Raw genomic sequence first — 107,960 nt, forward strand, 5'->3', positions numbered from 1 at the left:
TCGAGGCGGAAATCGCCAAACAGCAACGTATCATCGAGCAGCAAGAGGGTGCCATCGAAGGGTTCGAAGAGCAGGCGCAAGCCGAACGGGAGAAGGCCGAGACACTCTACGCACGGTACGACCTCGTCGACGAGATTCTCGCCACCGTTCGCGATGCGCGCGAGCAGGGCGTCCCGTGGGACGATATCGAAGCGACGCTTAGCGCGGGTGCCGAACAGGGGATTCCGGCGGCCGAGGCCGTCGTCGGTGTCGACGCCGCGGAGGGGACGGTCACCGTCGACCTCGACGGGACGCGCGTGACCGTCGACGTCTCGATGGGCGTCGAGAAGAACGCCGACCGCCTCTACACCGAGGCCAAGCGTATCGAGGAGAAGAAAGCGGGTGCGCTGGCCGCCATCGAGGACACCCGTGAGGAGCTCGCGGCGGTGAAAAAGCGCCGGGACGCCTGGGAGGCCGACGACGAGGAGGACGACGAGGAAGACGACGGCGAGGACGTCGACTGGCTCTCGCGGCAGTCCATCCCCATCCGCCAGCCCGAACACTGGTACGAACGGTTCCGGTGGTTCGAGACCTCGGACGGCTTCCTCGTGGTCGGTGGGCGGAACGCGGACCAGAACGAGGACCTCGTGAAGAAGTACCTCTCGAAGCACGACCGGTTCTTCCACGCGCAGGCGCACGGGGGGCCGGTGACGGTACTCAAGGCCTCGCGGCCGTCGGAGCCGTCGAATCCGGTCGATTTCCCCGACTCGACGCTCGAGGAGGCCGCGCAGTTCGCCGTCGCGTACTCGTCGGTGTGGAAGGACGGCCGGCACGCGGGCGACGCGTACATGGTGACGCCCGACCAGGTGTCGAAGACACCCGAGAGCGGCGAGTATCTCGAGAAGGGTGGATTCGTCATCCGCGGTGACCGCACCTACTTCCGCGACTGCGAGGCGCGGCTCGCCGTCGGGATTCGGTGTGAAGGCGAGACGCGTGTCATCGGTGGGCCGCCGACGGCCATCGAACCGCAGGCGGAGACGACCATCACGCTCGAACCCGGCCGCTACGCACAGAACGACGCGGCGAAGATGTGTTATCGGGAGTTCAAGACCCGGTTCGCCGACCAGTCGTTCCTCCGGAAAATCGCCAGTCCGGACCGCATCCAGGAGTTCCTCCCGCCGGGTGGGAGCGAACTGCGCGACGTGTAAGCACGACGCGGGCTCGAACCCACACGGGGCGGTTCGGGCGTCGTGTTTCCGTCAGCCATAACGTTCTGTTTATCTGATGGAAGGAGGGGCATACATAATACCTCAGATAGCGTGTGAGTGGCAGAGCAACTGCAGGCTACAGCGTCCAGTTCGCCCGTGGCGGCAGGCTCGGTGACAAACCATGATTGAAGAATCACTCAGATATCTGCGCAGCAGCGAAGACTGGATCAAGACCGTCCTCATCGGCGGCCTCCTGACCATCTTCGGGTTCCTCCTCGTCCCCCTGTTCATCGTCGTGGGCTACTACGTCCGCGTCCTCCGGGGGACGATGCACGACGAGAGCGAACCCCCGGTGTTCGACGACTGGGGGGAGATGTTGATGGAGGGGCTGAAGGGCTTCGCCATCTACGTCGTCTACGGGCTCGTCCCCGGTATCATCGGCGCGATCATCGCGTTCGTCGGCATCGGCGGCGCGATTGCCGGCGACTCGGGCGCTGCAGGCGTTCTCGGTGGTCTGGTCGCCCTCGTGGGCTTCCTCGTCGCGCTCGCGCTCGGCCTCCTGGCGGCGTACATCGTCCCCGCCGCGCTGGCGAACTTCGTCGAGAAGGACGACCTGATGGCCGGCTTCGCCTTCGGCGAGATCCGTGCGGTCATCACGACCAAGGCGTACGCGATGGGCTGGCTGACGGCGTTCGCGCTACTGCTCGGCGCAGGTATCCTCACCTCCGTCCTGAGCATCGTCCCGGTCATCGGGACCGTCATCGGCATCTTCGTGACGTTCTACGCGGCTGTCGCCGCGTTCTACGTCATCGGCCACACCTGGGCCGACGTCCACCCCGTCGACCTCCACGAGGAAGAGGAGATGCCCGGCCAGCAGCCGGCGATCTGACCACCGACGCGGCTGCCTCGGCTCGACCGTTCCCTATTCACGTCGTCCAGCGGAACGCCTCCCTCGGACACACAAGAACTAACTCCGTACCCGATTACCGGGCGGGTGATGCTCTCCGATGCACTGTCGTTTCCTCGCCGAGGTGACGACTGGCTGTCGACCCTCCTCGTCGGTGGTATCCTGACCATCCTCGGATTCTTGCTCCTCCCCGCGTTCGTCCTCCAGGGCTACCTCGTCCGGGTGCTGAACGCCGCCGCCCGCGGGGAGCGTACGCCGCCGTCGTTCACCCAGTGGGGGACGCTCCTCGTCGACGGCGTGAAGGTGTTCGTCGTGAACCTCGTCTACGGGCTGTTCGCTCTCGTCCCGTTCGTCCTCCTCTTCGGTAGCCTCCTCGTCGCCGTCCCCAGTGACCCGGTCCCGATGGAGCCGGCGACGACGCCACCGCCGCCACCGGGATCTGCGAGTGGCCTCGTAATCGTCGTCCTGCTCGTCGCCGTCGTCGCCGTGGTGACCCTCCTCCTCACCTACCTCGTCCCGGCGGCGCTCGCGAACTTCGCCATCGAGGGGCGGCTCGGCGCAGCGTTCGCGCTACGGACCATCGTCTCGGGGGCGTTCACGAGCGACTACGCCGTCGCGTGGGTGCTCGCACTCGTCGTCGGCATCGTCGGTGTCCTCGTCGGTGCCGCGCTCTCGGCCGTCGTCGTCGGCGTCTTCGTCCTCTTCTACGTCCAGGTGGTGTTCTACTACCTCGTGGGGCGGGGGTTCGCGGCGGGCCTCGCGAAGAAGCGGTGGACCGAGCCGTGAGACCGCACAGACGGAACGAATAACAAGACACGTAACGCCGCATCTCCGAGAACGGATATGCGAATCGTCAGCCGCGGCCGCGGCGAGGAGGGGCGCGAGCGGATGACACTCGTCCCCGAGAACGTCGACGACCTCTGGCACCTCTCGTACGTGCTCGAACCGGGCGACCTCGTCGAGGGCGACACCACCCGGCGCATCCAGCGTAACGACGAACAGATGCGCGACACGGGCGGCGAGCGCGAACACCTCCACGTCACCATCGAGGTCGACGACGTGGAGTTCGCTCGCTTCGCTAACCGTCTCCGGGTCGGCGGCGAGATCGTCGGCTGCTCCCGCGAGGACCAGCTCGGGCACCACCACACGCTGAACGTCGAGGAGCGCTCCGAGCTCACCGTGGAGAAACAGTTCAAGCCCGACCAGACAGAGCGCCTGGAGGAGGCCGAACAGGCGACCGAGAACCCCGACGTCGCCATCGTCACCGTCGAAGAGGGCGAGGCGTACATCCACACCGTCGCCCAGTACGGGACCGAAGAGTACGCCTCGTTCACCCGACCGACCGGGAAGGGTGACTACGCCCGCCCCCGGTCGGAGCTGTTCGACGAGGTGGGAAAGGCGCTGTCGCACCTCGACGTCGACGCGGTCATCCTCGCCGGGCCGGGGTTCACCAAGAACGACGCCCGCGACCACCTGAACGAGGAGTACGCCGAGGCGGCCGAGAAGATAATCAAGACTGTCGACACCTCGGGTGTCGGCGACCGCGGCGTCCACGAGGTGCTCAAACGCGGCGCGGTCGACGACGTCCAAGAGCAGACGCGCATCGCCGAGGAGTCCCGGCTCATCGACGACCTGATGGACGGGATGGCTCAGGGAGCCAAGGTCGCCTACGGTATCGACGAGACGGCCGAAGCCGCCGAGTTCGGGGCCGTCGAGCACCTGCTCGTCCTCGACTCGCGACTCAGAGACGAGCGCCAGGGGACGGGCGACTGGGACGTCGACGTGAACGACGTCATCGAGACGGTCGAGCAGAAAGGGGGCGACGTGACCGTCTTCTCGGGGGAGTTCGCCCCCGGCCAGCAGCTGAAGAACCTCGGCGGCATCGCAGCGCTGTTGCGGTACCGCCTGCAGTAACCGTCGCCGACTGTTCCTCGGGGGCCGCCGGCAGTAATCGTTTACTCGCTCGACCCCTGACTACCACTGTGGCTGAGGGCTCGAACCGGACGTGGATACAGCGGCTCGACCGCTTCCTCGACTACACGTTCTTCGCCGCGATGGAGGTGAACGTGCTGGTCATTCCCGTGCTGTGGCTCCTCCTCGTCGCGGCACACCCCGCAGAGGTTTCTCTCTCCGCGATGACGACACTCTCCGTCGCCTCGCTCGCCGTTGGAATCCTCCGTGGCCGGTACGTCGACGTCGGCTGGTGGCCGAAGCCCGGCCACCTCGCGACGCTCCCCGTTCGCGCGGCGTACTACGGCGTCGTCGTCGGCGTGGCGACCTACGTGGGCGTCGCGGTCCAGTTGGCGACCGGGTCACCGTGGCCCGGTATCGGCGTCCCGGCCGTCCTGTCGGTGCTCGTGCTCCTCCCGTTCCCGTGGTTCCTCTCGCGGTTCGAACGCCTCGCGAAGGCTCAACCGGCGTGGGCGTGACCGAACCACGGCGACACGGGTCGGCCGCGTACTGGTCGGACGCAGAGCGGACCAGTCCGTCGACTCGTCCGTCTCGTCGACCCGGACAACAGCACGCCGGCTCCGTCGCCGCGGCCGTGGTGCTCGGTCTCGGCGGTGGTGGTAGCAAGTCGGAGTCGGTGTCGGCGGCGTCAGAACGCCTCGCTCGCGGGCGAGAAGTCGACCGTCGTGCCGAGTCCGTTCTCGGTGGCTCGTTCGTACAGCAGGTACGCCGCGGCGACGGTCTCGATGCCGGTTCCACCGGAGTCGAAGACGGTGATTTCGTCCTCGGTGGTACGCCCCTCGGCGACCCCGGCGACGACCTCTCCCAGTTCGGCGTGGATGTGTGACTCGTCGACGACCCCCTCCTCCATCGCGAGGAGGAACGAGCCCGCATCCGTCGTGGCCCGCTTGCGAAGGTCGGGCACGTAGGTCGCCCGCTCGATGGTCGTCGCATCGAGTTCCCGCTTCTCGGGGTGGTACTGTCCCATCGCGGTGACGTGGGTCCCCGGTTCGAGCCGGTCGCCGTCGAACACCGGCTCCCGGGCCGTGGTCGCCGTGACGACGATATCGGCGTTCTCGATTGCCGCCGAGGCGGAGGCGACGGCGGCGACGCTCGCGTCGAGTTCGCGGTCCATCTCGCCCGCGAACGACTCGCGGTTCTCCTTCGTGGGCGAGTAGACCCACGCGGTGTCGAGGTCACGGACGGTCGCGAGCGTGCGGAGCTGACCGCGTGCCTGCGCGCCGCTCCCGATGAGCGCGACGGAGGTCGCGTCCTCACGAGCCAGCGCGTCCGCGCCGACAGCCCCCGCCGCGCCCGTCTTGTACGGGTTCATGTGGGCACCGTCGATGACGGCGAGGAGTTCGCCGGACTCCGAATCGAACAGCGGCGTGACGAACCAGGCGTCGCGCGCCCCGAAGCCCGCGCTGTACATGTAGCCGCCCATCGCGCCCGTCTCGGGGAGCACGGCGCCGTACGTCGTGAGCATCCCCGGCGGGTCGTCGGGCAAGAACTTCGTCCGAGGCTCCGCGGGTGCGCCCCGACCCCGCTGACGGTACCCCTCGCGGACCACGTCGACGTACTCCGCGGGCGACACGAGTCCGGCCACGTCGTCGCTCGAGAGGAACAGCGTCTCGGTCATACCCGCCGAGAGGTGGTCGAAGGGCAAAACCGTGGGGGATGCGGACGCGCACGTCTCCGTCGGTCGGGAGGTCGTGAAGTCGGGAGAGAGGCAACGAAGAGAGACGCGAGAACAGACGGAGAGAAGCAAACCACGAACGCCGGATACCGTCTCAGGCCTGTTCGGGAATCGGGGTCGGGGAAGGCTCTGCGTGTTCCGCGGTCACTGGCTGCTGGACGGTGTCCGTCGGAGCGACGGGGCCGTTGATGAACAGTGCGTGACCCACGATGAGGCCTGACACGCCCGCGCCCACCGGGACCGCCGTCGTCAGTCCAAAGCCGGCGACGAACAGGATGGCCGTGAGTCCGAGGAGGGTCAGCGGAATGAGACCGAGCACGTAGTCGTAATATCCAGTCATAATACAATACATACTATGTCCGCACCCAATATAATTCTTTGCCATGGCCAACCAGTAAGCACTTCGTATACACCAAAGATGCTACTCATAACTTATGAGTCGATACTGGACGCAGGACCCCTCTGAGAGCCGTGAGACGATGGTTCCGGGGACGTCTCTTCGGTTGAGGGGGTCCTTTTCTGATACGAGCTGCGCCGACCCGAAGGGGTAAATCACCCGGGACTCTGCACTCAGATGTGAATCGGAACGACCGCTCCATCGTCGCACTGGTGAGTCTCGCACACGGGATGGTCCACACCTACGAACTGTCGATTCCGATCTTCGTCTCCATCTGGCTCGTCGAATTCTCGGCGGTCGACCTCGGCTTCACGCAGGTCGGCGTCACGACGGCGACGCTCGGGGTCGTCGTCACTGCCGGCTACGGGCTGTTCGGCGCGGGTGCACTCCCCAGCGGCGTCCTCGTCGACCGGGTCGGTTCGCGGCGCCTCATCCGCGCCTGCCTCTTCGGCATGGCCGCGTCGTTCCTCTTACTCGCGGTGGCTCCGGGCCTCGTCGCCGTGACGCTCGCGCTGTTGGTGTGGGGAATCGCGGCGTCGGTCTACCACCCCGCCGGGCTCGCGCTGCTCTCGAAGGGCGTCGAAGAGCGCGGCACGGGCTTTGCGTACCACGGTATCGCCGGAAACATCGGGCAGGGTGGCGGTCCGCTCGTGACGACGCTCCTCCTCTTGTTCTTGGACTGGACGCTCGTCGCGGCGCTTTTGGCCGTCCCCGCGCTCGTGGCGGGACTGTACGCCTCGCGCGCGGAGTTCGACGAGACGGCGGCGGTCACGCCGAGCACGGACGGCGGCGAGGACGCGTCCACCGACGGTGGCTCGAAAGCCACTTCGGGCGTCGACTCGCTCGCCGACTTCCGCACCGAATCGCTGCGGCTCTTCACCGGCGGGTTCGTCCTCGTGTTCGTCGTCGCGCTCTGTTCGGGGCTGTACTACCGGGGCTTTCTGACGTTCCTCCCCGGTGTCTTGAGCTCGGTCCCCGGCTTCGAGCCGTTCCCACTCTCGGCGGTGCTCCCGGCCGAACTCGCCCGGGCCATCGGCGGCGGCTCCCAGCTCGTCCGCCCCGAGCGGTACTTCTACGCGGGACTGCTCGTCGTCGGCGTCTTCGGCCAGTACGCCGGGGGGAAGCTCTCGGACCGAATCGACGTCGAGAAAGGCATCGTCGGTGGCTTCGGCATGTTGGCCCTTCTCGCGCTCGTGTTCCTCCCCGTCGCAGACACGGGGGTGGCTCCGCTCGTCGTCCTCGGAGCCGTCATCGGCTTCTTCCTCTTCTTCGTCCAGCCGTTCTACCAGGCGACCGTCGCCGAGTACAGCCCCGCGGACGCCCGGGGGCTCTCGTACGGCTACACCTACTTCGGCGTCTTCGGCGTCGGCGCGCTCGGCGGCACCGTCGCCGGGGTCGTCCTCACCTACGCCGCGCCCGCCGAACTGTTCGTCGTCCTCGCGGGCATCGCCGTCGTCGCCACGGGACTCGGCCTGTCCCTCGTCCGACGCTGACCCGGGACGCCGACTCCCCAGCGGTCGTCGCTCACCTCACCGATAGTGTTCGAACAGGACCGCTCGGACGTCGTCTTTCGTCCGCGCACGCTCGGTGCCGCCGTCGGGGAGGTCGACCTCGTACTTCGCCTCGCCACCGTCGGCTTCGCGCCACACCTCGCCGTGGTCGTCGAGCAGACTCATCACCGAGTTCAGTCGCGCGTCGTCGCCTGCCGCTCCCGCGTCGTCACTCCCCTTGTCGGCTCCCTCGTCCGGTCCGTCGGACCCCTCGGCTCCGTCAGCGGCCCGCGCATCAGCTTCGTTCTCGGGGGCGTCGCCCGCCGCCGCATCCTCATCGGTGGCCGCTCGGTGGCTCGCGGCCGGCCTGCCGTTGCGGACCTCGAACTCGGCGCTCGCGTTCGCGTTCGTGTCCGCCGCTGCCGTCTCCAGTGTCGCTGTCGACGCCGCCCCGTCCGCGTCGGCCGCTGTTGCCTCCTCGACGCTGTCGAGTAGGAACTCGATTGCGTCGCGCGGCCTGACGTGTCCGTAGACGACGTCCGCGGCGAGTCGCTCTTGGACCCGGCGGAGCCGCTCGCGTTGGTCGTCGGTGACCGAGATGTCTGGCATACCGAACTGCTTTGCACCGACCGATATGAATCTCCCTGCGCCGTTCTCGAGACTGATGTCCACGTCGGCGTCGTGACCGATACGCTAAGGTGTGTGCTACCGTTACCTCCTCTCATGCGCGTCCGCGACTGGAAAGATATCCTCGCCGAGGTGTCGGCGGAGTCGACCGAACCGGCGGGGTGGCGTGCCGTCGCCGGGCAGCGCCGCGACGGCGTCGGTGAAGACCTCTACTTCGGACACCCCGCACGGGGCGTCTACCACCTCAAAACGTACGCGAAGAACCCCTACGAGCTGAAGGGCGTGGGGGCACAGGTGGCCCGGAAGGTCGACGGCGACATCGACCCGCTGCTTCCCGCCGGCGACGACCACGGACGGTTCGCCGTCCAGCGCGCGCCCGAAGACGAAGACCACGCGGAGACGATGGGAACCCGACTGCGCGAGACGCTCCGCGTCCACAGCGAGGCGCCCACCTCGCCCGAGGACTTCTTCGAGGACCTCATGGAGGCCATCGAGAGCCCGGCGTTCGGTCCGATGGAGTACGAGTTCACCGGCCGTCCCGACCGCCTCGACGACCTGTCGTCGACGTTCGAAGAGAGCGAGGAACTACTCGAAGCCGAACTCGAAGACCTCATCGACGACGACGACATCGGCCGCGGCTTCGCGTGACTGTCGTGTCCCGCGGATTCAAATCCTCTCGCCCCTTGCCACCGCGTATGAGCGCTCGGGAGACCGTCCTCGACTACTACGAGGCCCTCCGTCGCGGAGAGCCGCTGGCACCGTACTTCGCGGAGCGGCCGGACGTCGTCAAAGTGGGGGTGTTCTCGCGGGTCGTCGGCTTCGACGACGTCGCCGAATCCCTCCGCGAGCAGACGCGGACGACGGCGGCGTGGACCGTCGACAGTCACGACCTCCGGACGCACGAACCGCCGACCGACGACGCGTGCGTGTGGTTCACCGACGTGGTGGACCTCTCGTGGCGCGAGACGGGTCGCGAGACGTCCCACGCGTTCGAGACCCGATGGAGTGGCGTGCTCGAACCCCGTGGCGACGGTGACGCCCGCGAGTGGGTGTTCGCCACCATGCACGTCTCGGCACCGCACCGCCCCCAACAGGACGCCGAATAATGGTCGGACCGAGCATCACCGACGACGAGCGACAGGTCGCGTACACCCGCCTTCAGGTCGGATTCGTCGTCCTCGTCGGCGTCTCCGGTGGTCTCGTCGCGGCACAGGCCGGGGCGGCGCCGCTCCAGGTCGGACTCGCCATCGGCGGGGCGCTCGTCCTCGGTGGGGTACTGCTCCTGTGGCTCCGACGCTGGTCGGCGCAGTTCCGACGGGAGACGAACCAGCGTCGACCGCGCCGCTGAAGAGATAACGAGAGAACAGAGGACGGGAGAACAGAGAACAGCGGAGTGAACGCGAGAGGGCGTCCGGAACCCTTCAGGGGTCGACGCGGCGGAGCCACCGCGAGGGGTCGTCGAGTTCGGCGCTAGTCGGGAGGTTCTCCGGGCGGTCCCAGACCCGGCTGGCAGCGGCGACGCCGCGGGCGTCGGCCACCGCACGGAAGAACCGGGCACCGCGCTCGTACTGCCGTCGTTTGAGACCGAGACCGAGCAGCCGACGGACCACACGGGCAAGCGGACCGCCACCCTGTCTGCGGGCGTCGAGTTTCTCGCGAAGGTCGGCGTACTCGTCGTCGAACGCCCGGTCCATCAGCAGTTCGGCGTAGCCCTCGACGGCGGTCATCGCCACGTCGAGGTCCGCGAACGCCTCCCTGTCGAGGTCGCCTGCAGCGAGCGCGTCGAGGCCGCGCTCCATCCGACTCTCGAGGTGGTCCGAAAGCCACGGGGCCGCGCCGAACTCCGCGGCGTGGGCCACCTCGTGGAAGGCGATCCACCGGCGGAATCGAGGGTACTCGACGTCCAGGAGTTCGGCGACCCGGACGATGTTCGGGTGAACGAAGTACAGCCCGTGGTCGTCGTCGCCGTCGGCGAGTAGTAGCGGGTCGTACTGGCCGAGGACGTGCTTCGCGAGAAACGAGAGGACGAACGCCATCGTCCCGGTGTTGACGACGCGGGTTACTCCCGGGAGAACGGTCGTCCCGTGCTCCTCGATGGGGTGCATCACTCGCTCGAACGTCCGGATGTTGGCGTCGACCCAGTGGTGGCGGTTCTGGATCTCGATGGTCGGCGGGACGTCGAATTCGACGTCGCCGACCGAGCGGAGGCGTCGGCGGGCGTCCCGCACGTCGGCGGCGTACCCCTCACGCTCCGCCGACGACAGGTCGAGCGAACCCGGTTCGACAGAGGCCTGGGCCGCCTCGGCGACGGCGTCCCAGTCGATCGCTCCGGAGCCGTCGCCGGTGGATTCGGCAACCGCCCGGACGCTCCGGTACAGATTCATACTCCACTGTGGGTGAGGAAGCGACAAAACCCTTCGGACCACCGGGACAGAACACCGGACACCGGGCACCGGACAGCCGGCCGTCCCCCCACCGACCGAACGCTCATCACGCTCGCTGCCCTGTTCATCCCATGCGAATCGACCACGTCGCGTTCGGATGGGACGCTCTCGCCCCGGTCTGTGACGCGCTCGACCGCGTCGGCCTGCCGTTCGACCACGGCGGCACACACGCCGACGGCACGACACAGATGGCGCTGACCGGCCTCCCGGACGGGTCGTATCTCGAGTACATCGCGCCGACGGCGGGGACCGACCCCGGCGCTGCGGGGTTCTGGCCCGAGGCGCTCGCCGCCCGCGCGGGGCCGGCGGCGTGGTGTCTTCGGAGCGACGACGTCGTCGCCGCGGCGAAACGAGCTATCGACTGCGGTCTCGCTATCGAGGGACCGCTCCACGGCGGCCGCGACAGACCCGACGGTCGCCGCGTGGAGTGGGACCAGTTCTTCCAGGGTGGCGACGACCGATGGTTCTACCCGTTCGTCATCGGCGACAGGACCCCACGGGAGTGGCGCGTCACGGAGACGGACGGCGTCACCGCTCTCTCCGGCGTCGACACCGTCGTCGTCGGCGTCCGAGACGTCGAGACGGCGGCGGCCCGACTCGACCGACGGTACCGGACGCCAGCCACGACGCCGGTCGAGACCGACGCCGTCGACGGCGGCGACGACGCGTTCGTGCTTCCGGGGTTCCCCGTCGCACTGGTCCGCGGTGATGACGCCCGACTCGACCGTGTCGGCGAGCGTCCGATCGCCGTCCTCGTCGGAACCGACGACCTCGCGGCGGCGCGGACGGCGTACGAACTCACGCCTCCCGTCGCCTGGGGTGACCGGTCTCTCGCGTGGTTCGACCACGACCTCCTTCGGGGGAGGGTCGGCGTCGTCGGGTGACCCCGTTCCACGTACGGTGGGGGACGGTGCGGCGGACACGCCGACCGGCGTCGGCGGCGTCGACGAGTGCCGCCGCTCTCGACTCGCTCGTGGAACGGTGGGCCCGAAACGTGACTCCGAAAGAACTCTAGACTTCCTCGAACTCGTCGAGGGCGTACACCTGGTCGGTGCCGCGGCGGTCGAGCGTCTCGTTGGCCAAGAGCCAGTAGACGACCGACAGGGCGCGTCGACCCTTGTTGTTCGTCGGGACGACGAGGTCGACGTTCGACGTCTGGTTGTTCGAGTCGCACATCGCGATGACCGGGATACCGACGGTGATAGCCTCTTTGACGGCCTGGGCGTCACCGATGGGGTCGGTCACCACGACGACGTCCGGCTCGATGTAGCCGGCGTAGTCGGGGTTCGTCAGCGTCCCCGGGATGAAGCGCCCGGTCCGGGCGCGCGCACCGACGGCGTCGGCGAACTTCTCCGCCGGGAACCGACCGTACTGGCGCGAGGAGGTGACGAGAATCTGCTCGGGCGCGTAGTTCGCGAGGAAGTCCGCGGCCGTGCGGATGCGCTGGTCGGTCTGTGAGACGTCGAGCACGTAGAGACCGTCGTCGCGGACGCGGTGGATGAACCGCTCCATGTCCTTCGTCTTCTGCTGGGTCCCGATGTGGACACCCGCAGAGAGGTAGTCCTCGACCGGGATGAGGAGGTCGGCCTCCTCGTCCGGCATGACGTCCTCGTCGAAGACGGCCTCTGCTTCGGCCTCCTCCTCGGCGGCGGCCTCGTCGGCCGCGTCTGTCTCTTCGGCCTCGACCTCGGCGGCCTCGGCGGCTTGTTCGGCTTCTTCTTCGGCCTCGGCCTCGACGTCGGTGGCGACCTCCTCGGCCTCCTCCTCGTCGACGACCTCGACCACGTCGTTTTCATTGTCGCTCATACTGCGTCGTCTGCGATTCTGATGAGTTCGTTCAGTTTGGCGGTTCGCTCGCCCTGCACCGTGCCGGTCTTGATGAACGGCGCGTCGGTGGCGACAGCGAGGTGTGCGATGGTGGTGTCTTCGGTCTCACCCGAGCGGTGGGAGATGACCGAGTCGTACCCGTGCTCGGTGGCGAGTTCGATGGCGTCGAAGGCGTCCGTCAGCGAACCAATCTGGTTCGGCTTGATGAGGATGGAGTTTCCAGCCCCGGCGTCGATGCCGTCCTGCAGGCGCGACGTGTTCGTCACGAACAGGTCGTCGCCACAGATGAGCGTCCGGTCGCCCACCTCGTCGGTCAGCTCGGCGAAGCCCTCGTAGTCGTTCTCGTCGAGGGGGTCTTCGACGTAGGCGAGGTCGTACTCGTCGACCATCTCGGCGATGTACGTGATCATCTCCGCGGTCGACTTGACCTCGTCACCGAAGTCGTAGCCACCTGTCTCGTCCGAGTGGAGCTCCGACGCGGCGACGTCGAGACCGAACTTGATCTCGAAACCGAGGTCGTCGGCGACGTCGCCGACGGCCTCCTCCATGACCTCGAACGCCTCCGCGTCCGAGATTGGCGGTGCCCAGGCACCCTCGTCACCCTTCGCGGCGGGGATGCCCCGCTCGTCGAGGAGTTCAGAGGCGCGACCGTGGACCTTCGCGTTCGCGAAGACGGCCTCCGCGACGGAGGGTGCACCGACCGGTGCGGCGAGGAACTCCTGGATGTGGGTCGCCTCCTTGGCGTGCTCTCCGCCCCCGATGACGTTACCGAGGGGGATGGGGAAGTTGTCGCCGCGGAACGCCCCCCCGAGATGCTGGTACAGCGGGAGGCCGAGCGTGTCCGCGCCGGCCTTCGCGGCCGCCATCGAGATGGCGACGGCGGCGTTGGCACCGATCTCCGAGAAGTTCTCCGTACCGTCGGCGCCCCGAAGCGCCGTGTCGATGGCGCGCTGGTCGCCGGCGTACACTTCCCCTTCGAGGCGCGGAATCGCCAGCCGGCGAGCGGCGGCGATGGCCTCCGACGGGGGGAGTTCGATGGCCTCGTACTCGCCGGTACTCGCACCCGACGGTGCGGCGGCACGGCCGAACCCACCGGACTCGGTGAGGACGTCGGCCTCGACGGTCGGGTTCCCACGCGAGTCGAGCACACGGCGGAGCGAGACGGAGCTGATGAGCGTCATGCGTCACCTCCACCTGCGACGGGCAGCGACATGTTAGTTCCCCTCCCGTCTGACCGTGAAGGGCAGCACACCCGCGTCGTACTCCTCAGCGGCGATGAGGATGGGCTCGGACTGCTCGCTTTCGATGAGCACCGGTGCGCCGTACGACACCTGCAGCGCTCGTGCGCCCAGGATGCGGGCCTTCTCGTAGCGGTTGTAACGCTGTCGTGTCATTGGTAGGGTGCCACCACGTCGACGAGGTCCTTGTGCGAGACGATCATGCGACGGCAGCAGTGGCGCGTGACCCCGAGGTCGTCGAGGACCTCGGCGGGGTCTTCCCCGGCCTGCGTTCGCGTCTTGAAGTCGTCCCAGTGTTCACCCACGACGTTGCCGCACGTGAAACACCGGACGGGAATCATCATGGTTCGGTCACCTAGCGGTAGGACTTCTGGTAGCGTGCACGTGCGCCCGGTCCGCCCCACTTCTTGGGCTCGGACTGACGGACGTCGTTCACCAGCAGCGAACGGTCGAACTCCATGAACGCGTCGCGGAGTTCGGCGTCGTTGAGGTGCTGGACGATACCGCGCGCGATGGCGGTGCGGACGGCGTCGGCCTGCCCGCTCACGCCCCCACCGGAGACGTCGATGTCGAGGTCGACCTGCGAGCGGAGGTCCTCGCCGGCGATGCGGAACGGCTCCAGCATCTTCAGGCGGGCCATCTCCGGCTCGACCAGTTCGACCGGTTGGGAGTTGATGCGCACGCGACCTTCGCCATCGCGCACGGTGGCACGGGCGACGGCCGTCTTCTTCTTGCCAGACGTGTTGGTTACCATGTGACGTTAGCCCCCAGCTTCTCGCTCACTTCGCCGAGCGAGATGAACTTGATGTTCGACAGGCGGTCCAGCGACGTCCCTTCGAGGACTTCGCCGTCCTCGTCGTACGGGTTACCGACGTAGACGCGGACGCGTTCGAGCGCGTCGCGGCCCTTCGGCTTCTTGTACGGGAGCATGCCGCGGACGGCACGCTTGAAGAGACGGTCGGGACGCTTCGGGTAGTACGGTCCGCGGTCGGAGCCGACGTCGACGCGCTTGCGGTAGACGCTCATCACGTCCTCTTCGGAACCCGTGATGACCGCGTGCTCGGCGTTGACGATGGCGACCGACTCGCCGGCGAGTGCCTTCTGTGCGACCTCGCTGGCGACACGACCGAGGATACAGTCGCGGGCGTCGACGACGACGTCCGCGTCGAACTCTGCCATGCTCATCGAATCACCCGTACGTTGGAGCCGTCGGGGTTCTGTTCGGCTAACTGTTCCAGCGTCACGGCGTCGCCGACCTGCTCGATCTTCGTGCGAGCGGTCGACGAGAAGTCGACGGCGGCGACGGTGACGTTCTTCTGCAGCACACCACTGCCCAGCACCTTGCCGGGGACGACGACGGTCTCGTCCTCGCGGGCGTACCGTTCGATGCGTCCGAGGTTGACCTCTGCGTGGGTGCGCCGTGGCTTCTCTAAGCGGTCTGCGACGTCGGCCCAGACGTTGGCGCCGGAGTCGCGCGAGGCCGCCTTCAGCTCGGCGATGAGACTTGCGAGTCTCGGGTTCGTCTTACTCATGTTCTGTAGTCCAGTGAGGAGAAATCGGAGGATGCAGGGAGCAGGATTTGAACCTGCGGACCCCTATGGGACAGCGCCCTGAACGCTGCGCCGTTGGCCAGACTTGGCTATCCCTGCGTGCATACTCCGCTACTGCGTGCCCCTTGAAACCGCTTTCGATTGTCGTCCCGACCCTCACAGTTGGCGAGGGCGGCCGCTCTGCTGGCCAGGCGGGCGAGCGAGCCGTCGTGGGATGGTGGTTTCGGGGGCGCATCGGTTCGTTGTTGTTCGGTTAAATCGCGACTTTCTCTTCGAGTTCGGCCGCACGCGCTTCGATGGAGTCGACGGCGCGGGTCACCAGTTCGTCGACGGTGAACGACCCGTCCGTCTCCACGTGGAAGACGAACGCGCCGGGGACGTCGTGGACCGCGACCTCCTTGCCGGGGTAACGGTTCGTGAGGTCGTTGTCGAACTCCTCCGTGGGGACGAGTTCACCGTCCGCTTCGATGACGCCGCGCAGGATGTTCGGCTCCTGCTCGTCGAACTCGGCGTCGGGATCGTCACCGACCACTTCGATCTGCTGGAGGTGTCGGTAGCCGACGGCCACGCCGCCCTGCTGTTTGGCGTGACGCTTGCCCGTCTCCAAGACGGCGTCGGCCTCGAGTTCGAGCCGCTGTCCCTCCTTGAGTTCGATGATGGGGACGTTCGCGTCGGCCGGCTGGACGAGCGCGTCAGACGACTCGATGTCGCCGGAGTACGCCGTCGCCGGCCCCTCGACGTCGAGCGCCAGCGTGACGACGTCGCCGACCTCGAAGTCGTCGAGGGGCGTCGTCAGCGGGACGAGCCCGAGCCGGAGCCCGATCATCTCGTCGAACATCACCGAGGAGTTCTCCACGAACCGCACGTCGTCGATGGAGAACGTCGGGACGTCGGCGATCATCGCCCGGCGGATGCCGTTGGCGAACGCCGGCGTCAGCCCGCGCGCGACGAAGCGCGCCTTTCGCTCGGTGCGTTCGATGAACTCGACTTCGAACTGTTCTGTCATCTTAGAATCGTCGGTTCTTGGGCGCTCGGGTGCCGTCGTGCGGCAGCGGCGTGACGTCCTCGATACGACCGATTTCGATACCGGCACGGGCGAGCGCGCGGATGGCCGCCTGCGCACCGGGTCCGGGTGACTTCGTCATGTTCCCGCCGGGGCCGCGGATGCGGACGTGCAGTTTCGTGATGCCCGCCGCCTTCACTTCCTCGGCGATGGCGTCGGCCATCTGCATCGCGGCGTACGGTGACGCCTCGTCGCGGTTCTGCTTCACAACCGACCCGCCCGAGGATTTCGCGACGGTCTCGGCGCCGGTCTGGTCGGTGACGGTCATCAACGTGTTGTTGAACGACGCGTGGATGTGGGCGATACCCCACCGGTCTTTCTCTCCTTCACTCATTGTGTTACTCCTGTTCCTCCGCCCGCGCGGGGTGGAGGTCGTCGTCGAGCGGGCTGTTCGCGTCGAAGGAGACGAGGTCAGCCTCGTCCACCTCGACCTTCCGTGACGGCACCGTGACGCGAGCGCCGTCGACCGTGATGTGGCCGTGAGTGACGAACTGACGCGCCTGGTTCGGCGTGTTCGCCAGCCCCTTGCGGTAGACGACCGTCTGCAGGCGGCGTTCGAGCAGGTCGGTGACGTCCAGCCCGAGCACCTGGGAGATGTCGTCCTCTTCGGAGAGAATACCGAGACGGCGGAGCCGGTTCAGGAACGTCGCGCCGGCGGCCTCGGCGTCTTCGACGTCACCCTGCGCCTCGCCGAGGAGACGCCGCGCCTCGCGACGGATGTCACGAAGCTGTGACTGCGCCTTCCAGAGCTCTTCTTTGTTCTTCAGGCCGTAATCGCCGAGGAGCCCGCCTTCCGCGGCGATGCGCTCGCCCTGGAACGGGTGGTTCGGCGTCTCGTAGAACTTGGTGTTCTTCCCGGTGGTCATTCGTCGTCACCCGCGTCTTCGGCCATGTCCTCTTTGATCGCCTCGACGTTGACACCGATGGTGCCCTCGCTGCGACCCGTGGACTTCGTTCGCTGCCCGCGGACCTTCTGACCACGCTTGTGGCGAACGCCCTTGTAGCAGTTGATCATCTTCATCCGGTTGATGTCGTGGGTGCGCTTCTGTCCGAGGTCGGAACCGACGATGTGGTTCGTCTCCCCCGTGAAGAAGTCGCGCTGGCGGTTCGCCATCCACGACGGGATGTGGTCGTGGAGGTTCTCGACGACCTCCACCACGGCTTCGATGTCCTCCTCGTCGAGACGCCCGAAGGTCGCCATCCGGTCGACCTCGGCCGCGTCAGCGACGATTCGCGCTGTACGCTTCCCGATACCGTCCATGTCCGCCAGGCTTCGCTCGACGCTCTTCGTCCCGTCGAGGTCAGTCTGACCGATTCTGACGAAGTACCGAAGGTCGTCGTCTTCGGCAGAGTCGTCCTGTGGTTCTTCTGCACTCATGACTAATTTGGTGAGCGTTGCGGCGGGGATTCGAACCCCGGAGGCTTGACGCCACAGAGTTAGCAACCCTGCGCCTTGGGCCAGGCTTGGCTACCGCAACCCGCGTTCTGATTCACTGTCGCCCATCCGCGGACTCGGGACCCGACGCCCCTACAGTGTTTGCAGTCGATACAACTGGCAGCGCGTACTTAAACGTCACGAAAGGAGTGCCGGCGTGTCGATGGCCGACACGGTCGTCCGACCACGGCTCGAGTCGGCGGGTCGTGGCTGCGACGCGGGCTCAGTCGTCGGCGGCGACCGGGTCGGGGTCGAGGTCGACGCCGAGGTACTCGTCGTTGACCACCCACTCGCCGTCGTCGTCCTTGACGAGGTACTCACCGTAGTACGGCACGCGGTTCGCGACCGTCGCCTCGAACGCCTCGCGGATCTCCGCACGCGTCATCTCACCCATCGGGCGGAGGTCGTCGTTGCGGTTGAGACACCCCTTGAGATAGCCTTCGTGCGTGACGCGCACGCGGTGGCAGTTCGCGCAGAACGACTCGTTCTCCACGGGGTCGACGATTTCGACCATCCCCTCGCCGACGAAGTAGCGTCTGCGGCCGTGCATCGACCGCCGCTCGACGCGGTCGGCGAGGTCGGCGAGCCAGTCGTGGACCCGCTGGATGTCGATGTTCCACTCGGGCTTGCCCGTGAGTTCCGGCATATACTCGATGAGCTGGAGCTGGAGCCCCTCGTTCGCCGCGACGTGGTCGACCATCTCCTCGACGTAGCCCGCGGTGTGCTCGAAGACGACCATGTTCAGCTTGACGGGGGTGAGGCCGGCGTCGACGGCGGCCTGGACGCCCTCCATCACCTTGTCGTACGCCCCGGACTTCGTGATTTCGGCGAACGCCTCGGGGTCGAGCGCGTCCTGTGAGACGTTCACCCGCGAGAGACCGGCCTCCTTCAGCGCCTCGGCCCGCCCCGGCAGGAACGTCCCGTTCGTGGTGAGCGACGTCTCCATCGAGTCGGGGGTGCGCCGGATGATCTCCTCGAGGTCCTGCCGGAGCATGGGCTCGCCGCCAGTGAACTTCACCTTGCGGACGCCGTACCCCTCGACGACTTCGAGGAAGCGCACGACGTCGTCGGTCGACATCTCGTTGTCGCCGGGCTCCATCGGGCCGCGCGTGTCACCCAGCCCCTCGTTGTGGCAGTACACGCAGTCGAAGTTACACCGGTCCGTCAGTGAGACCCGGACCCCCGTCACCTCCCGGCCGAAGTCGTCCTCGAGCATATGTGCGAACCGTGGCTGTGCGGAGTCTTAACTTACCGGGTCGATTCGGGGGGAACGTAACCAGTATCAATTACTCGTTGGCGGAGAACGTGACCGTTCGTAATGTCATCTTTGACATAACGCACGACGTTCGCGCGAGCACTCGGGTCCGGGTGTCGGTCGCCCCCGGAGCCGCTCAGGCCGTGTCAGCGGTCGCTGCGTCGCGGGGGACCACGCGGTCACGAACCGTTCGGTTCCACACCCCCCCCCGTTCAAAACCCTTATTCGCCGCACAGACGGATGAGCGGGCATGGACGAAGCGGAGGTACGCGAGCTACTGAGAGGGGTCGATGACCCGGCGCTCGGTGACGATATCGTCTCGCTCGGGCTCGTCAACGCCGTCGAACTGCACGGTGACACCGCGCGTGTGTCACTGGCGCTCGGGGCGCCGTACTCGCCCCAGGAGTCGGCCATCGCCCGTCGAGTCCGGGAGGCACTCGCCGACGCCGGGCTGGAGGCCGACCTGACGGCGAAGCTCCCGGGCGACGCCGGCGACGAGGTGCTCCCCGGCGTGAAGAACATCATCGCCGTCGCCTCCGGCAAGGGTGGTGTCGGGAAGTCGACCATCGCGGTCAACCTCGCCGCGGGACTCTCGAAGCTCGGCGCTCGCGTCGGGCTGTTCGACGCCGACGTCTACGGCCCGAACGTGCCGCGGATGGTCGACGCCGACGAACACCCCCAGGCGACGGCCCAGGAGACCATCATCCCGCCCGAGAAGTTCGGCATGAAGCTCATGAGCATGGCCTTCCTCGTCGGCGAGGACGACCCCGTCATCTGGCGGGGGCCGATGGTCCACAAAGTCCTCACCCAGCTGGTCGAGGACGTCGAGTGGGGGTCGCTGGACTACATGGTCCTCGACCTCCCGCCCGGGACGGGCGACACGCAGCTCACCATCCTCCAGACCCTCCCGCTCACAGGTGCGGTCATCGTCACCACCCCGCAGGCAGTCGCACTCGACGACGCCCGGAAGGGGCTGCGGATGTTCGGCAAGCACGACACCAACGTGTTGGGAATCGTCGAGAACATGGCCGGCTTCCGGTGTCCGGACTGCGGTACCCTCCACGACGTCTTCGGTGCCGGCGGGGGGCGCGGCTTCGCCGACGAGAACGAACTGCCCTTCCTCGGGTCGGTCCCGCTCGACCCGGCCATCCGAGAGGGCGGCGACAGCGGGCAGCCGATGGTCCTCGCAGAGGGGAGCGAGACGGCCGACGCCCTCCGGGTGATGACCGAGAACGTCGCCAACAACGTCGGTGCCGTCCACCGCCGCCGCGTCTCCCGATGAGCGTGTCGGACGACGAGCGCGTCGAACCGGACGCCGAGCGGATGCGGCTGCTCCGTGCGGTCGCCGACGACCTCCGCGGGGAGTCCTCGGAGAGCCAGCAACTCGCCGCCCTCCTCTACCGCGTGAGCGACCTCTACGACGAATCCGAGGAGACCACGCCCGAGGAGATCTACCGAAACGTCCGCTTCATCCTCGAAGTGAAAGCGCGCGGCGGCCTCGGTCGCTGACGGGACGGACTACTTCCACCGAGTCGTCGACGCCGAAGTCGCGACGCAAACCCGACGCGTGGGCGCTGGTTCGTGATCTCTCGACGTTCACTTTCACTCCGCACCTCCGGCGCGGCGAGTCGGGCAGTCGCAGACGGGGCACGACCGACAGGACCCCCGCAGGTTTTCCCGGTTCACCTCCTGCATCCACTGTGGACGCAGAACAAGACCGTCTCCAGAACCCGTTCAACATGGACGAAGCGTGTACGAACTGCGACGCGTTACCCGAAACCCGGACGCAGGTCGTCCACGGGTACGGCGACGTGGGTGCCGAGTTCCTCTTCGTCGGCGACTCACCCTCACAGGCGGCCGACCGGACGGGCGTTCCCTTCACGGGGGATGCGGCCGGCGAGCGACTCCAGCGCGTGCTCGGCGAGCTAGGCTTCTCGCGGTCGCCGCCCGAGTCGACGGAGCCGGACCTCCAGAACGTCTTTCTCACCTACCTCGCACGCTGTCGGCACCCCGAACGACCCGCGACCGACGCGGAGGTGACGAACTGTGACCCGTTCCTGACGGCCGAGATCAGGATGATAAACCCCCACATCATCGTCCCCGTCGGCGAGCGCGCACTCACGTCGCTCGCCGTCGAGTACACCACGCGCGCCCCGGACGAGTTCGACATCGAGACGGCGCACGCGACCACCATCAGGGGGCGAGGCTTCGAACTGGTGCCGATGAAGGCGCTCGAGGTGCAGACCGACGCCGACACCGAGGCGTTCGTCGAACACCTCGTCGAGAACGTCCTCGGGCGCGACTACCGCCAGACGAAGGGACGGCGGAGTCGATAGTGTGACCCGGTGCGTCGTGTGCCTGAAGCGGCGCGTTCAAGACCACGCCGCCGTTCATCCCGAACATGACCGTCGTCTGCGTCCTCTGTGACCCGCCGCGACCCGGACTGGTGCTCTCGGACCTCGTCGAGGGAGGACCACTCACCGCCGAGGAAGCCGCCGACCTGTACGCTGCGATGCTGAAAGACACGTTCGTCGCCGTCGCCCGCTCCGGCGGTGACCTCCTCGTGAACTACCGCCCGGAGGACCACCTCCCCGAGGAGTATCAGGCCACGGACGACGTCGATGCGGAAGCCGAGGCCCGCGCCCTCGTGGCCGACGCGCTCGACGACCCCGACGACGTCCGATTCGAGGTTCAGGTCGGCTCCTCGTACGCCGCCCGTGCGGGGAACACCGCGACTCACCTCCTCCGCGAAGAGGGTGTGGACTCCGTCGCCGTCGTCCGTGGGACCGCGCCGTTCCTGACGCGGGCGACCATCGACTCGGCGGCGATGAAACTCCGGACGACGCCCGTCGTCCTCGGGCCCGCCCCCGACGGTCGGGTGTTCTACGCGGCGTTCACCGAACCCATCGACTTCGCCGACGCCTTCGAGGCACCCGAGGTGGCGACGCTCGCTGCCCGCGGCGACGAGGCCGACCTCGACGTCGACTTCCTCCCGATGCAACCGGTGCTCCGGACGCCCGAGGACCTCGACACCGTCCTCCCGTTGCTCACCGCTCGACGGGACGCCGGACGAATCGTCCCGAAGCAGACGGCGCCGCTCATCGCCGGGCTGGGGCTCCTCGACTGAGCCGACGTCCGACACCGACCGTCCGGCGAGGCGTCTCGGCGTCGTGTCCGAATCCCTGCGGATTAAACCGTCGTCGGACGGTGACGATTGAACTCTCCGCATACTCTATTTTTAAATAATATTGGCTGTAATAATGGGGCGTGACCGGCGTCGCTCCGGCGAGTGACGGTCCGCTCCGTGAGGCCATCCAATGACACCACCCACGACACCGAATCAGACGTCGAACGTCGGCGGAGCCGCAGTGGTGAATCGTCGCGTCGTCAAACGAATCGAGGCGCGAAACGAACGGGCCTCGAGCCCGGGGCGAGGTGCGTTCGACTTCGTCGTCGAGGGCGGCACCGCCGACGACCTGACGCTCGGACTCCTGGCGAGCTACCTCGGTGCCGCCGCCGCCCGACGGTCGGCCACGCTCGACATCGCGCTCGACGTGAGCCGCGTCGTCGTCGAGGTCGAACACGGGAGAGCGCAGTCTGACGGTGGTGCGGTCGAATCCCCCGGCGAGGACGGCCACTGGCGGGCGGGGCGCGAGCGGACACCGAGACGCGTCCGGGCAATAGTCGAGGCACACACCGACGGGTCGACCGACCGTCTCACCGCGTGGCGCGACCAACTCGTCGGCGACGACGTCCCGTTCGAGATGGTCCCCGGCCTCGTCGGCGTCGACCTCCTCGTCACGCCCCGGTCCGGCACCGGAGACGGGACGGACGACTCCCCCGAATCCGCCCAGTAGAGTCAAGACACTGGCCACATCTTTCATGGTAGAATGTTAGTTATCTCCGCGGGCTGCTCGTGACCGACCGTTCGTCGGCGCCGGAGAGCGTGCCGTCGGGTGCGACACTCGGAACGAACGTCCACCGGGTCGAAGCGGTGAACGACCACGCGCTAGACCGGTGCTCGGGTACCGACCACGGCGACCGTGCGGCTCGGGCACGGCGTGCGTTCGACTTCGAACTCACCCGTTCGGCTGAGACGACGGCGGCCACGGCGACGGTGCTGGAGCTCTTCACGGGGTATCTCGCCGCGGCGAGCCACGAGCTCTGCGAGTCGGTCGCCGGACGGGTCGACGTCACCAGAATCGTCGTCGACGGGACCGTCCCGACGGACGCGGACGGGGGTCCGGCGTACCAGCCTCCGGTGACGGCGGTGTCGGTGACGCTGTGCGTCGAGACGGACGCGGACGACGCGGCGCTCGAACGCTGGCGACGGACGCTCCGCGACGCCGAGGCGACCCAGGAGGCCATCCGAACCGACACGACGGTGTCACTCGCCGTCGTTCGAGAGTCCCGATAACGGCCGACAGCGTAACGGCTTTCAGGTGTCCACCCAACCGTGCGGTATGGACTGGCCACACGATCCCGACGGAGAACAGGGGAGCGAGGGCCGGCGGAAGTACGGCCACGCCGTCATCGCCAAGAAGATCGACGAGGACGAGGACTTCCCGCTCTCTCGCGACGAGTTCGTCGCCGAGTACGGCGACGACCCGATTCGTATCGACTCCGAGCGGGTCGTCCCCCTGCGGGAGGTCTTCGAAGGGGTCGACAAAGAGGAGTTCGCCGACTTCGTCGAACTCCACCAGGCGCTCGGTCGGGCGATGCGTGAGAACGACCTCTGGTTCTACGAGGGCGCCGACGAGTTCGTCCGCACGCGGGGTTAGTCCCGCTCGTCGTACTCCGCGTCGAGTTCGAGTTCTACCGGGTTGCGCTCCCACGTTCGGGGCGCGTCGCCGGTGACCTCCGCGCGCACTTTCTCTTCGAGGAGACTCACCGCGACGCTGTTCGCGCCTTCGGGGACGATGAGGTCGGCGTTCCGCTTCGTCGGCTCGATGAACTGCTCGTGCATCGGCTTGACCGTCGAGAGGTACTGCTCGATGACCCCTTCGAGGTCACGGCCTCGCTCGATGACGTCGCGCTGGATTCGCCGGAGGATACGGACGTCGGCGTCCGTCTCGACGTACAGTCGGAGGTCCATCATCTCGTTGAGCGCGTCGTCGTGCAGGGCGAGAATCCCCTCGATGATGATGACGTCCGTCGGCTCGACCGTCGTCCGCTCCGGCTTCCGGTTGTGTTCGGCGAAGTCGTACTGCGGCATCTCGACCGACTGCCCCTCCAGCAGTCGACCCATCTGCTCGCGGAGGAGCTCCCACTCGAACGCCGAGGGGTGGTCGTAGTTCCGCCGTTCCCGTTCCTCGAAGTCGAGGTGGTCCAGTTCCTCGTAGTAGTTGTCGATGGGAATCCGAGCCACCGAGTCGCCGACGTTCTCCGTGATGAGTCGCGCAACCGTCGTCTTCCCGGCGCCAGTCCCTCCCGCGATACCGATGACAAACGACGGGATTGCCATTCGATAGACGGGACGGAGAGCGCCTGTTTCAACGTGTTGGTTCCCGTCGGACCGACGGCGCGCCCGATATCAAAAACATCAACTAATAAATAAGATATCGCTGCGAATCAGTCACCGAACCGTCTCCGGAGCTGGATGTGTATGTTATTCACAAGGGTAGATTTATAAGCGGCTGTACCTTTCGACGGAACATGGTCCGTGATATCGACCGACGTAAGTTCCTGAAAGGAGCCGGCGCGGCGGGCGTTGCTGGTCTCGCTGGCTGTATCGGTGGCGGTGGAAACGGCGGAGGCGGCGACTCCGGTGGCTCCGGTGACTCCAGCACCGAGTCCAGTGGGGGCGGCGACTCCGGCGGCGACATGACCGAAACCGAAGGGACCAGCACCGGCGGGGGGATGGGTGGCCCCGACGGTCTCGTCGTCATCGGCTATCCCGAATCCGGTATCCAACTGTTCCGCGACTACTACAGTCAGACCGACGGCAGCCAGTCCATCCTCATCCCGGACGGTCTCCGCGACGGCGCGTTGCCCGCACAGGTCGGGAACCCGATGGAGAACGTCACGGGGACGGCACCGGCGGCCGGCGGCCCGAACCAGCAGGCGTTCAACGACCTCTTCCAGGAGCAGTACGGCTCCGCACCCGGCGTGTTCACCTCCCAGTCGTTCGACTCCGCGGCCATCGGTATCCTCGCCAACGCGGCGGCCGGCGAGAACAGCGGTCCGGCCGTCAAAGACCAGATGCGCCGCATCTCCAACCCCGGCGGGATGGAGGTCGGCCCACAGAACTTCATCGAGGGCGTCGAAGCCGCGGCCAACGGCGACGACATCAACTACCAGGGCGCGTCCTCGGCGACGAACTTCGACCAGAACGGCGACCCGGCCTCCGCGGCCTACGCCATCTGGGAGTTCGAGGGTGTCGACTCGCAGTCGACGTCGACCATCGAGACCCAGTCGTTCTCCGGTCAGAACCCCGACGGGAACGGCCCGGCGGCGGACAGCGGCCCGGGCGGCAGCGACCGTGAGATCTCGCTCGGAATCTTGCTCCCGGAGACGGGTGACCTCGCCTCGACCGGGCAGCCGATGATTCAGGCGGCACAGATTCCCGGGATGCTCGTCAACGAGTCGAACCCGGCCGGGCTGTCGGTGAGCGCGCAGGTCGAGGACACCCAGACCTCGCCCAGCGCGGGCGTCGCGGCCGGTCAGTCGCTGGCCAGCGCCGGTGTGCCGTTCATCTGTGGCACTGCGTCCTCCGGTGTGAACGTCCCCATGTCTCAGCAGGTCGCCATCCCGAACGAGATCGTCGGCTGCTCGCCGTCGTCGACGGCGCTGTCGGTGACGAACCTCGAGGACAACGACTACATCTTCCGGACGGCTCCCTCGGACCGCCTGCAGGGGCGCGTGATGGCGCAGGTCATGTCGGAGCGCCTCGGCGCCTCCTCGGTGTCGACGCTGTACGTCAACAACGACTACGGCCAGCAGCTGTCGAACCGCTTCGCCAGCGTGTTCGAGGACAGCTTCGACGGCGAGGTCATGACGCAGGTCGCGTTCAACATCGGCGAGTCCTCGTACTCGTCGGTCATCGAGAGCGCGCTCTCGGGCAACTGAACGGACTCACTTCTCGATTTTTTCACCGCGACGAGCGGCCGCGCCGGACCATCGTCCCGGCTCCGACTCGTCCGAGCCGGCGCTCGCGGGGTGTGTTGGTCACGGTGGCCGACGACCGGACCGACCGATAGAACGGACGCCCGGCCCGAGCGCCGCCTCAGCCGCCGAGGAAGTCCTGTCGGACCTGCGGGTCGTTCAAGAGCGCGTCGCCGGTGTCGACGTAGCGGTTCTGTCCGTTGGCGAGGACGTAGCCGCGGTCACAGCGCCGGAGTGCCTCCTTCGCGTTCTGCTCGACCATCAGGATGGCCGTCCCGTCGCCGTTGATGGCGTCGATGCGGTCGAACATGTCGTCGACGAGGTCGGGGGCGAGCCCGGCCGAGGGCTCGTCGAGGAGGAGCAAGGAGGGTTCGAGCATGAGCGCTCGGCCCATCGCGAGCATCTGCTGTTGGCCGCCACTCATCGTCCCCGCCTTCTGCTCTCTCCGCTCGCGGAGGATCGGGAAGCGCTCGAAGACCGCTTCGAGGGCGTCCTCGGGTACGTCGTCGAGGATGTACGCCCCCATCTCGAGGTTCTCCTGTACCGAGAGGGAGGTGAAGACGTTGTCGTTCTGTGGGACGTAGCCGACACCCTCGTGGATGATCTCTTCGGGGATGAGCCCCGTGATGTCCTCGCCTTCGAACGTCACGCTCCCGCCCATGTGGGTGGTGAGTCCGAAGACACTCTTCATCAGCGTCGACTTCCCCGCGCCGTTGGGCCCGACGATGGTGACGTACTCGCCGTCCTCGACGAACATGTCCACGTCCGTGAGAATCTGGAGGTCGCCGTAGCCGGCGTCGAGGTCGTCGACCTCGAGCAGGCTCATACGTTCCCCCCGAGGTAGGCCTCGATGACTTCCTCGTTCGACTTGATGTCCGCGGGCGTGCCCTCGGTGAGGACCTTGCCCTGGTGGAGAACGATGACGTGCTCGCAGTTGTTCATGATGAGGTCCATGTCGTGTTCGACGAGCAGGAAGGTGTAGCCCTCCTCACGTAGCTCGTGGATGTGGGTGAGAAGGCGTTTCTCCAGCGAGGGGTTGACGCCGGCGAACGGCTCGTCGAGGAGGAGCATGTCCGGGTCGGTGAGCAGCGCACGCGCCATCTCGAGCAGCTTCCGCTGCCCGCCCGAGAGGTTGCCCGCGTACTCCTCGGCGATGTGGTCGATTTCGAAGAACTCGAGCGTCTCCCACGCGCGCTCGAGGAGCTCTTCTTCCTGTTCGACGACCTTCCCGCGGACGCCCGGGGTGACAGACCGCCAGAGGCTCTCGCCGACCTGTCCCTTCGGCGCAAGCATCATGTTCTCCAGGACGGTCATGTCTTTGAGTTCGCGGGCGATCTGGAACGTCCGGACGAGCCCGCGGTTGGCGATGGTGTACGGCTCCATTCCGGTGATGTCCTCGCCGTTGAACGTCACGGTCCCCGCGTCGGGCGTGTACATCCCCGTGATGAGGTTGAACGTGGTCGACTTGCCGGCACCGTTCGGGCCGATGAGCCCCGTCAGCGACCCCTGCTCGACCTGGAAGCTCGCGCCGTCGACGGCGGTGATGCCGCCGAACGACTTCTCCAGCCCCTCGACCCGGAGCGGGTACTCGTGGTCGAGCCCGACACCGCTCGTCGCCGAGAGCGCCTCCGCGTCGGCGTCCATCTCGTCGGGAGCGCCTTGCCCACCGCCGGTGTCTGTGGCTTCACTCATCGTCTTCACCTCCGTCCGCGGCGACGGCACGACCGCGCCGCGCCGTCAGGTCGATACTGGCCGCCGTCTCCTTGCGGTGGCCGAGGAGGCCCTCGGGCCGGTTGTGCATGAGCCAGATGAGCACCACGCCCATGATGACCAACTGGAGCTGTCGGACGCTGTCGAGCGTGTAGAAGACGAACGGCAGCGGGTCGGCCTGCGAGATGAGCGGCGAGATAGCCGGCCCGAACGAACTCGGTGCGTCCGCCGAGGGGAGTATCTCCTCGATGACGTTCTTCAGGTAGCGCGGGCCCTGATACAGCAGGGCCGCGAACATCGCGCCGCCGACGATGCTCCCGGTGTTGGAGCCGGCACCGCCGATGATGAGCGCGATCCAGACGAAGAAGGTGATGCGCGGGCGGAACGTGTTCGGCGTCACCGCCCCCTGGGTCATGAACCAGAGGATACCCGCCAGACCCATGAGGGCACAGCCGAGCATGAACGACTTGATCTTGAAGCCGTTGGTGTCCTTGCCGAGCGAGTTGGCGACGTCCTCGTCCTCGCGGATAGCCTTGAGGACGCGCCCGAACGGCGACTCGCCCGTCCGCTTCAGGAGCCAGAAGTAGCCCGCGACGAAGACGAGGAGGACGCCACCGTAGACGAGCCCGTCGACGACCGGTTTCGGGTTCGTCGGGATGATGGCCGTCGACGCCTCGACGAGGCCGAGGTACGCGTCCCAGAGGCCGAACGCCGAGAAGAACGCCTCCAGCGGGTCCTGGAAGTTGAGGATGACGCCGGAGCCGCCGCCGAAGCCGACTCTCCGTCCGAAGAGCTGGAACTGCTGGAACTGCGAGGAGAGGAATGTAAAGCGGACGATCTCCGACATCGCGATCGTGACGATGGCGAGGTAGTCCGCCCTGAGCCTGAGCGCGGGGAGCGCGACGACCAGGCCGAGCAACGCGGCCGCGACCATCCCGGCGATGATGCCGACGACGAGCGGGAGGCCGAGTCCGCCAACCTGTGCCGCGCTGCCGGGCTGGTAGATGGGCTTCGAGACGAGTGCCATGACGTAGATGCCGACGGCCATGAAGCCGACGATACCGATGTTGAACAGCCCGGTGTAGCCCCAGTGGAGGTTCAACGCGAGCGACAGCATGGCGAACACGCCGATGAAGAAGGTCAACACCGCCAGCGAGTTCAGCTGTCCGCGGAGCGAGAAGCCGAGGATGACCCCACTGACGATGTACGCGAGGTAGAGTACGGCGAGGAGCAGAACGATGAGTCCCGCGTCGCCACCCGGGATTCGCTCGGTGAAGCGGTCGGCGACGCTCATGCGGTGGACCTCCCGGCGAAGATGCCCTGCGGTTTGACGAGCAGGATGACGATCATGACGAAGAACGCCGCCGCCCGGGCGAAGGCGGAGGGGATCCAGATGACCGACATCGACGCGGTGAGACCGATAATCAGCCCGCCGGCGATGGCGCCGTAGATGGAGCCGATACCGCCGAGGATGACCGCAGCGAAGATCAACAGCAAGAGGAGCCAGCCGTCGTTGAAGCCGAGCGTCCCCTTCCAGAGGACGAACATGTAGCCGGCGACCCCGGTGAGTCCGCCACCGATGATCCACGTCGACCGAACGACGCGCTCGGTCGGGATGCCCGTGATGCGCGCGAGGTCCTCGTTGTCGGCCATCGCACGCATCGCCTTCCCGAGCTTCGTCGTCTGCAAGAGCACGTGCACGCCGAGCATCAGTCCGCCGGCGACGACGACGAGCGCGAGGTCGTGTGCCGAGATGAACACCTGACCGTCCCAGAGATACGCCCCGATCTGGGGCGGCTGTGCCGTCGTCCCCCGGACGTCGGAGCCGAAGACGAACTGCATCAGGTACCGCAGGGCGAACGCGACGCCGATGCTGGTGATGAGGAGGGTGATGCCCCCCTCGTCCCGGATGGGCTTGTAGATGAACCGGTCGACGCCGAGCGAGAGGAGGATAGTGAATCCCCCCGCGACGACGAGACCGAGTACCACGGCGAGCGGCGTCCCCAAGACGCCGATACCCAGCGCGCCGCCGAACACCGACCCGCCCGCCCCGACCAGAAGGAGCGACCCGAGGTCGGCGTTGGGGCGGGCAACACCGGCGATGAGGTAGGTCGTCGCCCACCCCGAGAACGCGCCGGCGGTGATGTAATCACCGTGTGAGAAGTTCGCGAAGTTCAGAATGCTGTACGTCATCGACAGACCGATTCCAGCGAGGCCGATTACGAGCCCCCGCATCAGGCCGTCCCAGACGAGCGACCCGATGTCGTGGACCTGTACGTCGCCGGTGCTGAACTGCCGAGCGAGGTCGGCGACCAGCACCACGGCGACCAGTGCGACCAAGAGCACCCCGGGGCGCTCGATCGCGATTTTCCGGCCGCGGGAATAGGTGTCAGCGATGCCCATGATGATAACTATCCTCATGGGTCTGCGGTAGTGAAACACCCATAAACCTTTCTTCCCATGGCCAATCGTGTTGTCTCACAGATATGTTTCGGGGGCTCTCTTATGCCCATTCGTCGGAATATCCATCCGTTCGAGGCGTCATGTCCGATTATGCCACCCACCCCTCCCGGAGTCTCCATCGATTCTGCCGTCCTCGCCGACGTCGATACGCTCGTCGAGCTGTGGGTCCGTCTCGCGCGCGACCAGCGCGACCACGACTCACACCTCCGTCCCGAGGCGAACCGGACACCTGTGCGGGCGTCCGTCGCCCACCACGTCGTCGGTGATGGGCTGTTCGTCGCCCGCGGGGACGACGGGGGCGACATCGTCGGCTTCGTCATGTGTGGGCTGGAACAGGGCGACTACGAACAGACGGTCACCCGCGGCATAGTTCACAACCTCTTCGTCGTACCGTCCTACCGAGGCCGGGGGGTCGGGAGCGCACTCCTCGAACGTGCCGAGGCGGCGCTCGCGGCGTTCGGCGCCGACGTCTTCGCGCTCGAAGCGATGGCCGACAACGCCGACGCTCGTCGGTTCTACGAGCGACACGGCTACCGGACCCACCGCGTAGAACTGGAGAAATCGGCCCGAAACGATACACACTCAAAGGAGGACGGATAATCCCGAGACGCGCCAGGGGAGCATGGGCGGTTCATGCACTCGACTTGTAATCGAGACTTCACGGGTTCGAATCCCGTCCCTGGCTCTGTTCTGCGAGCCACCGCGGGCACGTTTGGTCGGTCGGTGCGTGGCTCTCGGCTCCCGCGAGCCGAGAACGGGAACTCGTCACAGCGCCGGGAGATGTCACGAGAGCGCCGCCGAGCGCCGGCTTCAGCACGCGCCCTCCGGCGACGAGCGCGTGGGTGCTCCGGTCAGCCACGCCGTCTGCGCACCAGGTACGACAGCACCACCAGCGCAGCGACCCCGGCCCCGACCTGGAACCCCGGCGTCGACGTCGCGGTCGTGTCCGTCGGCGTCGGCGACGCCGTCGGTGTCGGCGTCTCAGGTGGGGTCCGCGTCTCGGTCGGTGTGGGGGTCGATGTCTCCGTCGGCCGTTCCGTCGGGGCTTCGGTCAGCGGTCCCGTCACCGTCGCCGTGGGGGTGTCGGTCGGTGTCTCGGGCGTGGGCGTCCGTGGGGTCGTCGGGACCGCCGTCGCCGTCTCTCGAGGGCCCGTCCGAACCGTCACCGTCTGCGTCGCGCGGTCGAGGTCACTCCCCTCGACGGTGATGCTGAACGTCCCGACGGGCTCCTCGGAGAGGTCGAGCCGCACGGAGTCGCCGCTCGTCGCGATGCGGTCGTCGGTCGTGACCCCATCCGTCACGTCCAACCCGTCGGGGCTCTCGACCGTCACGTCGACGCGGTCGGCCTCGTCGAAGTTGTACTCGACGGTCACGGTGAGCGACTGCCCCGTGGGCTCCCAGCCGTCGGTCACGTTCGCTCCGTTCTGGTTTCGAACGACGACACTGGTCACGCGCGGCTCGGCGACGACGACATCCGCGCGGCCGTCGCCGTCCGCAGAGACGTCGTAGCCGCCGGTCTCGAACCCGTCGAAGTCGGCGTTCGTCGAGTCGGTGATGGTCTCGCTCGTCCCGTCCGCCGCGCCTGCGACGCCGACGAGCGTCACCGACCCTGACCCGATAGTCCCGCCGCCAGTCAGTTGGACGGTCGAGACGTCCAGCGTCTCGGCAACGAAGACGCGAACCGGTGGGGCCGTGTCGGCTGGTGCGTCACGGGGGGCCGGGACGGCACCGACGGTGCCCACGAGGACGAGGGCGACGAGGAACGTGGCGAGGAGTGTTCGGGCAGTCGACATGAGTGGGCGTACGGGACAGACAGACAAAAACATCGGCCGTCACGCGACTTCGTTCGGATGTCGTGACGGTCAACGACTGGGTGTGCCGGGTTGCGTGGGTTCGCGAACGGGACGGTCGTTCTCAGCGTACTCTGACCTGGTCGCCACAGGTCGGACAGTTCGGTCCACCCTGGCTGTCGTCCAGTTCGAGTACGTCGCCGGTCCAGCCACACCCTGGGCAGTGGGCGAGTCGGGTGGCACTCATCTCAATCCCTCACGTTCGATTATGAGGTATCGAAGGAAGTATCTGTCGTCGGTCGCGCCGTCGAGACGGATGTCTCTCCCCGTCGTTGTGTCCTGGATAATGTGCCGGGAGCCAGCGTCAGAGGCGTGTACCCCTACCCGCGGTCTGCCGCTGGACCTCCTCGGTCTACCAGCCACTACCGACGACGTAAGTAAATACTTTGTGACAGACGTCCGTCTGACGCTGCGTCGAACGGGGGGTCCTCAGGGCTTCTCGGCGGACGCATCGCCTGGGTTCGAACCGCGCGAGAGGAACTGCAGCGGTCCCGACTGTAACACGACGTCCGGGTCCAGTGGGCGCTCTTGCAGCGCGGTGACCTTGAGGCAGGCGACGTAGATGGTCAGGTGACTCGCCGCGTACGCGAGGACCACCTGAGCGAGCAGCGGCACGGTCAGTCCGGCGACCTCCAGCATCCCGAAGACGAAGAGAACGGCCGACGAGGTCGCGACGAGGCCCCCCAGCTGCAGCGTCACGCCGATGAACGCCGTGATGGTCGTATCGACTCTCGAGGTCGTGTACGGCGTGTACAGCGCCGCGGTCACCACGCTCACCGTCACGAGCACGAGACCGACGGGGAGCGCGATCACGGCGAACGCGGACTGCATCAGTCCCTTCAGACGAGTCGGAGCGGTATAATTGTATCTGCACAAAAGAGTAACACGATTCCGGACAGGTGTCGGTCCGGAAGACCGTATCGGACGGTCGACCGGGTGAGCGGTCAGCCCCCGGGAGGCCCGGACCCGGATCCCGAGCGCTCGGGGTCAGCGGCGCCGTTTCCACCGCCGCGGCTCCCGTCACTGTTTCCGCCGCGGTTCCCGTCGCCGTTCCCGTTGCCACGGTTTCCGTCTCGGCCGTTCGCGCCGTCGGCCGATTCACCGCCGTTCGGCCGGTCGCTGGCGGTGGCCGTCTCGTTCTGGGCCCGAGCGTCATCGGGCGCAGCGCCGGCCGGCTCGCCCGGCGCGCTCGCGTTCTCCGCCCGTGCGTTCCCGTTCCGCCCGGGAGCGTCCGCCGGTGGCCCTGCCCGGGCCGGGCCTTCCTGACTCGCGTTCCCCGCCTGTCCGAAGCCATTGGCGCGGGCGGCCCCCGGCCCTGCGACGCTCCGAGCGATGGCGGCGCGTTCGGGACCGGTGAGCCGGTCGGCACCGGAACGAACCGCCTCGAGTTCCGTCAGGTTCACACCGTGTCGCTGGAGCGCCGCGGCCGGGAGCGTGCCCGCCGTCTCCGAGGTGCTCTTCGACAGCCGCTGCAGCGCGGCCGCTCGCGCACTCAACTGTGCTGTCCGGACGCGATAGGCGGTCTCGGAGACGGTTCCGTTCTCACGGGCGGCCTCGAGTTCCTGCAGGTCGGTTCGGAGCGCGTCCAGTCGCGCCTGACTCTGTTCGGCCTGGTGAGCGACGACCTGCGCCTTCGACGCGTCGGAGTTCGAGCGGCGCAGCTGGTGTTCGAACGAGCGGCTCTCGAGTTCGCCGCCGAGTTCGGCTCCCTGCACCCCGACTGACCCGGCCAACCGGGTCCCGGGTGCCGGCTCCGACGCCGTCTCGTTCCCCGCGTCAGCCGTCTCGGTCTGCGCCCAGACCGTCCCGCCGCCGATGCCGGTCGTCGACGTCGCCGCCTGCACCCCGACCACCGGCACCGCGACCCCGGCGACGACGGTGAGGACGACCACGAGAACGGTCCCGATTCGTCTCATCTCGTCTTCCTGTTCGTGTGGGAGCTGTTTATAGCTCCACGACTATCAGGCCGGATTCACCCCGATTCACCCGGGTTTAACGACTCGTTGAGGGGCCGGGTTGCCGCGTCGGGGTCACGTGAGACCACTACCGGGGAGCGCCACCACGTTCTCCCGACCGAGGCGGAAGGTCTCGACCTCCTCGGCGTCGCGGAGCTTCCCGATGACCTGACTCGTCTTCGCGTCCGACCAGTCGAGTTCGGCGGCGACCGCCTGCTGTTTCATCCGTCCGTCGTGGTGGTCGAGGAGCGCGAGCACCCGTTCCTCGTTACTGAGGAGGTCGTCCTCCCACGGCGCGGCGGTGTCCTCGCTGTCGCGTTCGTCGTCCGCGGTGTCCGCACGCTCGTCCTCCTCGGTATCGGCATCGGCGTCGGCGTCGGTGTCGGTGTCGCCGCCAGCCGCCTCGACACCGTGGGGCCGTGCATCGGCTTCGGCGGTGGCTGCCGCTTCGCCGCCGGCATCCGGGGCCGTTTCGCTGGCCGACGTGACATCGCCGCGGCCGCCGTCTACGGACCCCTGTGACCGCCGCCACAGCAACGCTCCGGCGACCCCGACCGCGAGGAGGAACACCCCAGCGAGGAGGGTGAGCGACGACGGGCCGTCGCCACCGCCCGCTTCGTCGGTCGCACCGTCGTCCACTCCGGCGGTCGCGTCGCCACCGCCGACCGCCGTCTCGGAGGCGGTCGTCGACAGCGAGACGGCTGGCTCTCCGTCCGCGAAGTCCGTCGGGCCGACCCACACGACGGCGTCGTCGCGTCGCTCGTCCGGGGTCGGCTGGACGGCTGTCGTCGCGTAGGCGTCGGGCCACCCGACCACGAACGTGGTCTGCCGGTCGAGGAACAGGCCGGCGAGCGCGTCTCCGGCCTCTAGCGTGTTCGCGTCGGCGACGGCGAAGCCGGTCCACTCGAACTGGTAGGTGACGACGCCGTACTCCTGGGGGAGGTTTCGACGCGTCGCGCGGACGGAGACGTTCTGGATCGTCATCTCCCGGCCGGTCGCGTTCGCGGCGGCCCGCGCCGTCGCGCGCATCCGGTCGGCGAACGTCGACGTGTACGCCGTCTCGTTGGTCTCGATGTCGTCCCGAAGCGACTCGAACGCCGCCGTGGTGTTCTCGTCGTTCAACCGAACACGGTACTCGACCGTCCAGCGGGCGTCGCCGTCGGCGCGCACGTCCGCACGCATCAGGACGCCGTCGGGTTCGATACCTGCGTCGCCCAACTGACCCACACCCGGAGCCAGCGAGCGGTGTGCTGTCGCTCCGGCGGGCGGGACCGTGAGGCTGCCGAGGACCAGCACGGCGACGAGGAGTGTGACACCGACGCGACGAACACGACACATGCTATCCGGTCGGTTGGTCGGGGGTGGCTTAAACGTTGTACGACTCGCGCCGGGTCGCGGTCGTGATTCTCACGCTCGGTGTCGGCCTGTCGCTTCGGGAAACCGCCGCGCCACGACGCCGACGTTCGCCGACGACGGACAGTTCAGCGTATCAGAACTCGATACTCGGGTCGGTACGGTTATATCCGAGAGTGGACGACGACACGCTGTGTCGTTCGAAGACCCGATCGCAGAGAAGCTCCTGAGTGATTCCCCGTACGAGCGACTCCGCGCACGACAGCTCAGCTACTTCGTCCAGCCCATCGATCGTAAACTGGCGTGGCAGAGTTATCTGCTCTTCGCGCTCGCCGCGCTCCTCCCTGTGCTCTCCGTCCTCCCACCGAGTGTGCGTGACTCGTACGTTCCGGCGGTCGCCTCGAGCACCCCGAAACTCGCGTTCGTCGCGCTCGTCGCCGTCGTCTTCGTCGCCGGGACCGGTGTCGGCCACGCACTCGTCGAACACGCTCGACTCAGACTCCGCCCGCTCGACGAGCGACAGGCACGGGAACTGGTGACGTTCGAGAGCCTCTGCTCGATGCTCGGCTTCGGAACGGGGGGACTCGCGACTGCCGTGACCTACGCGCTCGTGCTCGTGGGTTTCGGCGGCCGCGACCTCCTCGACACCTTCCTCGCCGTCGGCGGTGGAAACCCGTTCGCCCCCTCGTCGCTCGGTGTCACCGTCGGCTTCGTCGCCGTCGTCGCACTGTTGAGTGCGGTGGTGCTCCAGACCCTCTCGGCGTATCTCCACGTCCGGGCGGCCCTCGCGGACCACTCGTAAGCGCGACGACGGTCTGCGGGCCGGAAGGCGGCTGGATTTATGTGTTATCGAGAGCAACCGAGCGTATGGACGGTCCAGACCTGTTCTTCCTCGTCGTCTCGCTCTTGGTGTTCGCGCTCATCCTCGTCGGGGTCGTCATTAGTCTCGTGTGACTGAGAGGTGAAGACCCCGTCTCGACGCCGGCGTCAGCCCTCCGTCTGACAACCGGGGAAAAGTTTATGATATGTGTCTCATATTTCCGTCACGTTATGCCGGAGTGCCAGAACTGCGGTTCTTTCGTCACCCCCGCGTATGCGCGCGTTTTCACCCCTGATGGTGTCGAGAACCCCCGTGTGTGCCCGAGCTGTGAAGACATGGTCCGTGACGGGGCGGACGTCAGGAAGGCCCGCTCCCCACGGAACACGAACTGACCTCGTACCGACCCTCCACCTCTTCGACGAGTCCCCGCTCGGCGAGCGCTCGAAGGACCCCGTACAACGTCAACTTCGTCATCGCCAGCGCGGCCTGGAGTTCTTCCACAGTCGCCTCCCCGCCCGTCGCGAGCGCCAGATAGACGAGTTTCGCTCGCGGTGACCGTACGTCTCGTGGGACCTCGATGTGTGTCGACTGCGCTGGCATCACTCCGTCGGATGGGTACGACAATACTAAAACCCCGATTCAACGATCGTCGAACAGCCGGCGGGCGCGAGTCCGATCGGGAACCCGACGGCTCACGGAGCGCGCTCACGAGACGGACAGTGGAAGGGGCGGGAGTCGAACCACGCGAAGCCAAATATCCACCGGGCGACAGGCGTCGGACCCGGCGTGCTCTACCACTGAGCCACCCTTCCAGTAACCGGTAGTCGCGGGGGAAGCAAATACCCGTTGGTAGCCCGACGAGAGGTGGGAAGAACGTGAGAACGAACGGTGGAACGCGGACGGGGGCAGCCGCTCAGTAGCTGCGGATCTTCGGCTCGTACGTCTTGTCCTCGCCTTCGAGGATGACGGGCCGGAACCACACCTCGGGCGTCCCATCGTTCCACGAGAGCATCGTGTGTTTCAGCCACTTCTCGTCCTTGCGCTCTTGATGTTCGGCCCGCCAGTGCGCGCCACGGAACTCGTCGCGGACGAGCGCGCCGAGCGTGATGGCCTCGGCGAGGTCGAGGATGTTCCGCGTCTCGATGGTCTGGATGAGGTCCGTGTTGAACGTCCGCGACGGGTCCGAGACTGCGACGTCCTGGTACGCCTCACGGGCCTCACGGAGGTCGCGAAGCGCCTGCTTGAGGCCCTCCTCCTCGCGGAAGACGTTGACGAACCGCGTCATGGACTTCTGGACCTTCGCGCGGATGTTCGCGTGGTTGGTTCCGTCCCGCGACATGAGCGCGTCGACGCGGGTCCGCTCGTCGGTGACCGCCCGCTCGACGTACTCGCCGGGGGTGAGCTCGGCGGCGGCCCCGCCGTCCGTCGCCGTGCCACCGTCGGCGGCGACGTCGCCCGGTCCACTGTCGAACACCTCGCCCGGTTCGACCGGCGTGTCGACCTCGCCGACCTCGTACTCGCCGCGCTTGCCCGTCTCGATCTTCGCCGTCCCGAGGTCGCGACCGGCGGCGTGCTGGCCGGCGCGCTTGCCGAAGACGATGAGTTCCGGCAGGGCGTTCCCACCCAGTCGGTTGGCCCCGTGGACCGACGCACAGGCGCACTCGCCGGCGGCGTACAGGCCCGTGATGCAGGTCTCACCGTTCTCGTCGGTCTCGACGCCACCCATCGCGTAGTGCTGGCCGGGCTTGACCGGCATCGGCTCTTCGAGGCCGTCGACACCCTCGAAGTCCTCCGCGAGGTGGAGGATGTTCTCCAGGCGGTCGACGATGCGTTCCTCGCCGAGGTGGCGCATGTCGAGGTGGACGTACTCGTCGTCGATGCCACGTCCCTCGTTCACTTCCGTGAGTTCGGCGCGGGAGACCACGTCACGCGAGGCGAGTTCGCCGGCGTTGTTCGCGTAGCCGTGTTCGTACATGAAGCGCTCGCCCTCCGCGTTGTAGAGGATGCCCCCTTCGCCGCGGACGCCCTCGGAGATGAGAACGCCCGTGGAGGGGAGCGTCGTCGGGTGGAACTGAATGAACTCCATGTCCTCGATGGGCGCGCCGGCGCGGTAGGCCATCGCCACACCGTCGCCCGTGTTCGAGACGGCGTTGGTGGTGTGGTCGAACACCTGGCCGGGTCCGCCCGTCGCGAGGACGACACCCTTGCGGGCGCGGAAGCCAGCAATCTCGCCCGACTGGATGTCGTAGGCGACGACGCCGTGACACGTCCGTTCTTCGGGGGCCTCCTCGTCGGAGACGGCGAGGCGCGTCGCGTACCACTCGTCGTACACCTCGATGCCGCGCTTGACCAACTGCTCGTACATCGTGTGGAGCAGCTGGTGCCCGGTCTCCGCACCCGCGTAGGTGGTCCGGGGGAACGAGAGCCCGCCGAACGGGCGCTGGGAGACGCGGCCGTCCTCGTCGCGCGAGAAGGCCATCCCCCAGTGTTCGAGCTGAATCGTCTCTTTGGGGCTCTCCCGACAGAGCGTCTCGACCGCCGGGGCGTCTCCCAGGTAGTCCGACCCCTTCATGGTGTCGTAGGCGTGGTCCTCCCAGGAGTCGCCCTCGCGGAGGGCGGCGTTGATACCGCCTTCGGCTGCGCCGGTGTGACTCCTGACTGGGTGGAGCTTCGTGACGATCGCCACGTCGGCCCCTTCTTCCTGTGCTGCGATGGCCGCGCGCAGGCCCGCACCGCCTGCGCCGACCACGATGACGTCGTGTTCGTACATTGTATGAGTGAGTGTCCGTTTGGTTCCGCGTTCCTTTTTAAATGCTCGTCCGTGAGCGTCGGTTAGGACTGGGTGAACTTGAGCGTTTCCGCCGTGTTTCACCCCGTCCTCGCCCGCCGTTACCAGAACTTCAGATTGTTCTTGACCGCCTCGCGCTTGAGCTCCTGGATGTGCTCCGTGAGCGGGATGTCCTTCGGGCAGACCTCGGTACACGAGAACTGCGTCTGACAGCGCCAGACGCCGTGTTCCTGCTCGATAATCTCGAGACGCTGCTGCTTGATGTCCTCGCCCTCGCGCTCGTCCATCGCGAACCGATACGCCTTGTTGATGGCCGCCGGTCCGAGGTACTGGTTGTCCCCCGCGGCGATGTTACACGAGGACATACACGCGCCACACCAGATACAGCGCGTGGACATCTTGACCTTCTCGCGGTTCGCGCGGGTCTGTCGCTGCTCTTCGAGTTCGCCGTCGGGGAGCTCGTTCGTCTGGAAGTACGGCTCGACGGCCTCCATCTGGTCGTAGAAGTGCTCCATGTCCACGACGAGGTCTTTCACGACCTCCTGGTGGGGGAGCGGTTCGACGCGGACCGGCTCGTCCAGGTCCGACAGCTGGGTCTTACAGCCGAGCCGCTGTCGACCGTTGATGAACAGGGCGTCGGACCCACAGATCGCCTGCCGGCAGGAGTGCCGGAAGGTGAGTGATGAGTCGTAGGTGTCCCGGGCGTACATCAGCGCGTCGAGCACCGTCATCCCCTTCTCGAACGGGACGTGGAACGAGTCGAACCGCGGCTTCTCCTTCTCGGGGACTTCGGGGTCGTATCTGAACACCTTCAGCTCGACGGTGTTCTCGTCCTCCTTGGCGCGCTCGGCTTCCTCCGCCTGCCGTTCGCGCTCGCGCTCTGCGGCCTTGCGCCGGCGCTCGGCGCGGCGTTCGTCGCCCTTCGAGGGCGCTTGCTGTTCGGTCTCGGGTTCCGCTTCCTGGGTCTCTGGGACTTGCGTGCTCATGGTGTTAGAACGTCGGGAAGCCCGCCCACGCGTTCGCCGTGCGGATGCCCTGGATGATGAGCACCGCGCTGGCGAAGATGAGCGTGCCTTTGACGACTTGGAGTTTCGTGCCGGTGAGGCCCTGGTTGACGAGGGCGTTGTAGACGCCGTTGACCCCGTGGAACGTCGCCGTCACGAGGAACAGGACCATCAGCGAGTAGTACGAGAGCTGTTCCATTCTGGCGGAAGACAGCGCGAACGTCACCTCGTCGGCGTGGTAGACGAAGTGAAGCAGGAAGAAGTGGAACGCGAGCACGATGACGAGGAACGCCGCCGTGATGCGCTGCCAGAGCCACCGCCGGCCGCCCGGCTTGAACGAGGAGTAGCGCTCCGCCATCGCTAGAACACCCCCGCCATGAACGTCGGCACACTCGCGACGACGATCGCGCCCGTCAGAACGAGCGACGCGTAGAAGCTCTTGTCCTGTGCGTCCAGTCCGACACCGAGGTCCACGAGGAGGAGACGGAGCCCGTTGAGGATGTGGAACACCGCGACCGCGAGGAGCCCGACCTCGAGGATGCGGACCACGAGGAGGCTCTCGAGCGCCTGGATGGTACTGGTGTACGCCCCGGCGCCCGACAGCGCGGTCGACAGGACCGCGATGTGGGTGAACAGATACCCCACGAGCACCCAGCCCGTGAACTTGTGGAACACCCAGGCCCACATCCCGGCAGAGAACTCCCGCCACCGGCCGAAGTCCTCGACGAGGCCTCGACTGTGATACTTACTCATGCTCTTGTGAGGCTGTGTACCGGGGTGGTATAGAAGTTACGCGTTTGCGGAGACGCCTGGGGGCAACGTCACCCAGTGACGGGTGGCGTCCGCGGGCGTCGCGGTCGAGTTCGGACGACGAGTGGCGGCAGCAACGGGACGGACACGGCCTCTCGCCGACTCACCGACGCCGACGGCATCCACCCCGGCCGAGAACCGGCTCACCGGCCCGGCCGCTCGGCGACGGATACAAATAGCCGAACGGCGACAGTCGCACTGACGCGCGGGCCCCTCTTCGGGGCCCGCGCCCCCTCCTCATGAACACGGACGACTGGAAACGGGTCCTCTCTCGGGACCCGGTCATGGCCGGCCTCGTCGAGACACACGGTGCGGTCACGCTCACGCCCGCCGAGAACGCGTTCGAACGCCTCTGTGTCTCCATCATCAACCAACAGCTCTCGACGGCGTCGGCCGAAGCCATCCGTGAACGCGTGTTCGGGCTCTTCGACGGCGACCTCACGCCCGCTGGCGTCCTCGCCGTCGACTCCGAACCCCTCCGCGACGCGGGGCTCTCGCGCACGAAGGTCGAGTACCTCCGAAACACGGCCGTGGCGTTCCGCGACCGCGACCTCTCACGGGAGCGGCTCTCGTCGCTGTCGAACGAGGCCGTCGTCGACGAACTCACACGGATAAAAGGAATCGGGGAGTGGTCCGCGGAGATGTTCCTCATCTTCGCCCTCGGCCGTGAGGACGTCCTCCCGCTGGGTGACCTGGCGATTCGCCGGGGGCTCGCGAGCCTCTACGACGTCACCGAGCGCGACGAGATGCGGACGGTCGCCGAGCCGTGGCGGCCGTACCGCTCGTACGGGACGCTGTACGTCTGGCGCGCGTACGAGAGCTGAGCTACTCGTCGCGCTCGGCGGCGGCGACGCGCGCCCCACACGCCGTACACCGCACGACGCGACGCCAGCCCCCGCCGGTCTCGCGGCGCTTACGCACGTCCGCCGACCCACACGCGGGACACTGCCGGCGGTCGTCCGACACCTTACTCGAGGAACTCCTCTTCTTCCTCGTCGAGGTTGCGGTCCTCGCTGTCGGAGCGGCGGCGGACGTCGACGCGGTAGTGTTCGAGGATGTCGCGTCCGAGGAGGACGGGGTAGTCCATGTGCGAGCGGTCCTCGACGCTCGCAGTGACGGTGTGTTGCCGCCCGCCGATGCCGATGACGAGGTCGACGACGGGGCGGGCCTTCCCACCCTTGACCGACCCGCTCTTCACGCGCGTCATGCTCTTGATCGGGCCGGCGCCGATTTCAGCGGCGAGCGACGTGTCGATGCTCGTCCGTGTCGCGCCCGTGTCCGACTTCGCGAGCGTCTGGGTGGAGCCGCTGGTCCCCGAGACGACGACGTCCTCGATGTAGCCGATGAGCGGGGTGTCCTCGAGCTGGCTCAGCGCCGAGCGCGGCTTACACGACGGCGTCGAGTCGTCGAGCGTCGAGGCGAGCTCTTTCACCCGGCCGTCGTCGACTTCGCCGCCGGCGGTCTCGATAGCGAGTTTGGCGATGTGCGGCCCGGCGCTCGTCCCCGTCGCCTCGTGGAGCCCTTTGAACCCGGCCGTCGGGTTCACCTCGAGGACGAACCAGCCGTCTTCTCCCTCGACGAGGTCGACGCCGACGTAGTCGAGTCCCATGACGTCTGCGGCGTACAGCGCGGTCTCGCGGGCTTCGGTGGGCATGTCGTCGGTCGCGTCCTCGACTGCGCCGCCGAGGGCGACGTTCGTCCGCCAGTCGCCGTCGGGGGCGTAGCGGTACATCGCCCCGATGATCTCGCCGTCGACGATGTAGACGCGGAGGTCGCGGTGGCGCGTCTCGTCGCGGTCGATGAGGTCCTGCAAGAACGCCTGTCGGTTGCCGACTTTCGGGTTCACGGGGTCGGTGAGGTCGACCTTCCACGTCCCGCCGCCGTGGGTCCCGATGGCGGTCTTGTAGACGCCGACGTCGCCGAAGCGCGCGCGCCCCTGGTTGAGCCGCTCGTTCGAGAGCGCGAGCAGGGCGTCGGGCACCTGGATGTTCCAGTTCGCCAGCGTCGCCGCGGTGGCGAACTTGTGGATGGCAGTCAGGACGGCGTCGGGCTCGTTCAGCATCGGCCGGATGCGGTTGAACGTGGTCGCCAGGCCGAGCAGTTCGGCGGGCTCTTCGGTGTTCGAAAGCAGGAGGCGGTTGGCGATGATGTCGACCTCGGGTTCGACGGTCACCTCGCTCCCTTCGATGTTGATGGCGGCGTTCTCACGGCGGAGCCACACCGGCGTGTGGCCCAGGTCCTCGACGGCGTTGAGGATAGCCTTCGTCTCCTTGCTGTTGTGGAGGCTGAGAACACCGACGCGTACGTCGTCCTGCTCGGTCATAGGACTGGATTTCGGACCGGGCGAAAAAGTGTTGACGATTGGTCTCGCCCCGTGGTCAGCAGTCACAGGCACGAACGGCGCTCACACACCTGATTGAGAGGCACAGTCGGCGGCGGCGACCGTCGCACTCGTGACTCACCATTTAAATACGAGGGGAGATAGTACCGGACAATGACCAGCGACGGGGCGTTCACGTACAACGGCGGACGGGTCGACCCCGGAGAGACCCAGAACATCCGCTACGGCATCTCCGAGACGTATCTGGGCGACCCTGTCCGCATTCCGGTGACCATCATCAACGGCGAGCGGGCGGGACCGACGGTGTTTCTCACCGCCGCCGCCCACGGGGACGAACTCAACGGCATCGAGGTCGTCCGTGAGGTCGCGTTCGAGTGGGACCTCTCGGACCTGGCGGGCACGCTCGTCTGCATGCCCGTGCTGAACGTCCCGGCCTTCCTCGCACAGGAACGGTATCTCCCCATCTACGACCGCGACCTGAACCGGTCGTTCCCCGGTCACGAGGACTCCACCTCGGCGAAGCGGATGGCCCACCGCATCTTCCAGAACTTCATCGAACCCTGCGACCTGGGACTCGACTTCCACACCTCCACCCGGGGGCGGACGAACATGCTCCACGTCCGCGCCGACATGAAGAACAAACGCGTCGCCCGCCTGTCCCGCGCTTTCGGCTCGAACGTCATCATCGACAGCGAGGGACCGGAGGGCACTCTCAGAGGCGAGGCGACGAGCGCGGGCGTCCCGACCATCACCATCGAGATGGGCGAGGCTCACCGGTTCCAGCGGCGACTCATCGACGACGCGCTCGCGGGCGTCGAGTCGGTGTTCGCCGAGTACGGCCTCCGTGACACGAGCCTCGTCCGATGGCCCGGCTGGCGGACGGTTATTACGGACAACCAGGAGAAGACGTGGATTCGCGCCGACGTCGGTGGCATCGTCGACATGCACTACGAAGTGGGCTCGCTCGTCCACGCGGGCGACCGCATCTGCACCATCACCAACCCGTTCAAGGACGACAACACCACCGTCGAAGCGCCCTTCACGGGCGTGCTCGTCGGCGTGCTGGAGAACCCAGTCGTCTACCCGGGGAACCCACTCTGTCACCTCGTCGAACTGGACGAGAAGACGCTGGGCGTCGTCGAACAGCAGCAGTCACCCGACCGACACGCGCACGTCTGAGGGGCCGACGCCACGCCTGCGAGCGACGACCCACGCGCTGCCGGCCGTGACGGGGAAAGGTTGAACCGACGACCTGCCGACGAGCGCGTATGGACACAGCCGACGCGGCCACGGGAACGGGCGCGATACGCTCGGTCGACGACATCGCCACTATCGCGGTCCTCGGTGCGGGGAACATGGGCCACGGTATCGCCGAGGTCGCCGCGCTCGCGGGGTTCGACGTCTCCCTGCGCGATATCGACGACGACCTCGTGCAGGCCGGGTACGACCAGATCGAGTGGAGCCTCGAGAAACTCGCCGAGAAGGACCGAATCACGTCGGCGGACGCCGACGCCGCCCTGGAGCGAATCGACCCCGTCGTCGACCTCGCGGCCGCCGTCGACGACGCCGACGTGGTCGTTGAGGTGGTCCCCGAGAAGATGGAGATCAAGAAGGACGTCTACGCCGCCGTCGAGGAGCACGCGCCCGACCGCGCGCTGTTCGTGACCAACACCTCCTCGCTCTCTATCACGGAGTTGAGTCGAGAGACCGACCGCCCCGCACGGTTCTGCGGGATGCACTTCTTCAACCCCCCCGTTCGGATGCGACTGGTCGAGGTCATCTCGGGAGCCGACACCGCAGCGGAGACGCTCTCGACGGTCGAGGCGCTCGCCGAACGGCTGGGAAAGACGCCCGTCCGCGTCCACAAGGACAGCCCGGGGTTCATCGTCAACCGGGTGCTCGTCCCGCTCTTGAACGAGGCCGCCTGGGTCGTCGAATCGGGCGACGGCACGCTCGCCGAGGTCGACTCGACGACGAAGTACGGACTCGGTCTCCCGATGGGGAGCTTCGAGCTCGCAGACCAGGTGGGAATCGACGTCGCCCTGCACGTCCTCGAGTACATGCACGACCGACTCGGCGAGGCGTACGAGCCGTGCCCGCTCCTGCGCGAGCAGGTCGACGCGGGCGACCTCGGACGGAAGTCCGGGGCCGGGTTCTACGACTACGACGACGGGGGGGCGGAGATTCCGACGGACCAGGTCCGCGCGGACCTCCGCGAGCGACTCCTCGCGGTGATGGCCAACGAGGTGGCCGGCCTCGTCTCCGCCGATGTCGCCGATGCCGACGCCATCGACCGTGCGATGCAACTCGGGGCGGGCTTCCCCGACGGGCCGGCGACGCTGGCCGACAGTGCGGGGCTCGAGACGCTGGTCGCGCGTCTCGACACGCTTCACGACGAGACGGGCGCGGCGCGATACGACGCCGTCGCGACCCTCCGCGACCGCGCCGAGACCGACGGCGCGTTCCGCGAACGCACGGAAAGCGAGACCGCGTACGACACGCTTCGTGTCGACCGGTTCGACGGTGTCGGCCACCTCGCCATCGACCGTCCACACCGACTGAACAGCGTCAACGTCGACCTGCTGGCAGACCTCGACGCCGCCCGCTCCACCCTGGAGGCCGACGACGAGACGCGCGTCATCCTCCTCTCCGGCGCGGGGGACCGCGCGTTCTCGGCCGGGGCGGACATCCAGCGAATGGCCGCCGAACTGGACTCGCGGTCGGCGGTCGAGCGCGCCCGCGAGGGCCAGCGCGTGTTCGGTCGATTCGAGTCCTCACCGCTCCCCGTCGTCGCAGCCATCGACGGGTTCTGTCTCGGCGGCGGGATGGAGTTGGCGACCTGCGCCGACCTCCGACTCGCCACCGCCCGCTCGACGTTCGGGCAACCGGAGCACAATCTGGGGCTCATCCCCGGGTGGGGCGGGACCCAGCGTCTCCGCCACATCGTCGGCGAGGGGCGCGCGAAAGAGATCATCCTCACCGCCGCGCGGTACGACGCCGAGACGATGGCCGACTACGGCTTCGTCAACGAAGTCGTCGAGAACGGAGCGCTCGACGACCGGGCGCTCGAACTCGCTCGGGACCTGGCTGGGGGCCCGCCGGTCGCGCAGGCGTACACCAAACGTGTGATGCACCGCGGCCGTGACGACACGGACGCGGGGCTCGAACTCGAAGCCCAGGCGTTCGGGCACGTCTTCGGGACCGCCGACGCCGCCGAGGGAATCGCGGCGTTCGACTCCGACCGTGACCCCGAGTTCAGCGGGGAGTAGCGCGTGGGTCTCACACCCGGACCGGTCGGAAGACGGAATCCTTAAATCGGTCCCGCGGTCACGTTCGAGTGTCGCTCGGTTGGTGTAGTCCGGCCAATCATCTTGGCCTTTCGAGCCGAGGACAGGGGTTCAAATCCCCTACCGAGCACTCCTACTGCCCCGTTGTCGCGTGGTTCCGACTGGTTTCCAATGACCAATAGCGATGATCAGATTTTGCCAACGAAAGATTTCGGAGCCCCGCAAAGCAACTAACCGCACCCTGGAACCCCATCCTGAGACCCGTAGAAACCCCGGTTACACCAGTCGGTGTGACGCCAACAAGATTTCTCGGATGAACGACCTCAGACTCAGTTAATCACGTGTCGGATATACCATTCTCCCACCTCTCTGAATCCGAGAATCGCTTCCATCGCTTGATCCACTTGCTTGTCTTCTAGCTTCAGTCGGTCCTCATTCGAGAGGCTCTCCAACTCGCACCATAGATAGTCCTCCTTTCCTTCCTCTTCAATTACAGCCAATTGAACCATCTCAGTCGGCTTTTCGTAGAAATCAAGGATAGTGCACCTCATTCCATTCGGCTGCATTTTGAGAGCCATTTCTTCCTCAGCTCTGCTTACATTTGTGTCAAAGAGTCCCTCTACTTCATTTTTGAATCTCATGGCCCACTCATAGTCGCTCCAACTAACCAACCAAGGTCCGTCTCGATCCAGCGTACGATCAGAGTATCCAGATTCGCTATCGGGGATCTTCAGTTCTACCGTGAATTGGTCGCTCACATGGAGATGGGGTATGTATTTCAAATTCTCGGTGACATCTTCATTGACCTCTTGCTGCCTCGCTTGTAGATCGGGATAATCATACTGGATAGGGTCGACAAACGCTTCGTTCAATGCATTTCTCGTCCATTCAGCCACTTCCTGATCACTAGGAGTATCGGTTTCGACCTTCTGATACTCTCTGGCGTTCGCAGTGAACCACTCTCTCCAATCTTCTGCAATCTCATAGGCATCAGTCAGGCGCTTCTCATTCGGTCTATGATCAAATCTGTGAGCTACCGAATCGCGGGTATCCTTTAGTCGGTTGATGATGTCATTATACTCGTCCGGGATGTCTCGAATCACTCCCGCAGACTTCAGACGTCGATGCGCGGTATTCCACTGTGGCCCGATATTTTTCTCTAGGAGATTTTCGTCAAATTCCATGTACTCACCACCGACTTCGGCAAGTACAGTGACATAGTAGTCTTCTAAAGCGTAGGTGGCGAGGCGACTCTCACGAACGTCACTCAGGTCAAACTGCTCAAACAGCCTGAGACACTTGTCGAGCGAGTCGACCATACGCTATGAACAAAATCTACGAGTTAGTCTTTTTCGGGCAGACAAGGGGTCCAATTTATCTATCAGAATTTTCCAGTAGATAGTCAAACACCTCGAGCGACCGCGTCGTGTCGTTCGGGTCGACTCCGCGGCCGACCCTCAGTCCCCGTCTCCCACCGCCCATCGCCCGCCGCCCGCCGACTCGGTGCAGGTAGTTGTAAGTAGGTCGGGTTCCCTACTCGCGGACGTACCCTGGAGTAGCCCCCAACGATGGCCATCCACAGCCGACTCGGCGACGACCCGACGCCCACCGAGCTGACACAGGACACCGTCTTCTCCGTACTGAGCAACGAGCGGCGACGCCGGGTCCTGCGGTTCCTCAACGAGGAGCGTGCGGGCTCGGACATCCGTGAGCTCTCCACACAGCTCGCGGCGTGGGAGAACGACGTGCCGCCCGAGGCGATCACGTACAAACAGCGAAAGCGCGTGTACACCTCGCTCCACCAGACGCACCTCCCGGCGCTCGCCGACGCGGGCGTGGTCGACTACGACCGCGACCGCGGGACGGTCAGTCTCACAGCCCAGGCGTCGGTGCTCGACGAGTACCTCGCGACCGGCGAGACGACCTCGATTCCCTGGCACTTCGTCTACCTGGGAATCGCTGCCGTCGGCACCATCGCGACGCTGTTGGCCGCCGTCGGTGTGCTCCCCGCGGCCGTCCCCGACCTCGCCATCGCGGGTGGTCTCTCCGTCGTCCTCGCGGTGGCCGCCGGCATCCACAGCACTCTCGTCGCCGGCGAACCGTGGGAGGACCTGTATGACCGCTGACCGCACCCGACCACGCCGATTCGGCCGCCGACAGCCGTGACCGAGTCGCGCGCATCCCTCGGCCGTGGCCTCCTCGTCCTGTTCACGCTCGTAGCGGGCGTCGCGACTGTCGGCAGCCTCCACTTCAGTCTCGGGCTCGGCCTCGTCCCGTGCGAGCTCTGCTGGTACCAGCGTGTCCTGATGTACCCGCTCGTCGTCGTCGGGGGTGTCGCGACCCTCGAACGGCGGTTCGCCGTCTGGAAGACGACGCTCCCGCTCTCTCTCGGTGGTGCCGCCGTCGCGGCGTACCACGTCTTCTTGCAGGTGACGCCGGCCGCGGCCGGGTCGTGCAGCATCGGTGGGGGGTGTGCGGCGGTGCAGCACCCGATGCTCGGCGGACTGCTCACGATTCCGCGGCTCGCGCTGGTCGCGTTCGCGCTCCTCTCCGCGTTCGGCCTGGGTCTCGCGTGGCTCGCTCGCTCTCACGAGACGCCCGCGAACCCGTGACCGTGAGCCGTCAGCGGAGCTTCTGGTAGGACTGCTCGAGGTCGACCATCGGCTCGGGATAGTCGACGCCAAGTTCGACCCCGTACTCGGCCTGTTCGTCGCGACTGAGCGTCCACGGCTCGTGGGCGGACTCGGGAGGGAGCGGGTCGAGTTCGGGGAGCCAGTGGGTGACGTACTCGGCGTCGGTGTCGTACTTCCGCGCCTGCTTGACGATGTTGAAGTACCGGTCTCGGGAGTCGTTCCCGACGCCCGCGATGTACGCCCAGTTGCCGTAGTTCGAGCAGGGGTCGTAGTCGACGAGTCGCGTCTCGAAGTACGCCGCGCCCCGCCGCCAGTCGAGTCGGAGGTTGTTCGCGAGGAACGAGGCGACGTTCTGTCGCCCCCGGTTGGACATGAACCCCGTCTCGTTCAGTTCGCGCATGTTCGCGTCGACGAACGGAATCCCGGTCTCGCCCGCCGCCCACCGTTCGAACGCCCCCTCGTCCGTCCGCCAGTCGATGTCGTGTCGACCACGGATGCCCGGCCGGGTGAACAGGGTCGCGCCGTGTTTGGCCGCCTGGAACTGGAAGAAGTCCCGCCAGATGAGCTCGAACAGCAGCCAGTACGTGGAGTCGTTCTCGACCCGGAGCTCCTCGTACCGGCGCACCTCGTCGTGGACGTACCGCGGGGAGAGACAGCCCTCGTTGAGCCACGGCGAGAACTTCGAGGAGTAGCCCTCGCCCAGCAGTCCGTTGCGCGTCTGTTTGTACTCGCGGAGACGGTCCGCGTCCCAGACGTACGACTCGACCCGGGCGAGCGCCGCCGACTCGCCGCCTTCGAACGGGAGAACACTGCGCTCGTCGGCGTCTGCCGGAGAGACGTCCCCCCCGAGCAACGCGACAGGGGTCGGGACGCTCCCCACGTCGACTGCGTCGACCGCGTCGGGGAGCGGCGGAAGCGTCGGCGTGTTCACCTGCTCGCGGACGCTCGCGTCGCGCTCGACAGCCTTCCGAAAGGAGGTGTAGGTGTCGGAGATGTCGGTGTACGGTGTTGGAAGGTCGTTGATGTGGTAGAGGGTGTGGCCCCATTTCCGACGAATCTCGACACCCGCCTCGCGGAGGCGAGCCTTCACCGCCGCTTCGACGCCGCGCTCCTCGGGGGTCGGCCACGTGTGCATCGAGACCACGTCGGCACCGACCGCCCGTGCGAGTTCCGGCAGGACGTCTTCGGGGAGCCCCTCGCGGACGACGAGCTCCGAGTCGCGCTCACGGAGCGACGCCCGCAGGTCCGAGAGCGACTCACAGCGAAAGCGCGCGCGATGCGCACCCGTCTTCTCGAAGCGGAACGAGTCACGTCCGCCGTACGGACGCTCGCCGTACTCGCGCGGGTCGACGACGTAGACGGGGAGGAGCGAATCCGCGGCCGCGGCAGTCGCCAGCGCCTCGTTGTCGTGGAGTCTGAGGTCGCGCCGGAACCAGACGAGGGCAGTCGTCATGGCTCGGCTAAGGAGTGGGGTGACTTGAACCTGGTCGCCGCCGTCCCGACTCAGTCGCGAAACCAGAGCGCGGCGTCGCGCTGTGTGAGGTGGTGGTACACGGCGGAGAGACAAAGCACGGCGAAGACCGTTCCGCCGAGCAGCGTGGCGTCGACGGTCGAGAGACCGGGCACCCCGATACTGTGAGCGACGAGGACGAGCAGTCCGAGGAGGCTCACCGTGAAGTAGTACGACGCCCACGAGAGCGCGTTCTTCGGGACCACCTCCATGTAGACGGCGACGTCGTCGGCGTGTTCGGCCCGTTCGACGGTCTTCGCGTTCGCGTCGTACGTCACGATGCCGAGGTCGTCGAGTTTCGGGAGATGCGTCTGGTGGAGGGAGACGTAGACGCTCTGCCGGACGTTGCGTGGGGGCGGTTGCTCGCCGGATTCCACCGCCGCGATGTGCTCTGCGAGGTCGCTCACCGCCTGACGTTCCTCCGTCTCGGCGAGGCGCTCGAGGACCAGTCGCCGCCGGTCGTTCCGGAGGACGTCGTGGATATCCGTCTCCGCAAGCGAGGAATCACGGTGTGTCTGGGCGGGACCCGGATTCATCCATCTGTCCGTCGCCAGCGGCGGTATATGAAACTATGTCGGTAATTCTCGAACACGATAGCGTCCGGCGGTACCGGCCGTCGAATGTTACCACAGCTGAGAACGAAACCGGGGCCGAAACGCCTCACCGACGCGGGTCGAACTCAGGCGAGCCACTCCTCCGGCTTGGTGTCGTAGTCGACGTCCGTCGCCTGGATGCGCGCCTCGAGGTCGGGGTCGAGGTCGTACGTCTCGAACCCGTCACCGTCGTAGCGGATGCGCTTCCCGCGTTCGACCGGGGTGGGCTCGCGGTTGCGCCGGCGAGCCACCTCCACGTCGTGGTCGTCGTACTCCTTGACGATGGTCATCAGGTTGACCGGTCGACCCCACAGGTGGTACACCCGTTCGAGCACGGCCTTCGCCTGCGGGAGGTCGAGCATGATGCCGTTGTACTGGTGACCCAAGAGGAGCTCGCCCCGGTTGTCGAAGTTCCCGTCGTACACCGCGATGGTCGGCTTCCCGAAGTTGGTGAACTGCAGGAGGAGCTTCTTCTTGACGTCCTCGTACTGGTCGGAGGTGACGCGGAAGTCGCCGCTCGTCTGGGTGTACTCGTAGGTGAAGTAGTGGTTGTCCGTGACGAACTCCTGAGTGAGGAACTCGTCGAGGAACGTCACGTCGTTGTGGCTCTCGCGCACCTCGCGCATCCGCGCCCAGCCAGCGCCGTAGTCGACGTCGTCGAGCGCCTCCGCGACCGTGTCGTACTTCTCGTCGTCGAACATGTACCTCGAAAGCTGTTCGAGCTCCGACCGGCGGACCCGCGAGAGGAAGCCCCGGTTCTGTGGCTTCACGAGCGAGAAGTGGCGTTCGGCGAGCCCCTCGTACGTGAGCACCTTCCACGGGTACGCCTCGACGTCGACATCGCCGGCGAGCGCGGCCGCCAGCGCCTCGCTGTCGACGCGCGGGTCGTCGTCGGCGGCGAGTTCGTGCAACGACTCGAGCGTCTCGGTCGTGACGGCGTCGATGACGGGATGCGGCTGGAGATGCTCTTGGACCTCGTCGAAGTCGACGACGTCGCGGAAGTTGCGCCAGGTGATGCCGCGGACGCGGAGGAGTTTGTCGGCGACCTCCCGCCGGTTGGTGGTGTTCTCGACGTACTCCCACAGCTCCTTGCCGAGCTTGTACGGGTTCAACCCCGGCGAACCGAGCACCCGCGACTGGTGGTCGGCGTACGTGACGAACTCGTCCGTGCCGGCGAACCGTTCGTCACCCATCATGAGCGACTCCCAGTAGGCGGCCCACCCCTCGTTCATCACCTTCGTCATCTTCTGGGCGGCGAAGTAGTACGCCTCCGTCCGGAGCATGTCGAGGACGTCCTTCTGCCACGGCTCCATCTCGACCGCGCGACCCGCCTCCTCGTCGTACTGCATCCCGTGCTCGCGGAGATACGCCGCCACGTCCTTCCGTGGGTCGGTGAGCTTCGCGGCGCGCTCTTCGGCCTCGGCGAGGGTGTCGAGCCACTCCTCGTCGAACACCTGTCGACGGACCTCCTCGGAGATGTTCATCTCGTCGAGGCGCGTGCGGAGGTCCTCCGGTTGCGTGCGGGTTCGACCCTCCCCCGCCTCCTCGAACGCGCGGTGCTGGTCGATGGTGTCCTCTAAGGTGAGCACGGCGTCGATGAACGTCTCGACCTCCTCACGGTCGATGTCGGGGTCGTTCATGTACGCCGCGATGGCGTCCGCGTGGCGTTCGAGCATCGCCGCGGCGTCGGGGTCGTCGCCCTCGCCCAAGAACAGCCCGAACCACTCGTTGTTGGCGAAGAAGTCCGCGTGCGCCTCGACGTGGGTGATGACCGCCTTCTGGTCCGTGAGGCTGTTCGAGAGCTGTAAGAAGGCGTGGGAGGGGTTGTCGTTGTTGACGATTTCGAACGCCTTGCCCATCCCGAACTGGCCCTGCTTGCGCTGGCGGTCGTACGTCATTCCCCACCGCCAGTGGGGGTAGCGGCGCTGGAAGCCGCCGTAGGCGATGAGCTCGTTCATCTCGTCGTAGTCGACGATCCAGTAGTTCACCGGGTACGGGTCAAGCCCGAGCTTCCGGGCGAGGTTCCCCGCCTCGTGGACGGGCTCCTCCAACGACTGTGCCTCGCGTTGCTTGTCGACTCTGTCTGAGTTACTCATTGTCCGTCCTCCGTGCTGAGGATCTCGTAGATGGCGTCGACCACGTCCGCCGGGGAGGAGACGTAGGTGACGACGACGTTGCCGGTGTCGCCGAGCGCGCGGTCGACCTCCTCGGCGTGAGTCGCGTTGATCGCGGTGCCGCCCGGCTGGGTCTCGACGTACGCGTGGAGGTTCGCCGGAATCTCCTCCATCAGCGGGATGACGTTCTCCGTCGTGTCGTTCGACGAGTTCTCGGAGTCGCCCGCGGCGAACACGTAGCGGTTCCACTCGCTCCAGGGGTACTCCTCCTCCAAGACGACCTTCGCGAGTTCGTACGCGCTGGATATCTTCGTTCCACCGCCCGAGCGGATGCCGAAGAACTCCTCGCGTTCGACTCGCCACGCCTCCGCGTCGTGGGCGATGTAGACGAACTCCGCGTTGTCGTACTTCCCGGTGAGATACCAGTCCAGCGGTGTGAACGTGCGCTCGACCAGTTCGCGTTTCTTCTCGCGCATCGACCCGGAGACGTCGCGGATGTTCACCACCACGACGTTCTTCTCCTTCTTCTCGATGATCTCGGGGTGGCGGTAGCGCTCGTCCTCGCGCCGGAAGGGCACTTCCTTGAGCCCGTCGCGACGGATTCGCTGGATGGCCGTCGTCCGTTCGACGTTCTCCGCCATCTCCTCGAAGGAGGCCCACGCGCCGCGTTCGTCCGCCACCTCGGCGAACGCCTCTTCGACCCACGGGAGGCCGACGAGAATGTGCTGTTCGCGGCACCACCGGAAGACGTCCCGGGCGTCCGTCCCCGCGACCTTGCACGCCTCTCTGACGTAGTCCTCGTCGAAGTCCATCGAGAGCTTCCGCTTCAGGCCCTCCTTGAACAGCTTCTCGAAGTCGAGCGTGGAGTTGGGCCCCGACCGCGTGATGTCGGTGAAGTCGCCTTCGATCTCCTCGACGACCTGTTTCCCCTTGGGCTCGAGGTCGAGGCCGAGTTCCTCGTCGAGTTCCTCGGCGAACTCTTCGGGGTCCATCTCGTAGTACTCGTGCTCACCGCCCTCCTCGCCGGGTTCGCCGTCCTCGTCGCCGTCGCCCGGCTGCGGCTGCGGCTGACCGACCGGCTGGCCCACGTCGGGCGTGCCGCCCTGGCCCTGGCCGACGCCCCCCTTGTCGAGCTGGTCGTACTCGAACGACGGGAGGTCGACCACCTTGATGGGAATCTTGATACTGTTCGGGCCGCTCCCACCCAGGTCACCGTACGTGATGAACTCCTTGAGGTCCTCGCGGCGCTCTTCGCCCACTTCGCGGAACCGTTCGACGTCGTCTCTCAGTCCCATTGGTAGCTCACCTCTCGCATCACGTCGCGGCTCACCAGTTCGGCGGACGCGGCCGTGTATCCGTTGTCGGTCATGTGCTCGATGGTCCGTGCTTTGATCTCCTCTGTGTCCGTGTTCGCCGGCGGGTCGGCCCACTGGTTCGGGTCGAGGTCGGGGAACAGCCGGCGGACGTCCTCCCAGTCGTGGGTGTCCAACACGGCGCGGATGACGGGGATATCCGAGAAGTCCACGTCCGTGATGGAGAAGTCCTCGTCGCGGTTCTCCCACGCGTAGCGGTTCAACGCGCTGATGACCTTCTCGCGGCGGAAGTCGACGACGTCTTCGGAGGGCTCGTTCCCCTCGTAGTCGCCCTCGCGGAACCGGCCGAGGTGTTCGGTCTCGAACAGCCGCATCAAGAGCGGGTCCGGGTCGACGGGCCCGTGTTCGGTCTCGAGTTTGTCGTCGCTCGCCCACGCGTACACGTGTTCGATGTACTCCTCGACGGTCTCGGCCTCGACACCCTTGTCGGCGAGGAGCGCGTCGAGGACGTCGGTCTCCTGGCGCGTGTAGACGTGGTCTTTGACCGTGGCCAGCCGCGACTCGTACTCCGTGGTCTCCGCGCGCGAGAAGACCGGCGCGTCGGCCAGGCCACTCGCCATCGCGTCGAGGACGTCCATCGACGTGATGACGCGCTCGACCGGGAGGGACTCGTGTCGTCTCCCCGTGTCCTCGTGGAGCAGGTCGGCGATGATGTCGCGCGTGTAGGTGACCGGGATTCCGTGGGTGCCGTCGCCGGTCCCGACGAAGTCGAACGCGTCGGCGTCGACTCGCTCGTCGCCCTGCTGGAGGTAACCCTGGTCGTACAGGAGCGCCTTGTCGACGAGGTCGAGCCCGGCCGAGAGGTCCTCGGCGTCGAGTCGGGACACCACCGAGTACATGGCGGCGGCTTCGACCGCGTGTGGGGCGAGTTCGCGGTCGGTGAGGTCGCCGGCACTGTCGCGCACCTCGATGACGAGGCCCTCGCGGATCCGGTCGGCGACCTCTTCTTCGGATTCGCTGTCCCACACCGTCGTCTCGTTCGTCAGCTCTCGGCGGATGAGTTCGGCCTCGAGCGAGTAGTTCGTCAGATAGCGGAACTCGTGTTTGTTCAGCCGCCGTTTGAGCGCCTTCAGCGGGTCGCGCCCGTTGCGATCGGCGTACTTGTCGAGTTCGGCGTCGAGGTCCGGGTTCGAGATGATGACCAGTTGCGTGTCGATGTCCATCCCGATGCCCTTGTCCAGCTTGACGTGGCCCTCGTCGGGCACGTTCAGCAGTTTCTGGAGCAGGTCTGCGTGCTGAGCGGCGTCCTCGACGATGGTCAACAGGCTGTTGCCCTGCGAGAGCACGCCGTCGTAGGAGAACGCCTGCGGATTCTTCCGGCCCCGTGAGTCGAGTTCGCGTAACATGCCGGGCATCCACGACCCGACGAGTCGCTCCTTTGGGCTCCCGTCGTCCTCGGAGTGGAGGATACCGATTCCCCGCCCCACGTCGACGACGTAGTTCTTCACGCGCAGGTGCCGTTCGTCGGTCACCTCGCTGAAGAGGTTCTGTTTGCCCGCACGACGGTACTGCTCTTCGAGGTGGGTGTACGCCTCCCGGCAGAACGGGTCGAGTTCCTCGTCCAGAGAGAGCGGGATGTGGTCGCCCGAGGCGTCGTTGAGCGCCTGCACCACGTCGCGGCGCACCTCCAGCGGGAAGACGGTGAGCGGATGCGACTGCACTGGCGACTCGTACCAGTCCTCCTCGTGGTCCACCTCGTCGCCGTAGGAGAGTCCCCGGGTGTCGGAGACGTTCGCGATGTTCCACTCGACGGTGTACCGTCTCCCGGCGTCGGTCTTCGAGTACTCGCGGAGGCCGTTGACGAGACACCGCTTGAGTTCTGACTTCCCGGTCGCCGTCGGCCCGTCGAACCAGATGAGCTTCTCGGCTTTACCACGGTCCGCGGCGATGGTCCGCAGGTCGTCGACGAAGTCGTTGAGGATTTCGGTGTTCCCCAAGACGGCGTGTTCGCCCTGGTTGGCTGGGTCGTCGAAGAAGCGATAGCGCTCGCGCTCTTCGCCCTCCTCGACCACGGTGCGCGTCCCCATCGCTTCGATGGCCTCCAGGAGGTACTTCGAGGCGTGCGAGGCGATGGAGGGGTGCTCGAACGCCCGGTCGAGGTACGTCCCGAGGCTCATCGGCTCCTCGTACGTCCCTCGGAGCTCCTCGTCTGCGGCGCGGATGAAATCCGGCCGGTCGGTCGGCGTGTTCTGTCGCATTCTGGTCAGGTCACTCCTTCTCGAGTTCGCTCTTGGCCACCTCGGCACCGGCGAACTCGAGGACTTCCCGCGCGCCCTCGCGCGAGTAGCCCTGGTCGACCAAGGCGTCGACCCACGCGTTGCGTTCGTCGTCGTCCAGTTCGTTCGCGCTCACCAGCGCCGAGAAGTTGATGTTGTGCTTCTTGTCCTCCCACAGCTTGCGCTCTAAGGCGCGGCGGAGCCGGTCGTTGTCCTGGGGGTTGAACGACGTCCCCTCGCGGGCACGACGGGAGACCCAGTTGGAGACCTCCTGGCGGAAGTCGTCCTTGCGGTCCTCGGGGATGGAGAGCTTCTCCTCCACCGACCGGAGGAACTTCTCGTCGGGCTCTTGCTCCCTGCCGGTGAGTTCGTCCTCGACAGTCGCGTCGTCGATGTACGCCATGACGTGGTCCATGTACTTCTCGCCCTGCCGCTGGATCTCGTCGAGGTCGTACGCCAGCGCGTGGCGGACGTCCTCGATAGCGCGCTCTTTGTACTCCTCGCGCACCATCTCGAGGTAGCGGTGGTAGCGCTCGATGTTCTCTTCGAGGATGGAGCCGTGCGACTCGAGGTTGCGCTCGAAGTGGTTGAACACCGTGAGCGGCGAGAGGTAGTCCCGACCCCGGTGGGTCGAGTCCATGATGGCCTCGGCGATCTCGTCGCCAATGAAGCGCGCCGAGACGCCGTCCATCCCCTCGGCGATGTCGGCCTTCGCCTCGCCTTCCTCTCGCAACTTCTTCACGTCGAGGTCGTCGCCGTCGTCGACCTCGCCGTTGTAGGCCTTGGCCTTCTGGACGAGGGTCACGTTGCCGCCGTCGGGTTCCGTGATGCGCGTGAGGACGCCGAACAGCCCCGCCATCTCCATGGCGTGCGGTTCGATGTGCATGTCGGGGACGTCGGCGTTCCGGAGCATCTTCCGGTAGATGTCGGCCTCCTCCTCGTACTCGAGGACGTACGGGAAGTCGATGCGCTTCGTCCGGTCGTTGAACGCCTCCATCTTCTCGTCGCCCTTCTTCTCGCGGTACTCGGGCATGTTCGTCCGACCGACGATGACCTGGTCGATGTCGATGCGTGGGTTGTTCTTCGGCTTGATCGTCTGTTCTTGCGACGCGTGCAGGAAGTCGTAGAGGAACTCGCGCTGGAGCTTCAGTAACTCCTCGCCCGAGAACAGCCCCCGGTTGGCGTTACAGAACGCGCCGGAGTAGTCGAACGCGCGGGGGTCCGACTCGCCGTAGACGGCGAGTTTCGAGTAGTTGACGTCCCCGGTGAGTTCGGTCTCGTCCTGGTTCTTCTTGTCCTTCGGCTCGAACGTCTCGATGCACTGGCGCTTGTTCTCGCTGGCGACGAGACGGATGACCTCGATGTGGTTCTCCATCACCGACTGGAGGTCGTCGTCGTAGTGCGCCAGCAGTTTGTCCATGTAGAACTCGCTGGCGGGGTCGAGCGACTGCTCGTTACGGATGGTGTACGGCGCGTCGAGGTCGCCGTTCAGCCGTTCGAGGACGATGTCGCGCTGCTCCTGGGGGAGGAGCACGATGGGGTCTTGGTGCATCGGCGAGGTGACGGTGTCGTCGGCGGGGTCTTGGTCGCGGATGACGTCGCCGAGGTTGGTCCACCGGAAGGTGTACATCCGCCCCTCGTCGCGCATCGTGTAGTCCTCGAAGTAGCGTCGGACCATCCAGTCGAAGTGGGACTTCCCGGAGCCGACGGGGCCCAAGAGGAGTTTGATGCGTTTCTCGGGGCCGAGCCCGCGAGCGCCCGACTTCACCTTGTTGACGAACTCGTGGATGGACTCGTGGACCTCTCTCCCGTAGAAGACGTTCTCGCCGTCGTGTAACGGGTCTTCGGAGGCCATGAGATACTCCACGATACCGGCGGTCTCGTCGTAGGTGGTCCCGTAGTGGTCGAACATGTCCGCGACGCGCTGGTGGGCGTTGCGGGCGACCTTCGGGTCGTCGTACACCTCCGAGAGGTACCAGTCGAAGCTCTTCGCCTCGCGGAGGTCCGCGGGCACGGAGTCTTGATAATGCTTGCTCAGGTCTGCTAGTGTTTCGAGTTCACTGCTCATTGTTCGATAATCGGAGTCTCTGGGCGTCGTGCGCCGAGAACGAGGGACGGTAGCTGTGCGCGGCAAACGTCGAGCGCGGCCGTCTGTGGGGGTTGTGGTTCGTTCGTGGCATGCGTATTCATACCACCCGTTCCGCGCGGCGACACAGGTCCTCGGCGGTTCTCTCAGAACGACGTAGCCAGCTGACAGTGCACGGGGGCGGCGACTCGGCCCGGTATCCGAGACTACTTGAGTGGTGAGGTTCCGATACAAATAAGCCTTCTCCTAAAATGTGAATCCAAAATCATTTTTTCGACGCACAGCGCTGACTCGCCCGCGTCGAGGCGGGCGGGGACCGCCGCGCTCTTGACCCGGGACGGCCTCACGTCGAGTATGAGCTACGACGCCCTCCCGGAGGGGTGGCAGGTCTGGGCGGACGAATCCGAGGGGCGGAGCGTCCTCACGTACCGGCCGGACGTGTTCAACACGAAGGACTTCCCCGCGCCGTGTCTGCCGACCATCTACGTCACGAACGGTTCACGGAAACGGCGACCGGGCGCATCGCAGATTCCCACCGACACCTGGCACGTGTCGCTCTTTCTCGAACCCGAGGTCGAAGGGACGGTCGAGCGGTACGACTCGCGCGCGGCGGCCGTCGCCGGCGCGGCCGACCTCGCCGCCCGGTTCGTGTCGGGCGAGGTCGACTATCGGGGCTTCTATCAGGTCCCGCGTGCGGACTACCTCGACCGCCTCGACGAACTGGTCGGGGGAGAGGGCACGGGCCCGGACGAGTGACACGGCGCGGTCGGTGTCGGTCGCCCCACGTCCCGTGGTGTCGTGTCCGTTAGCCACCGTGACCGGGTCGACGAGTACACCCGCCGTCACGCGCCTGTGAGCCCTCGGCGCGACACTTAACCGGCGGCGTGGCGAAGACGGGGACATGTCACAGGTCACACTCGTCGGTTCCCGACTCGCGACGGAGGGCCAGGAGTTCGTCTACGAGGGGGAGTCGACCGCGTGTGAGGGCTGCCCCTATCGGCAGCAGTGTCTCAATCTCTCCGAGGGGACCCGGTACCAGGTCACCGACGTCCGCGAGAACGCCCAGACGCTCGACTGTGCCGTCCACGACGTCGGCGTCCGCGCCGTCGAGGTCGAACCGGCCGCAATCACGGTGAACGTCGCCTCGAAGGGCGCGTACGCCGGGAGCAAGGCGCAACTGCCGGGGCCCTGTCCCCACACCGAGTGTCCAAGCCACCCCTACTGCGTCCCCGACGGCGCGGAGTTCGACACCGAATACCGCATCAAGACGGTCCACGGAGACCCACCACACGACTTCTGTCTCCTCGACCGCGCCCTCACGCTCGTCGAAATCGAGCCGCCGGTGGAGTGACGGGGGCCGTTCCGCCCGACTGCCGGACCGTCCAGACGCGTCAGGAGAGGGTGCCGACGTGCTCGGCGACGTACCCGAAGATGTCCTCGTAGCCGTACGCCGAGAGCAACACCGGGTAGAAGTGTCGGTCCGCCACCAGCGGCGTGCCGTCGGTGGCGGCGAACGGATCGCCCACTTCGACGGGTTCGAAGTTCGTGGCGAACACTTCGTGGTCGCCCTCGGGAGCCTTCGGAATCGGGTCGAGGAGCCGGTAGACGGTCACCGTGTCGGCCTCGTGCGTGGTCGCCCGCGACGCCGTCGGGAGGCGCTCGTCGTCCGCGTCGAGGACGTCCGTGGCGTCGAGGAACGCGCGGACGAGGTCGTAGGCGTTCTCGGCCGCCTCGTCGCTACCCTGCAGGCCACACTCGACCTCGACGGTGTGGGCGTGCTCGATGAGCCGTCCGTCGGTGAACCGGTCGGTCTCGACGACGACGTCGATCGGCAGGTGTGGACAGACGGCGTGTGTGACGGCGTCGACGCGGTCGACGAGGGCGAACGGTTCGGCGAACGACTGCGTCGAGTGAAGCGAGAGGGTCGTACAGCCGCGGAGCTCCCGTGAGAGGTGCGCAGCGAGGCGTCGCTCGTGTGAGTCTGCGTCGGGGTCGCCCGGGAACGCCCGGTTGAGGTCCTCGTCGAGGTACCGCACGCCCGCGTCGAGCGCCTCCTCGTTGGCGACGACGAGCTTCACCGGGCGGCGCACCGCCGGGGATTCGGCGACGAGCCGCTCGATAGCCACCGGCCCGCAGGGTTCGTCGCCGTGGATGGCACCGACCACGGCTACCTCGGGGGTTCCCTCCCCGAGTTCGTAAATTCGCATCGTCACAGGATGGGCGTTCGGGACTCAAATCGGTTCGGAATCGGCGGCGTGAACGAGAGGGAAGACGGCGCGGAGAGCGACGTCAGTCGCGAACGAGAGGGAGGGCCGCGACGACCAGCATCGAAACGGCACAGACCACCGCCCAGAGGGTGGGCGACAGCAACGCGAACCCGGGGACGCCGGCGACACCGGCGAGCGCAGCCACGCCGATGCCAGCGAGTGCCGCCGAAGACCGACGCTCAGCCGCCTCCGCCGTTCCATCCCCGGTGCCGGCGCTGCTGGCGGCGTCGGCGGCCGAGTCCACCTCGAGGTATGGGTAGAGCTGTGCGGCGAGGTCACGGAGTTCGATGGTCCCCCGATTCTTGTCGTAGTCGACGACGCCGGCGTCGGCCATCTTGGGGAGGTGACACTGGTAGAGGCCGATGTAGACCCGCTTGCGCTGCTTCGAGTTGATGCCCTCAAGCGGCAGGTCGTTCTCCTTCGCGGCGATGTGTTCTGCCATGTCCGACAACGTCGCCCAGCCGTCGTTGTCCTTCAGATACTGGAGGGCGTCCCGGCGACGCTGGTTCTTCAACAGTTCGAACAACGTGTCGCGGGCCAACTCGGGTTCGACGTCGTCGGGGAGGACGGCGACGACGGACTCCGTCCCGTTCTCGGGTTGGGGAGCGGTGACGACGGTCGTGTTCGTCCCGGTCTCGTCCATGGCATCGAGGGCGTCTGTGAGAGTCTCTGCGGTCATGATTGTATCCGAACGGAGCACGGCTCGCAGTGGAGCGCCCACCCGCCGGGGTCACCGCGATGCTGCGTGTCTGAACTACCTACCAATTACCGTCTAGATATATAAACTTTCCAGATACTGTAACCTTACAGAGCATCTCATACGCGAGAATAACGTTATTTCGAAGATACCGACCGTTCGGGCACTCTCACCCCCTCCCCACGTCGCGTCAGTGGTCGTGTTCGAGGTGCTCGACGTAGTCGAAGTCGGCGGGGTACGCCTCGGGGCGCTGGTCGTCGAGCGTGATCCGCCACCCGTCGAGCGCCGTCGGGTCTGACAGCGCCGATTCGAGCGTCTGCCGGACGTCGACGACGTCGACACCGTAGAAGTCTCCCGGCGTGCCGCGGAGATACTGAAGCGCCGTCCGGAAGAGCGACCGCATGCCGCCGTCGTCGTCGAAGTCGACGTGTTTGTAGACGCCGGCGGCGACCTGGACCATTCCGTGGAGGAACGCGCTCTCTGTCGTCCCCGCGCCGTAGTTGTACCACTCGTCTTCGAAACAGTCGTGAGCGGCGTGGTACTCGCCGGCGTTGAACAGGCGCACGCCGTGTTCGGTGGCGCGCCGGAGCGTCGCGTGCTCCCACTGCCGACGGTCGCGGTGCCACCCCGTCGGGTCGCCGAGCGGCGGCGCGACGCTCGGGTCGCGTGTGTGGTCGTCCATCCGACCGCTACTACAGCCGACCGCGGCCTGAAGCTGTCGGTGGGCCACGACCACGCCCCGCGACGACGCGACGAAACCGGTGATTTAAACCCGCACGGAGCGGTAGCGACGTACTGCGCGAGGGTGGCCGAGTCTGGAAAAGGCGGCGGACTCAAGATCCGCTCTCGTAGGAGTCCGTGGGTTCAAATCCCTCCCCTCGCACCTTCTGACGACGAACGCACGCGCGGAGTCGACACTGCAGACAGAGAGCACGTGAACTCGGTCAGTCGCGCGCAGCGTCAGCGAGCACGGTCACCTCCACCGACCCCGAATTCGGGGACGTCCGGCACGTCGCGGCAACCTGTTACTCGAACGAAAAGATTATGTGGGTTGGTACCGTACCCGTAGGTCCGCGAGAAGCGGCAAGGGCTTACCGGACGACCGGACCCGTCGCGAGACGGATACGGTGTCGGTGCAACCACCAAGCGTCCCGTAACAGGGAATCGAGGTCAACGCGCCGACGGAGAACCGAAGCAGCCCAGAACCGTCCCACGAACGGTGTAAAGGCCAAGTAGCGAGGAACGCGAAAGCGGGCCGAGCGAACTCGACGGCAGTCGAACTGGCCGTAAGGACTGGGGAACCCACAACCAGTCCGCACCCGTTCAGCGAACGGCGGAAGGCCAAGTACCGGGTCACGTGAGAACGGGGCCCGCGAACTCGACGGCAGTCGAACTGGCCGAGAGGACCGGGGAACACACACAACCGAACCGGTCCGAATCCGTTCCGACAGCGGGACAAGGCCAAGTACCGGGCAACGCGCAAGCGGGGTCCGAGAACTCGGCGGCAGCCGAACGGGCCGTAAGGAGCGTGGACAACACGCAGACCGAAGCGCTCCGAAACCGCTCACGGAACGGGAGAAGACCAAGTAGCGGCCCACGCGAGAGCGGGAGTCGTGAAGTCGGCTCTACGGAGCCGAGAAAGGTCGTGAGGTCCGGGGAAAACACCAACCGAACCGGGCCGAATCCGAGCGCAGAACGGCGGAAGACCGAGTACCGGGGTCACGCGAGAGCGGGTCCCGCGAAGTCGACCCTCACGGGTCGAGAAAGGTCGTGAGGCCCGGGGAAAACACACAACCGAACCGGGCCGAAGACGTTCGACAGGGCGGCGAGAAGGCCAAGTACCGGACGACGCGAAAGCGGGGTTCGGGAAGTCGACGTACCCGGATATCCGGAATCTGGGGCAAGTCGAACGGGCCGAACGGGCTGTGGAAAACGTTTCCCGGCCGGGTCCAAATTGCGGTTTCTCGCTTCCGTACAACGACCCGAGCGACGGCGTCTCCCGTACGATTTTTGTGACGACCGATGATTGACGACTGTCGGCGCGGTCAGCTCGTGTCGACGAGTCGTTCCATCGCTTCGAGGTACGCCGCCGCGACGAGCGGTTCGTCGCTCGCGAGTCGGTCGACGCGGCGACAGCCGTGGAGCAGTCGCTCGCGGACCCGTCCTGCGGGGACCTTGTTCCGGGTGACGGTCTCAACGGTGTCCACGATGGCGGTGACGTCGTCGACGTCGCGGCGGCGTGCCGCGACTGCGGCCTCCGAGAGCAGTTGCGTCAACGCGGCCTCGACGTCCGCCGGGAGGTCTCCGGCGACGCCGTCGCTACCGCTATCGCCGTCGTCGTCGTCACCGTCACCCGGACGTGGCACGCCTTCGAACTCTCGTTCGCGTGCGCAAAAAGCCGACGACTATACCCCGGTGGGACGAGGCAAGCCCGTATGGACACGGACTTCGACTCCGACGCGGCGGCGCGCGCCCACGTCGCGGAGCAGGCCGCTCGCGTCGGTGCGGCCGTCGCCGCGGGGCAGTTCAGGCGGGAAATCGCCGTCGAGACGAAAGGCGAGCAGACGGACGTGGTCACCCAGGCCGACCGCGACGCGCAGTCGCGGGTCATCGACTGCATCCACTCGGCGTACGAGGCGAACGCTATCGTCGGCGAGGAGGCGGACGAACTCAAGTCGGTGCCCGAGGAGGGTCCGACGTGGGTCATCGACCCAATCGACGGGACGAGCAACTTCGTCCGCGAGTTCCAGGTGTGGTGTACGGCCGTCGCGGCGGTCCGCGACGGTGACCCCGTCGCGTCAGCGATTGTCGCCCCCGAACTCGGCGACGTCTACGTCGCCGACGACGAGACGGCCACCAGGAACGGCGAACCGATCTCGGTCAGTGCGCGGACGGACCCCGAGGGGTGCTCGGTCGTCCCGACGATGTGGTGGGGGCGCGACCGACGAGACGAGTACGCCGCTGCCTGCCGTGAGGTCGTCGAACGCTTCGGCGACCTCCGCCGTGTGGGGAGCGCGCAGGTGACGCTGGCGATGCTCGCCGCCGGGACGATAGACGGCGTCGTCACCAACGTCTACGCGAACCCGTGGGACACCGTCGCGGGCGTCCACCTCATCCGCCTCGCCGGCGGCACCGTCACGGACGTCCACGGCGACCCCTGGCGACACGACTCGCACGGACTGGTCGCGTCGAACGGCGAGATTCACGACGAACTGCTCGCCGCAGTCGGCGAGGTCGAGGCGGTGGCCCGTGACTGACGTCGAACTCGACGACACCGACCGGGCCATCCTGCGCGCGCTGCAGGAGGACGCGCGGACACCCTTTAGCGAAATCGCCAGACGAATCGATATGTCGTCGGCGACGGTCCACGACCGGGTCAATCGACTGAAAGAGGCCGGCGTCATCGAGGGGTACCACGCGAAGGTGAACCCGCAGGCGGTTGGATACAGCGCGTCGGCGTTCGTCGGTCTTCGCGTCGAACAGGGTCGTGACGACGCCGTCGAGGGGTTCGTCGACCACCTCCGCGAGGTCGACGGCGTTCAGGAGGTCCACCTCACCACCGGGGACTGGGACGTGCTCATCCGCGTCTACGCCGAGGACACCGAGAGCCTCCGGGAACTCCTGTTCGACAACGTCGCCAGCACCGAAGGGTTCGGGCGGTCGTACACGATGGTCGTCCTCGGCACCGAACACGACGACCCGGTGTTACCGGTCTGAGGAGACGCCGCGACGACGTGCGGTGTCCGCACGGCGCACGAGACCAGAAGGGTATTAATCGGCGGGTGCCGGATTTCCCCACATGGCAACAGTCGCCGAGCGCGTCGGACTCGACCCGGAACGACTGTGGGGTGCGGTAGTCGCGACGCTCGCCCTCGTGCTCGTCGGCGGCTCGGTCGCGTTCCCCCGCGCCGTCTACGACGGATTCGTGTGGCAGTACTTCTGGGGGCCCGTCGAAGCGGACGCCCAGTCGGCCGTCTGTGCGGTTCGGGGCGGAGCGGGGACCGAGTATCTCGGGAGCGCGACGGCGTGCGAGGCCGCCACGGGCGTGGTCGCGTACCCCGGCTACACGCTCGTCTCCGAGGTCGGCTACATGGTCACACTGCTCATCGCACTCTCGGGCGTGGTGTTCCTCATGCGTCGGCTCGATATCGGGCGCGAGCGGCGGTTCTTCTACTCGCTCATCCCGTTCGTCTTCTTCGGCGGTGCTCTCCGCGTCGTCGAGGACGCCAACGACACGCCCGGCGCCGCCGACGCCCTCATCACCTACCCGCTCAACACGCTCTTCATCAGCCCCGTCATCTACTTCACCGTCTTCTTCGTGACGCTCGGGGCCATCGTCGTCACCGTCCTCCTCGAACGGTCCGGCCGGGTCGACGACTACCAGAACCCGCTCTTCGTCCTCGGGACCGCCGTCCTCGTTCTCACGCTCGGCTACCTCGCGGCCCTCGCTGTGGGTGGCGACAACAGTGTGACCTTCTACCCACAGGTCATCCTCACGATGCTCGTCGGATCGACGGTCGCCGCCCTCGTCACCTGGGTACTCGTCGAGCGGTTCGCCCCGCAGGTCAACGCCGGGACCGGACGCATCGGCTTCGTCATCATCTGGGGCCACGCGGTCGACGGCGTCGCCAACGTCATCGGGCTCGACTGGATGACGGCGCTGGGAGCCGGTCCGAACCTCGTGCCCAAACACCCCGTGAACCAGTTCGTCGTCGACTTCACCGCCTCGACGCTGCCACCGTCGATGCTCGCCGTGACGGGCGACGCCTGGCCGTTCCTCCTCGTGAAACTCGTCGCCGCGACGTTCGTGGTCTGGGTGTTCGAAGACGGCGTCTTCGAGGACTCTCCCCGCTACACGATGCTACTGCTCGTCGCCGTGCTCGCGGTCGGTCTCGGCCCGGGCACACGCGACATGCTCCGGGCGACGCTCGGCGTCTAGCCCCCCCGCGACTCTCCGCGTCCGGACGCTCACGTGCGGTCGTTTTCGGCTCCGAGAGTTCAAACCGGAAGCCGACGCCACACGGGGCGTGCGCTGAAAACCACCGGAGGGCGTCACGCGGCCGTGCGACACACCGCCCTTCGTCACCGTCGGTGTCGCCTGTTCGCACTCCGGACAGAACGTGCGGGAACCGCTACGGATAGGGGTGGTACTCCCGGTCCAGTTCCGGCTCGAAGCCCAGGTCTCTCGGGACGCGTTCGGCCCGCCGAGTGAAGAACGGCTCGCCGGTGAAGAGCGGCTGTGCCTCGGGGACGAGGACGCGAACCGCCTCGAAGCCCAGTTCCGCGACGTCGCGCGTCGTCGTCCGTGCCGCGTACGCGTCCAGTCCCGCGTCCGTCACTCGCTCGACGGCCGCTTCGAGTTCTGCTTCGCCTTCGGGGACCGGCTCGGGGCCGACCGACGACGCGGGAACGGTGGCGTCGACGTCGACGAATCGCCGTGCGTGTGAGGGGAACTCGGCGTAGTCGCCGATGGCCGCCTTCTCGTCGGCGGCCCGTTCGGGGCCCATACTCCGCAACTCCATCCAGTTCTGCAACGCCTCGGCGAGCGCGCTCCGTGCCGCGGTGACGGGGGCGAGGCTCGCTCCAGAGCCCATCGCGAACCGTGGCCACGCACCCGGCGACTCGTGGCCGGGGTCGCGGTGAACCGCGACGGCGACCACCGGGATGTCGACGTCCTGTGTCACGAGCAGCGGTGTCACGTCCAACGCTTCGGCTCGCGCGCGTCGTTCGAGCGTCGCGAACCGCTCGTCGTCGACGTCGAGACCGAGCGGCTCGAACGTCGAGTACCACGCGAGCATCGTCGCGTCGCGCTCGACCACCTCGTACAGTCCCGAGAGCAACGCCTCCACGCCGGAGTTCCCGAGCCCCAGACCCGTCGTGATGGCGGGCCTGTGTCGTTCCTCGGGTGGGGGATAGTGGACGAACTCCGCCGGCAGGGAGACGTCCTCGCCCGTCGCGAGGTGTTCGCCCTTGACCCAGGGGATTCGCTCTTCGGGGTCGGCGTGCCGGTAGCCCGCGGGGCGGGCGAACCGTGCGGGCGAGACCGGTCGTGCCCGGTTCGTCTCCGGGGCGACGACGAACTCCGACTGTCGGTAGACGCCGGCGCAGTAGCGCTCGAGCCCCTCACCGAGTGCCTTCATGAAGGCCCGGTCCCAGTCGGGGTCGGCACCGGCAGCGAACGCCGCCGCGCGGGCGTCGCTGTACGTCGTCGTGTCCGCGGTGCCGGCCAGGTAGTACGGAATCGGAAACGACTCGCGCTCGCCGACCTGGGTGAGCAGTCCGACCCGCTCGTCCATCGCCCGCTCTGCGCGGTCGAGCGAGTCGTCGAGCGAGACCGACCGCCACGAGCGGTCGAGCGTCCGGTCGCGCGAGCCGTCGGGAACCGGGAGGAACCGTCGCTCCTCCCCCGGAACCTCGACGACGGTCCCGCCGAGTGGTTCGCCGGCGAGGAGCCGAACCGCACGCCGCCCCGCGACGGCCCCCGCGAACCGAACGGCGCTTCTATCGCCGGCCGGACGGGACGCCGTCTCGTCGACCGTCGAGGCGACGCGACGTGCGAGATCCGAGAAGCGGGCGGAGTCGGGCGTGAACACGGACACCGCCGCGTCGACGCCGTCCAGTGCGTGCCCACCGACGCCGCCGATTTCACAGGTCACCAGTCGGTGGCAGTCCTCGTCGGCCCGGGTGAACTGCTCGGCGCCGACGGGAGCGACGACGACGGCGAGGTCCGTCTCAGGCAGTGCGTCCCGGTCAGTCGTCACGGCCGCGTCGATGTCCTCGAATGCAGCCCGAGCCGCCGCGACAGCGGGGCCCGAACCGACGAGTCCGACGTTCATACGCGGACGTCGGGGGAGGGGGAGAAAAGAGCGAGGGTTCGACTCGTTCAGGTCAGGAGACTCTGGGCGACACCGGCGAGCTGGTCCGCATCGGCCTGCCGGAGCCGGTCGTCGCCGAGTTTCAGTCGGAGCCGCGGGCGGCCGACGTCGATGGGTACTTTCTCCGTGTCGACGAGGCCGAGGTCTTCGAGCTTGGTCTTCGTCCGCGAGAACGTCGCCTTCGACGCGATGCCGATGTCCTCGCCCCACTTCGAGATGTCGTAGAGCAGGATGTCGTTCTTCGCGGCGACGAGGAGACTGATCGTCACCTCGTCGAGCCCCTGACCGTCGCCTCGTGCGGTCTGCAACGACGAGAGCACGGTGTCGAAGTCGGCCTGGACGTCCTCGGAGAGGTCCGTCGCGAGCGACTCCCGGACGACGGAAATCGATGGCGTCCGGAGCTTGAACTCCGGTGCCTCCTCCCACGCGGTGGTGTACGTCTCGTACGTCGACTCGACGAACTCGTCGTCGTCGGTCACCAGTGCGGCGACGCGCTCGCCGGTCGTCACGAGCGACAGGACGGCGTGTTCCGTGACGATGAGCGAGTTCTGGTCGCCGGCGTTCCCGGTCGTGAGCGAGAGCGTCCCGGCCTCGACGAGGTCGGCGGCGTTGCTCGCCACGATGAAGTCGTCGACGACGTCTTTCAGGAGCGATTCGTCGGCGATAACCCGAACCGTCGGGAGCGTCTCCTCGGACACCGTCGCGACGGACACGAGCGACTCGAGTACGTCAGCCGTGGGGTTGACCACGAGCAGCTCGGACTCTCCCTCCGAGAGGACCTCGCGCAGGATATCCTCAATCCCCTCCGCTATTAAATTTGAGGCGATAACCATACTAGAAATATTGGACTGTACCTATTTAATCTTACCGCATATCGACTATGACAGTACGGCCGCCTCAGGGTGTTTTAACGGCCTTGTAGGCTAAAAACAAGATTTCCATCTCAGAAACCATACCATTATAATTCAGGGTGGTTTTTAACGTGGTATCTGCCCGACGAGGTCTGTCGACCACTGAATGTCCCCGTCGAAGATGACCGGGATGTCGACGCTCCGGACGAACCGTTCGGTCTCCGTCGCCGAGAGCGTCATCTCCGACTCCGCGCCGAACAGCCGCGGCTGTCCGTCGAGCGGTTCCGGAAGCCGGAAGACGTCACCGGTGACCCGTGGCGAGGAGGCGTCGAACGTCACGCGGTACGTCTCGTCGTCTCGGGGCACGATCGTCGCCGCCAGTGGCACCGTCTCCGGCGCGCCGCTGAGCTTGTGTGTGCCGTCTCCGACGACAGTGTAATCGTTCCCCATGATGATGCGGCGTCGGGCCAAGTCGAGCGCGCGCTCGATGCTGAAGCCGTTGACCAGCAGGCGAACGAACATCGTCCCGACGCGGGCGGCGTGGCCGTCGAGTACCTTCTCGAAGGTGACTGCACCGGCGACGCTCCCCTTCCTGACGAGGTCGATACCCTCGTAGTACGAGCCACACGCGTTGAGGAAGAACGTCTCCGCGGCGGAGTGGTCGAGCGTCGACGTCGAGAGCGCGCCGTCACGACACTGGAGGCCGTCCTCCTCGCAGTGGCCGATGTAGTGGACGAAGTCGTGGTCGGCCTCGAACACTGCCGCCAGTTCGGCCCGACTGAGCTGTTCGCGGACCGAGACGTCGATGTCGAGGTCTGCCGTCCCGCGGCGGTAGATGTCGGCCGCGTCGTCGTGTTCAGACGACATCTCGGCGTCGTTGAGCACGGCGACGACGGAGGTCGACTGGGTGTCGTGGTCCCCACCGGAGCGGTGCTCGTACGCCTCCGAGAGCGTCTTGAACACGTCGATGGGGATGCCGTCGGCGAGCCACCCGTGCGCCCGTCCGGGTCCGAGGATTGGTTTGACCGGCTCGATTCTCGCCGAGTCGTCCGCCGGCGCCCGGTAGAAGTCGTCGAGCGAGCGCCGGAGCCGTTCGTTCCCCTCCAGCGGCTGGGACTTCGGCGCGAAGATGTTGGGGAGGTTCGAGATGACGTGCGGGAGCGTCCGGACGTGGTCGTACGTCGGCTCGACGTACATCGACAGGTGCCACTCGGGGAGGTCCGGCGAGATGAGGTCGAACGGCACGTCCAAGTAGGTCTCGACACGCTCACCGATGGACGCCGTCGCGACGGCGTCGGAGTCGAGCGGGAGCCTGTCGAGCAGGTGATGTTCGGCCAGCCGGTCGTTCCCCGGCACCGCCTCGCGGACGAGACAGTCGAGGAGGAACACGCGCCGCAGGAGCTCTGCCGTCTCGTACTGGTACCCCGGCATCTCGTCCAGTCGGTGTTCGACGTCCGGCGTCCGCAGCGTCGGCGTCGCCCCCTCCGCGACTTCGAGGGTGGCGTCGAGGTAGTGAGCGAGCGACGACGTAGCGAAGACGTACTGCAACGTCGGGGGGACCGTGATGGTCACGTCGCTCTGTGCCCGCCGGTCGGCGAACGCCGGCGGAATCTCCGTCGCCTCCCCGAACTCGATGAGCGGCGGGTGCCGGCGCATCCGCGAGTGTGAGCGGGCCGCCGTCGTCGTGAGCGTCGACGTCGAGAGCGTCGACACCACCGTCGCGACGCTCTTGGGGGTCCGCGCGGCGGTGAGCGTTCCCGGCGGGCGGTCGTCGCGTTCGGCGAAGCCGACTCGAACCGACGTCGGAGCCGAGAACGTGAGCGACGCCCGCTCTTGGGTCTTCGACACGCGGGCCGCCGCGGTGAAGGCGACCTGAGCCTCGACGACCGAGTCGACCTGGAGGGCGTACGTGCCAGCGGTGAGCGTCTCTTCGCCGGTGAGTTCCCACGTCCGGCCGGTGTCCTGGTGCGTGACGGTCACCCGCCCCAGCGGGAGTTCCAGGCCGGTCGCTCTCCCGACTGCACTGTCGGCGACTGATTCTCGAATCGGTGGGGGAGCATCCCCCGGGGTCGACCCCTCGCCTGCCCGCCAGTCCGTCGCGCGGACGGTGACGGACGGGCGCAACCGGCCGATGGCAGCGACTCCATCGGCCGTGGCCTCCGCACGGAGCATTCAAAACAGGGTAGATGTACTCACGTATATATCTGTCGTGAATGTGAGTAATTACCTTTTGTTTACCGACCAGTCCGTCGTAAGTTGTGGAGACGACACTGTGATATCATCTAGCTGACGGACGGAGTCTGTCACGTTCGTCCCGCTGCAGCCCCGTGAACGTCCGCCACCGACGCGGGGGACAACGACGGAGTGAACAGGCTTATGTCCGACTCACCCGGCACCTCAAGTATGAACGACGAACACGTCCGGGTCGTCGACCCCGAGGTGGCCGACGCCCTGGCCGGCGAGGAGGACCGACAGGAGCGGACGCTCGCGATGATCGCGAGCGAGAACCACGCCTCGAAGGCAGTCCTCGAGGCGCAGGGGTCCGTCCTCACGAACAAGTACGCCGAGGGCTACCCCGGGTCGCGCTACTACGCGGGCTGTGAGTACGCCGACGAGGTCGAGACCCTCGCTATCGAGCGCGCCAAGGAGCTGTGGGGGGCCGAACACGTCAACGTCCAGCCGCACTCGGGCACGCAGGCGAACATGGGCGTCTACCTCGCGATGCTCGACCCCGGCGACAAGATCCTCTCGCTCGAACTGAACCACGGCGGGCACCTCTCACACGGCCACCCCGCGAACTTCACGGGACAGCTGTACGAGGTCGAACAGTACCAGGTCGACGCCGAGACGGGCTACATCGATTACGAATCGCTCGAAGAGACGGCCGAGTCGTTCGAGCCCGACATCATCGTCTCGGGCTACTCCGCGTACCCCCGTGCGGTCGACTGGGAGCGCATCCAGGCCGCCGCCGACAGCGTCGACGCGTACCACCTCGCCGACATCGCCCACATCACGGGCCTCGTCGCCGCCGGCGTCCACCCGTCTCCCGTCGGTATCGCGGACTTCGTCACCGGCTCGACCCACAAGACCGTCCGCGCCGGCCGCGGCGGCATCATCATGACGCAAGAAGAGTACGCCTCCGACATCGACAAGGCCGTCTTCCCCGGCGGGCAGGGCGGTCCCCTGATGCACAACATCGCCGGCAAGGCCGTCGGATTCAAGGAGGCGCTCCAGCCCGAGTTCACCGAGTACGCGGAGCAGGTCGTCTCGAACGCGAAGACGCTCGCCGACACGTTCGCCAACCACGGGCTCGACGTCGTCTCCGGCGGGACCGACACCCACCTCGTCCTCGTCGACCTCCGCCCCTCGCACCCGGACCTCACCGGGGGCACTGCCGAGGAGGCGCTCGAAGCGACGGGCATCGTCCTCAACGCCAACACGGTTCCCGGCGAGACGCGTTCGCCGTTCAACCCCTCGGGCATCCGCGCGGGGACGGCGGCGCTCACGACCCGCGGGTTCGAGAACAGCGAGGTCCGCGAGGTCGGTGAACACATCGTTCGCGTCGTCGACAACCCCGAGGACGAGGGCGTCCTCGGCGAGGTGAGCGACAGAGTGACCGAACTCTGCGCGGCCCACCCGCTGTACCGATAGGCGTCTCCGACGCACGACCGCCGGCGGATTTATTCTCCGGGCGACGCACGACTCGGGCATGCCGCCGTCCGCCCTCTCCCGTCGACGCTTCCTCTCGGGCACCGTCCTCGCCGTCGTTCTCGCGGGCTGTAGCGGCGCGCCGAGCGACGGGTCGGACGCTGCCACGACGTCCACGTCCACCACGCCGACGGCCGACGAGACGACGGCGACTGCCGCCCCGACCACTGGACGGGAGACGGCGACTGCCGCCCCGACGACGGCATCCGGGACCGAGACCGAACCCGCCGGCGAAGCCGACGCGACCAGGACGGCCGTCACCTCCGCGAGCGCGGCCCTCGACCTGCGTGAGGCGAACGTGGTCGGCGTCGAGGTCGAACCGTCGGGGGACGCCGCCCGCTTCAGCGTGACACTGTATCACGACGACGACGGCGAGGACGGCTACGCGGACTGGTGGCAGGTCGAGACGCTCGACGGCGACCGACTCGGTCGTCGGACGCTGCTGCACGCCCACGGCACGGCCCCGTTCACCCGGTCGGAGCGTCTCTCGGTCCCGGACGGGGTACGACACGTCGTCGTCCGCGGCCACGACCAGACCCACGGCTACGGCGGACAGGCGATGGTCGTCGACCTGGAGACGGGGGCGACAGCGCCGGTTCGCCAGGGTCCGGAGCCGCGTGACCTCTCGTCGTTCGAGCCGACCTCCTGAGCCGGCGGGTCGCACGTGCGCCGACCGCCCGACCGTTCGACCGCTCGACAAGACTATTGACGCGTGCGGCTGTAGGCGAGGACATGGCAGCAATCCGCCGACTCGTCCTCGACATACTGAAGCCAAGCGAGGTCCCGACAATCTCGTTCGCACGGGATGTGAGCGACCTCGCTGGAGTCGACGCGACCACCGCTCGACTCGTCGAGACCGACCGCGAGGTCCAGAACATCGTCCTCGTCGTCGAGGGTGCCGACGTCGACGACGACGCGGTCGTCGACTGTCTCGAGGACCTCGGCGGGACGCTTCACTCGGTCGACGAGGTGGTCTGCGGCGAACACACGCCGATGACCCACGAGGCCAGCGCCGATGCCACCTGGCTTCGCTGAGCGCCTCCGCGCGGTCGAGTTCGGGTCACTGTCGCGGCGGTACTTCGTCTCCAACGGCTTCGACGGGGCGCTGACGTGTGTGGGGCTCGTCGTCGGGGCGCTCCTCTCTGGCGTCACCGACGGCGTGACCGTCCTCCGGGTGGGTCTCGGCGCGGCGGTCGGTCTCAGCACCTCGGCCGTGTGGAGCGTCTGGGAGATCGAGCGCGCCGAGAAACGCGCCGAACTCCAGGAGCTGGAGGCGTCGATGCTCGCCGAACTGCGCGGAACGGGGCCCGACCGCCAGCGGCGGCGTGAACAGGTCGTGAACGCCGTCGCCAGCGGCTTCGGCCCGGTCGTCGGCATCCTCGTCCCGCTCGTCCCGTTCCTCGTCGAAGGGACCACCCTCACCATGTTCGAGGCGACGCTGGCCTCGGTCGCGACGGCCGTCGGCGTCCTGTTCGCTTTCGGCGCGTACCTGTCGGGCGGGTCGGACCGACGGTGGTACGTCGCCGGAATCAGGATGGGGGCCGCGGGGGTGTTCGTCGCGCTGCTCAACGTCGTCCTCCCCGGCTGACGACCGAGCCGATATACACGAACGTGCTACTCCACTCGACCCCGAACCACGAATCAATACACGAATCCGAATCTTTCAAGCGTCGGCCGCTCCCCACTCCGACTATGACAGACGTCATCGACGGCAACGCCGTCGCCAGCGAGGTCCGCGACGGCCTCGGCGACGCCATCGAAACGCTCGACGAGGCGGGCGTGACGCCCGGTCTCGCCACCGTACTGATGAGTGACGACCCCGCCAGCCAGACGTACGTGTCGATGAAACAGCGCGACTGCGCCGAGGTCGGTATCGAGGCGTTCGACTACGAACTCGACCCCTCGACACCGGCAGACGAACTGTACGACCTCATCGACGAACTGAACGGCAGGGACGACGTCCACGGCATCCTCGTCCAGATGCCCGTCCCCGACCACGTCGACTCCCGAGCGGTCCTGCGGCGCATCGACCCCGCGAAGGACGTCGACGGCTTCCACCCCGAGAACGTCGGCCGCCTCGTCGCCGGTGACGCGCGGTTCAAGCCGTGTACGCCCCACGGTATCCAGAAGCTCCTCGACTCGGCGGGCGTCGACCCCGAGGGGAAGGAGGCGGTCATCGTCGGTCGCTCGGACATCGTCGGCAAGCCGATGGCGAACCTCCTCATCCAGAAGGCGGCGGGCGGCAACGCGACGGTGACCGTCTGTCACTCCCGAACGCAGCATCTCGAAGCGCACACCCGCCGAGCGGACATCGTCGTCGCGGCCTGTGGCGTCCCCGAACTGGTCACGGGCGACATGCTCTCTGAGGGGACTGTCGTCATCGACGTGGGGGTGAACCGCGTCGACGCCGACACCGAGAAGGGGTACGAACTCGTCGGCGACGTCGACTACGACTCCGCCGAGTCGAAGGCACGCGCCATCACACCCGTCCCCGGCGGCGTCGGTCCGATGACCCGGGCGATGCTGCTGTGGAACACTGTCAAGGCCGCGAGCGAGGCCGCGGGCGTCGACGTCGCGCTCCCCTGAGCCGGTTCGTTCTCGCGTCGATTCAGTCCCCTCGGTCCGTCTCGTGGGTAAAGAGGAGGAGTCGCTCCGTCGTGTGTGCGACACAGAACTCGACTCGCTGGGCGGGACGGAACGACTCCGCCGCACTCGTCGCGTAGAACTCGTCGAACGGGTCGTCACAGACCGGACAGGCCACGCCGTCGCGGTTCTCGTACAGGGTCGACGTGCCCGTATCGGTGACGAGTTTCAGTCGGTGTCGAACCGCGTGTTCGTCGAACGACATCAGCTCAGCCGCGCCAGCCGTTCTCGTGCCGTCACGAGCGCCGCCTCGTCGCCCATCCTGAGCGCTCGGGACACGTCGTGGGTCGCCGCGAGGAGCGTCTCGCTCTCGCCGAGTGGGACGTCGCCGCCGAGCGCCCGCGTCCGCTTGACGAGTTCGGAGACGGTGCCGAGCACCCGTCGGACGTCCGGGTCGGGGTTGTCGTCGAGCCACGACAACACCTCGCGGCGGTACTCGTCGACGGCCTCTGTGAGTGCGAGTCCGCGCGCTGCCCGCATCGACGCCGGGACGGTCGCCACGTCGGGACGGTCGCCGATGTCGGCACCGCGGAGGAGCGAGAGCAAGTAGAGCTCCTCGTCGTCGGTCCGCTCGCCGGCCCGAACGAGCACGTCGACCGCGTAGAGGAGTTCGGTCGCCGCGAGGTAGGTCTCGTCGAGCGGGAGGAGTTCGCCGCCGCGGATGAACCCACGCTTCGTGCGATAGCGCCGGAGGTCCCGCTTGAGGTCGTCAGCGGCGTCGGCGAGGGGACCCGCGTCGACGGCGCGGCGGTGCGGCGAGAGGTCCAGCGAGGTCGGCGTATCCGTGTGTCTGGTCCGGTCGTCGACGCCGACGCTCCGGAGGCTGCCGCAGGCAGGACAGTCGACGGCCCCCGTCTCGTAGTACGACCACTGGTGGCCGCAGTCGCGACACTCGCGTCGGCCTCTGACTTTCATGCCGACTCGTAAGCAAGGGGTGGAAAAAAACACGGCGGAGCGGTGAAGGCAGCGGCGTCCGAAGAGGGCCCATGCGCTCCGAAGCCGAGGTCAGAGAGCAGTACGACTTTCTCACCGAACAGCTCGACTCCGAGGAGATGAAACACGAGGGCGTCCGCGAGATGTTCACCTACTACCGCCGAGCGCTCGGCTGGGTCCTCGAAGAAGAGCACATGTGATGGCCGCCGTCGAGCAGCGTGTGAACGGTCCGGTCACGTTCGAAGGGGAAGTCACACGTTACCGGACCAGTCAGTGTTCGGTATCTTTAAGTGACCGACGTCGCTACGTGGAAGTGACGCTTCGCTTTGGAGGGCCGAAGCGTCAGCGGGGACCAATTCAGGGCGGCAAGCATCACGCGATTTTCGCGTGACTTGCTACCTTTTCGACGACGCATCGACACCCCTCGAGTGACGAGTCCGTTCTGCTCACCTCTGCCGCGCTCGACGAGGACGCTCCTCGCCGCCCGTGGTCGACCCGAACAGCGGTTCGTGTGGCCCCGCGACGCTCGTGTCGACTGCCGTCAGGGGTGTGACCACCCCGTCGGCACCGGGCGGTCCAGAGTCGGTCGAACGCAGACGCCGCGCCCCGACGTCCCGGATTCGATGGGCCACGTCCCGTTTCCCACGTGACCTGACAGGTGAGTGGTTCACCGATATCGCGGAATAGTCATCTGACAGACACTGGTTCGGTAGGAGGGAGGGCGGCGGTCTGAACGGCGTCGGACCCCCGGACACTCGGGCGTATTCGATGTCAACCGTCCGTGATATGCCAGACATTCGATACACTTATTTATATCGAACATAAACTGTTTCACCGAACGTAATAATGTACGATCTGACAGGATTTCAGCGTGACCTTCTCTATGTGATTGCTGGGCTGGACGAGCCCCACGGGCTCGCGATCAAGGAGGAACTCGAGGACTACTACGAGAAAGAGATTCACCACGGACGACTCTACCCGAACCTCGACACGCTGGTCGAGAAAGGGCTCGTCGAGAAAGGCCAGCGGGACCGACGGACGAACTTCTACACGCTGACGCGTCGGGGCCGTCGGGAGATTCGCGCCCGGAAGGACTGGGAAGTCCAGTACGTCGACGAGTCGTTCGACGAGTGAGTCACGTTCCGGGGACCTCAGTCACGCTCGTCGGTCCCGTCTGATCGGTCACGCTCGTCTCTCTTCTCGCTCGCTGGTTCGGTCTCGTCTCCGCTCGCGTCGTGTGCTGTGGGGCCCTCTCCGTCGGCCGAGACGGGTGGTTCGGGGGAGGCCACGGCCGGGACGGACGCTTCGACCCCCGGGTCGACGGCGAACGGCCGGATGTCCTCTCCCCGCACTAGCTCCGGCAGGACGATGCGTGCGAAGTGGAAGACGAGGACGAGGAGCATCGGCATGAGGAAGATGCCGTACCAGCCGAACAGGAGCGGGCCGAAGGTGTACGCGATCATCACGCTCCCGACGTGGAGACTCCGGCCCGAGACGTAGGGACGGAGGACGAGGTCGGGGATGGTGTCGACCACGACGAACGAGACGGCGACGAAGACGAGGACGAACCACAGCAGCTGTGGGTCGACGAAGAACGTGACGACAGCCATGTAGAGCGCGACGGGGACGTAGACGAGCTTCATCCCGACGACGGGGATGATGCTGGCGACGCCCGCGAGGAGCCCGACCAGCGCGGCCGCAGGAATCGACACCTGCGATGCGGGGGCGAAGACGTTGAGGACGGTGTAGGCGATGACGCCGATCGTTCCCGTGAGGACGGCGTTGAGGATGTTTCCGAAGAAGATGGCCTTCAGGTCGTGGTCGACTGCCGTCCCGTACGCGAGGACGACGCCACGTCCGTCGCCGAACGTCGAGACGGCCCAGTCGGTCAGTCGCCTGTCGTCGCGGAGCAGGTAGAACGCCAGGGCGATCATGACGAACAGGTGGACCGCCCCGACGCCGAAGAACGCGATGGTGTCGACCGCCGAGGAGAGCGACTGCGTGAGCTGGCCGATGACCTCCGCGGAGAGGTACGACGACAGGTCGAGTTCGAGCAGTCGCTCCGGGTCCGTGATGGCGTCCAGCAGCTCCTGGTCGATGGGGTACTGCGAGAGGTCGAACAGGCCGCTGTTCGTGTACCTGACGGCCTGCTGAATCACGATGGCGAACGCGTACAGGACCAAGAGCAGCGCCGGGAGCGCGAGCGCGAACAGCGAGACGGCGGCGGCGAGGCTCGGCGGGCGGATGCGACGGCGGAGCCGACGGTAGATGGGCCGGGTCGCGTAGTAGAGGAAGACGCCGAACACGAAGGTGCCGACGAACGCGTGGACCACGAAGACGAGGGCGCCGCCGAGGGCGAGGCCGAGCACCCACCACCCGAGACGAGCGCGCTCGAGGCCGAGGAGGGACATACCGACCATCCGCTTCGATGACACAAGAAGCTACTCCCCCGGTTCGTGCTGCGGTCGGTCGTCGACGCCGTCTGCGAGAACACAGGGCGAACTATATAGGCAAGCCAATCGCACCGACACGTCGTGGTGTCACCGCTTCAGTTCGACCCGGTGTTCGAGGCCGCGCTGGTCCAGCCGGCGGTACGGCTCATCCTCGCCGCCCTGCTCGGGCTCTTTCTCGGCCTCGAACGGGAGTGGTCGGACATCGACGCCGGGATGCGGACGTTCTCGCTCACCGGGCTCGCCGGCGGCGTCTTCACGCTCGTCGCGACCGAGACCGGGTTCGAGAGCGCGCTCCTCGTTGGCGGGCTGTTCGTTCTCGTGCAGGCCGCGTTGCTCTCGCTCGCGAGCCTCCGTGACGAGGGGGCGCTCCACCTCACGACGTCGGCCTCGCTCCTCGTCGCCTACGGCGTCGGCGCGCTCGTCGTCATGGGGTTCGTCTTCGCCGGTGTCACCGTCGCGGTCGTCTCGTCGCTCCTCCTCGTACTGAAACGGGAACTACACGACTTCGCGGGCGCGCTCTCGCGCGACGAACTCCGCTCCGTCTCGGAGTTCGCCATCCTCGCGTTCGTCGTCTTCCCGCTCCTCCCCGCTGAGCGTATCACCATCCAGACCGTCACGCTCGAACCCCGTGTCGCGTGGCTCATGGTGGTCACCGTGGCCGGCATCGGCTTCGTCAACTACACTGTCGTCCGAACCTACGGCGGAATCGGCGTCGTCGTGACGGGCTTCTTCGGTGGGCTGGCGTCTTCGACGGCCGTGGTCGGGAGCGTGCTCGACCACGTCCGCCGCCGCCCAGAACTCGAGTCGTTCGCCGTCGCGGCTGTCCTCCTCGCCGACGCGGCGATGGCCGTCCGGAACCTGGCAATCACGCTCGCGTTTTCGTTCCCGTCACCGCTTCTGGCGGCCGTCGTCCCGCTCGGCACGTTCGTCGTCGGGGCGGTCCTCGTCGCGCTCTGGACCGCCGGGCAGCGTGAGTCGGTCGACCTCGACCTCGACAGCCCGTTCTCGCTCCGAAACGCGCTCGGGTTCGGGGCGGTCTTCCTCCTCATCCTCGCGGTCGGCACCGTCGCCCAGACGGAGTTCGGAACGGCCGGCCTCTACGTGAGTTCGTTCGTCTCGGGGCTCGTCTCGTCCGCCGGAGCGACGACGACGGCGATTCTCCTGTTTCGTGGCGGCAGCATCTCGGGCTCGAACGCGGTGGTCGCCGTCCTGCTCGCGACGGCTGCGAGCGTCCTCGTCAAGACGGCGTTGGCGCTCACCGGGCCGCGGTCGTTCACCCGCGCCGTCACGCGGTGGTCGGTGCTGCTGCTCGCCGTCAGCGGTGTCGCGACCCTCCTCGTCACACTCGTGTAACCGTCGGCGAACAGCTTTTCAGCGCCCTCGGCGTAGCACCGGCATGAATCGAGACACGGCGGAGCCGCAGGTCGACGGCTTCCCCGGGACGCGGGCGAAAGAGTGGGTCGACTATCACCAGTCGACGGCCGCACTGAGCACCTACGTGTACGACTTCGTCTGGGACCGAACCGCACCCGCCGAAGGCCCGTTCTGCACCGACGTCGACGGCAACGTCCTCATGGACTTCACCAGCCACGTCGCCGCCGCCCCGCTGGGGTACAACAACCCCACGCTGATGGAGCGCCTCCGCGAGTTCGACCTCGTCGACCCCCTGAAGGTGGCGGGACAGGACTTCTACGTCGCCGGCGGCCACCACCTCCCCGAGAGCCAGGACGTCCCGGGCCCCGCCGGACTGATGGACCGCCTCACGCGACTCACCGAGCACTACGGGATGGACACCGTGTTCCTCTCGAACTCGGGGGCAGAGGCGGTCGAGAACGCCATCAAGGTCTCGTACGACGTCTCGGGAGGGGCGAAACACGGCGTCACGTTCGAGGGGGCCTTCCACGGCCGGACGCTCGGCGCGCTCTCGCTCAACCGCTCGAAGGAGAAGTATCGCCGGCACTTCCCGGAGGTCGCCGGCATCGTCGACGTTCCGTACTGTGACGACCGGACCTGCACCCCCGAGACGTGTTCGTGCGGCTTCTTCTTCGGGGCGGCGGGTGACGAGCGCGAATCGCGCCTGCGCCGGAAACTCGACCCCGACCGGGGACACCTTCCCCCCGAAGAGGTCGCGTACCTCGTCGTCGAACCCGTCCAGGGCGAGGGTGGCTACCGGTTCCCGAGCGGGGCGTTCACCGACGAGGTGGCCGCCCTCGCCGACGAACACGACCTCACCGTCATCGCCGACGAGATTCAGACGGGCCTCGGTCGGACGGGCGAGTGGTGGGCGTCGGACCACTCGGCGCTCGAACCGGACCTCATCTGCTCGGCGAAGGCGCTCCGGGTCGGCGCGACCGTCGGCCGCGAGGAACTGTTCCCCGACGAGGAGGGTCGGCTCTCGTCGACGTGGGGCGCGGGCGACCTCATCGCCGCTGCACAGGGGGCGCTCACCATCGACATCATCAAGGAGGAGGGGTTGTTGGCGAACGCAACCGCCCGCGGACGGCAGTTCGTCGAACGCCTCGAAGACGCCGACCGCGCGGTCGTCGAAGACGTCCGGGGGCTGGGGCTGCTGCTCGCCGTCGAGTTCGACACGAAGGACAGACGCGATGCGGTTCAGGAGGCGGCACTCGCCCGCGGCCTGCTCACGCTCGGCTGTGGACACGAGACGCTCAGAGTCCTCCCGCCGCTCGACGTCACCGCCCGCGAGGTCGACCTCGGGGCGGACCTGCTGGTTCGGGCCATCGACGACGCCGCCTGACCGGCGTCATCGCCCGGCCCACCGACCGAGTCCCTTCTCACGCGTCGAGAAGGGCCACCCGCGTTTTACGCGTGGAGCCCCGACCTGTCGCTGTGATGTACGAGACGATCCTCCTGCCCACCGACGGGAGCGCCGGGTCGGAACTGGCCGTCGACCACGCGCTCGACCTCGCGAGGAGGTACGACGCGACCCTCCACCTCCTCTACGTGGTCGACACGGACGTCGTGAACCACTACGCCGGCATCGACGCGATCGAGGGCGTCGAGCAGGCGCTCCAGTCACGCGGCGCGGATGCACTCGACGCGGCTGCCGCACGGGCCGCCGACGGGGGCGTCCCCACGGAATCGCACGTGGTCGAGGGGGTCCCCCACGAAGCGATCCTCGACGCGATTCCGATGGTCGGTGCGGACCTCGTCGTGATGGGGACCGAACGGCGGGACGAGGGGTATCACCGGCTCGTCGGGAGCGTGACCGAACGCGTCGTTCGGCTCGCCGACGTCCCCGTCCACGTCGTGAAAGCGGCGGTGTGAGGCCGCGACTCGGACGCGGACGCGGACGCAGACTCAGGTCCAGCGGTCGAGTCCGGTCTGGACGAGCGAACTCTCGATGCGCGCAAAGCCCGTCTCGACCTCGCTCGCGTCGACCGCCCACTCCTCGACCACGTAGCGCCGCGCGGCCTCGAGGTCCGGGTCGATGTCGGGGTCGAACTCGTACTCGTCGGTCACCGGCGGGTCCAAGAAGAGGTCGCGGACGCGGTCGGCGTTCGGGACGTGGTCACCTCGCGCCTCCAGGACGCCCCAGAGGTCGCCGTGTTCTTTGACCGCCTTCACCGCGGTCTTGGGACCGACGCCTCTGATTCCCTCGTTGAAGTCGGTGCCACAGAGGATGGCCACGTCCACGAGTTGCTCCCACGTGAGGTCGTTCCTCTCCAGGGTGGCCTCGAGGCTCATCAGCTCCGGGTTTCCTTTGCTCGTCAGGCCGCGCAGCGTGTACGGCGCGCCGAACAGCAAGGTGTCGTAATCCTCGCTGCCCACGTAGTCGACGTCGCCCGTCCGCGCCATGTACGACGCCTGCGCTTCCCCCTCGGCGGGCGCTTCGAGGTACGGCACGTCCAGGAGCGAGAGGAGGTCACGCGTCGTCTCCTGGATGACGGGCGTGAGCCGCTGGGTCCGGGCTTCGAGTCGGGCGGCCTCGACGGAGTCACCTCGCTCTCGGGCCTGTTCCATCCGTGCTTTCGCCTCCTCTTTCGCCTCGCGGCGTTTCTCGACCTCGTCGTCTTTCAACTCCGTGACGCCGCCGTCGAAGACGAACACGGGCGTCAGGTCGTGCTCGAAGAACTTGGGGAGGCCCTGGACGAGCCCCACGAGGTTCGCGACTTCCTCGCCCTCGGGCGTCGTGTACACCTCGTCACGGGTCCACTTCACCGTCGTCGTCAGATATCGATACAGCCAGTTGTGCGCGTCGACGGCGACCACGCTGCCAGCGAGGTCGTCCCACGCGACGTCGGCGAGCGCCGCGAGGCTCCGAAGGTCTGCGTTTCCCATTGGCGGACTCTCGGGGTGGAGCGTCTTAACGACACGGCGTTTAGCCGACGCGCCACTGCAGACCGTGCAATCGCCTCACTCCTCTACGGGCGGGTCGATTCGCTCCGGCGGCCCCGCTCCGTCCCTCGCCTTCAGAAACGCGCGTTCCGCGTCGGAGCAGTCGCGGCCGCGGAAGACGTCGAGCCCACGCTGGTAGGTGTCGGTGTCCACGCCGGAACCCCCGCGAAGGTCGCGGTCCAGCACCACCTCGGCCAGACCGGTCTCTCTCCCCGTGAAGGCGAACCCGACCTTCGCGAGCGCCTCGTAGGAGAAGACGTTGTTCACGGCGATGCGACACCGCGCGTAGCCGCGCTCGCGGGCGTGCTCGCAGACGAACGCGACGAGCCGCGGGCCGATACCCTCGCCGCGCCGGTCCCCACGGACGGTGACGTACCGAAGCCACAGCGTCTCGGGGTCGGTCCGGTCTTCGTTGAACGCGACGGCGGCGACGACGGTCGGGTCGCCGAACTGGGCGGGCTCGTCCGCGCCGACATCGAGTGCCAGCGGGTCGCGCTCGTCGCGGACGAGGGCGACCCCCGTCGCGGACATGACGAACTTGCCGGCGTAGGCGAAGGCGCGGTAGTCGAGGCGCACCTGCGGGCCGCCTCCGTCGTCGTCGTCGTGCCAGCCGACGAGGTCGTACTCCATGTGGGAAGGGGGTCGGCGAGCGGCCTGGGTCTTTCCCTCCGCCGGGTCGCTCGGACTGTCGGCACGCCGGAAACCAAACGCTCTCTTGTGTCGCACCCGACTCACGGGTATGCTCGACCACGGCCCCGGCGACGTTCGCTTCTTCGACCGCGTCGCGCCGCTGTACGACCGGCTGATGCCCGCCGCGGACGAGGCGGCGCTGTCGGAGGCGCTGTCGCTGTCGCGCCGGCCCGTTCGGACGCTCCTGGACGTCGCCGGCGGGACTGGGCGGGCCGCGCGGGCGCTGTCTGGCCTGGTCGACGACGAGCCCACGGCACCGGGCGTCGTGGTAGTCGACCAGTCGCTGTCGATGCTCGCCGCCGCCCGCCGACGCGGTCTGGCGGCGCTGGGTGCCGACGCGACTGCCCTCCCGGTCCGGACCGACGCGGTCGACGCCGTCGTCGTCACCGACGCGCTCCATCACGTCCGCGACCAGCGCGCACTGGTCGCCGAGGCGCGGCGGGTCGTCGCCCCCGGTGGGGTGGTCGTCGTCGCCGACTTCGACCCTGCCACGCTGCGAGGGCGGGCGCTCGTCGCCCTCGAACGGCTGGTCGGGTTCGACTCGACGTTCTCGACGCCGGACGACCTCGCGCGGTTCTTCGAGCGGGAGGGTCTCTCCGCGCGCGTCGTCACGTCGGGCTTCGGCTACGTCGTCGCCGGGCGCGTTCCCGAGTCGTGAGCCGGGCACGGTGAGCGACCCGAACCGAGGAAGCCAAGAGGCACCCCACAGAAGGGGCGCGTATGGCAACCTCGACAGGGTCGTTCCTGGACGGGCGCATCGACACGGCCGCGTTGCCCCTGGCGGTGGGGGACGTGCTGGTACTCGCGCTGTTGTTGTCGTTCGGGACGGCGCGGCACAACGGCGTCGCGTACCTCACGGAGAACCCGGTCGGTCTCGGACTGACACTGCTTCCCTTCTTCATCGGGTGGGTCGTCGCCGCGCCCCTCGTCGGCGCGTACTCCGCGGGGGCGGCCGAGTCGGCGAAGGCCGCCATCCCCCTCGCCATCCGCTCGTGGGTCGTGGCCGACCTCATCGGCGTCGTCCTCCGGGTCGTCCTGCCGTTCGATGCGACCGGCGGACTGGTCTCGCTCGCCGTCTTCTTCGGAATCACGCTCGTCGTCGGCGTCGTCGGCCTCGGCGTCTGGCGATACCTCTACTTCAAACTCCGCTGACGACGCGTCGCCCGTCTCCCGCCGGAACCGGAACAGAAACAGGCTTTTTACTCGTCGGGGCCGTCGACCGCTCGTGAACGTTCGCGGTCGGGTCCTGGATGTCGGCGACGTCAAGACGGTGAACACGAGCTACGGCGAGCGCGACCTCGTCGAGGTCACCGTCCGCGATGACGAACACGGTCCCGTCAGGGTGACGCTCTGGGGGAAGTGGACCGAGACCGCCGACTACGCCGAACCGGGGATGGAACTGCTCGTCACCGACGCGGAGGAAGACGAGTTCCGCGGCGAGACGACCTACTCGACCGCGAAGGGGTCGTACGTCGTCGTCGAACCGGACTTTCTCGTCGACGTGACCGACGTCCGCTCGTGGGTACAGTGCCCGCGGATGTACTATCTGAACAAGCTCTCCGGCATCCCGCTGAACTACCCGGTGGTCAAGGGGACCATCGTCCACGAGGTGTTCGGCGACCTCCTCCGCGGGGTCGACCTCGAAGACTCGATTCGAGACCGCGTCGCCGAGGCGGGGCTCGACATCGGCCTCCTGGGTCGGGACGCGACCGAAATCGCGGACGAGGTGCGGCGCAACGCCGCCGCCATCGAGGGGTGGCTGGCGCAGGGCACGCTCACCGACGAGGACGAGTGGCGGTCGGAGTACACGCTCATCTCGCCGACGTTCGGGATGAAGGGTCGGGCCGATGCCATCCGTCGCGGGTCGCCCGTCGAACTGAAGACCGGCAAGAACCTCAAGCGCGACCCGCGCTTCCAAGACAAGATTCAGGCCGCCGCCTACGCGCTGATGCTCGCCGACGCCGGCGAGGAGACCCCCGACACGGGGACGCTCCTCTACACCAAGAACACGGCGCTCGAACGCACCGAGGAGAGCGGCGACCTCTCGCCCGCGAAGGACTTCTCCATCGGTCCCGGCCTCCTGCAGTACGTCGTCCGCACGCGAAACGAGATCGCGGCGATGGAGTTCGAGACCGGCGTCCCCACCGGCTACGAGGGCAACGCGAAGTGCGAGTACTGCTTCGAGCAGGACACCTGCATGGTCGTCTCCGGCCGTCTCGACCAGGAGTCGAAGGCCGGTCAGATCGGCGTCGCCATCCCCGACGAGGAGCGCGCGTACTTCGACCGCATGTACGGTGACCTCGAAGCCGAGCGGCGGGAGGTACACAGCGAGTACCGCAAACTCTGGGAACAGACCCCCGAGGAACGCGCGGCCGACGACCGGGCGCTCGTCGACCTCGACCCACTCGGGCAGACCGAACGCGACGACGGCCGGTGGGAACTCCGCGCCCGGAAGGCAAGCGACGCCGTCTCCAAACTCCGCGAGGGCGACGTCGCGCTCGCCTCGGACGGCGACCCGGTCCGCGGGCACGCCGAACTCTGCCGTATCGAGCGCCTCGGAAGCGATGTGGTCGTGACGACGGACGAACCAGTCGAACTCCGGCGTCTCGACGTCTATCCCTCCGAGATAACCATCTCGCGGCTCCTCACCGCGCTCCACGACGCCCTCCTGAAGGGCGACGAGCGCCGGAAAGACGTCCTGTTCGGGCGGGCCGCCCCCGAGTTCGGAGACGAGGACCGAACGTACATCGACAACAACGAGTCGCAGAACGCAGCGGTGAACCGCGCCGTGAACGCCGCCGACCTCGCGCTCGTCCACGGCCCCCCCGGCACCGGGAAGACCTACACCATCGCGCGGACCGTGCGTGCGCTCGTCGAGCGGGGCGACCGCGTCCTCCTGTCGGCCTTCACGAACCGAGCCGTCGACAACGCGCTCGAAGCCCTCCGGGACCAGGGCTTCGAAGACGCGGTCCGCGTGGGGAGCGAGACGGGCGTCCGCGACGACATGCACGACATCCGACTCGAACAGCGCGGCGACCCCGCGACGCTGGCGTCGACGTTCGGCGACGCGCCCGTCGTCGCGGCGACCACCGCCGCCTGCGGGTCGCGCGCGCTCCGCGAGCAGTCGTTCGACGTCGCGCTCGTCGACGAAGCGTCACAGCTCACGGAGCCGGGAACCCTGGCGGCCATCAATCTCGCGGACCGGTTCGTCCTCGTCGGCGACCACGAACAGCTTCCACCCGTGGTCCGCGCCGAGACCGACCTGCAGACATCGCTGTTCCAGCGACTCATCGAGCGCTACCCGGAGGCCGCCGTGATGCTCGACCGACAGTACCGGATGGCACAGCGTATCCAGGCGTTCTCCTCGAAGCGTTTCTACGACAACAAACTCCGGCCCGCATCGGGAACCGTGGCGGCCCAGCGACTCGCGGACCTCCCGGGGGTCGACCCGGGGCGACTCCCACCGGAACTCCGAGACCAGGTGTCGTTCGTCGACCCCGGCGGACGCCGCGAGGGAAACGCCAACCCCATCGAGGCCGACCGGGTCGCCGACATCGTCGAATCGTTCCTCGCCGCGGGCGTCGATGCGGACGACGTCGGCGTCATCGCCCCGTTCCGCGCACAGGTCGCCGAACTCGGCCGGCGGGTGGACGTGACGGTCGACACCGTCGACCGTTTCCAAGGCTCCGCGAAGGAGGTCATCGTCATCTCGTTCGTCGCCACTGGCACCCTCGACGGCCCCATCTTCGAGGACCCGCGCCGCGTGAACGTCGCGCTGACGCGGGCGAAGAAGGCGCTCGTCCTCGTCGGCGACGCGAGTGCGCTCGACTCCGAACCCTTCTACGCGGAGATGCTCTCGTGGGCGCGACGGGGGCAGCCGGTCGGGCAGGCGGACTGACGAGTCGTCCCACCCGGACTCAAGACGGTCGGGGGCGTTCGACCACCACACCATGACCGACACCCCGCTCGCCGAACAGTGTGCGACGGAGGTCGACGACCTCCACGCCTTCTTCGAACTCTGGTTCGTCGGCGAACTCCCGCAGCGACGAGAGGAACTGGCGCGCTTCGCGGACGTCCTCGCGGAAGACTTCCGGATGATTCAACCCTCGGGGCTGACGCGGACGCGCGAGGGGATCACGACGGACGTCTTCGACGCCCACGGCGCTCGGTCGGACGTCACCATCGAGACCTCCCCCTTCGAGCCACGGCACGTCGGGCGGGAGACGTGTCTCGGGACGTACGAGGAGTGGCAGTCGACGGGGGACGACCGGACGGGGCGTCTCGCGACGGTGCTGTTCCGTCGCGCACCCGAGACCCCGAACGGCGTCGAGTGGGTTCACCTCCACGAGACCTGGCTCGAGGACTAGGTCGCCGCCTGGCGGATGCGCTGGTCGATCTCCGCCTTCAGTTCCTCGCGGTCTCTGAGCGACGCGGCCCGGCCCGAGACCAGTTCGAGGAGGTCGTACTCGGCGAGGACGTCGCGCGTCGTCTCCTGGTCGAGGTCGAGCGCGCGCTGGACGTCGTACAGCGTGTTCGCCTCCTCGACGGCCCGCTGGAGGTCCGCCGTCGAGAGCGAGCCGGGAAGGTCGAGTTCCGGGAGCCTGTCCGCGACGGTGTCGGCGTCGTCCGCCTCGGAGGCGGACTCGCTCTCGTCGTTCGTCTCATCGGACGCCTGTGAGCGCGGCTCTCCCTCGGCACCGTCGGCGTCCTCACCGTCCTCGCGATGTTCGTCGGGCTCGTCCTCGTCGATGCCTGTGGCTGGTGCTCCGTCGTCTCTCGGCTCGTCGGTGTCGGCGTCCACATCGGCGTCGGCGTCCACATCGGCGTCGGCGGCCTCCCGCTCGGACGTCTCTTCGTCCGCGGGCTCGGCGCGGCTGGGCGCTCCCGTCCCCGGCTCGTGGATGCCGTGGCGAATCATCTGCTTGCGGACCGCCTGCGCGCCGACGTCGACGTCGAGCGCCTCCGTCATCTCCGCGAACGTCTCGTACTCCTCGTAGACGCGCGCGAGGACGTCGGGGTCGTGGTGGACGGTCCGGTCGCGTTCGTCGGCGGCGAGTTCCGAGAGGGGATGTGCCTTCGTCCGGTGTATCTTCATCCCCCGCTCCGTCTCGAACGTCCGGTCACAGTCGGGGTGTGTACAGGAGACGATTCCGTTCGGGTCGTTCCTGTCGTTCCCGTCGGTCCCGTCGGGTTCGTCGGCTTCGACGTCGGCGCGTCCCCCGGGCGAGTCGGCTTCGACGTCACGCGCGTCGGTCGCCGCCGCCTCGACGTCCGCGACGGCGTCGGCGTCGCCGTCGGCACTGTCACCAGTGTGCCGGTCGTCCCCCGCGCTCGCGCTCTCGTCCCGTGTCGTCACCGAACGGGAGCCGGCCGTGTTCGCACCGACGGGTTCCGACGGCGTTCCCGCCGACTGCTCGGTCGTTCCGGGCCGGTCGACGTCGAGGGGACCGACGTCCCCGTCGGTCGGGAGGTCGATACGCAGCTGGACGGAGAAGCTGTCGTCTCCCGAGGGACCGCCCTCACCGTCGTCGAGGGGCTTGGCTTGCTGTACGCTGATTCCGTTCGTCTCGAGCGTCTCGATGAGCGTCGCGAGCTGCCGATACCTATGGCTGAGTGACATATCGTAGTGGTCCCCTGACCCTCCCCGGGCCTGCTTCGTTAGAAGAAATGTAATCCAAACGATTACATAACGCTTTGGTCTACTACATCAGAATCGATAAGCAAGGACGTGTTTGTGGGGGTCTCGACCCGTCACGTGGCCCGCGACCGCACCGGGACGTTGATACCGGCTAGCGCCGAACGTGGTCGACATGGGACTGCGATCAACCTGGCAGAACAACCAGCAGGTGCGGCGTGGGGTGATGGGAGCCATCGCGGGCTCCGTTGCCGGCATCACGGCGGCGGGCCTCGAAGGCGGTATCCTCCAGCGCTACGGCGTCGCGATCTTCCTCGGCATCGTCGTCTTCATCGCGCTGAAGCTCCTCCTCGAGTAGTCTAGTCGAGGTCGCCCGGTGAGTCGGCTGTTGCGTTCGCGCCCTCGTCGAGCGCTGTCAGGACCCGCTCGTGGAACTCCCGGAGGACCTGGTTCTCGTCCTCGGCGAGCACGACGTCGCTCGCCATGAGCGTGGCCAGGCCGAACGCCCGCGGCGACGGGGTCTCGGCTTCGCGGACCGCGACCGACACCTCGTCGCGCTCGACCGCCTCGATGAACGCGACGAGGCCGTCGAGGTTCAGCTTGTCCTCGAGGATCTCCCGGTAGGTCTCTTCCATCACCGCGAACGACTCCAGCCCCTGTGCGAACGACAGGAGCATCTCGCTCGACACCTGCTGTTGGGCCGCACTCTTCTCGTACCCCTTGTACCGCTTCAGAATCATCAGCGAGCGCGTCGCGTTGATGCGGAAGTACCGCTTGAGGAGGTCCGTCCCGTCGAGCGCCGCTCGCAGGTCGGTCTCGACCGCCGCGGGGTCGAGGCGCTCGATGAGTCCCGCCACGTCGACCTTCCGGTTGAGCGGCATCGAGACGGTGAAGCCGTTGTCCGCGACGGTGACCTGCACGTTGGCGTTCGCCCGCCGTGAACAGTGGTACGCCACGAGCCGAGCGAGGCCGTCGTTGAACCGCCGACCGAAGAGCGAGTGGACGTGGTAGTGTCGTCGGTACTCGCCCCGGTCTCTCACCTCCTCGACGCTGAGCCGTGTGTCGGTCGAGACGGAGTCCGAGCCGGCGTATCTGACCTGCTCGTCGAACATGCGGGCGATGGCGCGAACCGAGTTCTCGTCGAGCGGGAACGTCCGCAGCCACTCGCGGACGGCGGGCTGGCCGCCGCGCTCGAGGCGTTCGACCAGTTCGCCCTGGAACGATGCGACGGCTCTCCCCAGGTCGTACGAGAGGGGCAGGCGCTCGGAGAACCACGACGGGACCGTAGGTCGTTTCGACGTGGGGTCGACGTAGACCTTCGACCCCCGGCGGTAGCGGTACTCGTAGTTCGAGCCCCCGAGGACGAACACGTCGCCCTTCTCGAGGGTGTCGAGGTAGTTCTCGTCGAGACTACCGACCCACTCGTCCCCTCCGCGGGTGACGACGTCACAGGAGAAGGAGTCGGGGATGGTCCCGATGTTCGTCATGTAGATGACCCGCGCCATCCGCCCCCGCTTGCCGACGAGCGGTTCCCCGACCGGGAACTCCTCGTAGTGGTGTTCGCCGTCGGGTGGGTCGTTGGTGTCGCGCCACACCTTCGCGTAGACGTTCTTCTCCTCGAGCCCCTCGTACTCCGCGGTGAGGTAGCTCATGAGCCGCTCCCACGCCCCGTCGGAGAAGTCGCGGTAGGGGTACGCGCGTCGGAGCGTCGCTTTCACCTCCGCTTCCCGCCGCACGCTGTTGATGGCCATACCGTACACCTGCTGGGCGGCGACGTCCTGGGCGTTTTCTGGAATAAAAACGCGGTCGACGAACCCCTCGGTCGCCTTCTGCAGCATGACGGCACACTCGACGAGTTCGTCGCGGTCGAGCGCGATGACGCGTCCCTCGACGACCTGGCCGAGGCGGTGTCCGGCGCGGCCCACCCGCTGGAGGAGGCTCGCGACCGACTTGGGCGACCCGACCTGCACCACGAGGTCGATGTGGGGCATGTCGATGCCGAGTTCGAGCGAGGTCGACGTGGTGACGACGTCCAGTGCCCCGTCCTTCAACTGCTGTTCGACGGCCTGTCTACGCTCTTTCGACAGCGACCCGTGATGACAGCCGGAGTTCTCCTCGTCGTAGTCGTACCGCTCCCGGAGGGTGTGTAACACGCGCTCGGCCCCGGACCGGGTGTTCGTGAACACCAGCGTGTTCGTGTGGTCCGAGACGAGTTCGTGCAGGCGGTCGTAGAAGCGCTCGTGCACCTCGCCGGCGGGCGTGTCGATGAGGTCGTCCGTCGGACACTCCAGCCGGAGGTCGAAGTCACGGACGAACCGTGTGTCGACGATCTCACACTCCCGTGGCTCACCGGCCTCACGACCGACGAGAAACTCCGCCATCGTCGAGAGCGGCTCGACCGTCGCCGAACAGCCGATGCGGGTCGGCGACCCCTCGGCGAGGTTCTCCAGTCGCTCGAGCGACACCGACAGGTGGGTCCCGCGTTTGTTGTCGGCCAGCGAGTGAATCTCGTCGACGACGACGTACTCGACGGTTCGGAGCTTCTCCTTGAACTTCGGGGAGTTGAGCAGGATGGCCAGCGTCTCCGGCGTGGTGTTGAGGATGTGCGGCGTCACCTCCAGCATCTTCTGTCGCTCCGACGAATCGGTGTCGCCGTGGCGGATGGCGTGGCGGATGTCGCACGTCTCCCCGCGCGCGGCCAGCCGCTCCGTGATCCCCTCCAGCGGCTCGGTCAGGTTGCGGTGGATGTCGTTCGCGAGGGACTTCAGGGGGGAGACGTACAGGCAGTACACCGAGTTCTCGAGCCCCTCGTCGCGCTCGCGCTCGCGCCGAAACAGCTCGTTGATGATGGCGGTGAACGACGCGAGCGTCTTGCCCGACCCCGTCGGCGCGCAGATGAGCGCGTTCTCGCCTCGGTGGATGAGCGGGACCGCCTCGCGCTGTGGCGGGGTGAAGAAGCCGCCGTTCTGGGGGAGAAACGCGCCGAACTGGTCGACCCACCACTCCCGCACCACCGGTTCGAGCAGTGAGAGGACGTCGCCGTCGCCGATGTCGACGGTGTCGGGGTCGAACGGGACGTCCGTCTCGGCGTCACAGAGCAGCGCACGACCCGGCTTCCCCTCGCCGTCACTCATTGTGAGGGCGTAGGACTGTGCGGGTAAGTGGGTTGCGGGCCACGAGACGTGGTCGACGGGCGCGTCGAGCGATCGGGCCGGGTCAGACGCGAGTGACGTCGTACGAGAGGTTCACTGACGACGCCTCGGACCCCTCGGCGTTGAACTCGATTCTGAACCACGACTCCCCGGTGTCACGGCTGTAATTAGGGGGACTGGGGTCGTCGTCGAGATACCACCGGTCGTCACTCTGCCACTGGAAGAACTCCTCGTCGGCGTTCAGCCCCTTGTCGGCCTCCCAGAACGTCGCCTCGATGTCGATGTACGCCGCCGACCGATCGATCTGCTGGGGGTTCGGGAAGACGAATTCGACCGGTGAAAAGTCGAGCGACAGGGTCCGCCCGGTGTTCTCTCGTATCTCGCGGGCCTCGTCGTCTTCGACGTCCCAGATTCGGCTGTGGCCGACAGTGGTCTCGACGGCCGCCTCGCCGTCCGTCGCCGAGACGTCGATCTCACCGTAGAGTTCCTCGGTGTTCGGCCCGTCGAACGCCGCGTCCGAGGCGCTTTCCACGTAGAGGTAAGAAGTTTTCCAGCCGGTAGCGCTCCGGCTCCGGTTCGACCGCCTGGACCACGACCGGCTCGACCTCCGGCTGGACCGTGAGGACGACGAGCTCCGGCTCGGGGGTCGCCGTCACCGTCGCCGTGGACGTCTGAGTCGGGGTCGCTGTCGCCGTCGCCGTTCGGGTCTGTGTCGCCGGCCGAGGGGCCGCGGTGGACTGCGACGGTCCGCCCGTGCCGCCGACGTTGACGTTGAACGTACAGCCCGACAGTGCCGTGAGTGCGGCACCGGCACCCGCGAGGAAGTGTCGTCGGCCACGCCGTCGCGACGACGGCTCCCGGTCGGATGACCCGTCGACGGTGGCCGTCGGCGTCGCCGAATCGCTCTGTGGCCCGGGTTCGTCCCGGTTCGTTCCATTTCTCATGACACTCATCTACGTCGATAGGTAATCAAGATTGCTCCCGCGTGTTCGAATCTCGAATCGCCGTCGCTGCCGAGCGCGCGCAGCCAGAACTTCTTTCGGGCCTCCCCGCAGACCGACCCCTATGCGCGTCACCTTTCTCGGAACCGGGAGCGCGATGCCGACGCCCGAACGGGTCCAGACGGGCCTCCTCATCGAGTCCGACCCCACGGGCGAGGGGGACGGCGAAGACGACGAGGGACACCGTCGACAGCTCCTCGTCGACTGTGGCAGCGGCGTCCTCAACCGGCTCTCGTCGACCGATGCCGGCTACGAGTCCATCTCGACGGTGCTCCTCACGCATCACCATCTCGACCACGTCGCGGACCTCCTGCCCCTCCTGAAAGCACGATGGCTCGCGGGCGAAGAACATCTCGAAGTCGTCGGTCCCGTCGGGACGAAGGCGCTCGTCGACGGCCTCCTGGACGTCCACGACTACCTCCAGGGGAGAGTCGACCTGCGCGTCAGAGAGGTCGGTGCCGAACCGTTCGAGGTGGCCGGGTTCGCGGTCGAGGGGTTCGAGACGCGCCACTCGATGCCGTGTCTGGCCTACCGCTTCGGCGACGAGTTCGTCTTCAGTGGGGACTCGGAGGCCTTCGCGGGACTGGCGAACTTCGCGTCGGGCGCGACGGTGCTCGCCCACGACTGCTCGTTCCCCGACGAGGTGGACGTCTCGAACCACCCGACGCCCAGCCAACTCGGTGACTCCCTCGCCGGGTCGGCTATCGGCCGCGTCTACCTCACACACCTCTACCCGCACACGCGCGGGAAACACAGCGAGATGATAGAGAGTGTCGAGCGACACTTCGACGGCGACGTACGGATGGCGAAAGACGGCCTCCGCGTGAACATCTGAGCCGCCTCGGTCCCGTGTCGGCCCCTACCCCGACTCCTCGATTCGCGTCCCCGCGTCGGCCCCCGCCAAGAACGCGTCGACGGCGTCGGGTCCGAAGACGAACGCCGGCGCGCCCAGGTCGAGGAGTGCCCGGACCTTCGCGGCCATCCCCCCCGTCACGTCGGTCGCGTCCGACCCGCCCAGCGCGGCTGCGACGTCCTCGAACGCCTCGATTCGGGGGATGACCTCGTCCTCGGCATCGAGCACGCCCGGCACTGTCGAACACATCCCGACCCGGTCCGCGTCGAGGTGTCTCGCCAGCGACGTGACGAGTTCGTCGCCGGAGACGACGGTCGTGCCCTGCCCCGCGTGGGCGACGAGGTCACCGTGAAGGACGGGGACGAACCCCTCGTCCAGTAACGTCCGAACCGCGTTCGGCGGGAGCGTCAACGACCCCGCGGCGTCCCGCGCACCGAACGACAGCGGGTGGACCGGGACGGCGGGGACGTCGCGCGAGAGCAACACGTCGACCACGCGGCGGTTGAGCGTCTTCATCGCCCCGTGGATGTCGGCGACCGCCGCCGGGTCGTGGGTCCCCTCGGTTGTCGAGACGCCGTGGGTCGCGGCGTGGTGGTGGCCGAACGAGCCGCCGCCGTGGACGACGACGAGCCGCTCGACCGCCGCGGCGGCGATGGCGTCGGCCATCCGCGCGAGCGAGACCTCGTCGACCTGTTCGGGTTCGTCCTTCTCGGTGACGACGCTCCCGCCGAGTTTGAGCACCGTCGTCATCGGTCGTCGCCCTCGGTCGCGTCCTCCGCCCGGACGCCCTCGGGCGCCAACTCGGCCCGGAACGCGTCCTCACACCCCGGCGTGAATCGGAGCGCCGTGCGGCTCTCGGGCGTCGGGTCGAGCGCGACGATACAGCCGCCACCGCCGGCCCCGGTGAGTTTTGCGCCGTGCGCGCCGGCGTCCCGCGCGGCCCACACCATCGCGTCGAGCGACCGCGAGGAGACGCCCAGCGCCTCCAGGAGGCCGTGGTCGAAGTCCATCAGTCGCCCGAGTTCGGTCAACAGGCCCTCGGTCGCCGGCTCGGTCGGGTCCGCGCTCTCGAGGAGCGCCTCGCCCCGACGGACGATATCGCCGATGCTCTCGACGGTGTCGGCGGCGAAGTCGTACTCCTCGCGCAGTCGCCGAACACCGGCGACCAGTTCACCCGTGTCGCCCGCGCCGCCGTCGAACCCGACGACGAACGGGAGCGCGGGCGTGTCGATGGCGCGGCAGTCGTCGCCCTCGACGCGGACGGCACCACCCATCGCCGAGCAGAACGTGTCCGCGCGGGAGGCTTGCCCCTCCTGCACGTCGTACTCCGCCCGGAAGGCGCGGTCGGCCAGTGCCTCGGGGGCGAGTTCGTGACCGAGTTCCCGCGTCGCGGCGTCGATTCCCGCGACGACCACGGCAGCCGAGGAGCCGAGGCCCGCGCCGAGCGGGATATCGCTCTCGACTACGATGTCGAAGCCGGCGTTCGGGGCGTCGGCCGCGTCGCGCGCCTGGTCGACCGCGGCGTCGACGTAGCCCATCGCCGCGTCGACGAGCGACCGGTCCACGTCGACGTCCGGTCTGTCGTCCGTGGAGCCGTGGTACTCGACGGTGAAGCCGTCGAGGCTCAGGTCCGTCGCCTGCACGCGGACGTGGTCGTCGTCACGCTCCGACACGTGGACACGCGCCCGTCGCTCGATGGCACAGGGAACCGCCGGTTCGCCGTAGACGACGGCGTGCTCCCCGAAGAGGTACACCTTGCCCGGGGCGCTCGAGACAGTCATGTGCCGAGGTTGCGGGCAGTGGATAAAAATGGTGTCCGATACCGGCCGCCCGACCGCTCGACCGTCCAGTCACCCGGTCAGTCGACGCGCTCGGGCGGGTGCAGCGTCGCCTCGGCGTGCGACGCGACGAACTGCGCGTAGACACGGGGCCGGACGCCGAGGTCTCGGAGGACCGCCGCGTAGCGTCCGTGCCCGCGTGCGAGCGAGACCCCGTCGCCAGTGGTCGCGACTCGGGCCTCGGCGTCGAGGTCGACCGGCGTCCGGACGAGGCGGTCGTCGAGGTGGCTGAACGCGGTGAGTCGCTGGCGGACCCGTCTGGCCCGCGTCGGCCCGGGAGCGACCGAGAGTTCGACGTCGCGGTTGCCCGCATCGAACAGCGAGACCGAGAAGGAGTCGGGCGTGCCGTCGAGCGCGATGTCGGCGACGGACTTCGGGAACCCCCAGAGTTCGTCGCCGAGCGCTCGGGCGGGTGCTGTCGTCACCGGGAGGTCGACGACGTAGCCGCCGATGCCGTCTAGGGAGGTCGGCATGCCCGCGACGCCCGCCGCCGTGACGGGGACGACGACCGCGAACTCGCGGTACGGCTCCAGCGAACCCACCGCACGGTAGTCGATTCCAACCACCGTGACTGCGCCGCGGCGCGCGCCGAAGCGGAGCGGCGTCAGGTCCGCCGGGAGCGCCGCACGGAGCGGGGCCCAGTCGGCCGCGAACACCGCGCCGCCGAGACGAGCGCGACACGTGAGCGGAACGGTGACCTCGTGGCCCGTCGACAGCTGTCGGGGTGCTGGCCCGGTCGCCATCCGGGCTAGTGCTCGGCTTCTTCCTCGTCGTACGCGTCGGTGAGGTCGTCGAGTTCGGCGATTTCGAGGTCGGCGTCGGAGCCGCGGAGCTTCCGGACGGCGACGGCGACCACGGCGAGGGCGACGACGCCGAGAAGGAGGGCGAGCGGGCCGACGCGACGGCCGGACGACTCGTCGGCCGTGTCGTCGGACTCGGACGCTGCCCCCTCGCCGGCGACCGCCTCGAGTTCCTCGTACGCCTCGTCTTCGTCCTCGTCGGCCGAGCGGCCGATGGCGGGAGCGGTGTTCGTCGCGCTGAACTCCAGACCGTCGTGAACGTGCAGTTCGAACAGGGTGAACTTGTCCATGGCGCAGTAGACGACGACGAGCCGTATCAACGTTGTGACGACTTCTCTCCCCCCGCGCCGAGAGCAACGTATTTCGGCGCGGTCGCCCGAGACGGCGTATGGACGACACACCACGGGGGTTCCTCGAAGCCCTCCTCGGAACGCACAGCCCGTCGGGGTTCGAGACACGCGGACAGCGCGTCTGGCTCGACTACGTCTCCGATATCGCCGACGAGGTGTGGACGGACGCCTACGGCAACGCGGTCGCCGTCGTCGAGGGGAGCGGCTCCGGGCCCGAACTGGCGTTCACGGGCCACGTCGACGAGATCGGGTTTATCGTCCGTGACGTCACCGACGACGGCTTTCTCAGGGTGGGCCCTATCGGCGGCGCGGACCGGACCGTCTCGAAGGGCCAGCACGTGACGATTCACACCGACGACGGGCGCGTCCAGGGTGTCGTCGGGCAGACGGCCATCCACCTGCGCGACCACGGGAGCGAGGAGTACGAGGACATCGAGGCACAGTTCGTCGACGTGGGTGCGGACGACGAGGAGACCGCGCGCTCGCTGGTCCAGGTCGGTGACCCGGTGACGTTCACTAGTGGCCTGCACGAACTCCACGGGACCAGGCTCGCCGCCCGCGGCGTCGACAACCGCGTGGGCGTGTGGGCGGCCGCGGAGGGACTCCGCCGTGTGGCCGCGACCGACCACGAGGCGACGGTGTACGCCGTCTCGACGGTCCAGGAGGAGGTCGGGTTACAGGGGGCGCGCATGGTCGGGTACGACCTCGACCCCGACGCCGTCATCGCGCTCGACGTCACCCACGCGACGGACTCGCCCGCCGTCTCGGGCGAGAAGAACACCCCGGTGAAGCTCGGAGCGGGGCCAGTCGTCTCGCGCGGGAGCACCAACCATCCGGTGCTGGTCGACATCCTGCGACGTGCCGCCGATGAGGGAGAAATCGACTCGCAGTTGCAGGCGACCGGCGTCCGAACGGGCACCGACGCGGACGCCTTCTACACGACGCGCTCTGGCATTCCGGCGGTGAACGTCGGCATCCCGAACCGGTACATGCACACGCCAGTCGAGGTGGTCGACACCGACGACCTCGACGCGACTGTGGACCTCTTGGCTGCCTTTGCGGTACGTGCTGGCGAGTACGACGACTTCTCCGTGCAGCTCTGAACCGGTCGTCGTAGTCTCCAGCCCCCCGCTGAACACGTCGTGACGTGCGTGCTCGCCACGAGCGAGGACCTGCCGGCCAGAGGCACCGAGGATGCGGCCGCCAGGGCGGTGAAGCCACGAGCCGCCTCAGCCGACTGCGCTCCTCGCCGCTCACATTCGTTCGCGGCGTCGGTGCTCATCCATCGCGCGTGCGGTGCGCGGACATACCGCGAACCGTCACGCGCTACTGTCTCAGTTCTCCGGCGCACGCTGCTGGCGGCACCGTCCGCGGCGAACAGCGTGTGAGGGGACGGCTCGCGGCTCCGTCCGCGAGTCGACGGCTGGGTCTGGCTCGTCCCCGTCCGTTCGGCCGCACCACCCACAGCGTTCCGTCGCACTCGGTCACTCGCCGTGGAGACCGGACGAGCACGACCGCGACCGGAGACAGTCATCTCTTTCCGCTCGCGTCCAGAACCGACAGTGAGATGCGGTGGCTCCAGAGCGGACTCCGGCGCGACATCTGTGTCATCGTCGCCGGACTCGACGACCCGACGGGACAGCAGGCGAAGGCGGCGCTCGAACGGCACTACGACGACCGGGTCCAGCCGAAGACGTTCCACGGCGCGCTCGAGGCGCTCGTGAGCGACGGGTTCCTCACGCGGCGGCAGGACGGCCTCGCCGACCGGTACGCGCTCACCGACGCCGGGGCGGAGCGGTTGTGTGCCCACCACGAGTGGGTCGCGTCGAACCTCGGTGGGCGACACGACGCGGACGCGCGTGGCGCTGACTCACACGGGAGCGACGGGAAAGAAAACCGTTAAAGGTCGCTGGAGGGTCCACACAGACATGGCCGGAACTATCGAAGTGCTCGTTCCCGGCGGGGAGGCCAACCCTGGCCCGCCGCTCGGACCCGAGCTCGGACCGACGCCTGTCAACGTCCAGGACGTCGTGAGCGAGATCAACGACCAGACCGCCGCGTTCGATGGGATGGAGGTCCCCGTCACCGTCGAGTACGACGACGACGGCTCGTTCACCATCGAGGTCGGCGTCCCGCCGACCGCCGCGCTCATCAAGGACGAGGCCGGATTCGACACGGGCTCTGGCGAACCTCAGAAGGAGTTCGTCGCCGATCTCTCCGTCGAACAGGTCCAGAAAATCGCGAAGCAGAAGCAGTCCGACCTGCTCTCGTACGATCTGAAGAACGCCGCGAAGGAGGTCGTCGGCACCTGCACCTCGCTCGGTGTCACCATCGAGGGGAACGACCCCCGCGAGTTCAAGAAGCGACTCGACGACGGCGAGTACGACGAACTCTTCACCGAGGAAGCGGCGGCGTAACCTCCGACGCTCCGACCGCGAACGGGCAGTTTTCCGTCCCGAGTTCTCGACCATCGAGCCACAGCTACGGCTACGGCTGTGACCGTGGCCACGACCGAGACGGCGGGTGGCTCCGGCAGTGACCTACGACACCGAATCCCTGTGAGTCGGTGTCACGCCGCGTACCCGACGAAATCGGGTTTTTCGCGCGCCCTTGCTTCGACGGGTTTAAGTCTCGCATCCTCCCACTTCCGGTGAGACAGGCATCGCCTGTTTCACTGACCCGTAGGAGCAGATCCTGCGTACTACGGAGGTGAATAATGGCAGATACGATAGTCGAAGCAGTCTCACGCGCACTGGAGGAGGCACCGGCTCGCAACTTCCGCGAGACGGTCGACCTCGCCATCAATCTGCGCGATTTAGACCTCAACGATCCAGCGAACCGCGTCGACGAGAGCGTCGTCCTCCCAGCCGGGACCGGACAGGACACCCAGATTGTGGTGTTCGCATCCGGCGAGACGGCGCTGCGTGCCGAAGACGTTGCTGACCAGGTTCTCTCGGGGGACGACCTCGAAGACCTCGGCGACGACACTGACGCCGCGAAGGACCTCGCCAACGAAACGGACTTCTTCGTTGCCGAGGCGTCGATGATGCAAGATATCGGTCGATATCTCGGGACCGTCCTCGGGCCGCGCGGCAAGATGCCGACGCCGCTGCAGCCCGACGACGACGTCGTCGAGACCGTCAACCGGATGAAAAACACCGTTCAGCTCCGGTCTCGTGACCGCCGCACGTTCCACACGCGCGTCGGTGCCGAGGACATGACGGCCGACGAAATCGCCGAGAACATCGACGTCATCGTACGTCGACTCGAGGCGAACCTCGAGAAGGGCCCGCTCAACATCGACGGCATCTACGTCAAGACGACGATGGGGCCGTCCGTGGAGGTGCGTGCCTGAGATGAGTTCCGAAGCACGCAAGACCGAAACCATCCCGCAGTGGAAGCAAGAGGAGGTCGACGAGCTCGTCGAGTTCGTCGATTCGTACCAGTCCGTCGGCGTCGTCCGCGTGACGGGTATCCCCTCGAAGCAGCTGCAGAACATGCGTCGCGACCTCCACGGCAAGGCCGCCGTGCGCATGAGCCGGAACACGCTCATGGAGCGTGCGCTCGACGAGGTCGACGACGGCCTCGAAGACCTCAACGAGTACATCGCCGGCGAGGTGGCGCTCATCGGGACGGACGACAACCCGTTCGGCCTGTTCAAGCAGCTCGAGGCGTCGAAGACGCCCGCTCCGATCAACGCTGGCGAGGTCGCCCCCAACGAAATCGTCATCCCCGAGGGTGACACCGGTGTCGACCCGGGTCCGTTCGTGGGTGAACTCCAGCAGGTGGGCGCGTCGGCGCGCATCATGGACGGCTCCATCAAGGTCACCGAGGACTCGACGGTCCTCTCCGAGGGTGAAGTCGTCTCCGCGGAGCTGGCGAACGTCCTCTCCGAGCTCGGCATCGAGCCCAAGGAAGTGGGTCTCGACCTGCGGGCCGTCTTCTCCGAAGGCGTCCTCTTCGAGCCCGAAGAACTCGCCATCGACGTCGACGAGTACCGCGCGGACATCCAGTCCGCCGCCGCCGCTGGTCGGAACCTCTCCGTCAACGCGGTCTACCCGACGGCGCGGACGGCGGGCACGCTGCTCGCGAAGGGTGCCGGCGAGGCCAAATCGGTCGGCCTCTTCGCCGCCATCGAGGACGAGGAGCTCATGCCCGACCTCGTCCGTCGTGCGGACGCGCAACTGCGCTCGCTCGCGACGCTCATCGACGACGAGGACGCGCTCCCGGAGGAGCTACGCGGTGTGGCTGCGCCGGCCGCGTCCCCTGATACGGACGAATCGGACGACGAAGACACGGACGACACCGACACTGAAGCCGACGAAGACGCCGACGCGGACGTCGACGAAGACGACGACGAGGACGACGGCGCAGACGGCCTCGGTGCGATGTTCGGATAACACGAGGTAAGAACAATGGAATACGTTTACTCAGCACTCATCCTGAACGAAGCCGGCGAAGAGATCAACGAAGAGAACATCACGGCGGTCCTCGAGGCCGCCGGCGTCGATGTCGAGCAGTCCCGCGTCAAGGCGCTCGTCGCCGCGCTCGAGGACGTCGACATCGAGGAAGCTATCGAGACGGCCGCCGCCGCGCCCGCCGCGGCCGGTGGTGCTGCCGGCGGTGCCGGTGGCTCCGACGACAGCGACGACGAGGACGACGGCGACGAGGCCGACGAGGCCGAGGCCGCCGAGGAAGAAGAAGAAGACGAGGACGACGAGGCCGGCGGCGAGGGCCTCGGCGAACTCTTCGGCTGAACCGCGGATACCACTCCGCGTCCTGCCGACCTCGCGTCCGACGCACGACCACTACGATTTCTTTCGACGCCGACACCGTCCGTAAGCGACGGCGCCGTCCGGGGTGACCGGTGGGCGTCCCCCCGCCACGAGCGTTCAAATACGAGGGCGTCACCACCTCGGGGTACGATGGCCGGAGACCTCTTCGCGGGGCTGTGGGTGGTCGACCGTGTCGGCGTCCTCCTCGCGTACACGCTCGGCGGCGTCGCCCTGGGGACCGTCTCCGGGCTCGTTCCGGGCATCCACGCCAACGCCTTCGCGCTCCTCCTCGCGGCGACCGCGCCGACTCTCTCGGGTCCCTCGGCGGGTGTCGCCGTCGCCGTGCTCGCCGCGGGCGTGACACACACCTTCCTCGACGTGGTGCCCGCGCTCGCGCTTGGCGTCCCCGACGCCGCGATGGCTGCCGGGTCGCTGCCGGGCCATCGGCTCGTCCTCGGGGGGCGGGGACGGGAGGCACTCAGGCTCTCTGCGCTCGGCAGCGGCGGGGCGCTGCTCTGTGCCCTTCCGGTCGCCGTTCCGTTGACGGCGCTCGTCCGTCGTCACGAATCGCTGCTCTCCACGTCGCTTCCATTTCTGCTGGTGGGCGTGTTCGTCCTGCTCGTGCTCGCCGAACGCCGGCCGTGGCGGATGGTCGCGGCCGCGTTTCTCGTCCTCCTCTCGGGTGCCCTCGGGCTGGCGACCCTCGACCGACCGTTCGACGGCTTCGTCGCCGTCGGGGGCGTGCTCACGCCGCTGTTCGGCGGGCTGTTCGGTGTCCCCGTCCTCGTCGACGCCGCCCGCGGCAGCGGCGTTCCAACACAGGACGGAGTGGAACTCGCGACCCGACCGTCGGCGGTGGGACGTGCGGCCGTCGCGGGCGTCGCCGGCGGCGGGCTGGTCGGCTACCTCCCGGGCGTCTCGGCCGGAGTCGCGGCGACGCTCGCACTCCCGTTCGCCGGGCGGGAGGACCCGGACCGCACCTACGTCGTCGCGACCAGCGGGGCGAACACCGCGACCGCCGTCTTCGCGCTCTTCTCGCTCGTCGCGCTCGACGCGCCCCGAACGGGTGTGACCGTCGCGCTCCGGGCGGTCGGTCCCCCACCGCTCGCGACGCTTCTCACCGCGACGGTCGTCGCCGGCGTCGTCTCGGCCGTCCTCGTCCCCGTGCTCGGCGACAGATATCTCGCAGCCGCCGGCCAGGTGGGACCACGGACCACGAGTCTCGTCGCCTGCGGCCTCCTCTGTCTCCTCTCGGGGCTGTTCGCGGGGGTCGGTGGTGTCGTCGTGCTCGCCGCCGCCGGGGTCGTGGGCCTTCTACCGGTTCGGCTCGGGGTCCGCCGCGTCCACCTCATGGGTGTCCTCGCAGTCCCGCTCGTGGTCGGATGAGGGCCCCCGTGTGAATCGAAAGACAACCGTTAAACGTCACGGCTGGGTTCGTTGGTGTATGAGCGAGAGCGAGCCAGAGCGGCGGCACGCCCGACAGTGCGTGTCCTGTGGCATCAACATCTCCGGCATGAGTGCCGCGACGTTCAAATGTCCGGACTGTGGCCAGGAGATCTCCCGCTGTGCGAAGTGCCGCAAACAGAGCAACCTCTACGAGTGCCCCGACTGTGGGTTCCGAGGTCCCTAACCGACTCCAACAATGGGAAAAGTAGCAGCCAAAATCAAGGTCATGCCGAACAGCCCCGATATCGACCTCGACGCGCTTCAAGAGCGCCTCGAGGAGTCACTCCCTGAGGGCGCGAAAATAAACGGGTTCGAGCGCGACAACGTCGCGTTCGGTCTCGTCGCGCTCCTCCCGACGGTCATCGTCCCCGACGACGCCGGCGGGACCGAAGCGGTCGAAGAGTCTTTCACCGGCGTCGACGGCGTCGAGAGCGTCTCCGTCGAGAACGTCGGCCGCATCTGAACAGCCCTCCTCTCGCGGGTCTTCACCGTCGGTGAGCGGCGGTGCTCGCGAGCGTTTAGTCCCGCGCTGCGAGGACGATCCCGACGACGGTCCCGAGGATGAACCCCCCGAACATCGCCAGTGGGAGCGAGTTGAGGAGGATGCCGATAATCCCGCCGACGAGCATCCCCACAGCGAACCCGGAGCCGAAGCGGACAGCGAAGGTGCTCTCGCTCGCGCCCGGCCCGGCCTCGGCGACCGCGGCCTCGGTTTCGTGAGCGACCGCCATCTCGGACTCGGTCTCTGCGGTCTCGAGCGTCGATTCCGTCTCCCCGGACCGCGAGACGTCGGTGACCGTGGGGGTTTCCTGACTCATGAGAGAGAGTGGTCCGCGGAGCCTGATAGGTTTTACCACGAGTCGCACCGGGCGGGAACGACGGCGTACCATGTGTCGCACTGCCGTGCGCGGACGGGAACGTGTCTTTTATAACGACGTCAGAAGTAGTACGTCCCACGACTATGCCGAGTTCCAACGGTCCGATGAAGGGGACGCGGAACAAACTCAAGAACAAGCCCCGAGAGCGTGGGACGTCGCCGCCCCAGCGCGCGATTCAGGAGTACGAGGTCGGCCAGAAGGTCCACCTGAAGATCGACCCCAGCGTCCGGAAGGGTCGCTTCCACCCGCGCTTCAGCGGACACACGGGTGAGGTCGTCGGCAAACAGGGCCGCTCGTTCAAGGTGGAGATCACCGACGGCGGGAAGGCGAAGACGCTCATCACGCGCCCGGCCCACCTCCGTGCGCAGAAGTAGACGTCGATGACGATCTTCAAAGAGAAGCTCGGGGAGGAGTATCTCACCACGTCCGAGGTGAAGCGGCTCCTCGAGGAGGTCGAGGCCGAACGCGCGGCCGACGAAGAGCGTGAGGTCCGGTACGAACTGGCCCGCGCCATCGAACACGTCAACCGGTTTGCGTTCCTCGACCCCGAGGATTCGCGGGCGCTCGCCGAGGAACTCCAGGAACTGGAGAAGGTCGACGAGGAGACGGCGTTCAAAATCGCCGACCTGCTCCCGCAGTCGCGCGACGAACTCCGCGCGCTCTACGCCCAGCAGCGCTACGCGCTCTCGGGCGACGAACTCGACGACATCCTCAACGTCGTCGCCAAGTACGTCTGAGCGAATCGACGCGCGCACGACCGATGGACACCGACTGTCCGGACACATCGGACGACGGCGAGGCGATGACCGGTGCCAACGTTTTAAATAATCTGTCAGCATAGAGTTGTGTATGACCACAAGCGAGAGCGGCGACGCAGTCGACGCTGGGGGCGGCGAGTCGAAAGAACGTGAGCTGCGTATGGCCGTCGTTCTCGACGTGTTGCCACACGGTCGCACCGACGACGACCGGCCTCGATACAAGAAATCACCGCTCGCGTACGCGCTCGGTGAATCGGACTTCCGGCTCGTCGAACTCAGACTCGACGACGACTCGGACGTGAGCATCGGCGACCGCGTCGTCGTCGAGCCGGCCGGCGAGCGGGTGGACGTCGCGGAGGTCCGCGACGTCGAGTACACCGCGCTCTCGAACACCGCCCTCTCCGAACTGGAGTACGTCGTCGACGAGATACTCACCGAACACGAGTCGCGGTTCGTCGACTTCTACAACGACGCCCAGCCCATCACCATCCGTCTCCACCAGCTGAACCTCCTCCCCGGAATCGGCAAGAAGCTTCGGAACAACATCCTCGACGAGCGGAAGCGGGGCCCCTTCGAGAGTTTCTCCGACCTCGAAGAGCGCATCTCGGGGCTGCACAACCCGAAGGACATCCTCGCCGAGCGCATCATGTCGGAGCTCCGCGATGACGACCTCAAGTACAAGGCGTTCGTCAGGTGGGACGCCGAGTCGTAGCGACCGGCCGCGACCGGCGCGACGAGCGAATAACAGACTTTAGGCCCGCCGAGTCGAATGTAGCGGTAATGAACGTGGACGGCACCGGCCGCCGCGACCCCGACCGTCTCATCCGCCGGGCGGGCGTCCGCGGCGACCCGGACCGCGACCAGCACTTCCTCGTCGACGACCGTGTCCTCGACCGGATTCCGAGCCACCTCCCCGACGGGGCTGACACGAGCCACCTCCTCGAGATCGGCGGCGGGACCGGCGCGCTCACCGACCGCCTGCTCGCCGTCGGCGACCGCGTGACGGTCGTCGAACGCGACGCCGACCTGGCGGCGTTCCTCCGCGAGGAGTTCGCCGAGGCGGTCGAGTCGGGCCGACTGACCGTCGTCGAGGGTGACGCCCTCGCCGTCGACCTCCCCGACTTCTCCGCGTGCGTCTCGAACCTCCCGTACGGGATCTCCTCGGAGATCGCCTTCCGACTCCTGCCGGGCGGGAAACCGCTCGTGTTGATGTTCCAGCTGGAGTTCGCCGAGCGGATGGCCGCCGAGTCGGGAACGAGTGAGTACGGCCGCCTCTCCGTCGGCGCGCAACACTACGCGGACGTCGACGTCGTCGAGCGAGTCCCCCGCGAGGCGTTCGACCCCGCGCCGGCGGTCCAGAGCGCAATCGTTCGGACGACGCCACGCGACCCCGACTACACCGTTGCGGACGAAGCGTTCTTCTTCGACTTCGTCAAGGCGCTGTTCACCCAGCGACGGAAGACCGTCCGGAACGCCATCCGGAACACGACGCACATCTCGGGTATCGCCGACGGCTCCGCCGTCGTCGACGCGGCTCCGGAGGAACTGCTCGCGAAACGCCCCGGCTCGCTCTCGCCGAGCGAGTTCGCCGCCCTGACCGCACTCGCCGCCGACTACCGGTGATGCTTCAGACCCAGCCGACCGGTCTCGACGCGCTCGTCCCCGGCATCCCCGAGAAGGTCGTCGTCACCGTCGTGGCCGTGCTGGTCGTCTCGGGGGTGTGGCGAGTGACCGACTACCTCCACGACCGCAGCGACGAGAGCACGCTCGTACCGAGCACGTGGCGACACCTCCTCGTCTCGGGGATGGGCGTCCTCGTGACGGTCGGCGGCGGGCTGTTCGTCGTCGCGGTGTGGGGGCTCACCGGTCCGCTGGTCGAGGAGGTCCAGTCGTACGGCCTCGGGCCACAGAGCGTCGTGAAC

122 protein-coding genes and 6 tRNA genes (2 of these 128 cut by a window edge) are annotated in these 107,960 nt (G+C 67.2%); 64 read left to right on the forward strand and 64 right to left on the reverse strand.

All coding sequences use genetic code 11. The features are described 5' to 3' along the window. The 5 genes from rqcH to E6N53_RS09185 form a co-directional block, all read left to right on the forward strand. Positions 1–1,187, forward strand: partial view of a ribosome rescue protein RqcH gene (rqcH, locus tag E6N53_RS09165; RefSeq protein ID WP_142858682.1) — the 3' portion only. It extends 913 nt beyond the left edge of the window; the window shows 1,187 of its 2,100 coding nt (coding positions 914–2,100); its start codon lies off the left edge, out of view; its stop codon occupies positions 1,185–1,187. Between the two features lie 181 nt (positions 1,188–1,368). Then, complete coding sequence (locus tag E6N53_RS09170) at positions 1,369–2,076, forward strand: DUF4013 domain-containing protein (RefSeq protein ID WP_136590056.1); 708 nt, start codon at positions 1,369–1,371, stop codon at positions 2,074–2,076. A gap of 108 nt (positions 2,077–2,184) precedes the next feature. After that, positions 2,185–2,880: a DUF4013 domain-containing protein gene (locus tag E6N53_RS09175; protein WP_142858685.1), complete on the forward strand. Its 696-nt coding sequence runs from the start codon at positions 2,185–2,187 to the stop codon at positions 2,878–2,880. Positions 2,881–2,937: 57 nt separating this feature from the next. Then, positions 2,938–4,008 carry an mRNA surveillance protein pelota gene (locus E6N53_RS09180; protein WP_136590058.1) on the forward strand — a complete coding sequence of 357 codons (1,071 nt, stop codon included), beginning with the start codon at positions 2,938–2,940 and terminating at the stop codon, positions 4,006–4,008. Between the two features lie 68 nt (positions 4,009–4,076). Next, positions 4,077–4,523 carry a DUF8215 family protein gene (locus E6N53_RS09185; protein ID WP_236639652.1) on the forward strand — a complete coding sequence of 149 codons (447 nt, stop codon included), beginning with the start codon at positions 4,077–4,079 and terminating at the stop codon, positions 4,521–4,523. A gap of 170 nt (positions 4,524–4,693) precedes the next feature. On the opposite strand, the gene E6N53_RS09190 is transcribed toward E6N53_RS09185, so the two are convergent. After that, on the reverse strand, positions 4,694–5,683 hold the full coding sequence (locus tag E6N53_RS09190; protein ID WP_142858688.1) for an ornithine cyclodeaminase family protein: 990 nt from the start codon (positions 5,681–5,683) through the stop codon (positions 4,694–4,696). Between the two features lie 151 nt (positions 5,684–5,834). Next, positions 5,835–6,080: a DUF8015 family protein gene (locus E6N53_RS09195; RefSeq protein WP_142858690.1), complete on the reverse strand. Its 246-nt coding sequence runs from the start codon at positions 6,078–6,080 to the stop codon at positions 5,835–5,837. A gap of 236 nt (positions 6,081–6,316) precedes the next feature. Between E6N53_RS09195 and E6N53_RS09200 the strand changes: the two genes are divergently transcribed. Then, positions 6,317–7,630, forward strand: a complete 1,314-nt coding sequence (locus tag E6N53_RS09200) for an MFS transporter (protein ID WP_142858692.1) — start codon at positions 6,317–6,319, stop codon at positions 7,628–7,630. Between the two features lie 36 nt (positions 7,631–7,666). On the opposite strand, the gene E6N53_RS09205 is transcribed toward E6N53_RS09200, so the two are convergent. Beyond that, on the reverse strand, positions 7,667–8,236 hold the full coding sequence (locus E6N53_RS09205) for a hypothetical protein (RefSeq protein WP_142858695.1): 570 nt from the start codon (positions 8,234–8,236) through the stop codon (positions 7,667–7,669). Positions 8,237–8,350: 114 nt separating this feature from the next. Between E6N53_RS09205 and E6N53_RS09210 the strand changes: the two genes are divergently transcribed. From E6N53_RS09210 to E6N53_RS09220, 3 genes are read left to right on the forward strand one after another with little or no spacing between them, the layout of a single operon-like run. Further along, positions 8,351–8,902: a hypothetical protein gene (locus tag E6N53_RS09210; protein ID WP_142858697.1), complete on the forward strand. Its 552-nt coding sequence runs from the start codon at positions 8,351–8,353 to the stop codon at positions 8,900–8,902. Between the two features lie 47 nt (positions 8,903–8,949). Next, positions 8,950–9,360, forward strand: a complete 411-nt coding sequence (locus E6N53_RS09215) for a nuclear transport factor 2 family protein (RefSeq protein WP_142858699.1) — start codon at positions 8,950–8,952, stop codon at positions 9,358–9,360. Continuing rightward, a complete protein-coding gene (locus E6N53_RS09220; protein ID WP_142858701.1) occupies positions 9,360–9,602 on the forward strand; it encodes a hypothetical protein in 243 nt (80 codons plus the stop codon). Before E6N53_RS09215 ends, E6N53_RS09220 begins: the two co-directional genes overlap by 1 nt. A gap of 73 nt (positions 9,603–9,675) precedes the next feature. Here the strand turns inward: E6N53_RS09220 and E6N53_RS09225 are convergent, their stop codons facing one another. Then, positions 9,676–10,638 carry a zinc-dependent metalloprotease gene (locus E6N53_RS09225; RefSeq protein WP_142858704.1) on the reverse strand — a complete coding sequence of 321 codons (963 nt, stop codon included), beginning with the start codon at positions 10,636–10,638 and terminating at the stop codon, positions 9,676–9,678. 131 nt (positions 10,639–10,769) lie between these two features. Between E6N53_RS09225 and E6N53_RS09230 the strand changes: the two genes are divergently transcribed. Continuing rightward, positions 10,770–11,582, forward strand: a complete 813-nt coding sequence (locus E6N53_RS09230; protein WP_142858706.1) for a VOC family protein — start codon at positions 10,770–10,772, stop codon at positions 11,580–11,582. A 127-nt stretch (positions 11,583–11,709) separates the two neighbouring features. On the opposite strand, the gene rpsB is transcribed toward E6N53_RS09230, so the two are convergent. The 14 genes from rpsB to moaA all read right to left on the reverse strand — a co-directional run bounded on the left by rpsB (position 11,710) and on the right by moaA (position 19,027). Then, positions 11,710–12,504: a 30S ribosomal protein S2 gene (gene rpsB / locus E6N53_RS09235; RefSeq protein WP_136601899.1), complete on the reverse strand. Its 795-nt coding sequence runs from the start codon at positions 12,502–12,504 to the stop codon at positions 11,710–11,712. Next, entirely contained in the window at positions 12,501–13,706 is a 1,206-nt protein-coding gene (eno, locus tag E6N53_RS09240; protein ID WP_142858708.1) for a phosphopyruvate hydratase, read from the reverse strand. Before eno ends, rpsB begins: the two co-directional genes overlap by 4 nt. Before the next feature lie 33 nt (positions 13,707–13,739). Continuing rightward, positions 13,740–13,919, reverse strand: coding sequence for a DNA-directed RNA polymerase subunit K (locus E6N53_RS09245; RefSeq protein WP_142858710.1), 180 nt, complete (start codon positions 13,917–13,919; stop codon positions 13,740–13,742). Then, positions 13,916–14,107 carry a DNA-directed RNA polymerase subunit N gene (locus E6N53_RS09250; RefSeq protein ID WP_136590071.1) on the reverse strand — a complete coding sequence of 64 codons (192 nt, stop codon included), beginning with the start codon at positions 14,105–14,107 and terminating at the stop codon, positions 13,916–13,918. The genes E6N53_RS09245 and E6N53_RS09250 overlap by 4 nt, the downstream gene beginning before the upstream one ends. A gap of 11 nt (positions 14,108–14,118) precedes the next feature. Continuing rightward, complete coding sequence (locus E6N53_RS09255) at positions 14,119–14,517, reverse strand: 30S ribosomal protein S9 (RefSeq protein WP_136590072.1); 399 nt, start codon at positions 14,515–14,517, stop codon at positions 14,119–14,121. After that, positions 14,511–14,948 (reverse strand): 50S ribosomal protein L13, encoded by a 438-nt coding sequence (locus E6N53_RS09260; RefSeq protein WP_136590073.1) that lies wholly within the window; start codon positions 14,946–14,948, stop codon positions 14,511–14,513. Before E6N53_RS09260 ends, E6N53_RS09255 begins: the two co-directional genes overlap by 7 nt. Beyond that, positions 14,945–15,295, reverse strand: a complete 351-nt coding sequence (locus E6N53_RS09265) for a 50S ribosomal protein L18e (protein ID WP_136590074.1) — start codon at positions 15,293–15,295, stop codon at positions 14,945–14,947. Before E6N53_RS09265 ends, E6N53_RS09260 begins: the two co-directional genes overlap by 4 nt. Positions 15,296–15,327: 32 nt before the next feature. After that, positions 15,328–15,412 (reverse strand) — tRNA-Leu (locus tag E6N53_RS09270). Between the two features lie 154 nt (positions 15,413–15,566). Beyond that, a complete protein-coding gene (locus E6N53_RS09275) occupies positions 15,567–16,319 on the reverse strand; it encodes a DNA-directed RNA polymerase subunit D (protein WP_136590075.1) in 753 nt (250 codons plus the stop codon). 1 nt (position 16,320) lies between these two features. Continuing rightward, positions 16,321–16,710 carry a 30S ribosomal protein S11 gene (locus tag E6N53_RS09280; protein WP_136590076.1) on the reverse strand — a complete coding sequence of 130 codons (390 nt, stop codon included), beginning with the start codon at positions 16,708–16,710 and terminating at the stop codon, positions 16,321–16,323. A gap of 4 nt (positions 16,711–16,714) precedes the next feature. Continuing rightward, positions 16,715–17,242 carry a 30S ribosomal protein S4 gene (locus E6N53_RS09285; protein ID WP_136590077.1) on the reverse strand — a complete coding sequence of 176 codons (528 nt, stop codon included), beginning with the start codon at positions 17,240–17,242 and terminating at the stop codon, positions 16,715–16,717. Next, on the reverse strand, positions 17,239–17,754 hold the full coding sequence (locus E6N53_RS09290) for a 30S ribosomal protein S13 (protein ID WP_142858713.1): 516 nt from the start codon (positions 17,752–17,754) through the stop codon (positions 17,239–17,241). The genes E6N53_RS09285 and E6N53_RS09290 overlap by 4 nt, the downstream gene beginning before the upstream one ends. 15 nt (positions 17,755–17,769) lie before the next feature. Then, positions 17,770–17,854 (reverse strand) — tRNA-Ser (locus tag E6N53_RS09295). Between the two features lie 180 nt (positions 17,855–18,034). Continuing rightward, positions 18,035–19,027 carry a GTP 3',8-cyclase MoaA gene (gene moaA / locus E6N53_RS09300; RefSeq protein WP_142858716.1) on the reverse strand — a complete coding sequence of 331 codons (993 nt, stop codon included), beginning with the start codon at positions 19,025–19,027 and terminating at the stop codon, positions 18,035–18,037. 289 nt (positions 19,028–19,316) lie between these two features. Here moaA and E6N53_RS09305 point away from each other — a divergent pair, with 289 nt between their 5' ends. From E6N53_RS09305 to E6N53_RS09335, 7 genes are all read left to right on the forward strand, one after another. Further along, positions 19,317–20,348 (forward strand): Mrp/NBP35 family ATP-binding protein, encoded by a 1,032-nt coding sequence (locus tag E6N53_RS09305; protein WP_142858718.1) that lies wholly within the window; start codon positions 19,317–19,319, stop codon positions 20,346–20,348. Beyond that, a complete protein-coding gene (locus tag E6N53_RS09310) occupies positions 20,345–20,575 on the forward strand; it encodes a DUF7976 family protein (RefSeq protein ID WP_142858720.1) in 231 nt (76 codons plus the stop codon). The genes E6N53_RS09305 and E6N53_RS09310 overlap by 4 nt, the downstream gene beginning before the upstream one ends. Before the next feature lie 191 nt (positions 20,576–20,766). Next, positions 20,767–21,402, forward strand: coding sequence for a uracil-DNA glycosylase (locus E6N53_RS09315; RefSeq protein WP_136590082.1), 636 nt, complete (start codon positions 20,767–20,769; stop codon positions 21,400–21,402). 65 nt (positions 21,403–21,467) lie between these two features. Then, entirely contained in the window at positions 21,468–22,193 is a 726-nt protein-coding gene (locus E6N53_RS09320; RefSeq protein WP_142858722.1) for a DUF2064 domain-containing protein, read from the forward strand. 190 nt (positions 22,194–22,383) lie between these two features. Then, positions 22,384–22,923 (forward strand): hypothetical protein, encoded by a 540-nt coding sequence (locus E6N53_RS09325; protein ID WP_142858724.1) that lies wholly within the window; start codon positions 22,384–22,386, stop codon positions 22,921–22,923. A gap of 59 nt (positions 22,924–22,982) precedes the next feature. After that, entirely contained in the window at positions 22,983–23,483 is a 501-nt protein-coding gene (locus E6N53_RS09330; RefSeq protein ID WP_142858726.1) for a hypothetical protein, read from the forward strand. 46 nt (positions 23,484–23,529) lie between these two features. Beyond that, the gene (locus E6N53_RS09335; RefSeq protein WP_142858728.1) at positions 23,530–23,847 is read left to right on the forward strand and encodes a DUF5785 family protein; all 318 of its coding nucleotides are present in this window, start codon (positions 23,530–23,532) and stop codon (positions 23,845–23,847) included. Here the strand turns inward: E6N53_RS09335 and udk are convergent. After that, positions 23,844–24,530 (reverse strand): uridine kinase, encoded by a 687-nt coding sequence (udk, locus tag E6N53_RS09340; RefSeq protein WP_142858730.1) that lies wholly within the window; start codon positions 24,528–24,530, stop codon positions 23,844–23,846. The genes E6N53_RS09335 and udk overlap by 4 nt on opposite strands. A gap of 191 nt (positions 24,531–24,721) precedes the next feature. On the opposite strand from udk, the gene E6N53_RS09345 reads away from it, so the two are divergent. Further along, positions 24,722–26,134 (forward strand): ABC transporter substrate-binding protein, encoded by a 1,413-nt coding sequence (locus E6N53_RS09345; protein ID WP_142858732.1) that lies wholly within the window; start codon positions 24,722–24,724, stop codon positions 26,132–26,134. A gap of 157 nt (positions 26,135–26,291) precedes the next feature. Here the strand turns inward: E6N53_RS09345 and E6N53_RS09350 are convergent, their stop codons facing one another. Genes E6N53_RS09350 through E6N53_RS09365 form a run of 4 tightly spaced genes read right to left on the reverse strand, consistent with a single transcriptional unit; the run spans position 26,292 to position 30,115 of the window. Next, a complete protein-coding gene (locus E6N53_RS09350) occupies positions 26,292–26,996 on the reverse strand; it encodes an ABC transporter ATP-binding protein (RefSeq protein WP_142858735.1) in 705 nt (234 codons plus the stop codon). Next, complete coding sequence (locus E6N53_RS09355) at positions 26,993–27,814, reverse strand: ABC transporter ATP-binding protein (RefSeq protein ID WP_236642344.1); 822 nt, start codon at positions 27,812–27,814, stop codon at positions 26,993–26,995. Before E6N53_RS09355 ends, E6N53_RS09350 begins: the two co-directional genes overlap by 4 nt. A 40-nt stretch (positions 27,815–27,854) precedes the next feature. Continuing rightward, positions 27,855–29,174, reverse strand: coding sequence for a branched-chain amino acid ABC transporter permease (locus E6N53_RS09360; protein ID WP_142858740.1), 1,320 nt, complete (start codon positions 29,172–29,174; stop codon positions 27,855–27,857). After that, complete coding sequence (locus E6N53_RS09365; RefSeq protein ID WP_236639664.1) at positions 29,171–30,115, reverse strand: branched-chain amino acid ABC transporter permease; 945 nt, start codon at positions 30,113–30,115, stop codon at positions 29,171–29,173. Before E6N53_RS09365 ends, E6N53_RS09360 begins: the two co-directional genes overlap by 4 nt. A 318-nt stretch (positions 30,116–30,433) precedes the next feature. Between E6N53_RS09365 and E6N53_RS09370 the strand changes: the two genes are divergently transcribed. Next, positions 30,434–30,943, forward strand: a complete 510-nt coding sequence (locus tag E6N53_RS09370) for a GNAT family N-acetyltransferase (protein ID WP_142858744.1) — start codon at positions 30,434–30,436, stop codon at positions 30,941–30,943. A gap of 11 nt (positions 30,944–30,954) precedes the next feature. Then, positions 30,955–31,028 (forward strand) — tRNA-Thr (locus tag E6N53_RS09375). A 166-nt stretch (positions 31,029–31,194) separates the two neighbouring features. Here E6N53_RS09375 and E6N53_RS09380 read toward each other — a convergent pair. The 5 genes from E6N53_RS09380 to E6N53_RS09395 form a co-directional block, all read right to left on the reverse strand. Next, entirely contained in the window at positions 31,195–32,136 is a 942-nt protein-coding gene (locus tag E6N53_RS09380) for a hypothetical protein (RefSeq protein WP_142858746.1), read from the reverse strand. Positions 32,137–32,257: 121 nt separating this feature from the next. Beyond that, positions 32,258–32,380, reverse strand: a complete 123-nt coding sequence (locus tag E6N53_RS21445; protein WP_269090095.1) for a hypothetical protein — start codon at positions 32,378–32,380, stop codon at positions 32,258–32,260. 242 nt (positions 32,381–32,622) lie between these two features. After that, positions 32,623–33,024, reverse strand: a complete 402-nt coding sequence (locus E6N53_RS09385; protein WP_142858748.1) for a DUF8133 family membrane protein — start codon at positions 33,022–33,024, stop codon at positions 32,623–32,625. Between the two features lie 113 nt (positions 33,025–33,137). Further along, on the reverse strand, positions 33,138–34,109 hold the full coding sequence (locus E6N53_RS09390; protein WP_142858751.1) for a hypothetical protein: 972 nt from the start codon (positions 34,107–34,109) through the stop codon (positions 33,138–33,140). A gap of 114 nt (positions 34,110–34,223) precedes the next feature. Next, on the reverse strand, positions 34,224–35,486 hold the full coding sequence (locus E6N53_RS09395) for a helix-turn-helix transcriptional regulator (RefSeq protein ID WP_142858754.1): 1,263 nt from the start codon (positions 35,484–35,486) through the stop codon (positions 34,224–34,226). 208 nt (positions 35,487–35,694) lie between these two features. Here E6N53_RS09395 and E6N53_RS09400 point away from each other — a divergent pair, with 208 nt between their 5' ends. Both E6N53_RS09400 and E6N53_RS21735 read left to right on the forward strand, forming a co-directional pair. Then, positions 35,695–36,303, forward strand: coding sequence for a hypothetical protein (locus tag E6N53_RS09400; protein ID WP_142858756.1), 609 nt, complete (start codon positions 35,695–35,697; stop codon positions 36,301–36,303). A gap of 248 nt (positions 36,304–36,551) precedes the next feature. Beyond that, positions 36,552–36,713, forward strand: a complete 162-nt coding sequence (locus tag E6N53_RS21735) for a DUF7563 family protein (RefSeq protein WP_449329024.1) — start codon at positions 36,552–36,554, stop codon at positions 36,711–36,713. Here the strand turns inward: E6N53_RS21735 and E6N53_RS09405 are convergent. From E6N53_RS09405 to sdhC, 6 genes are all read right to left on the reverse strand, one after another. Then, on the reverse strand, positions 36,679–36,921 hold the full coding sequence (locus E6N53_RS09405; protein ID WP_142858758.1) for a helix-turn-helix domain-containing protein: 243 nt from the start codon (positions 36,919–36,921) through the stop codon (positions 36,679–36,681). The two genes, E6N53_RS21735 and E6N53_RS09405, sit on opposite strands and share 35 nt — an antisense overlap. Positions 36,922–37,041: 120 nt before the next feature. Next, positions 37,042–37,133, reverse strand: a tRNA-OTHER gene (locus tag E6N53_RS09410). 101 nt (positions 37,134–37,234) lie between these two features. Further along, positions 37,235–39,091 (reverse strand): FAD-binding protein, encoded by a 1,857-nt coding sequence (locus E6N53_RS09415; protein WP_136590098.1) that lies wholly within the window; start codon positions 39,089–39,091, stop codon positions 37,235–37,237. A gap of 119 nt (positions 39,092–39,210) precedes the next feature. Beyond that, entirely contained in the window at positions 39,211–40,095 is an 885-nt protein-coding gene (locus E6N53_RS09420; protein ID WP_136601881.1) for a succinate dehydrogenase/fumarate reductase iron-sulfur subunit, read from the reverse strand. Between the two features lie 4 nt (positions 40,096–40,099). Continuing rightward, positions 40,100–40,471, reverse strand: a complete 372-nt coding sequence (locus E6N53_RS09425) for a succinate dehydrogenase/fumarate reductase transmembrane subunit (protein ID WP_136590100.1) — start codon at positions 40,469–40,471, stop codon at positions 40,100–40,102. Positions 40,472–40,473: 2 nt separating this feature from the next. Further along, positions 40,474–40,866, reverse strand: a complete 393-nt coding sequence (gene sdhC, locus E6N53_RS09430; RefSeq protein WP_136590101.1) for a succinate dehydrogenase, cytochrome b556 subunit — start codon at positions 40,864–40,866, stop codon at positions 40,474–40,476. A 296-nt stretch (positions 40,867–41,162) separates the two neighbouring features. On the opposite strand from sdhC, the gene E6N53_RS09435 reads away from it, so the two are divergent. Continuing rightward, entirely contained in the window at positions 41,163–41,747 is a 585-nt protein-coding gene (locus E6N53_RS09435) for a DNA-3-methyladenine glycosylase family protein (protein ID WP_142858760.1), read from the forward strand. Between the two features lies 1 nt (position 41,748). Here E6N53_RS09435 and E6N53_RS20700 read toward each other — a convergent pair whose 3' ends face one another. Both E6N53_RS20700 and E6N53_RS09440 read right to left on the reverse strand, forming a co-directional pair. Continuing rightward, complete coding sequence (locus E6N53_RS20700) at positions 41,749–41,889, reverse strand: eukaryotic translation initiation factor eIF-2-beta/eIF-5 family protein (RefSeq protein ID WP_161596538.1); 141 nt, start codon at positions 41,887–41,889, stop codon at positions 41,749–41,751. A 1-nt stretch (position 41,890) separates the two neighbouring features. Continuing rightward, positions 41,891–43,246, reverse strand: a complete 1,356-nt coding sequence (locus E6N53_RS09440) for a putative ATP-dependent zinc protease (protein ID WP_136590103.1) — start codon at positions 43,244–43,246, stop codon at positions 41,891–41,893. Between the two features lie 171 nt (positions 43,247–43,417). Here E6N53_RS09440 and E6N53_RS09445 point away from each other — a divergent pair, with 171 nt between their 5' ends. From E6N53_RS09445 to E6N53_RS09455, 3 genes are all read left to right on the forward strand, one after another. Further along, a complete protein-coding gene (locus E6N53_RS09445; RefSeq protein ID WP_142858762.1) occupies positions 43,418–44,443 on the forward strand; it encodes a succinylglutamate desuccinylase/aspartoacylase family protein in 1,026 nt (341 codons plus the stop codon). An 89-nt stretch (positions 44,444–44,532) separates the two neighbouring features. After that, positions 44,533–46,533, forward strand: a complete 2,001-nt coding sequence (locus tag E6N53_RS09450) for a 3-hydroxyacyl-CoA dehydrogenase/enoyl-CoA hydratase family protein (protein ID WP_142858764.1) — start codon at positions 44,533–44,535, stop codon at positions 46,531–46,533. A 73-nt stretch (positions 46,534–46,606) separates the two neighbouring features. Continuing rightward, positions 46,607–46,681: transfer RNA gene (locus E6N53_RS09455), tRNA-Glu, on the forward strand. Positions 46,682–46,880: 199 nt separating this feature from the next. Here the strand turns inward: E6N53_RS09455 and E6N53_RS09460 are convergent. After that, a complete protein-coding gene (locus E6N53_RS09460) occupies positions 46,881–47,870 on the reverse strand; it encodes a hypothetical protein (protein WP_142858766.1) in 990 nt (329 codons plus the stop codon). A gap of 249 nt (positions 47,871–48,119) precedes the next feature. Between E6N53_RS09460 and E6N53_RS09465 the strand changes: the two genes are divergently transcribed. Then, a complete protein-coding gene (locus E6N53_RS09465) occupies positions 48,120–48,677 on the forward strand; it encodes a DUF7344 domain-containing protein (protein WP_142858768.1) in 558 nt (185 codons plus the stop codon). A 36-nt stretch (positions 48,678–48,713) separates the two neighbouring features. After that, positions 48,714–49,163, forward strand: coding sequence for a disulfide bond formation protein B (locus tag E6N53_RS09470; protein ID WP_142858771.1), 450 nt, complete (start codon positions 48,714–48,716; stop codon positions 49,161–49,163). A gap of 10 nt (positions 49,164–49,173) precedes the next feature. On the opposite strand, the gene E6N53_RS09475 is transcribed toward E6N53_RS09470, so the two are convergent. From E6N53_RS09475 to E6N53_RS09500, 6 genes are all read right to left on the reverse strand, one after another. Beyond that, positions 49,174–50,637 carry a DASH family cryptochrome gene (locus E6N53_RS09475; RefSeq protein ID WP_142858774.1) on the reverse strand — a complete coding sequence of 488 codons (1,464 nt, stop codon included), beginning with the start codon at positions 50,635–50,637 and terminating at the stop codon, positions 49,174–49,176. A 50-nt stretch (positions 50,638–50,687) separates the two neighbouring features. Further along, on the reverse strand, positions 50,688–51,230 hold the full coding sequence (locus tag E6N53_RS09480) for a DUF7344 domain-containing protein (RefSeq protein ID WP_142858776.1): 543 nt from the start codon (positions 51,228–51,230) through the stop codon (positions 50,688–50,690). A gap of 143 nt (positions 51,231–51,373) precedes the next feature. Next, the gene (locus E6N53_RS09485; RefSeq protein ID WP_142858778.1) at positions 51,374–53,383 is read right to left on the reverse strand and encodes a SpoVR family protein; all 2,010 of its coding nucleotides are present in this window, start codon (positions 53,381–53,383) and stop codon (positions 51,374–51,376) included. Continuing rightward, the gene (locus E6N53_RS09490) at positions 53,380–54,696 is read right to left on the reverse strand and encodes a YeaH/YhbH family protein (protein ID WP_142858780.1); all 1,317 of its coding nucleotides are present in this window, start codon (positions 54,694–54,696) and stop codon (positions 53,380–53,382) included. Before E6N53_RS09490 ends, E6N53_RS09485 begins: the two co-directional genes overlap by 4 nt. Then, positions 54,687–56,972: a PrkA family serine protein kinase gene (locus E6N53_RS09495; protein WP_142858782.1), complete on the reverse strand. Its 2,286-nt coding sequence runs from the start codon at positions 56,970–56,972 to the stop codon at positions 54,687–54,689. Before E6N53_RS09495 ends, E6N53_RS09490 begins: the two co-directional genes overlap by 10 nt. Positions 56,973–56,982: 10 nt before the next feature. Next, complete coding sequence (locus E6N53_RS09500) at positions 56,983–59,058, reverse strand: PrkA family serine protein kinase (RefSeq protein WP_142858784.1); 2,076 nt, start codon at positions 59,056–59,058, stop codon at positions 56,983–56,985. A 372-nt stretch (positions 59,059–59,430) separates the two neighbouring features. Between E6N53_RS09500 and E6N53_RS09505 the strand changes: the two genes are divergently transcribed. Together E6N53_RS09505 and E6N53_RS09510 are read left to right on the forward strand one after the other, a co-directional pair. Further along, positions 59,431–59,832 carry a DUF5820 family protein gene (locus E6N53_RS09505; RefSeq protein ID WP_142858786.1) on the forward strand — a complete coding sequence of 134 codons (402 nt, stop codon included), beginning with the start codon at positions 59,431–59,433 and terminating at the stop codon, positions 59,830–59,832. Positions 59,833–59,977: 145 nt separating this feature from the next. After that, positions 59,978–60,427, forward strand: a complete 450-nt coding sequence (locus E6N53_RS09510) for a UPF0179 family protein (RefSeq protein WP_136590115.1) — start codon at positions 59,978–59,980, stop codon at positions 60,425–60,427. A gap of 40 nt (positions 60,428–60,467) precedes the next feature. Here E6N53_RS09510 and E6N53_RS09515 read toward each other — a convergent pair whose 3' ends face one another. The 3 genes from E6N53_RS09515 to E6N53_RS09525 form a co-directional block, all read right to left on the reverse strand. Continuing rightward, entirely contained in the window at positions 60,468–61,283 is an 816-nt protein-coding gene (locus tag E6N53_RS09515) for a M14 family metallopeptidase (protein ID WP_142858788.1), read from the reverse strand. Positions 61,284–61,365: 82 nt separating this feature from the next. Then, positions 61,366–62,022 carry a DUF7344 domain-containing protein gene (locus tag E6N53_RS09520; protein ID WP_142858791.1) on the reverse strand — a complete coding sequence of 219 codons (657 nt, stop codon included), beginning with the start codon at positions 62,020–62,022 and terminating at the stop codon, positions 61,366–61,368. A 208-nt stretch (positions 62,023–62,230) separates the two neighbouring features. Beyond that, positions 62,231–62,722, reverse strand: a complete 492-nt coding sequence (locus tag E6N53_RS09525; protein WP_136590465.1) for a DUF309 domain-containing protein — start codon at positions 62,720–62,722, stop codon at positions 62,231–62,233. 117 nt (positions 62,723–62,839) lie between these two features. On the opposite strand from E6N53_RS09525, the gene E6N53_RS09530 reads away from it, so the two are divergent. Continuing rightward, a tRNA-Leu gene (locus E6N53_RS09530) sits at positions 62,840–62,923 on the forward strand. Between the two features lie 1,162 nt (positions 62,924–64,085). Here the strand turns inward: E6N53_RS09530 and E6N53_RS09535 are convergent. After that, positions 64,086–64,406, reverse strand: a complete 321-nt coding sequence (locus E6N53_RS09535) for a DUF8101 family protein (RefSeq protein ID WP_136590118.1) — start codon at positions 64,404–64,406, stop codon at positions 64,086–64,088. A 69-nt stretch (positions 64,407–64,475) separates the two neighbouring features. Between E6N53_RS09535 and E6N53_RS09540 the strand changes: the two genes are divergently transcribed. The 3 genes from E6N53_RS09540 (at position 64,476) to E6N53_RS09550 (ending at position 66,979) form a co-directional block, all read left to right on the forward strand. Beyond that, positions 64,476–65,297, forward strand: coding sequence for an inositol monophosphatase family protein (locus E6N53_RS09540; protein WP_142858793.1), 822 nt, complete (start codon positions 64,476–64,478; stop codon positions 65,295–65,297). After that, positions 65,290–65,757, forward strand: coding sequence for an Lrp/AsnC family transcriptional regulator (locus E6N53_RS09545; protein WP_236642331.1), 468 nt, complete (start codon positions 65,290–65,292; stop codon positions 65,755–65,757). The genes E6N53_RS09540 and E6N53_RS09545 overlap by 8 nt, the downstream gene beginning before the upstream one ends. A gap of 82 nt (positions 65,758–65,839) precedes the next feature. After that, a complete protein-coding gene (locus E6N53_RS09550) occupies positions 65,840–66,979 on the forward strand; it encodes a DUF63 family protein (protein WP_142858795.1) in 1,140 nt (379 codons plus the stop codon). A gap of 193 nt (positions 66,980–67,172) precedes the next feature. Here the strand turns inward: E6N53_RS09550 and E6N53_RS09555 are convergent, their stop codons facing one another. From E6N53_RS09555 to E6N53_RS09565, 3 genes are all read right to left on the reverse strand, one after another. After that, positions 67,173–68,876, reverse strand: coding sequence for a YcaO-like family protein (locus tag E6N53_RS09555; protein ID WP_142858797.1), 1,704 nt, complete (start codon positions 68,874–68,876; stop codon positions 67,173–67,175). A gap of 47 nt (positions 68,877–68,923) precedes the next feature. After that, positions 68,924–69,748: a transcriptional regulator TbsP gene (gene tbsP / locus E6N53_RS09560; protein ID WP_142858799.1), complete on the reverse strand. Its 825-nt coding sequence runs from the start codon at positions 69,746–69,748 to the stop codon at positions 68,924–68,926. 144 nt (positions 69,749–69,892) lie between these two features. Then, positions 69,893–71,938 carry a hypothetical protein gene (locus E6N53_RS09565; protein WP_142858802.1) on the reverse strand — a complete coding sequence of 682 codons (2,046 nt, stop codon included), beginning with the start codon at positions 71,936–71,938 and terminating at the stop codon, positions 69,893–69,895. 231 nt (positions 71,939–72,169) lie between these two features. On the opposite strand from E6N53_RS09565, the gene glyA reads away from it, so the two are divergent. The 5 genes from glyA (at position 72,170) to E6N53_RS09590 (ending at position 76,060) form a co-directional block, all read left to right on the forward strand. Beyond that, entirely contained in the window at positions 72,170–73,417 is a 1,248-nt protein-coding gene (gene glyA / locus E6N53_RS09570; RefSeq protein WP_142858804.1) for a serine hydroxymethyltransferase, read from the forward strand. Between the two features lie 58 nt (positions 73,418–73,475). Then, positions 73,476–74,123 (forward strand): hypothetical protein, encoded by a 648-nt coding sequence (locus E6N53_RS09575; RefSeq protein ID WP_142858806.1) that lies wholly within the window; start codon positions 73,476–73,478, stop codon positions 74,121–74,123. 83 nt (positions 74,124–74,206) lie between these two features. Continuing rightward, positions 74,207–74,509, forward strand: a complete 303-nt coding sequence (locus E6N53_RS09580) for a DUF211 domain-containing protein (RefSeq protein ID WP_142858808.1) — start codon at positions 74,207–74,209, stop codon at positions 74,507–74,509. Further along, positions 74,490–75,062, forward strand: coding sequence for a VIT1/CCC1 transporter family protein (locus E6N53_RS09585; RefSeq protein WP_136590127.1), 573 nt, complete (start codon positions 74,490–74,492; stop codon positions 75,060–75,062). Before E6N53_RS09580 ends, E6N53_RS09585 begins: the two co-directional genes overlap by 20 nt. A gap of 104 nt (positions 75,063–75,166) precedes the next feature. Beyond that, on the forward strand, positions 75,167–76,060 hold the full coding sequence (locus E6N53_RS09590; protein WP_142858810.1) for a bifunctional methylenetetrahydrofolate dehydrogenase/methenyltetrahydrofolate cyclohydrolase: 894 nt from the start codon (positions 75,167–75,169) through the stop codon (positions 76,058–76,060). A 22-nt stretch (positions 76,061–76,082) separates the two neighbouring features. On the opposite strand, the gene E6N53_RS09595 is transcribed toward E6N53_RS09590, so the two are convergent. Both E6N53_RS09595 and E6N53_RS09600 read right to left on the reverse strand, forming a co-directional pair. Next, positions 76,083–76,322: a DUF7385 family protein gene (locus E6N53_RS09595; RefSeq protein WP_142858812.1), complete on the reverse strand. Its 240-nt coding sequence runs from the start codon at positions 76,320–76,322 to the stop codon at positions 76,083–76,085. Further along, the gene (locus E6N53_RS09600; RefSeq protein ID WP_142858815.1) at positions 76,322–77,032 is read right to left on the reverse strand and encodes a DUF7117 family protein; all 711 of its coding nucleotides are present in this window, start codon (positions 77,030–77,032) and stop codon (positions 76,322–76,324) included. Before E6N53_RS09600 ends, E6N53_RS09595 begins: the two co-directional genes overlap by 1 nt. A 71-nt stretch (positions 77,033–77,103) precedes the next feature. Between E6N53_RS09600 and E6N53_RS21015 the strand changes: the two genes are divergently transcribed. Both E6N53_RS21015 and E6N53_RS09605 read left to right on the forward strand, forming a co-directional pair. Next, positions 77,104–77,250, forward strand: coding sequence for a hypothetical protein (locus E6N53_RS21015; RefSeq protein ID WP_201740167.1), 147 nt, complete (start codon positions 77,104–77,106; stop codon positions 77,248–77,250). Between the two features lie 646 nt (positions 77,251–77,896). Further along, entirely contained in the window at positions 77,897–78,184 is a 288-nt protein-coding gene (locus E6N53_RS09605) for a helix-turn-helix transcriptional regulator (protein WP_142858817.1), read from the forward strand. 17 nt (positions 78,185–78,201) lie between these two features. Here the strand turns inward: E6N53_RS09605 and E6N53_RS09610 are convergent, their stop codons facing one another. Next, the gene (locus E6N53_RS09610; RefSeq protein ID WP_142858819.1) at positions 78,202–79,461 is read right to left on the reverse strand and encodes an AI-2E family transporter; all 1,260 of its coding nucleotides are present in this window, start codon (positions 79,459–79,461) and stop codon (positions 78,202–78,204) included. 126 nt (positions 79,462–79,587) lie between these two features. Here E6N53_RS09610 and E6N53_RS09615 point away from each other — a divergent pair, with 126 nt between their 5' ends. The 3 genes from E6N53_RS09615 (at position 79,588) to E6N53_RS09625 (ending at position 82,791) form a co-directional block, all read left to right on the forward strand. Further along, a complete protein-coding gene (locus tag E6N53_RS09615; RefSeq protein ID WP_201741113.1) occupies positions 79,588–80,856 on the forward strand; it encodes an MgtC/SapB family protein in 1,269 nt (422 codons plus the stop codon). A gap of 43 nt (positions 80,857–80,899) precedes the next feature. Continuing rightward, complete coding sequence (locus tag E6N53_RS09620) at positions 80,900–82,261, forward strand: aminotransferase class III-fold pyridoxal phosphate-dependent enzyme (RefSeq protein WP_142858821.1); 1,362 nt, start codon at positions 80,900–80,902, stop codon at positions 82,259–82,261. 95 nt (positions 82,262–82,356) lie between these two features. Continuing rightward, the gene (locus E6N53_RS09625; protein ID WP_136590134.1) at positions 82,357–82,791 is read left to right on the forward strand and encodes a universal stress protein; all 435 of its coding nucleotides are present in this window, start codon (positions 82,357–82,359) and stop codon (positions 82,789–82,791) included. A gap of 33 nt (positions 82,792–82,824) precedes the next feature. On the opposite strand, the gene fen is transcribed toward E6N53_RS09625, so the two are convergent. Continuing rightward, a complete protein-coding gene (gene fen, locus E6N53_RS09630) occupies positions 82,825–83,805 on the reverse strand; it encodes a flap endonuclease-1 (RefSeq protein WP_142858823.1) in 981 nt (326 codons plus the stop codon). Positions 83,806–83,880: 75 nt separating this feature from the next. After that, complete coding sequence (locus E6N53_RS09635; RefSeq protein ID WP_142858826.1) at positions 83,881–84,492, reverse strand: GNAT family N-acetyltransferase; 612 nt, start codon at positions 84,490–84,492, stop codon at positions 83,881–83,883. Between the two features lie 109 nt (positions 84,493–84,601). On the opposite strand from E6N53_RS09635, the gene E6N53_RS09640 reads away from it, so the two are divergent. The 4 genes from E6N53_RS09640 to E6N53_RS09655 all read left to right on the forward strand — a co-directional run bounded on the left by E6N53_RS09640 (position 84,602) and on the right by E6N53_RS09655 (position 88,919). Continuing rightward, positions 84,602–85,210, forward strand: a complete 609-nt coding sequence (locus E6N53_RS09640; protein WP_142858828.1) for a class I SAM-dependent methyltransferase — start codon at positions 84,602–84,604, stop codon at positions 85,208–85,210. 62 nt (positions 85,211–85,272) lie between these two features. Continuing rightward, the gene (locus E6N53_RS09645; protein ID WP_136590138.1) at positions 85,273–85,704 is read left to right on the forward strand and encodes a DUF3054 domain-containing protein; all 432 of its coding nucleotides are present in this window, start codon (positions 85,273–85,275) and stop codon (positions 85,702–85,704) included. A 73-nt stretch (positions 85,705–85,777) separates the two neighbouring features. Beyond that, positions 85,778–88,450 (forward strand): AAA domain-containing protein, encoded by a 2,673-nt coding sequence (locus E6N53_RS09650; protein ID WP_142858830.1) that lies wholly within the window; start codon positions 85,778–85,780, stop codon positions 88,448–88,450. Positions 88,451–88,502: 52 nt separating this feature from the next. Further along, positions 88,503–88,919, forward strand: a complete 417-nt coding sequence (locus E6N53_RS09655) for a DUF4440 domain-containing protein (RefSeq protein ID WP_142858832.1) — start codon at positions 88,503–88,505, stop codon at positions 88,917–88,919. Here E6N53_RS09655 and E6N53_RS09660 read toward each other — a convergent pair. Further along, positions 88,916–90,172, reverse strand: coding sequence for a DUF8073 domain-containing protein (locus E6N53_RS09660; RefSeq protein WP_142858834.1), 1,257 nt, complete (start codon positions 90,170–90,172; stop codon positions 88,916–88,918). The two genes, E6N53_RS09655 and E6N53_RS09660, sit on opposite strands and share 4 nt — an antisense overlap. A 190-nt stretch (positions 90,173–90,362) precedes the next feature. On the opposite strand from E6N53_RS09660, the gene E6N53_RS09665 reads away from it, so the two are divergent. After that, a complete protein-coding gene (locus tag E6N53_RS09665) occupies positions 90,363–90,545 on the forward strand; it encodes a hypothetical protein (RefSeq protein WP_136590142.1) in 183 nt (60 codons plus the stop codon). A 1-nt stretch (position 90,546) separates the two neighbouring features. Here the strand turns inward: E6N53_RS09665 and E6N53_RS09670 are convergent, their stop codons facing one another. The 3 genes from E6N53_RS09670 to E6N53_RS09680 form a co-directional block, all read right to left on the reverse strand. Next, positions 90,547–93,321 carry an ATP-dependent helicase gene (locus E6N53_RS09670; RefSeq protein ID WP_142858836.1) on the reverse strand — a complete coding sequence of 925 codons (2,775 nt, stop codon included), beginning with the start codon at positions 93,319–93,321 and terminating at the stop codon, positions 90,547–90,549. A gap of 82 nt (positions 93,322–93,403) precedes the next feature. After that, a complete protein-coding gene (locus E6N53_RS09675; RefSeq protein WP_142858838.1) occupies positions 93,404–93,871 on the reverse strand; it encodes a hypothetical protein in 468 nt (155 codons plus the stop codon). Next, a complete protein-coding gene (locus E6N53_RS09680; protein ID WP_142858840.1) occupies positions 93,813–94,283 on the reverse strand; it encodes a hypothetical protein in 471 nt (156 codons plus the stop codon). Before E6N53_RS09680 ends, E6N53_RS09675 begins: the two co-directional genes overlap by 59 nt. 121 nt (positions 94,284–94,404) lie before the next feature. Between E6N53_RS09680 and E6N53_RS09685 the strand changes: the two genes are divergently transcribed. Continuing rightward, positions 94,405–95,175 carry an MBL fold metallo-hydrolase gene (locus E6N53_RS09685; protein WP_142858842.1) on the forward strand — a complete coding sequence of 257 codons (771 nt, stop codon included), beginning with the start codon at positions 94,405–94,407 and terminating at the stop codon, positions 95,173–95,175. A gap of 24 nt (positions 95,176–95,199) precedes the next feature. Here E6N53_RS09685 and E6N53_RS09690 read toward each other — a convergent pair whose 3' ends face one another. The 4 genes from E6N53_RS09690 to E6N53_RS20705 form a co-directional block, all read right to left on the reverse strand. Beyond that, the gene (locus tag E6N53_RS09690; protein WP_142858844.1) at positions 95,200–95,943 is read right to left on the reverse strand and encodes an isopentenyl phosphate kinase; all 744 of its coding nucleotides are present in this window, start codon (positions 95,941–95,943) and stop codon (positions 95,200–95,202) included. Continuing rightward, positions 95,940–96,974 (reverse strand): mevalonate kinase, encoded by a 1,035-nt coding sequence (gene mvk / locus E6N53_RS09695; protein WP_142858846.1) that lies wholly within the window; start codon positions 96,972–96,974, stop codon positions 95,940–95,942. Before mvk ends, E6N53_RS09690 begins: the two co-directional genes overlap by 4 nt. 77 nt (positions 96,975–97,051) lie before the next feature. Then, positions 97,052–97,774: an acetoacetate decarboxylase family protein gene (locus E6N53_RS09700; protein WP_142858849.1), complete on the reverse strand. Its 723-nt coding sequence runs from the start codon at positions 97,772–97,774 to the stop codon at positions 97,052–97,054. A 5-nt stretch (positions 97,775–97,779) separates the two neighbouring features. After that, positions 97,780–98,121: a hypothetical protein gene (locus E6N53_RS20705; RefSeq protein ID WP_161596539.1), complete on the reverse strand. Its 342-nt coding sequence runs from the start codon at positions 98,119–98,121 to the stop codon at positions 97,780–97,782. Between the two features lie 98 nt (positions 98,122–98,219). Between E6N53_RS20705 and E6N53_RS09710 the strand changes: the two genes are divergently transcribed. The 9 genes from E6N53_RS09710 (at position 98,220) to E6N53_RS09750 (ending at position 104,865) form a co-directional block, all read left to right on the forward strand. Continuing rightward, positions 98,220–99,284, forward strand: coding sequence for a M20/M25/M40 family metallo-hydrolase (locus E6N53_RS09710; protein ID WP_142858851.1), 1,065 nt, complete (start codon positions 98,220–98,222; stop codon positions 99,282–99,284). A 464-nt stretch (positions 99,285–99,748) separates the two neighbouring features. Further along, positions 99,749–100,084 carry a PadR family transcriptional regulator gene (locus E6N53_RS09715; RefSeq protein ID WP_201740169.1) on the forward strand — a complete coding sequence of 112 codons (336 nt, stop codon included), beginning with the start codon at positions 99,749–99,751 and terminating at the stop codon, positions 100,082–100,084. A gap of 25 nt (positions 100,085–100,109) precedes the next feature. After that, the gene (locus E6N53_RS09720; RefSeq protein ID WP_142858853.1) at positions 100,110–100,598 is read left to right on the forward strand and encodes a 50S ribosomal protein L11; all 489 of its coding nucleotides are present in this window, start codon (positions 100,110–100,112) and stop codon (positions 100,596–100,598) included. Positions 100,599–100,897: 299 nt separating this feature from the next. Further along, positions 100,898–101,536, forward strand: coding sequence for a 50S ribosomal protein L1 (locus tag E6N53_RS09725; protein ID WP_136590152.1), 639 nt, complete (start codon positions 100,898–100,900; stop codon positions 101,534–101,536). Between the two features lies 1 nt (position 101,537). Beyond that, on the forward strand, positions 101,538–102,581 hold the full coding sequence (locus E6N53_RS09730; protein WP_136601847.1) for a 50S ribosomal protein L10: 1,044 nt from the start codon (positions 101,538–101,540) through the stop codon (positions 102,579–102,581). A gap of 15 nt (positions 102,582–102,596) precedes the next feature. Beyond that, positions 102,597–102,938 (forward strand): 50S ribosomal protein P1, encoded by a 342-nt coding sequence (gene rpl12p, locus E6N53_RS09735; RefSeq protein WP_136601846.1) that lies wholly within the window; start codon positions 102,597–102,599, stop codon positions 102,936–102,938. A gap of 168 nt (positions 102,939–103,106) precedes the next feature. After that, positions 103,107–104,342, forward strand: coding sequence for a tripartite tricarboxylate transporter permease (locus E6N53_RS09740; RefSeq protein ID WP_142858855.1), 1,236 nt, complete (start codon positions 103,107–103,109; stop codon positions 104,340–104,342). 58 nt (positions 104,343–104,400) lie between these two features. Beyond that, complete coding sequence (locus tag E6N53_RS09745; protein ID WP_136590156.1) at positions 104,401–104,586, forward strand: HVO_2753 family zinc finger protein; 186 nt, start codon at positions 104,401–104,403, stop codon at positions 104,584–104,586. Positions 104,587–104,598: 12 nt separating this feature from the next. Then, a complete protein-coding gene (locus tag E6N53_RS09750; RefSeq protein WP_136590157.1) occupies positions 104,599–104,865 on the forward strand; it encodes an elongation factor 1-beta in 267 nt (88 codons plus the stop codon). 55 nt (positions 104,866–104,920) lie between these two features. Here the strand turns inward: E6N53_RS09750 and E6N53_RS09755 are convergent, their stop codons facing one another. Continuing rightward, positions 104,921–105,220, reverse strand: a complete 300-nt coding sequence (locus E6N53_RS09755) for a hypothetical protein (protein WP_142858857.1) — start codon at positions 105,218–105,220, stop codon at positions 104,921–104,923. A gap of 143 nt (positions 105,221–105,363) precedes the next feature. On the opposite strand from E6N53_RS09755, the gene E6N53_RS09760 reads away from it, so the two are divergent. The 5 genes from E6N53_RS09760 to E6N53_RS09780 all read left to right on the forward strand — a co-directional run. After that, positions 105,364–105,654, forward strand: a complete 291-nt coding sequence (locus E6N53_RS09760) for a 50S ribosomal protein L21e (protein ID WP_136590159.1) — start codon at positions 105,364–105,366, stop codon at positions 105,652–105,654. A 6-nt stretch (positions 105,655–105,660) separates the two neighbouring features. Next, positions 105,661–106,017: an RNA polymerase Rpb4 family protein gene (locus E6N53_RS09765; RefSeq protein ID WP_136590160.1), complete on the forward strand. Its 357-nt coding sequence runs from the start codon at positions 105,661–105,663 to the stop codon at positions 106,015–106,017. Between the two features lie 112 nt (positions 106,018–106,129). Then, entirely contained in the window at positions 106,130–106,750 is a 621-nt protein-coding gene (locus E6N53_RS09770) for a DUF655 domain-containing protein (RefSeq protein WP_142858859.1), read from the forward strand. A 68-nt stretch (positions 106,751–106,818) separates the two neighbouring features. After that, positions 106,819–107,661 (forward strand): 16S ribosomal RNA methyltransferase A, encoded by an 843-nt coding sequence (locus E6N53_RS09775; protein ID WP_142858862.1) that lies wholly within the window; start codon positions 106,819–106,821, stop codon positions 107,659–107,661. Beyond that, positions 107,661–107,960, forward strand: partial view of a mechanosensitive ion channel family protein gene (locus E6N53_RS09780; RefSeq protein ID WP_142858864.1) — the start only. It continues 870 nt past the right edge of the window; only the first 300 of its 1,170 coding nucleotides appear in the window; it begins with the start codon at positions 107,661–107,663; its stop codon lies beyond the right edge, outside the window. Before E6N53_RS09775 ends, E6N53_RS09780 begins: the two co-directional genes overlap by 1 nt.

The organism is Salinigranum halophilum (genome assembly GCF_007004735.1).
Lineage (GTDB): Archaea > Halobacteriota > Halobacteria > Halobacteriales > Haloferacaceae > Salinigranum > Salinigranum halophilum.

What these genes read in the sequence shown, in the direction of transcription:
- E6N53_RS09565 (WP_142858802.1), bottom strand. Translation starts at nt 71,938, where the DNA reads ATGCTCCGTGCGGAGGCCACGGCCGATGGAGTCGCTGCCATCGGCCGG.
- E6N53_RS09320 (WP_142858722.1), top strand. Translation starts at nt 21,468, where the DNA reads ATGACCGTCGTCTGCGTCCTCTGTGACCCGCCGCGACCCGGACTGGTG.
- E6N53_RS09520 (WP_142858791.1), bottom strand. Translation starts at nt 62,022, where the DNA reads ATGACCGCAGAGACTCTCACAGACGCCCTCGATGCCATGGACGAGACC.
- E6N53_RS09500 (WP_142858784.1), bottom strand. Translation starts at nt 59,058, where the DNA reads ATGAGCAGTGAACTCGAAACACTAGCAGACCTGAGCAAGCATTATCAA.
- E6N53_RS09555 (WP_142858797.1), bottom strand. Translation starts at nt 68,876, where the DNA reads ATGAACGTCGGACTCGTCGGTTCGGGCCCCGCTGTCGCGGCGGCTCGG.
- E6N53_RS09660 (WP_142858834.1), bottom strand. Translation starts at nt 90,172, where the DNA reads ATGTCACTCAGCCATAGGTATCGGCAGCTCGCGACGCTCATCGAGACG.
- E6N53_RS09720 (WP_142858853.1), top strand. Translation starts at nt 100,110, where the DNA reads ATGGCCGGAACTATCGAAGTGCTCGTTCCCGGCGGGGAGGCCAACCCT.
- E6N53_RS09290 (WP_142858713.1), bottom strand. Translation starts at nt 17,754, where the DNA reads ATGAGTGCAGAAGAACCACAGGACGACTCTGCCGAAGACGACGACCTT.
- E6N53_RS09765 (WP_136590160.1), top strand. Translation starts at nt 105,661, where the DNA reads ATGACGATCTTCAAAGAGAAGCTCGGGGAGGAGTATCTCACCACGTCC.
- E6N53_RS09310 (WP_142858720.1), top strand. Translation starts at nt 20,345, where the DNA reads ATGAGCGTGTCGGACGACGAGCGCGTCGAACCGGACGCCGAGCGGATG.
- E6N53_RS09600 (WP_142858815.1), bottom strand. Translation starts at nt 77,032, where the DNA reads ATGAAAGTCAGAGGCCGACGCGAGTGTCGCGACTGCGGCCACCAGTGG.
- E6N53_RS09210 (WP_142858697.1), top strand. Translation starts at nt 8,351, where the DNA reads ATGCGCGTCCGCGACTGGAAAGATATCCTCGCCGAGGTGTCGGCGGAG.
- E6N53_RS09305 (WP_142858718.1), top strand. Translation starts at nt 19,317, where the DNA reads ATGGACGAAGCGGAGGTACGCGAGCTACTGAGAGGGGTCGATGACCCG.
- E6N53_RS09605 (WP_142858817.1), top strand. Translation starts at nt 77,897, where the DNA reads ATGTACGATCTGACAGGATTTCAGCGTGACCTTCTCTATGTGATTGCT.
- E6N53_RS09250 (WP_136590071.1), bottom strand. Translation starts at nt 14,107, where the DNA reads ATGATGATTCCCGTCCGGTGTTTCACGTGCGGCAACGTCGTGGGTGAA.
- E6N53_RS09280 (WP_136590076.1), bottom strand. Translation starts at nt 16,710, where the DNA reads ATGAGTGAAGGAGAGAAAGACCGGTGGGGTATCGCCCACATCCACGCG.
- E6N53_RS09335 (WP_142858728.1), top strand. Translation starts at nt 23,530, where the DNA reads ATGGACTGGCCACACGATCCCGACGGAGAACAGGGGAGCGAGGGCCGG.
- E6N53_RS09640 (WP_142858828.1), top strand. Translation starts at nt 84,602, where the DNA reads ATGCTCGACCACGGCCCCGGCGACGTTCGCTTCTTCGACCGCGTCGCG.
- E6N53_RS09635 (WP_142858826.1), bottom strand. Translation starts at nt 84,492, where the DNA reads ATGGAGTACGACCTCGTCGGCTGGCACGACGACGACGACGGAGGCGGC.
- E6N53_RS09515 (WP_142858788.1), bottom strand. Translation starts at nt 61,283, where the DNA reads ATGCGAATTTACGAACTCGGGGAGGGAACCCCCGAGGTAGCCGTGGTC.
- E6N53_RS09460 (WP_142858766.1), bottom strand. Translation starts at nt 47,870, where the DNA reads ATGGTCGACTCGCTCGACAAGTGTCTCAGGCTGTTTGAGCAGTTTGAC.
- E6N53_RS09775 (WP_142858862.1), top strand. Translation starts at nt 106,819, where the DNA reads ATGAACGTGGACGGCACCGGCCGCCGCGACCCCGACCGTCTCATCCGC.
- E6N53_RS09740 (WP_142858855.1), top strand. Translation starts at nt 103,107, where the DNA reads ATGGCCGGAGACCTCTTCGCGGGGCTGTGGGTGGTCGACCGTGTCGGC.
- E6N53_RS09575 (WP_142858806.1), top strand. Translation starts at nt 73,476, where the DNA reads ATGCCGCCGTCCGCCCTCTCCCGTCGACGCTTCCTCTCGGGCACCGTC.
- E6N53_RS09245 (WP_142858710.1), bottom strand. Translation starts at nt 13,919, where the DNA reads ATGACACGACAGCGTTACAACCGCTACGAGAAGGCCCGCATCCTGGGC.
- E6N53_RS09480 (WP_142858776.1), bottom strand. Translation starts at nt 51,230, where the DNA reads ATGAATCCGGGTCCCGCCCAGACACACCGTGATTCCTCGCTTGCGGAG.
- E6N53_RS09755 (WP_142858857.1), bottom strand. Translation starts at nt 105,220, where the DNA reads ATGAGTCAGGAAACCCCCACGGTCACCGACGTCTCGCGGTCCGGGGAG.
- E6N53_RS09195 (WP_142858690.1), bottom strand. Translation starts at nt 6,080, where the DNA reads ATGACTGGATATTACGACTACGTGCTCGGTCTCATTCCGCTGACCCTC.
- E6N53_RS09225 (WP_142858704.1), bottom strand. Translation starts at nt 10,638, where the DNA reads ATGAATCTGTACCGGAGCGTCCGGGCGGTTGCCGAATCCACCGGCGAC.
- rpl12p (WP_136601846.1), top strand. Translation starts at nt 102,597, where the DNA reads ATGGAATACGTTTACTCAGCACTCATCCTGAACGAAGCCGGCGAAGAG.
- E6N53_RS09645 (WP_136590138.1), top strand. Translation starts at nt 85,273, where the DNA reads ATGGCAACCTCGACAGGGTCGTTCCTGGACGGGCGCATCGACACGGCC.
- E6N53_RS09760 (WP_136590159.1), top strand. Translation starts at nt 105,364, where the DNA reads ATGCCGAGTTCCAACGGTCCGATGAAGGGGACGCGGAACAAACTCAAG.
- E6N53_RS09345 (WP_142858732.1), top strand. Translation starts at nt 24,722, where the DNA reads ATGGTCCGTGATATCGACCGACGTAAGTTCCTGAAAGGAGCCGGCGCG.
- E6N53_RS09540 (WP_142858793.1), top strand. Translation starts at nt 64,476, where the DNA reads ATGGACACGGACTTCGACTCCGACGCGGCGGCGCGCGCCCACGTCGCG.
- E6N53_RS09690 (WP_142858844.1), bottom strand. Translation starts at nt 95,943, where the DNA reads ATGACGACGGTGCTCAAACTCGGCGGGAGCGTCGTCACCGAGAAGGAC.
- E6N53_RS09475 (WP_142858774.1), bottom strand. Translation starts at nt 50,637, where the DNA reads ATGACGACTGCCCTCGTCTGGTTCCGGCGCGACCTCAGACTCCACGAC.
- E6N53_RS09260 (WP_136590073.1), bottom strand. Translation starts at nt 14,948, where the DNA reads ATGAGCATGGCAGAGTTCGACGCGGACGTCGTCGTCGACGCCCGCGAC.
- E6N53_RS09715 (WP_201740169.1), top strand. Translation starts at nt 99,749, where the DNA reads ATGCGGTGGCTCCAGAGCGGACTCCGGCGCGACATCTGTGTCATCGTC.
- E6N53_RS09670 (WP_142858836.1), bottom strand. Translation starts at nt 93,321, where the DNA reads ATGAGTGACGGCGAGGGGAAGCCGGGTCGTGCGCTGCTCTGTGACGCC.
- E6N53_RS09205 (WP_142858695.1), bottom strand. Translation starts at nt 8,236, where the DNA reads ATGCCAGACATCTCGGTCACCGACGACCAACGCGAGCGGCTCCGCCGG.
- E6N53_RS09510 (WP_136590115.1), top strand. Translation starts at nt 59,978, where the DNA reads ATGTCACAGGTCACACTCGTCGGTTCCCGACTCGCGACGGAGGGCCAG.
- sdhC (WP_136590101.1), bottom strand. Translation starts at nt 40,866, where the DNA reads ATGAGTAAGTATCACAGTCGAGGCCTCGTCGAGGACTTCGGCCGGTGG.
- E6N53_RS09525 (WP_136590465.1), bottom strand. Translation starts at nt 62,722, where the DNA reads ATGGACGACCACACACGCGACCCGAGCGTCGCGCCGCCGCTCGGCGAC.
- E6N53_RS09610 (WP_142858819.1), bottom strand. Translation starts at nt 79,461, where the DNA reads ATGTCCCTCCTCGGCCTCGAGCGCGCTCGTCTCGGGTGGTGGGTGCTC.
- E6N53_RS09750 (WP_136590157.1), top strand. Translation starts at nt 104,599, where the DNA reads ATGGGAAAAGTAGCAGCCAAAATCAAGGTCATGCCGAACAGCCCCGAT.
- E6N53_RS09550 (WP_142858795.1), top strand. Translation starts at nt 65,840, where the DNA reads ATGGCAACAGTCGCCGAGCGCGTCGGACTCGACCCGGAACGACTGTGG.
- E6N53_RS09190 (WP_142858688.1), bottom strand. Translation starts at nt 5,683, where the DNA reads ATGACCGAGACGCTGTTCCTCTCGAGCGACGACGTGGCCGGACTCGTG.
- E6N53_RS09440 (WP_136590103.1), bottom strand. Translation starts at nt 43,246, where the DNA reads ATGACCGAGCAGGACGACGTACGCGTCGGTGTTCTCAGCCTCCACAAC.
- E6N53_RS09370 (WP_142858744.1), top strand. Translation starts at nt 30,434, where the DNA reads ATGCCACCCACCCCTCCCGGAGTCTCCATCGATTCTGCCGTCCTCGCC.
- E6N53_RS09325 (WP_142858724.1), top strand. Translation starts at nt 22,384, where the DNA reads ATGACACCACCCACGACACCGAATCAGACGTCGAACGTCGGCGGAGCC.
- E6N53_RS09170 (WP_136590056.1), top strand. Translation starts at nt 1,369, where the DNA reads ATGATTGAAGAATCACTCAGATATCTGCGCAGCAGCGAAGACTGGATC.
- E6N53_RS09435 (WP_142858760.1), top strand. Translation starts at nt 41,163, where the DNA reads ATGAACACGGACGACTGGAAACGGGTCCTCTCTCGGGACCCGGTCATG.
- E6N53_RS09710 (WP_142858851.1), top strand. Translation starts at nt 98,220, where the DNA reads ATGGACGACACACCACGGGGGTTCCTCGAAGCCCTCCTCGGAACGCAC.
- E6N53_RS09285 (WP_136590077.1), bottom strand. Translation starts at nt 17,242, where the DNA reads ATGACCACCGGGAAGAACACCAAGTTCTACGAGACGCCGAACCACCCG.
- E6N53_RS09180 (WP_136590058.1), top strand. Translation starts at nt 2,938, where the DNA reads ATGCGAATCGTCAGCCGCGGCCGCGGCGAGGAGGGGCGCGAGCGGATG.
- E6N53_RS09665 (WP_136590142.1), top strand. Translation starts at nt 90,363, where the DNA reads ATGGGACTGCGATCAACCTGGCAGAACAACCAGCAGGTGCGGCGTGGG.
- E6N53_RS09685 (WP_142858842.1), top strand. Translation starts at nt 94,405, where the DNA reads ATGCGCGTCACCTTTCTCGGAACCGGGAGCGCGATGCCGACGCCCGAA.
- E6N53_RS09365 (WP_236639664.1), bottom strand. Translation starts at nt 30,115, where the DNA reads ATGCGGGGGCTCGTAATCGGCCTCGCTGGAATCGGTCTGTCGATGACG.
- fen (WP_142858823.1), bottom strand. Translation starts at nt 83,805, where the DNA reads ATGGGAAACGCAGACCTTCGGAGCCTCGCGGCGCTCGCCGACGTCGCG.
- E6N53_RS09580 (WP_142858808.1), top strand. Translation starts at nt 74,207, where the DNA reads ATGGCAGCAATCCGCCGACTCGTCCTCGACATACTGAAGCCAAGCGAG.
- E6N53_RS09350 (WP_142858735.1), bottom strand. Translation starts at nt 26,996, where the DNA reads ATGAGCCTGCTCGAGGTCGACGACCTCGACGCCGGCTACGGCGACCTC.
- E6N53_RS09230 (WP_142858706.1), top strand. Translation starts at nt 10,770, where the DNA reads ATGCGAATCGACCACGTCGCGTTCGGATGGGACGCTCTCGCCCCGGTC.
- E6N53_RS09445 (WP_142858762.1), top strand. Translation starts at nt 43,418, where the DNA reads ATGACCAGCGACGGGGCGTTCACGTACAACGGCGGACGGGTCGACCCC.
- E6N53_RS09405 (WP_142858758.1), bottom strand. Translation starts at nt 36,921, where the DNA reads ATGCCAGCGCAGTCGACACACATCGAGGTCCCACGAGACGTACGGTCA.
- E6N53_RS09505 (WP_142858786.1), top strand. Translation starts at nt 59,431, where the DNA reads ATGAGCTACGACGCCCTCCCGGAGGGGTGGCAGGTCTGGGCGGACGAA.
- mvk (WP_142858846.1), bottom strand. Translation starts at nt 96,974, where the DNA reads ATGACTGTCTCGAGCGCCCCGGGCAAGGTGTACCTCTTCGGGGAGCAC.
- E6N53_RS09255 (WP_136590072.1), bottom strand. Translation starts at nt 14,517, where the DNA reads ATGGTAACCAACACGTCTGGCAAGAAGAAGACGGCCGTCGCCCGTGCC.
- E6N53_RS09380 (WP_142858746.1), bottom strand. Translation starts at nt 32,136, where the DNA reads ATGTCGACTGCCCGAACACTCCTCGCCACGTTCCTCGTCGCCCTCGTC.
- E6N53_RS09465 (WP_142858768.1), top strand. Translation starts at nt 48,120, where the DNA reads ATGGCCATCCACAGCCGACTCGGCGACGACCCGACGCCCACCGAGCTG.
- E6N53_RS09700 (WP_142858849.1), bottom strand. Translation starts at nt 97,774, where the DNA reads ATGGCGACCGGGCCAGCACCCCGACAGCTGTCGACGGGCCACGAGGTC.
- E6N53_RS09390 (WP_142858751.1), bottom strand. Translation starts at nt 34,109, where the DNA reads ATGAGACGAATCGGGACCGTTCTCGTGGTCGTCCTCACCGTCGTCGCC.
- E6N53_RS09490 (WP_142858780.1), bottom strand. Translation starts at nt 54,696, where the DNA reads ATGGGACTGAGAGACGACGTCGAACGGTTCCGCGAAGTGGGCGAAGAG.
- E6N53_RS09730 (WP_136601847.1), top strand. Translation starts at nt 101,538, where the DNA reads ATGAGTTCCGAAGCACGCAAGACCGAAACCATCCCGCAGTGGAAGCAA.
- E6N53_RS09655 (WP_142858832.1), top strand. Translation starts at nt 88,503, where the DNA reads ATGACCGACACCCCGCTCGCCGAACAGTGTGCGACGGAGGTCGACGAC.
- E6N53_RS09355 (WP_236642344.1), bottom strand. Translation starts at nt 27,814, where the DNA reads ATGGACGCCGACGCGGAGGCGCTCTCGGCGACGAGCGGTGTCGGGCTC.
- E6N53_RS09450 (WP_142858764.1), top strand. Translation starts at nt 44,533, where the DNA reads ATGGACACAGCCGACGCGGCCACGGGAACGGGCGCGATACGCTCGGTC.
- E6N53_RS09485 (WP_142858778.1), bottom strand. Translation starts at nt 53,383, where the DNA reads ATGAGTAACTCAGACAGAGTCGACAAGCAACGCGAGGCACAGTCGTTG.
- E6N53_RS09585 (WP_136590127.1), top strand. Translation starts at nt 74,490, where the DNA reads ATGCCACCTGGCTTCGCTGAGCGCCTCCGCGCGGTCGAGTTCGGGTCA.
- E6N53_RS09415 (WP_136590098.1), bottom strand. Translation starts at nt 39,091, where the DNA reads ATGTACGAACACGACGTCATCGTGGTCGGCGCAGGCGGTGCGGGCCTG.
- E6N53_RS09590 (WP_142858810.1), top strand. Translation starts at nt 75,167, where the DNA reads ATGACAGACGTCATCGACGGCAACGCCGTCGCCAGCGAGGTCCGCGAC.
- E6N53_RS09220 (WP_142858701.1), top strand. Translation starts at nt 9,360, where the DNA reads ATGGTCGGACCGAGCATCACCGACGACGAGCGACAGGTCGCGTACACC.
- E6N53_RS09595 (WP_142858812.1), bottom strand. Translation starts at nt 76,322, where the DNA reads ATGTCGTTCGACGAACACGCGGTTCGACACCGACTGAAACTCGTCACC.
- E6N53_RS09175 (WP_142858685.1), top strand. Translation starts at nt 2,185, where the DNA reads ATGCTCTCCGATGCACTGTCGTTTCCTCGCCGAGGTGACGACTGGCTG.
- tbsP (WP_142858799.1), bottom strand. Translation starts at nt 69,748, where the DNA reads ATGGTTATCGCCTCAAATTTAATAGCGGAGGGGATTGAGGATATCCTG.
- E6N53_RS09745 (WP_136590156.1), top strand. Translation starts at nt 104,401, where the DNA reads ATGAGCGAGAGCGAGCCAGAGCGGCGGCACGCCCGACAGTGCGTGTCC.
- E6N53_RS09495 (WP_142858782.1), bottom strand. Translation starts at nt 56,972, where the DNA reads ATGCGACAGAACACGCCGACCGACCGGCCGGATTTCATCCGCGCCGCA.
- moaA (WP_142858716.1), bottom strand. Translation starts at nt 19,027, where the DNA reads ATGCTCGAGGACGACTTCGGCCGGGAGGTGACGGGGGTCCGGGTCTCA.
- E6N53_RS09360 (WP_142858740.1), bottom strand. Translation starts at nt 29,174, where the DNA reads ATGAGCGTCGCCGACCGCTTCACCGAGCGAATCCCGGGTGGCGACGCG.
- udk (WP_142858730.1), bottom strand. Translation starts at nt 24,530, where the DNA reads ATGGCAATCCCGTCGTTTGTCATCGGTATCGCGGGAGGGACTGGCGCC.
- E6N53_RS09265 (WP_136590074.1), bottom strand. Translation starts at nt 15,295, where the DNA reads ATGAGTAAGACGAACCCGAGACTCGCAAGTCTCATCGCCGAGCTGAAG.
- E6N53_RS09680 (WP_142858840.1), bottom strand. Translation starts at nt 94,283, where the DNA reads ATGAGAAATGGAACGAACCGGGACGAACCCGGGCCACAGAGCGATTCG.
- E6N53_RS09620 (WP_142858821.1), top strand. Translation starts at nt 80,900, where the DNA reads ATGAATCGAGACACGGCGGAGCCGCAGGTCGACGGCTTCCCCGGGACG.
- E6N53_RS09425 (WP_136590100.1), bottom strand. Translation starts at nt 40,471, where the DNA reads ATGGCGGAGCGCTACTCCTCGTTCAAGCCGGGCGGCCGGCGGTGGCTC.
- rpsB (WP_136601899.1), bottom strand. Translation starts at nt 12,504, where the DNA reads ATGAGCGACAATGAAAACGACGTGGTCGAGGTCGTCGACGAGGAGGAG.
- E6N53_RS09395 (WP_142858754.1), bottom strand. Translation starts at nt 35,486, where the DNA reads ATGTGTCGTGTTCGTCGCGTCGGTGTCACACTCCTCGTCGCCGTGCTG.
- E6N53_RS09420 (WP_136601881.1), bottom strand. Translation starts at nt 40,095, where the DNA reads ATGAGCACGCAAGTCCCAGAGACCCAGGAAGCGGAACCCGAGACCGAA.
- E6N53_RS09625 (WP_136590134.1), top strand. Translation starts at nt 82,357, where the DNA reads ATGTACGAGACGATCCTCCTGCCCACCGACGGGAGCGCCGGGTCGGAA.
- E6N53_RS21735 (WP_449329024.1), top strand. Translation starts at nt 36,552, where the DNA reads ATGCCGGAGTGCCAGAACTGCGGTTCTTTCGTCACCCCCGCGTATGCG.
- E6N53_RS09215 (WP_142858699.1), top strand. Translation starts at nt 8,950, where the DNA reads ATGAGCGCTCGGGAGACCGTCCTCGACTACTACGAGGCCCTCCGTCGC.
- E6N53_RS09770 (WP_142858859.1), top strand. Translation starts at nt 106,130, where the DNA reads ATGACCACAAGCGAGAGCGGCGACGCAGTCGACGCTGGGGGCGGCGAG.
- eno (WP_142858708.1), bottom strand. Translation starts at nt 13,706, where the DNA reads ATGACGCTCATCAGCTCCGTCTCGCTCCGCCGTGTGCTCGACTCGCGT.
- E6N53_RS09275 (WP_136590075.1), bottom strand. Translation starts at nt 16,319, where the DNA reads ATGACAGAACAGTTCGAAGTCGAGTTCATCGAACGCACCGAGCGAAAG.
- glyA (WP_142858804.1), top strand. Translation starts at nt 72,170, where the DNA reads ATGAACGACGAACACGTCCGGGTCGTCGACCCCGAGGTGGCCGACGCC.
- E6N53_RS21015 (WP_201740167.1), top strand. Translation starts at nt 77,104, where the DNA reads ATGCGCTCCGAAGCCGAGGTCAGAGAGCAGTACGACTTTCTCACCGAA.
- E6N53_RS21445 (WP_269090095.1), bottom strand. Translation starts at nt 32,380, where the DNA reads ATGAGTGCCACCCGACTCGCCCACTGCCCAGGGTGTGGCTGGACCGGC.
- E6N53_RS09385 (WP_142858748.1), bottom strand. Translation starts at nt 33,024, where the DNA reads ATGCAGTCCGCGTTCGCCGTGATCGCGCTCCCCGTCGGTCTCGTGCTC.
- E6N53_RS20705 (WP_161596539.1), bottom strand. Translation starts at nt 98,121, where the DNA reads ATGGACAAGTTCACCCTGTTCGAACTGCACGTTCACGACGGTCTGGAG.
- E6N53_RS09725 (WP_136590152.1), top strand. Translation starts at nt 100,898, where the DNA reads ATGGCAGATACGATAGTCGAAGCAGTCTCACGCGCACTGGAGGAGGCA.